Origin of the sequence: Acinetobacter pittii ANC 4050 (assembly GCF_000399685.1) — a bacterium.
GTDB lineage: Bacteria > Pseudomonadota > Gammaproteobacteria > Pseudomonadales > Moraxellaceae > Acinetobacter > Acinetobacter pittii_E.
Map to the genome: position 1 here is coordinate 2,420,968 of NZ_KB976987.1, position 115,343 is coordinate 2,536,310.

Consider the following 115,343-nt stretch of genomic DNA (forward strand, 5'->3'; position numbering starts at 1 on the left):
AACGCATATTTTCAAACTTATTGGTGAAGTGCGAGCCCATTCTTGTATAAGTCTAGACAAACTTTTAAACAGAATTGAACAGCAAGAGAATGTTGTTGGTGCAATCGTTGATTTAACCCAAACAACATTTATTGATAGTACAGTATTAGGCATCCTGGCTAAGCTAGGTTTAAAGCTTAAACAAACTCATCATATTCAAGCTGTGATGCTATCTACCAATCCAGATATCACAACCTTAGCCAACAGTATGGGGCTAGGGCAGGTTTTTGTCATTTTGAATTATTGTGGCGATCCTAACGTTTGCACATTAACGTTAACTGATGAACAAATCACTCATAATGCAATGCTAAGAACGGTTCTGGATGCACATAAGACATTGATGAAACTCAATGCAAACAATCAGAACATGTTTGAGCCACTTGTGAAGCAGTTACAGAAAGAACAAGATACGCTTGAACAGGTATCTGACAAGCAAAATGCCTGATTTCTCCTATTAAGCCGGACTAGAATATGACCCTTGTTTCTGTTGCTCAAATGAACTCTCAAGATGATATTGAAAATAATTTTCAAGTCATTGAGTCTTTGATTCAACAAAGTAAGGCGCAAAATGCCAGCTTAATTGTTTTCCCTGAAAACTTTGTATGTTTTGCTGCTGGGAAACAGCGTGAAACAGCTGAGCAGTTTGAGTCTATTCAGCAGAGGCTTGAAAAACTAGCACACCAATATCAAATCTGGATTATAGCCGGTACTTTACCATGCCCATTTCGTCCAGATGGTTCCACCATTCAAGATGGTCGAGTCCGAACTGTTAGTCTTTGTATTAGCCCTGAGCGTACAGAAGCACGTTATGACAAGATCCATTTATTTGATGTACAAGTGGGTGATGCTGTCGGTGGTTATCAGGAGTCTCGTTTCTTTGAACCCGGGACAGACGTAGTAGTCACATCTACTCCTTTTGGCAATATCGGCTTAATGGTATGTTATGACTTACGTTTTCCAGAGCTTGCTCTCACCCTGAGACAACAAGGCGCTCATATTCTTACTGCTCCTGCTGCGTTTACCTATACAACTGGACAAATGCACTGGCAGCTTTTGCTACAGGCTCGGGCAATGGATAGCCAATGTTATGTTTTAGGTGCAGCACAACAGGGCTGGCATGGTGAAAAACGACAAACTTGGGGACACTCTGGGGCAACAGATAGTCGTGGTCAAATTTTAAGTATGGTTGGATATGAAGGGAATGGCTTAATCACTGTACCTTTTGACCTAACAGCACAAGAACTCGTCCGCTCTTCAATGCCTCTAATGACACACCGTAAATTGATTCAATATTAAAAGTTTAATTATTCATGTGGAAATACTTATTTAGCTTTTTTTGCTTGGGGGCAAATATTCATTGTTATGCAGAGTTTGGAACAACGAACCATTTCGTTTCACCTACGGCACAACTCAGTTCAGATATTCTTCCAGCAACACCTAAAAATATTCCGTTACCTGCATTCGGCCAAAGAATAATTGGATGGGGTACAGGCGCAGAAGGTGCAAGACAACGTTTAGAAAATATTCAGCCTGCAGATGTTTCTATGATTAAAAAACAAGGAACTACTCTTGAAATGATTACTGCATGGCAAGACTTTTATGAACAAGAGCAACAACGTAACGCAAATAATCCTACCGCTAAATATCGTGCTCGATTAATGAAAAAGATTGCAGACTTGTGGTAAATACAGTGATCTAAAATATTTTTTCTTATGGAATAATTGATCTAATTATTCCATTTTTTATGTACCCTCATTTGTTTTATTCATAAACTATTCGGATGAACATTTAAGAAACTGAATAGAAAGCGATATACTACAAAAGTAGTATTATTTTCTTTGAGGAATATATGGACCAAGACTGTCAAAACTTAAAGCTTGAGAATCAATTATGTTTCCTCATTTATTCAACAAATTTAGCACTGAATCAGCTCTATAGAAAACTTCTAGCACCTTTGGGTATTACCTATCCTCAATATTTAGTGATGTTGGTGTTATGGGAGCAAGATGAAGTCACTGTTTCGGAAATTGGAGCAAAACTTTTTTTAGAATCATCTACCCTCACCCCTATCTTGAAAAAGTTAGAAGCCCAAAATTTACTTCATCGTACCCGTTCATCTCAAGATGAAAGACAAGTTATTATTACGCTGAGTGATGAAGGGAAAAAATTAAAAGATCAAGCAATGGATATCCCGTCAGGTGTACTAGAAGCAAGTTCATGTGATATGACAACGCTATTGGGCCTCAAAGACCAACTTACTAAACTCCGTACAAATCTAGTCAAATAAACAGCAATTTTTTTAAAAAATATACTTGTCAAAATATTTAAGTCGTGTACGATATATTTGTATTCAATTTATTTTAGGAATAAAAACGATGTCATTAGAAAAAGTTGTTTATCGTGCAAAAGCTAAAGCAACCGGTGGTCGTGATGGCCGTGCGACTTCATCAGACGGCGTATTAGATGTACAGCTTGGTGTACCTAAAGAGATGGGTGGCGCTGGTGGTGCTGTAACAAATCCAGAGCAATTATTTGCAGCTGGTTATTCAGCATGCTTTTTAGGTGCTCTAAAATTTGTTGCAAACCGCGATAAATTTAATATTAGTAAAGATGCTTATGTAGAAGGTGAAGTAGGTATTGGACCAATTCCTACAGGTTTTAGCATCGAAGCGACTTTAAATGTTTACTTAGTTGGTATGGACCGTGAAGAAGCTGAAAAGTTAGTTGCAGCTGCTCATATTGTTTGCCCATACTCAAATGCAACTCGCAACAATATTGATGTGAACTTTAATATTGTGACTGAATAAGTTTTGATATTAAAAAATGCCCGAATCAGATCGGGCATTTTTTCATCTTACATATTATGCTTCACTTGCTTCATTAGTTACACGAAGCACTTCTTCGAGAGTAGTTTTACCTGTAAGTACTTTGCGTAAACCATCATCACGAATAGAGCCCGAATATACACGAGCATGATTTTCTAATTCATATTCAGCCGCGTTACCATGAATCAGACGGCGCATAGGTTCATCAACAGGTACGATTTCATAAATGGCTGTACGCCCATTGAAACCTAGATGAGAGCAATGATCACATCCTTTAGCCTCAGGTAACTGCAACAACGGTTCATTATGAATATGCTGAAAAACCTGTTTCTCAAAAGTATCGGCTTCACGCCATGTCATACAATGTGGACATAAAGTACGAACCAAACGTTGAGCAATCACCCCAATTAAAGAGCTTGATAATAAGAATGGTTCAATCCCCATATCTTTAAGTCGGGTAACTGCACCAATAGCGGTATTAGTATGGAGCGTTGATAAAACCAAATGACCTGTTAAAGAGGCTTGAACTGCAATTTCAGCCGTTTCCAGATCACGGATCTCCCCTACCATCACCACATCAGGATCTTGACGTAACATGGCCTTTAAAGCTCGGGCAAATGTCATATCCACTTTGGTGTTCACTTGTGTTTGACCAATACCTTCAAGTTGATATTCGATTGGATCTTCAGCAGTTAAGATATTTCGAGTATTGTCATTTAAATCAGATAAAGCTGCGTATAAGGTCGTTGTTTTCCCCGAACCCGTAGGCCCAGTGACCAAAATAATGCCGTGAGGACGATGCACCAATTGAGTTAAACGCTCATAGTCATTAGCCATTAAGCCTAAATGTGTCATGTTCAAGCGGCCTGCCTGTTTATCAAGCAAACGCATAACCACCCTTTCACCATGTGACGATGGCAACGTTGAAACACGGACATCTACTTCACGGCCAGCAAGGCGTAAAGAAATACGCCCATCTTGTGGTACACGTTTTTCAGCAATATCAAGCTTCGCCATGACTTTAATACGCGAGACCAATAAAGGTGCCAGCTCACGGCGTGGCTGTACAATCTCACGTAGTTGACCATCTACACGTAATCGTACAGATAGTTTCTTTTCAAAAGCTTCAATATGAATATCTGAAGCCCCTACCCGAATTGCCTCTGAAAGTAATGCATTAATAAGACGGACAATAGGAGCATCATCTTCCTGATCCATTAAGTCTTCTGTTTCAGGAACCTGATCGGCCAAACTTAATAAATCTGGATGATCTTCTAAACCTGCTGCAACTTGTTGTGATTCCCCTGTATCACCTGCATAGCTCGTACTCAAGAACGCATTAAATTCTTGTTCAGTACATAATTGATAATGAGCTGGCTTACCCAAGATGCGTCTTGCTTCCTGCAATGCAATTTTTTCAGTATTTTGACGTCTAATAATAAATACCTGATCACCGTCATAACGAAATAAAACACCATGACGCTTGGCAAAACTATATGGAACTTGTATTTGTTTCAATATTTGCATCACAATTTATAATGATGAGTAAGATGATTTTGAGTGTACTCTAAGCAGATTACAGCGTGAAGTCTGTTTAACAACTCGGTAGAGGAATTTTACGTCTTGTTTGAAAATAATGAATATCAGCCTCGCCCCCAGAATTCTTTAAAATGGTGGGGAGAACAGAACTTTGAAATTAATCAGTCCAAAGCATGGCAATTCGGTTCAATGCTTTTTCGTTTAACACGTGGCATAAAAGAATGGCGTATCGAATATTATCGACCTGCTCTTCAAGACGATAATGAGCAAGATTGGCACCCACTTGCCGATCCACATTTTGCTTTCCCGCATAATGTTCAAGTAGAACGTTATATGTTTCGAAAGACCAATCCAGAATTTTTACTTATGCCACGTCTGGCAGATCGTTCTGTGGTCATTAAACCCGTTGATCCTATCTATATTCCAGCAGGTCAACGTGGGACTTTATATATAAGTACGCCATTGTGGATTGCAGGTTTAGTTGAAAGTCAGCATGAGCCGTTATTTGAGATTCCTGTCATTCAACCTAAGGATACATGGTTCGGCCCAAATGCCCAGCAAGGTGAGATCTGTTATGCCACGTCGGTAGATGGGCGTACCGATTTGAATCTATTAACACCACGCGCGTTTCGTGCTGTTACTCCAATCGACTTTCACAACACCAGTAATCATCAATTACGCTTTGATCGTATGAATGTGCCAGTTACGGCCCTTCCTCTTTTTTATAGTGAAAGCACAAGACGTTTGTGGACTTCTCAAATCAAAGTTTACTATGAAGGCTCTGACCGCCCCGCACGCATTCGTATTGAAAACCGTACGCCTCCTCTTGCTGGTGAAGTGACCTATGTTCATCCACCACGTTCACCTGGTGGAGCATTATTTAATATGTTTGATTCATTCTTTTAAGAGGTTTATATGGCTGATACAAGTATTCCTAAGGATATCGCTGATAGCCTCACAAGCATATTTACCAATATCAATACCGAACGTATTAGTGAAATTTTAGTCGGCGTCGTGCTTTGTTTCATTGGTTTTGTTCTTGCTCGTATTATTTCAAATACCTTTATTAGAACTATTGGTTCACGTTTTAATGCTCATCAACGCTTGGTATGGCGTCGCGGTATTTTTTATTTTATTTTCTTACTCTTCATTATGACGAGTTTGAAAGAAGCTGGGTTCAAACTTAGTGTATTCCTTGGCGCAGCAGGGATTCTAACCGTAGCACTCGGTTTCGCATCGCAAACCTCTGCCAGTAACTTAATTAGTGGTTTATTCTTGATTGGGGAAGGTTCTTTTGAAGTCGGTGATACCATCCAGATCACCCTCATTCGTGGGAATACAATTGAAGGTGAAGTCATCTCAATTGATTTGCTTTCGGTAAAATTACTTACACTCGACAATGTTTATATTCGTTTACCAAACGAACAGCTTATTCGCGCCCCTGTACACAACTTATCTAAATATCCAATACGGCGTATTCCGATTACACTCGCGATTAACTTTCACGAAGACATTATTAAAGTTCGCGAAGTTCTACTTAATGTCGCAGCTCACTATCCACTCGTGTTAGATGACCCAAAACCTGCGGTTACAGTTACCGCATTCAGGGAATCCTCGATTGAGCTTTTATTTACGATGTGGTGTCGTCAAGAAAATTCCTTAAAAGTTCGAGATGAAATGCAAGAACGTATCCGAAATGGCTTTTTGGATAATCAAATTGAAATTCCTGTACCGAAAATGGGCTTAATTGATCGGCCATCTACTGTTTTCGGTGAAGATGATATTGATCAATACAGCAATCAAAAAGAGTTAAAACGAGAGCCTAAAGCTTAGGCTCTTGATTCTTCTGTACAGAAGACGGTGGTAATGGTGCAAGATAAGCAATAATCAACATTACCCCACCCGCTCCAATAAATGAAATGACCCGAGTTAATGTCGCACTTTGTGATAGATCAAGCAAAATCAGCTTTAATACGACAACTCCTAAAAGTGCAGCACCAACAAACCAGAGTTGACGAATCATTTTTCGACTTGAGAATGTAGTTAATACAAATGCCAAAATGACCCAAAGTAATGTCAAACTTAACTGCACGACACCATTTGTCCAAATTGAAGCACTCCACAATGGGGTTGCCCAGTAATAGTGCAGGCCTCTAACCACCACACTACTAAACACCAACAACCCTACTAGAATGGTTGTGATTTTAAAAGTCCACTCCAGTGATTTATCTTGATCAAAAGCATGTTGATAAATAATAAAGAGTAGACCAGCCAATACTGAAATTGAAAGGAAGTCAGTTAAGTTAATCAAAGGAACAAAGTAAAGGTACTCAGCAGAATGCCGGTCTATGCTCACTACTAACAACCAAAATAAGCTTAAACACCACACTGGAATTTGATGTAACAAGGTCGTTTTATTAGCTTTATACGCCAAAAGGGAATAAACCACAGGAGCAAAAGCCAGAGCAACAATTGGCATTTGTGGGAAGACTGCCAACCCTACTATCGCTAATGCTAACCAACTTAAACCACCCCAGATTTTCAAGTATCCTGACTCATCTAACTGCGGTTGAGCCATAATAAACAAAGCACTAAGAAGAATAGTACTCACAAGGAAAGTACCCTGCTGCAATATACTCGGCCATTTAAACACACTGAATACTTGACTCGTAAAGGCTTCACCCAAAATCAACAACAGTAAAAGGCTAATTAAAATTAACTGCAAACTTTGCCATTGCACACGAAGTTTATAGTGTACGACCAGACTAAATATTGCGATTAGAACTACAGCAAACATCAAATATGGACTTAAACCATGATGATGCCATGTCATTATTTCTATACCTGCTACGGCGCCCGCATACATGCCTAAACATAAGAAAATGCCACTAATCATGCTGGCACTAAAATAGCGTTGCTCTTTACTGTTGTATTGCAATAAATAGAAAGTAGAAATAAATTGAGCTATTGCATAGATGCTCGTGCTTAGCGTTGGGAACTCTTCATTTGCCCAAACCTGATAAAACAGTGCAAGAGAACTGAGTAAAACTAAAACTACACCAATATATCGGCTTAAACGGTAGCGTTCAGTTACTCCCCACACAATTAAAGCTGTACCTTGAGCTACCCAACCAATTGCTGTCCAGTGCGCTCCTTTTGCAAGTGGAAAAATTAGAGCAAAAAAAGCAACCGCGAGGATGAAAAAGCTTTTTGCAAGCACAGAAAGCTGAGCATGAGTCTTTTTAATCCAAAAAGTTAATAGCGCATATGTACCAGCCAAAACAGCAGCACCAATCGTCAATGCTTGAGTAGACTCATGTACTAAATAGGCATGAAGTGTAAAGCCCAGTACAGGCACACTAAAAATCAGGCCTACATCTAACAGTGGGGGTAAACGAATGCCCTCTTGTTTTTCATGTGCTGAAACTCGAGATATGTTTTGGCTATAACGGACACTGAGCCAAATAAACAATGCGATATGGAGCCATAAGATCCAGTCTAGTGTGTCAAATTTTATTGGTTCTGCATAAAATGCGATTGCACTACCACCAATAAACATGGTGGCAAAGAAAGCAATTTGATTTAAGATTTTCCAAGGCTGAATAAAATTAACCGCAGCAACTGCCAAGTTAATAACAAGGTAGTAGCTAAATAGGAAGACTACATCTGGGTGGTATTGCGGAATAACTAAAGGAGCCGCATAAGCCATACCAAGTGCTAAAATTGCTAAATAAATAGCTTGTTGTTTTAAACTCAGAAATACCGTAATAGCTAATAAAATCGCAAACAGAATACTCGCTGTAGTTAAGTTGGCGATTACACCAAAATGATGTGAGAACACAAGTGTTAGGAATACCACAGCAAGTCCTACACCCTGCAAGGCCACAGCAAAAAGCTGGTTTTTCTTTTGCAAGGTATATCCAAATGCTGTTAATACACCTCCGGCAATGGCAATAAAACCAAGTTTTACACCCAAACTCAATTGCCAGTGCTCACTTGCAAAACGTAATAACAACACTACCCCAACCATAAGCACAGCAACAGCAACCCTTAAAATTGGATTGCCATGAATCATCCAATCTACGGCTGGTTGCCACCATGCGGTTTTTACAGGAATCGGTTGTTCTGTTTGATTGAAAGTTACCGTTTCGGCAGGGCATAGCATGTCAGTATTGTTGAGACCAACCTGCTCTAGCACTGGATTTATAACTTCAGATTGTATGGTCTCATTTGCATGAACAGTTTGTTTTGCTGATTCAAGGTACAACAGCCGAGTATGAAATGCGCTGATGGTTTGAATTAAACATAATAATAAAACCAGTAAAGCCCCACCAGCAATCCACATCCAATGATTTATATAAGCAACTAATGCAACCAAGGCAGCTGCATAAATCACAGTTCTTTGCATATGAATAGAATAAAGTGGCGTTTTCTGCGGAGAAAACTGCTGTTCTAAATGAGTTAAACGCTGATGCAAATTTGACAGTAATTGAACTAATATGACAGTAAGTGCAATAGATAAAGCAACAACGGCACTCTGAAATTTAAAACCAATTGAAATGGCTAAAAACAAAGTCAAAGCGATCAAAACGATGATCATTCCCTGTTTGTCTTTTTTATACATGGGCTTAGCAATATGACACCTTCATTACAGGTCATCTTACTTCAAGGCAATACAAGCGTATATTTATACATACAAAATACTGCAAAAATCATAAACCTGCATTCATAGCCGTTTTCACGTAAAATACTCGTAATTCAGATTAAGGAATTGTTCAATGCCACCATTTGTCTTGGTTGATGGGTCCTATTTTTTATTTCGTGCATATCATGCATTACCACCATTGACGACCTCTACAGGGTTACATACCAATGCAATACGTGGGGCAATTTCTGCCATTCAAAAACTAATGCGCCGCATGCAGCCAACACATATGGCTGTCATTTTTGATACACCTGAGCCTACTTTCCGTCATAAACTTTCACCTATTTATAAAGGTGATCGTCCAACCATGCCGGAAGAATTGTCACAGCAGATTCCATATTTGCATGCCTTGATTAAAGCGCAAGGGATCCCTTTATATAGTCTTCCGGGTGCAGAGGCAGATGACATTATCGGTACACTTGCAAAACGTGCCGTACTCGAAGGCCATCATGTACTTATCTCAACCGGAGATAAAGACATGGCTCAGCTCGTCAATGATCATGTAAAACTCGAAGATAGTTTTAAAGATCGCGTACTCGACACGGACGGTGTATTTGAAAAATTTGGTGTTTGGCCAAATCAAATTATCGACTACTTAACCCTCATGGGCGATGCATCTGACGGCATCATGGGTGTGCCTGGCGTAGGTGCAAAAACAGCAGCGAAGTTACTGACTGAATATGGCACTTTAGACAATATCATTGCCAATGCAGATCAACTTAAAGGCAAGATTAGCCAAAATATTAAAGATAATTTAGACAATATTAAGCTTGATCACCAGTTAGCCAGCATTGTTTGTGATCTTCCTTTAGAACTCGACTGGCATGAGTTAAAGCTTACTGATCCAAACGTAGAGGCTCTACGTAATTTGTATACTGAGCTTGAATTTAGAAATCAGTTACAGTCACTTGATCATCCAAACAATCCAAATAGCTCAAGCTATAAACAACAAGCTTCACAAACTATTGTTCAAAATGAAGTTAAACCAGCTGAATCTATAGAAACTGAAGATCAAGCAAGCTTAACCAGTCAAGATGACCAACTGGGGACTGCAAATTACCATACGGTTCTAACGCAAGAAGCATGGGATCAACTTTGGCAACGTATGCAAAATGCCGATCATTTTGCTATTGATACAGAAACTACAAGCCTTGATTACCGTATTGCCGAGATGGTTGGTTTTTCAATCGCATTTGATGCACAAGATGCCTACTATGTTCCATTAGCACATAATTATGAAAATGCACCGCAGCAACTAGATCGTGATCAAGTTCTGGCTCAAATTAAGCCTGTGCTAGAAAATGAAGCAGTTAAAAAAATTGGTCATCATCTTAAATATGATGCTCATATCTTTGCCAATCATGGCATAGAACTTAAAGGCTGGTATTTCGATAGCATGCTGGCATCTTATGTTTTAAATGCAGCAGCGACTCGTCACGGCATGGATGATGTAGCTCGTGTCTACTTGAGTCACTTAACCACCACCTTTGAACAAATTGCTGGTAAGGGCGCTAAACAAAAGACGTTCAATCAAATTGAGATTGAAGTTGCTGCTCACTATGCAGCAGAAGATGCGCATGTGACTTATCGCTTGTATGAAGTGCTTTCAAACAAACTTAAGCCATTTCCAGAGCTAGAAAATATTTTATATAACATCGAAATGCCAGTTGCCCGTATTTTATCGGGTATGGAAGAAGATGGTATTCGTCTAGACCATGCATTCTTAGATAAATTAAGCGTTGAATTTGCAAAAACCATGGAGGGCCTTGAAAATCAGGCTATGGAAATTGCAGATGAAACTTTTAATATTGCTTCACCTAAACAAGTAGGCGAAATACTATTTGATAAATTAGGAGTCAAAGGCGGCAAAAAAACTGCAACTGGACAATACAGCACCAGTGAAAGTGTTTTAGAAAAAATCGAACATCCTTTAGCGGAAATTATTTTAGAGCATCGTGGTTTAGCAAAGCTAAAAAGTACCTATACCGATCGTCTAGTTGAGCAGTCTCATAACGACACGCATCGCGTACATACGAGCTATCACCAAGCACTGACAGCGACAGGCCGTCTCTCCTCTTCTGATCCTAACTTACAAAACATTCCAATTCGTAGACAAATTGGCCGTCAAATTCGTAAAGCATTCATTGCGCCAGAAGGTCGAGTACTATTGGCTGCCGATTACTCGCAAATTGAATTACGTTTAATGGCTCATTTTTCTCAAGATGAAGCATTAGTGCATGCGTTCCAGCATGGGCAAGATGTTCACCGCCGTACTGCTGCCGAAGTATTGGGTATTGATATCGAAGATGTGACCAATGACCAACGCCGTCAAGCGAAAGCCGTTAACTTTGGCCTACTTTATGGTATGTCTGAGTTTGGTTTGATTCGTCAATTAGGCTTTACACGTCAAGAATCGCAAAACTATATTAAGCAATATTTCCAACGCTATCCTGGCATCTATGAATATATGCAACGCACACGTCAAGTTGCATCAGAGCAAGGCTTTGTTGAAACCATATTGGGTCGTCGTCTTTATACGCCTGATATTGATGCACGAAATGTGATGGTGCGTAAAGCTGCTGAACGTGCTGCGATCAATGCCCCTTTACAAGGTAGTGCGGCTGATATTATTAAACTCGCAATGATTGCAGTTGATAAAATCTTGCCAAAAGATCAAGCGAAGTTACTTCTTCAAGTACACGATGAATTAGTATTTGAAGCAGATCAAAACATTGCCGGAGAACTCTCCAAGCAAATCGCAAGTGTCATGGAATCTGTTGTAGAAATTTCTGTACCTTTACTTGTTGAAGTTGGACAAGGGCTAAATTGGGATAATGCTCATTAATTAGCAAAAATAAAAAAGGGCTGTGAAATACAGCCCTTTTTTCTTGCGTTAACTTAAAGTCCAGTTAAAAGAACTTTAGCCACTTCATTCATGAGGATCTCGGCAATATAAAGCGCTAAAAACGCTAAAATTGGAGATAAGTCAATCATTCCCATATTAGGCAATATACGACGGAATGGCGCGAGTAAAGGTTCAGCCAAATCTTGAATTACTTCAATATAAGGTGAACGTGATTGAGTGAACATAACCACCCAACTCAAAATGATTGTTGCAAAAATTAAATAACGGCAGAAACGAATTAAGTCCTGAATCATTGTCACAAAAGTCAGTATCACTAAATGAACCGGACTATTTGGCATAGAACCAGAAAGATACATCACACCGAAAATTTTCAGTAAATATAAAATAATTAAAAGAACCAACGCAGCCAAATTAAATCGGCCTTTTGCGACCGTCGGAAAAATTCGGCCAAAAATATCAACAATTTTAGTCGCCTTTACGGTCGATAAAACCACAGGATTATAAGGACTTACTGCCGCCAATTGCATTAAAAAACGGAAAAAGACCAATAAAATCGCGACATTAATTAAAATTCCAAAAATTAGCGCAGAATTTGCACCCATAGTTGTCTTATCCTATTTAAGCTATTTCGCACTGTCACTCAATTCTTGAGCCAATTCTTGACTACGCTTCTGTGCAGCAGCCAATGCAGATTGAATATTTTGGGAGATTTGTGCACGGTCAAAAACTTCAAGTGCAGCTTGAGTTGTACCATTTGGTGACGTCACGTTCTTACGTAGTTCAGAAGGAGTATTTGAACTGGTAATTGCCATTTGAGCTGCACCTAATGCTGTTTGAAGAGTCAACGCAGTTGCAACTTTCTCGTCAAGTCCTAAGTTTTTACCCGCACGGATCATACTTTCCATGAGATAAAAGAAATATGCAGGACCTGAGCCAGAAACCGCTGTTACTGCATCAATTTGAGCTTCGGAGTTTACCCAAATTGTTAAACCTGTGGCTGCTAAAATCTGACTTGTTAATTCACGATCCGAAGTACCAACTACTTCATTTGCATAAATACCATGCGCACCAGTTTGAACTAGAGCCGGCGTATTTGGCATCACTCGAACAATTCGATTGCTATCAATTAAGTTTGATATCGTTTGAATTTCAGCACCAGCAATAATTGAAATGACCAATTTATCTGATAACAGACCTTTTAAAGGACGTAAAACAGTCGCCAAAACTTGTGGTTTTACTGCCAGTACAACAACATCAGCATTTTGAATTGCAGCCACATTATCTTGTGTCACATGGACTTCTTTTTCTTGCAATAATTGGCGGATTTGCTCAACAGGATCTGAAACGGTAATACGTGTTGGCGGTAAACCTCTTGAAATAAGCCCGCCAATCAAAGCTTGGGCCATATTACCACCACCAATAAAACAGATATTACTATTTACTGCACTTGTCATAACCATATTCGCCATTTACCAGATTACAAGAATAAGAAATTAAATCTGGTTGCCATCCTCCTTGCTCACAATACGGAGACTGAGCCAACCAAAATCCTTTCGGTGTAAAAACCCCAAGCATAACATTATCTATGACTAATATTTGAATTGTATGACGAAGCCAAGGCAAAATATGTGCTTCTTGAATTGCTTTTTTTAATGGCCATTGCCCAACGCGACCATATAAATGGACTTTTTCACCACCTTGGCGTCGAATTATTTTTAAATTTTTCTTTAATAAAGATGAAGATAAACCCATATTTGTTTGTGTAATTTGAAAATATCCTGAAGCACAATGCACTATTTCCCCCATTTGGAAATAATGCTCTGTCTCGGTTTCAACTGGATTTAATTTTTCAGCAAGAAAAACTTGCTTACTCAACCTATAAAGATGATGTTGATAACGAACATAATAAAACTGGTTCCAGTGTAATGCCGCCTGTGCATCAGACTTTGAATCAATTACTTCATTTTTTAAACGCTCAACCATTTCAAATACAGGTCGATATTGCCCCTCACCTTTCATCCAAACCGAAAGCAATTGACGCTGACGGGCAGAGGATAATTTTAATAGCTGAGTTAAATCCAAACATTCGTCCGTACCACAATTTTGCAGATCAACTTTTAAAACTTCTTCTAAAATTTCAGAAGCGTCTTGCATCAAATAGCTGGTACGACTAAGGGCTTGCTGCATTTTTGGAAATCGGTTTTGTAAAAATGGCCAAAGTTCTTCACGCGACCATGCCCGATCATAATGGATATCATAATTTGTAGGATCAACTACATGCTCAATCTCAAGCTGAGTAGTCCACTCGACAATTTGCTCACGGGTTAAATCTAAAAAGGGTCGCCAAATTGTCATATCTACACGATGATCAATAGACTGCATAGCAGCTAGCCCATCAACACCTGCACCCGATAATAACCGTAACATCACTGTTTCAGCTTGGTCTTGCTGATGATGAGCAAGCACTAAAATTTCATTGGCCTGCAAATGTTGCCGATAAGCTTGATAGCGTGCCTGACGTGCTTGAGCTTCCAAATTACCGTCGGTAACTTGAACTTTCTGAATAATATAAGGAATATTTAAACTCGTAGCCTGTTTAGCAACGAGTTTTCCCCACTCTGCACTTTTTGATTGCAGTTGATGATCTATGTAAATTACTCGGATCTTTTGAGGGAAAATTTGAGACATCAAATGTAGCAGCAGCATTGAATCCATGCCGCCACTACATCCGATAAGAAAAGTATTATTTTCTAAAAACTCTTGAGCCTGTTTTAAGACGTGATGCCTAAATTTTCGCTGCCAAACTTCATTAAACGTTGATAACGTGCTTCGCATCGTTCATTTGCATCCATTGGTAGCAACTCTTCCAAAGCTTGCTTCAAAACTACTTTTAGGTTTTGCATGACTTGCTCAGGGTCTAAATGAGCCCCTTCACCTTCATCTACTACATATTCAACAATACCTAGAGATTGTAGTTTATCTGCTGTCAAACCTAAAGCTTCACTTGCTTGAGCCGCTTTTTCAGCAGTTTTCCACAAAATAGATGCACAGCCTTCTGGTGAAATCACAGAATAAATACTATGCGACAACATAATTACTCGGTCAGCAACACCAATACCTAAAGCACCACCAGAACCGCCTTCACCAAGTACTGTTGCAACAACAGGAACTTTCAAACTTGAAAGTTGAGCAAGACTCGTTGCGATTGCTTCAGCTTGTCCACGCTCTTCAGCACCTACACCTGGGTAAGCACCCATCGTATCAATAAAGGTGAAAACCGGAAGATTAAAACGCTCAGCCATATCTAATAGGCGTTGAGATTTACGGTAACCTTCTGGGTTAGCCATACCGAAGTTGTGCTTTAATTTTTCACGGGTACTACGACCACGGTGTTGTCCAATGACCATCACAGGCTGACCATCAAAACGAGCAAGACCACCTACCATCGCACCATCGTCACCAAACAAACGATCACCATGCAAGGCATCAAACTCTGTAAAGATTTCACCGACATAATCTAGAAATTGCGGACGATCAGGATGACGTGCAATTTGAACCGTTGTCCACGCTTTGGACTGAGTAGCTTTTTTCATAGGTCGAATATTATCCCTTTAATCGATAAATTTTTCCGACTGAATATTCAATTCAATGTCCCAATGCTTAAACTGCTCTTGCTCATCATGCAAGTCGGCAACTAACAATGGCCATTGTTTGGCATCACCAGAAACACTAAGCTGCCATTGTTGATCATTTATGATGGTTAGTTCAATGGCAGGAAGCATCTGATCACTTCGACTATGGTTGAGTAAAACTGCTAGGCGAAGCAATAAACATAGATAAAGTAATTTATGGCCACCAGCCTTCAAAATTTCATTTTTTACATCATTTCGCAATTTACGACGGTGGTGCGCAACTAAATGTGAAAGATGATTTTGATCAATTTGTGAGAAACCAGGAATATCAGAATGCTGCAATAAATAAGCACCATGGCGGTGATACCCACCATGACTAATCGCTAAACCAATTTCATGCAAATAGGCAGCTCGACGCAGTAAGTCACTGTCTTCACTCGTTAAATTAAGTGATTTTGCAACACCATCAAATAATTGTTGTGCTGTATTTACGACTCTTTCTGCTTGTTTTGGATCAGCGTTATAACGTCCCATTAAAGCTTGTACACTGCGATCGCGGATATCTTCATGTTTAAAACGACCTAATAGGTCATACATGACGCCTTCACGTAATGCACCATCAGAATATGCCAAACGATCAATTTCTAAAACTTCAAAAACTGCGTACAAAATTGCCAATCCGGCTGGCAAAACTGCTCGTCGGTCTTCTCGAAGTCCTTCAAAATCAATTTCAGAAATATTTTTAAACTTAAGTAATTTATCTTTGAGTTTATACAACCCTTCTCGAGTAACGTTTTCTTGTTCATCGCTTAAGCCCATATTCACCATAATTTGGCGGCAAGCTTTAATAGTTCCACTAGAACCAACAACAGTATCCCAACCTTCCATTTTATAAGTTGTTGCAATAGCTGAAAGCTCTTTACGGGCAGCCACTACTGCTTTATCAAAGGCTTTTTGTGTAATTTCACCATCAGCAAAGTAGGCTTTTGTATAAGCCACGCATCCTATTTGCAATGACTCAGTGTAAATAGGCTCAAACTCTTCACCAATAATAAATTCGGTAGAGCCCCCACCAATATCTACAACTAAACGTCGACCACCATTTGCCATGGTATGTGATACGCCCAGATAAATCAGACGTGCTTCTTCTCGTCCCGCAATAATTTCAATAGGTTTAGGTAAAATTTCTGCCGCTTTTTGAATAAATTCATGACCATTTTTTGCCTGACGCAAGGCATTGGTCGCCACAATTCTTAAACGATTTGGTTGAACAGAACTTAATCTTCCAACAAAACGAGCCAAACATGCGAGGCCCCGTTGCTGAGCGGCTTCCGTTAGGTTTTTATTCTCATCTAAACCAGCTGCAAGCTGTACTTTTTCTGACATCGAAGCAACTTTTTTAACTTCACCATGATCTACCCGTGCAATTGCAAGGTGAAAACTGTTCGACCCCATATCTATGGCGGCAAGTAATTCTTCATCAATCAGAAAGTCAGACATTATTGAACTAAACCCATAACAATTCACGCCTAGAGTAATTCACAAGAATGCAATTGAAAAGCCATTTTCATCAACAATTAGCTGTGATTTAAATTTTTCTATTTATAAGTTGATTGTACAAGTCGATGATGAATATCGTGAGCATCCATTAGACAAAATTAGATAAGCCTTGAATAATAGCATCAAACCCTTACATTGAACTAAGTAGCTATGTAATACTGATAGAGATAATTTTCTCCTGTAATAGCACTTTTTTCTAAAAATTGGAGCCGTACCATGTCTGCGACTATTGTAAATACAACTGATGATAACTTCCAAGCAGATGTTTTAGATTCTGAAACACCTGTACTTGTAGACTTCTGGGCAGGATGGTGTGCACCTTGTAAAGCGATCGCACCTGTTCTTGAAGACTTATCAAGCGAATATGCTGGTAAAGTAAAAATTGTTAAAGTTGACGTGACTTCTTGCGAAGATACTGCGGTGAAATACAACATCCGCAATATTCCTGCTTTATTACTTTTCAAAAATGGTGAAGTTGTAGCTCAACAAATTGGTGCTGTACCTCGCTCTAAACTTGTTAGCTTTATTGATGAAAACGTTTAAGTCAAAATGCTAAAAAAGAAAATACGCTATACTTTTTTATAGCGTATTTTTTTCGGCTATAAATTGACAAATTAGCTAGGCTGGCTTATATTGCATGCTCAAGAGGCACTGAAGGGAATCATCTTCGTCCGGCTTCTTACAAGACACAAACATAAAGATCGCCACTCGGCAACAGAAATTGTTTTTTCACATTTCTCTTCGAAACAATTAATCAGACTTCTGAATTGTTATTGTGTAAATACAATTGCGATAATCTTTTTTGTATGCGAGCGATTTTTCTTCTTTTTAAACCACACTCTACTCTTTCCTAATTCTGACCCTTATGAATTTAACTGAACTCAAGAAAAAACCAATCGGCGAACTAATTAAAATTGCTGAATTTATGGGCCTGGAAGGTATGGCTCGTAACAGAAAGCAAGATATTATCTTTGCCATTTTGAAACGCCATGCGATGAATGGCGAAGAAATTTTTGGTGACGGCGTTCTCGAAATTCTCTCTGATGGTTTTGGTTTTTTGCGCTCTGCCGCAGGTTCGTATTTAGCAGGTCCGGATGATATTTATGTGAGTCCTTCACAAATCCGACGCTTTAACTTGCGTACAGGTGATACCATCACAGGTACTATTCGCCCTCCGAAAGAAGGTGAGCGTTATTTTGCGTTGCTCAAAGTTAACCAGATTAACTATGACACGCCAGAAAATTCTCGAAATAAAATTTTATTTGAAAACTTAACACCCCTTTTCCCAACTGAACAATTGGTTATGGAACTCGGTAATGGTACGACAGAAGATTTAACTGCTCGTGTTGTTGACTTAGTTGCGCCGATTGGTAAAGGACAACGTTCTATTATTGTTGCACCGCCAAAAGCGGGTAAAACAATGTTACTCCAAAATATTGCTCAATCGATTGTTAGAAACAATCCAGAAGTATTTTTGATCGTTCTACTCATTGATGAACGTCCAGAAGAAGTAACTGAAATGGAACGTACTGTTCGCGGTGAAGTTATTGCCTCAACATTTGATGAAGCTCCAGCTCGCCATGTACAAGTTGCAGAAATGGTTATTGAAAAAGCTAAACGTCTTGTTGAACATAAAAAAGATGTTGTGATTCTTCTTGACTCTATTACCCGTCTTGCACGTGCTTACAACACCGTTATCCCGTCATCAGGTAAAGTGTTAACGGGTGGTGTGGATGCTCATGCATTAGAACGTCCTAAGCGTTTCTTCGGTGCTGCACGTAATATCGAGGAAGGCGGTTCACTCACGATCATCTCAACTGCTTTGATTGAAACAGGCAGTAAAATGGATGACGTCATTTATGAAGAATTCAAAGGTACAGGTAACCAAGAGATTACGCTTGATCGCCGTATTGCTGAAAAACGTGTCTTCCCTGCCATGAATATCAAAAAGTCAGGCACCCGTCGTGAAGAACGTTTAATGGATGAAGATAAATTACGTAAAGTATGGATTCTTCGCAAGCTCCTCCATCCTATGGATGAGTTGGCGGCAATGGAGTTCTTACTTGACCGTATGAAAGAAACCAAAACAAACGATGATTTCTTTGATCAAATGAAACGTAAAGCTTCAACTTAATTGATCAAACCTTAATAAAAAGCCACTCTTTTGAGTGGTTTTTTATTTGGTTGACAAGCTTTACACAAAAATACATTTCGTTGATTTTTATGTAAAATTATTTATAAGCTTTTGATAATAAATATTTTTATATAAAAAAGTTGATTCTTTTTAGTAACTTATCTCTACCTTTTCCAATATATAGTAGTCAGTTAATTGTTTTTTTCTGTTAAAAAACAGTCTGTTTTTCTCTTTTTCATACGTTTTTTTGACAAGCGACAGTAGTATTTCGACATTTGCAGTGATAGCATAGCGGCAGACCAGTTAGACTGCTCCATGCGTTGTTACCTAGCTACGTTTTAGGAATAATAAAAGCAAAACAGTCCAACTTAGGTTTTTTTAATCTCAAATCTTTTTTGTGAGAGTGATGCCATGTTATTCAAAAAATTCGCTGTTGCTGCTGCTGTTGCTGCTACTTTAGCTTTCGTTGGTTGTTCTAAGAAAGAAGAAGCTCCTGCTGCTGCTGCTTCTGAAGCTGTAGCTGCTGCTTCTACTGCTGCTACTGCTGCTTCTGAAGCTGCTACTGCTGCTTCTACAGCTGTTGATGCTGCTGCTGCTGCTTCTGCACCTGCTGCTGCTTCTGCACCTGCTGCTTCTGCTGCTTCTGCTGCACACTAATCTATATTCTAGATTAGATAAAAAGAGGACATTTTGTCCTCTTTTTTTACGTCTAATTTTTGATTTTCCAATATTAAATAGCCCTATGTTGCTGCCAAATAAAATTATATAAAGCTATCTAAAATATAAATATAAAAAAGCAGATCAATCGATCTGCTCATTTCCAACGCGCTGTCTAAACTTCTGACCCGCTCTGAAGGTAACTACACGGCGCGCAGAAATCGGAATTTCCTCGCCTGTTTTAGGATTACGTCCAGGACGTTCGCGTTTATCTCTTAATTCGAAATTACCAAAACCAGAAAGCTTAACTTGCTCTCCTGCAATAAGCGCTTGGCTAATTTCGTCGAAGAACAACTCGACCATTTGTTTTGCTTCACGGCGATTTAAGCTGGTTAACTCACTTAAATGATCAGCCATGTCTGCTTTAGTTAATGCTGTCATGAGGCCCTCAATGTCGCTTGATAAGTGTTTTCCAACACGTGGATTATATTGTCCATACCAGATTTAATTTCAGCATCTTCAAGCGTACGTGAAGGATGTTGCCATAATAAAGCAAACGCTAATGAGCGTTTACCTTCTTCGACACCCTGCCCCGTATACACATCGAATAACCATGTAGAGTCTAAAAGCTCTCCACCAGTTTTTTCGATTAACTGCTGAATATCTCTAACATTTATATTATCAGAGATTAAAAGCGCAATATCACGTCTGATCGAAGGAAAACGTGATAATTCTGTAAAATTAGATACATAAGATTGCAAAACGGCAGTTTGATCAAGTTCAGCAACCCAAGTTGTGCTCAAATCTAGCTCATTTTCTAAAGATGGATGCAGACGACCTAAGTAACCAATTGATTGTCCATCAACTAAAATTTCAGCAGACTGTCCTGGATGCAACCATGCACGCTCTGAACGCACATATTCAACTTTGACACGACCAGCAGCTAAAATCTCTTCAATCTCTCCTTTGAAGTCGAAGAAATCCATTGGCTGCGGCTTAACATGCCAAGATTCAGGTTGTTGTGAACCTACTGCAACCAAAGCTAAAGTTGGAATCTGCTTTAGATCTTCAATACTTTTAGCATTTTGATAATCAAAACGTAGCCCTAATTCAAAGAAGCGAACACGACTTTGCTGACGGTTAATATTATATTGTACGCAAGGAATTAAACTTGAAAGCAAAGTACTACGCATCGCAGCCAAATCACTTGAAATTGGATTTGCTAGCATTAATGGATTTACTTGTGGGTTTAATTGCTTTTCAAGTTTTGCATCGGCAAAGCTAAAGCTAATTGCTTCTTGATAACCCAAACTTACGATAGTTTGACGTAACTCTGTAATTTCAAAGCGGTCTTGGTATTTAGCTAATTTAACATCCATAGTTGGTAAACTAATTTGGATATTGTCATAACCATCAATACGCGCTACTTCTTCAATTAGGTCTTGATAAATAGCCATATCATAGCGATATGATGGAGGAACTACACTCCACTCACCTTCAGCTTTAACAGTTACTTTACAGCCTAGTCGAGTTAAAGCATCTGCAATGAACTCACCCGCAACTTGATATCCCAACAATTGGTCTACCTGAGCTTGTTTCAATTCAATTGCTTCACGTTTAGGAAGTAGATCAGTTTTTTCAGCTACAGTAATTGGGCCAAACTCACCGCCCGCCAATTCTTGAATAAGCTGAGAAGCACGATTCATTGCAATTAACGGTAATTCAAAATCCACACCGCGTTCATAACGCTGCGAAGAATCTGTGTGTAAACCAAAACGGCGAGCACGTCCAGCAATAGCAAGTGGCGCAAAGAAAGCACTTTCTAAGAAAATGTCAGTTGTATCATCGGTTACACTAGATGCTAGACCACCCATAATTCCGGCAATTGCCAAAGCTTTCTGGTCATCAGCAATAACCATTATATCTTCTTGTAATTCAACTTCTTGATCATTTAAAAGCTGTAGTTTTTCCTGCGGCTTAGCTTGACGAACTTGTACAGTTCCTTCGATTTTAGCTAGATCGAAAGCATGCATTGGTTGACCCAATTCCATGAGGACGTAGTTGGTTACATCAACTAAAATACTATGAGTACGAATTCCTGAACGTGCTAAAACCTGTTCCATCCACTCTGGCGTTGCAGCTTTTACATTAACGTTTTTAACTACTCGTCCTAAGTAGCGTGGAGCACCATCTGTGCTGATGACTACTTTTTTCTCATCAGTGATTGTCGCATCAACCGATTTGATTTCAGGCTCATTCATTTGCAGTTGGTTAATCACTGCAATTTCACGTGCAATTCCACGAATACTGAAGCAATCACCACGGTTTGGTGTAATACTGATATCGATAACGTTATCATCAAGTTTTAGATATTCACGGATGTTTGCCCCTACCGGAGCATCGGCAGGTAACTCAAGCAAACCATCAATTTTATCTTCAAGATCAATTTCAGAAGCCCCACAAAGCATGCCTTGTGACTCAACTCCGCGAAGTTTACCTTTTTTGATTTTAAAATCGCCAGGTAATACAGCACCAATCGTTGCAACTGGAGCTTTCATGCCAGCACGAACATTCGGTGCACCACATACGATTTGTAAAGGCTCACCTGAACTAATATTAACTGTTGTTACACGCAAACGATCTGCATCTGGATGCTGCTCAACTGTTAAAACTTCACCAACCACGACACCAGTAAATGGCTTTGCAACAGGCGCGAGTTCATCAACTTCAAGACCAAGCATAGTCAACTGATCAGACAATGTCTCGCTATCAATTGCTGGGTTAACCCACGTACGTAGCCAATTTTCGCTAATCTTCATCTTTATAAACCTTTTTTAATCCTGAAAAACTGTTAGGCAAATTGGCGTAAGAAACGCACATCATTTTGGTAGAACATACGTAAGTCATTAATGCCATAACGCAACATTGCAAAACGCTCTACCCCTAAACCAAAAGCAAAGCCTTTGTATTTATCAGGATCAATACCCGCAGCACGTAATACATTTGGATGTACCATGCCACAGCCTAAAACCTCTAACCAACGGCCACGTTCATCCATAATATCTACTTCTGCACTTGGCTCAGTAAATGGGAAATAAGATGGACGGAAACGAACCTTTAAATCTTTTTCAAAAAATTCATTAAGCAGGTTAATCAATAAACCTTTTAATTCAGCAAAGCTTGTATTCTCAGCAACGTATAAACCTTCAATCTGATGGAACATTGGCGAATGCGTTTGATCTGAATCGCAACGATAAACACGGCCTGGACATACGATACGAATCGGTGGCTCACTTGTTTCCATTGTACGAATCTGCACCCCAGAGGTATGCGTACGTAGTAAATGAGTAGCATCAAAGTAGAATGTATCGTGCATCGCACGTGCTGGATGGTGACCAGGAATATTTAATGCTTCAAAATTGTGATAGTCATCTTCAACTTCTGGACCAGTCGCAACAGTAAAGCCAGCTTTAGTGAAGAACTGACAAATTCGCTCTTGTACCTGAGTAACAGGATGAACTGTACCAATACGTTGACCACGGCCCGGCAATGTAATATCAATCGTTTCACTTGCTAGCTTTTGTGCAAGTGCTGCCTGTTGTAATGCCGCTTGACGTTCTGTTAATGCAGTATTAATTGTTTCTCGAACAGCATGAATCGCAGCACCTTGTACTTTGCGTTCTTCAGGGTCCATTTTCCCTAATGCTTTCGATTGTTCTGCAAGCTGGCTTTTTTTCCCTGTAAATTGCACACGTACCTGATCAAGTGCAACAAGGTCTTGAGCTGCTGCAATGGCAGCAAGCGCTTCTGTGGTCAGGGCTTCCAGTGACATATTAACTCTCAAAGCAACAAATTTAAAAAATATAATAAAACACTGCATTCTAACAGTTTTTCATCGAATTGATGAAGTTTATCCATCATGAAAAATGTATTAGGCAACAAAAAGATAAAACGTATAAGATAATAGCATCGTCAATGAGATCAACTATTATGGCGCTTAATCAGATTTGGAAACAACAACTTACGCTTGTGACATATGGTAATGAATACCTCCGTCAGAATTTAAGCTTTAACCAATGGCGACAACATCATATTTTCGACCATCATAGTTTTCAGTTTCGTGACTTAACTTCACAGCATTTATTGGCTCAACATTTCCAAGTTTGGCTAGAAGCATTAAAAAAACAAAGCACCCTCAAGCTTAGCTTACATTTATCAAGCCTTCTCAATGAAGAGCAAAATCCAAACAGTAACGTCGAACTCTTACCCTATACACATTTTATTGTGAGTCATCAAAATGATAAGAAGTTTGCATGGATTTTTGGCCATGAACTTGCCGAATGGTATAACAATGATAACGAGTTCGAAGCTCCTTCCTCACAAACCTGTGAATTACGCCTAGAGACATTCTGGCGTTTTGAATTAAATGAGAAATTATCAAAAAAAATTGAAGCTGATCTAAAAAATCCACCATGGCAAGAAATAGCCGACTTTATGGAGAGTGAGTTATTCCGTAGCAAATATGCGACAGGCTTTGAGGAACCAGAACTTCAAAATACTCTTTTTGATGGAACAAATACTAAAAGCTTAGAGCCAAAACTTGCTCTAATTCCTGAGAGTTATCCCGCAGATTATGCTCATCAGCTTTTGTCCCGTACACAAGCATTAGCTGATTATTTAGAACAAAAAAAACGCCTTGGAAATGATCCTTTAGGAGAAGAACTAGACCAAGAGCAACTCATCAATTTAAGAAACTTTACACAAAAAACTGATGATTTGTTTGCCAAGCTTATTGTAAAAGTTGCCAACCATTATCAGACTGCACAGATGGTGCCTGTAATTAAAGCATCTCCATTTGAGCAATCAAATGAAAATCCACAACATTTGAAATCGCACCACCATAAAGGCACTGGTTCAGGCGTTATTAAACTCATTATTTTAACCATTATTATTTGTGCTTTAGCTTATTATTTTGGGCTTTAAATAAACAATAAAAAAGACCGCTAAAAAGCGGTCTTTCTTTGAATCTCTAAGCTTATGCAGCTAATGCGCCTTTAGCTTTTTCAGCTAAAGCAGCAAATGCTACTGCATCATGCATAGCGATGTCAGCTAATACGCGACGGTCGATGATCACTTGAGCTTTTTTCAAGCCATCGATCATACGGCTGTAAGACAACCCGTTTTGACGAGCACCAGCATTGATACGCGCAATCCATAGAGCACGGAATTGACGTTTCTTTTGACGGCGGTCACGGTAAGCGTATTGACCAGCTTTGATTACCGCTTGGAACGCTACGCGGTAAACGCGTGAACGAGCACCATAGTAACCTTTAGCGCGAGCAAGAATTTTTTTGTGACGACGATGAGCCACTACACCACGTTTTACACGAGCCATTTATAATCTCCTTAGATGTATGGGCACATACGACGAACTGAATTCATGTCAGAAACATGAACCATTACACAGCCGCGTAATTGACGGATACGTTTAGCAGATTTTTTGGTCAAGATGTGGCGCTTGAACGCTTGTTTACGCTTAAAACCGTTTGCAGTCGCTTTGAAGCGTTTAGCTGCACCACGGCGAGTTTTTAACTTAGCCATAGTAACCTCTTTTAGGCACCTGTTCGGCGCGATTGCACCATTGCAAAATCGACCTGCAGGTAAGGAAGCGCGTATTTTATAGCATGCTGACTAAAATTAAAACTATTAGTTACTGTTTTTATGAGTGCAAAGAAAGACTTTCTCGATTTCAACTATGGCAGCCATATCAATAATAAATAAAGCACCTATACTTTTTTCCATTTATAATACGATCAAATTATCAACATACGATATTCCCAATGCAGAAACATGATGCATTTGCCGCCTTACGCTATAGAGATTTCTCAATTGTTACCATTAATCAATTTTGCTTAACATTAGCAATTTTGATTCAAGAAATTATTGTTGCCTATTCACTATATCAAATCACCAAAGACCCACTGACTCTAGGTTTAATCGGACTTGCAGAAGCCATCCCTTTTATTGCTCTTTCCCTTTGGGGTGGCTATTTTGCAGATAGGTTTAATAAACAGATTATTATGAAAATCTGTTTATTTTTCTCGGTTCCTCTTCCTTTAATTTTATGGTTACTTTTCCATTTACATGGCTTAGGACATATCAGCGTAAATTTTCTTTCTTGGGGGATTTATGCAGTCATTTTTGGTTTGGGTACAATTCGTGGTTTTTATAATCCTTCTGCAACGTCTTTAAAGCCATTTTTAATTCCCCGTGAGCTGTATGCAAATGGTGCAACATGGACGACAATTGGTTGGCAAAGTGGTGTAATTATCGGGCCTATGCTTGGTGGTTTTATGCTGGCCTATTTAGGCCGAGAAACAAGTCTATTTAGTGTTGCTACGTTACTGGGCATTTGTTTTATATTAATTAATTTATTGCATAAGCGTAGTTTTCCTAAAATTGAAACTTCGAATGTTTTAGAAAGTTTAGGGGATGGTTTCCGCTTTATCTGGAAAACTAAAATTGTTCTTTGGGCGATTTCTCTTGATTTAGCTTCTGTTTTATTTGGTGGGGTCATCGCATTACTACCAATTTTTGCAGAAGATATCTTAAAAGTTGGTCCAGAAGGACTTGGATATTTGCGTGCTGCACCCTCTATTGGCGCTCTCGTCACTATGATTGCTTTGACTCGCTTCCCACCAACTCAGCATGCATGGCGTAACATGTTACTTGCCGTAGCCGGTTTTGGAGTATTCACTATTTTATTCGCCTTTTCGAAAAATATGTGGTTATCTCTATTTGCACTGGCAATGACGGGCGCTTGTGACAGTATTTCGGTTGTAGTTAGACAAACTATTTTGCAAATTTTCCCGCCAGAAAATATGCGTGGTCGCGTTGCTGCTGTAAACGGGATGTTCGTCTCATCAAGTAATGAGCTTGGCGCATTTGAGTCAGGTTTGGCAGCAAAATATTTGGGAACGATTACAGCAACTATTTTTGGTGGTTGTATGACTTTAGTCGTTGTTACTTTCTGTTGGCTAAAAACCAATGATTTATTTAAAGTCGATATTACAAAAAGCTCAGAAGACTAATGAATTCGTTTTAATTTAAGCATCTTCGGATGCTTTTATTTTAAATAAAATCTGTAATTACCCAATAAATAAAGATATAACGCCCTGCTTTAGCAATCAAAACGATAATTAAAAAACGCCAAAAATTTTCTTTGAGTAAACCCGAAACTAAAGTAATTGGGTCTCCAATCACAGGGGTCCAACTTAAAAACAGCGAATAAAAACCATATTTATGATAAAAGCGTTGAGCTTGTTCTAAACGCTTTTCAGAAACCGGAAACCACTTACGATGTTTAAATTGCTCTATTTTTAGGCCTAGCCACCAATTTACGCAAGAACCTAACACATTACCTAGAGTAGCAACACTTATTAATAGCACAGCCGCATGTTGATCTTTTAGCAACAAGGTTGCCAAGACCGCTTCGGACTGCAAAGGCAACAATGTGGCTGCGCCAAAAGCGCTCAAGAACAGCAAAAAGTAACTTAGCACAACTCATTACACCAAATAATTTTTTGCTTTAAACATTTATTAAATCCAGACAAAAATCAGGCTACTTTAATAGATAATGCTTTTTGTACCGCAGGACGTGCCGTTAAACGTACAACATATTCTTGTACATAAGGATAATCTTCTAATTGAATACCCTGCCATTCATAGCGCAAGATCCAAGGTAAAATTGCCATGTCAGCAATCGAGTATTCACCAGCAACAAACTTCTGACCAATAAGCTGTTTGTTTAATACGCCATATAAACGTTTAGTCTCATTTACATAACGGTCTATCGCGTATGGGATTTTTTCTGGGGCAAAACGATTGAAATGATGATTCTGCCCAAGCATAGGTCCTAGTCCACCCATTTGCCACATGAGCCATTGTTCAACTTCAACTCGCTCTTGCTCATCAGTTGGATAAAATAATCCGGTTTTCCGACCTAAATATTGCAAGATAGCGCCTGATTCAAATATTGAAATTGGCTCACCACGAGGTCCATCTTGGTCAACAATCGCAGGAATTTTATTATTGGGAGAAATTCTCAGAAAATCTGGTTGAAATTGATCATTTTCTAAAATATTGATTGGGTAAAGAGTGTAATCCAGCCCCATTTCTTCTAAGGCAATTGTGATTTTATGTCCATTGGGAGTTCCCCAATAATATAGATCAATCATTCTATTTTCCTATTCATCGTTATCATGACTGCGTCTTGCGTTATAGCATGTTTTAAGAGGGACGATGAGATTTCCAACACTAAAAAATACATAAAATTCAAGAATTGAATTTCTTTCAAAATATAGCAACTGTCTTAAATCAAACTGAATAGATAAAAGTTAAATCATCTTTTTTTATTATGATAAGGTTATAAAAAAGCACTGCTTTTGCAGTGCTTTTTTTGAGTATTACTTTTTCTTTTTCGGTCCAAGTAACATACCCATTTGACGGCCTTCCATTTTAGGTGCTTGTTCCACAACCCCAAACTCAGCAACATCAGCTTCAATCTTTTGTAATTGAGCTAAGCCAAGTTGTTGGTGAGCCATTTCACGACCACGGAAACGTAAAGTGATTTTCACTTTGTTTCCTTCTTCAAGGAATTTCAAAATAGCACGAAGCTTAACTTGATAATCACCAACATCAGTTGCAGGGCGCAGTTTGATTTCCTTCACTTGCACTTGATGCTGTTTTTTCTTCGCATCTTTTTGCTTCTGCTTAAGGTCAAACAAGTGCTTGTTGTAATCCATAATTTTACAAACAGGCGGCTCGGCGTTTGCAACGATCTCAACTAGGTCAAGATCTGCCTCTTCAGCAGCGCGCAGTGCTTCATTTAATGAAACAATTCCTTTTTGCTCACCGTCAGCACCAACGAGGCGTACTTCTTTTGCACGGATCTCGTCGTTAATTGCTGGACGGTTGCTTTTTGCACCTTGTTGTTGGTTACGGTCAGGCTGTTTAATCTTTCTTACTCCACAATATACCGGCCACGTTCGGCGACGGCAGACTTCACTAAGTCAATGAATGCATCTACTGACATAGTACCTAAATTTTTTCCTGAGCGGGTACGCACATTCACTGTACCTTCTTCAACCTCTCGGTCACCAAGAACTAACAGGTAAGGAATACGCTCTAGAGTACGCTCACGAATCTTAAATCCGATTTTTTCATTTCTCAAGTCAGAAATAGCACGAAGGCCATTTTCTTTGAGTTTTGCTACGACGTTCTCACAAGCTTCAGCTTGAGAATCCGTAATATTCATGACACATGCTTGTAACGGCGACAACCAAGGTGGCATGAAACCAGCGTAGTGTTCAATTAGTATACCAATAAAACGCTCAAAACTGCCAAGAATTGCACGATGCAACATTACAGGCTGATCACGATCATTGTCTTCAGTCACATAAGACGCATCTAAACGTTCTGGTAAGTTGAAGTCACACTGAATAGTACCACATTGCCATACACGTCCGAGACAGTCTTTCAATGAGAATTCAATTTTCGGACCGTAGAACGCGCCTTCGCCTGGTTGTAATTCCCATTCTAGACCCGCTGCATCTAAAGCATCTGCTAAAGATTTTTCAGCCATATCCCAAAGCGCATCATCACCCACACGTTTTTCTGGACGTGTAGAAAGTTTCATTTGCACTTCTTCAAAGCCAAAATCTTTATAAACATCTAAAGTCAGTTTAATAAAGTCTGCAACTTCCTGACCGATCTGTTCTTTAGTACAGAAGATATGGGCGTCATCTTGTGTAAAGCCACGTACACGCATAATACCGTGTAAAGAACCTGATGGTTCATTACGATGACAAGAACCAAACTCTGCCAAACGAATTGGTAAATCACGGTAAGACTTCAAACCTTGGTTGAACACTTGCACGTGACATGGACAGTTCATTGGCTTAACCGCATAGTTACGATTTTCAGAATGAGTCGTAAACATGTTGTCTGCGTAGTTCGCCGCATGACCTGATTTTTCCCACAATGTAAAGTCTACGATTTGTGGTGTCTTAATCTCAAGGTAACCATTGTCTTGCTGAACTTTACGCATGTATTGTTCAAGTACTTGGTAAATAGTCCAGCCATTTGGATGCCAGAACACCATACCCGGTGCTTCTTCTTGCATATGGAACAAGTCTAAAGCTTTACCAATTTTACGATGGTCACGCTTTTCAGCTTCTTCGATACGTTTGATGTAGGCAGCGAGCTGTTTCTTGTCTGCCCAAGCTGTACCATAAATACGTTGAAGCTGTTCGTTCTTCGCATCACCACGCCAGTATGCACCAGAGATTTTAGTGAGCTTGAATGATTTTAAGAATTTGGTATTCGGTACGTGTGGACCACGACACATATCCAAATAATCTTGATGGTAGTACAAGCCCATTTGTTTTTCTTCAGGCATGTCTGCAATCAAGCGTAATTTGTATTCTTCGCCACGCGCAGTAAATTCAGCAATAACTTCATCACGTGGTGTCATTTTTTTAACGACATCGTAATCTTGATCAATGAGCTTTTTCATGCGCTCTTCGATAGCTGCCATATCGTCTAATGTAAAAGGACGTGGCATCCAGATGTCGTAGTAAAAACCTTCTTCAATGACTGGACCAATCACCATCTTGGCTTCAGGGAAAAGCTGTTTCACAGCATGCCCTACAAGGTGTGCACAAGAATGGCGAATAATTTCAAGACCTTCCTCATCTTTTGGAGTGATAATTTGTAAGGTCGAATCTTCGGTAATTAAGTCACATGCATCAACTAAGCGATCATTTACACGGCCAGCAACAGTATTTTTTGCTAGACCAGGCCCGATACTTTGGGCAACTTCCATAACAGATACAGCGTGATCAAAACTCTTTTGATCGCCATTTGGCAATGTGATAATTGGCATAAAAAAATCCTTAAGGAGTGATGCCCTATACGAAGGAGCATTTCACCGCGAGATTATGATCGAGGCGAACCTCAAAATATAAAAACGGTGTAAATCAAAGTTAAAAAACCTGAAAGATTTTACACTTGTTCAAGCAATGTGAAAACCTTTGAGCCCATAAAATCATAAATACATTTTGCTTATCAGGTAAACAGCAATAAATGACTTAAAAAATATATTGGGGCGATTTTTAAATATATTTAGCACAAGTGGTTTAAGATGAAGAAAATAGCATTTTTGCTCATTTTTTGACTGGAAGGTATCGCCCTTTAAGACTAAAGCATAAATGCTTTGATGAATATTAAATCATATTTTCAAAGAATGAATTAAAAATAGAACACGGAGTTGTTTCACATGGTTAGTGCTTATGATGAGTTACCGCGTACACCGGCAAACTTTGTTGCGTTATCCCCTCTACGCTACTTAGAGCGTGCAGCTTATATTTATCCAGATCAAGCTTCGATTATTCATGGTAAGCGCCAAATTTCATGGAAAGAAACCTACCAACGTTGTTGCCAATTTGCATCTCAGCTCAAGCAATTGGGAATTGAAAAAAATGATACTGTATCTGTCTTATTGCCAAATATTCCAGCCATGATTGAAGCGCATTTTGCAGTTCCTATGGCTGGTGCGGTACTCAACACCCTCAATACACGTTTAGATGCAAAAACAATCGCTTTCATGTTGGAACATGCAGAAAGTAAAGTACTGTTGGTTGACCCTGAATTTGTAAATTTGGCAAGAGAAGCCCTCTCACTGATTCCTAACCAACACATTATTGTGATTGATGTAGCTGATACAGAATACGAAGGTGAAAACCAGTTTTTAGGTTCTTTTGAATATGAAGAATGGATCGCTCAAGGCGACATTAACTTCTCTTGGCATTTACCAGAAGATGAATGGGATGCGATTAGCTTAAATTACACCTCAGGAACTACAGGCAATCCTAAAGGTGTGGTCTATCATCATCGTGGGGCTTATCTTAATGCTGCAAGTAATATTCTCGCTTGCGGAATGAAACCGCGTGCTGTGTACTTATGGACACTGCCGCTCTTTCATTGTAATGGCTGGTGTTTTGCATGGAGCATAGCAGCAAGTGGTGGAACTAATATTTGTTTACGCAAAGTCGATCCAGAATTAGTCATGCAATTGATTGCCGCACATAAAGTTGATTATTTCTGTGGTGCACCTATTGTTCTTTCAATGATTCTTAATTTACCTAAAGAAAAACAAACCAGCTTTGATCATCATGTTGAAGTTATGGTGGCTGGAGCAGCTCCTCCTGTTGCCATTATTGAAGGCATGCGTAACATGGGGATTAACGTAAACCACGTATATGGCCTAACAGAAACTTATGGGCCTTCTGCTTTATGTGCTTCGCAATCTGGATGGAATGAGCTATCAATTGCTGAACAAGCCCAGCTTCATTCGCGCCAAGGTGTACCCTACCCATTACAAGATAGTATGCGTGTGTTAGATCCCGAGACAATGCAGCCTGTCCCGAATGATGGACAAACCATGGGAGAAATTATGTTCCGTGGCAATATTGTCATGAAAGGTTATTTAAAGAATCCTCAAGCAACTCAAGAAGCATTTGCAGGTGGATGGTTCCATACCGGCGACTTAGCTGTTTGTCATCCAGATGGTTATGCAAAAATTACTGATCGTTCAAAAGACATCATTATTTCTGGTGGAGAAAATATTTCATCTTTAGAAGTAGAAGATGTTTTATATAAACATCCTGCTGTTTTAACCGCTGCAGTTGTTGCTAAACCCGATGCGCGTTGGCAAGAAGTACCCTGTGCGTTTATTGAGTTAAAGATGGGTGCTACGGCAACACCTGAAGAAATTATTGCACATTGCCAAAAAGAGTTAGCGCGCTTTAAAGTACCTAAAGATGTGGTTATTACTGAAATTCCAAAAACATCGACAGGTAAATTACAGAAATTCATTTTGCGCGAATGGGCAAAAGAACGAGCTGAAAATATATAAATAAAAAAGCGACGCTCAAGGCGTCGCTTTTTTACTATTGAAGAGCAATTAGCCTTGATCAGACAATAGGGCAATTTGCTGCACATAGTTAACAAATTTACCTTTTGATGCTTCAAGCTCTGCTTCACTCACTTCTTGACTTTTATCACGCTTGATTCTCAACACATGCTGACGCAATGTGTGACGCTCTGAGGCATTATAAATTTTGCTAAATTCATTAATTGCAGGATCGCCTTGTTCGATCATACGATCAACCCAACGCATCAATTGAGCCTGCTTTTTTGCGCCTTGCTGCGGAGTTAAATAAGACAAAATAACGGTCTCATCTTCATTGCGCAATAATTTACCAATACGTTGAAACTGACGACGACGAGCTTCAAAAGAACTAATGTTCTGTACTTCCATTAACGCATCAATTAAACGTTCATCTACTGGGAGTTTTTGAATCTGTTTAATAGAAAGTTGTGCTAACTGCTCGCCTAAAGCAGCCATACGTTGAACTGCTTTTTTCTGTTCTGTCTTACTTGCACGTCCTTCTAAAGAGCCAAAATCTTCTTCAGTATAACGTTGGGGACGACGTGCCACGATTAATCTGCCTCATAAAATTTTGCGGCGAATAACGCCTGTACTTCATTTAATGCTTGCTCTTCGTCGGTACCATCAATGACCAATCGCAAAGTGGTCCCTTTACCTGCACCTAACATCAGCAAAGACATAATATTTTTTGCATCTACTAAATGATCGCCTTTTCCAATTTGGATCGACGAACGAAATTTTGTAGTGACCTCTATCAGTTTTCCTGATGCACGAGCATGTAAACCGAGTTTATTAATTACATCAACAGTTGTGTCTATCATGACCAGTGCTTCATTTCTCTGTGTAAGACCTGAACAGACCATTCTGCCTCAAGTGCTTGTTTTAGTCTATCTACGATATAAACGGAACGATGTTGGCCCCCAGTGCAACCAATAGAAATCGTCATATAGTGACGATGTCCTTCAGCAAATGCTGGAAGCCATTTTTTTAAGAAGTGAAGAATATCGTCAAACATTTCGTTTGCTTGCGGACTTGCTTCTAAAAATAGCCTTACTGGCTCATCCAAACCAGAAAAACGTCTTAATTCTAAATCCCAATGCGGATTTGGTAAATGCCGTACATCAAAAACATAATCAGCATCTAAAGGAATGCCATGTTTATATCCAAATGACTGCAATATGACAATAAGCTTATCTGACTGGCCCAATTTAGACAGTAAAATATGCTTTAAATCATGAACACTTTTATCTGTTGTATCAATATGAACCGTGGCACGGAACTGAATTGGGAGCAGCAACTGCTTTTCTTCATGGATACATTGCAACAGACTTTTAAAACGATTAGCCAATGGATGTGGACGACGTGATGCACTAAAACGTGCAATCAAATCCTGATCTTGGGTAGTGAGATAAATCACATCAACCGTGCCATGTTTTTGTAGTTGCTCAAAAACATGATCAAACTCTTGCATGTCTGCACGAGTACTTCGAACATCCACACCTAATGCCAATTGCTCTAGGTTATTTTCATGATCTAGCTTTGCCACAATTTCAGGCAGCAATGCCAAAGGCAAATTATCAATACAGTAATAGCCCAAATCTTCTAATACTTGGAGAGCTGAAGATTTTCCTGAACCAGACTGTCCTGTCACGATAAGTATACGCTTCATGGCATGGCTGTCCTTTGATCTGTTTATTGGGGTGTAAAGGCAACTTCTAAATTATCAATCAAACGAGTTGCACCCAATTTTGCCGCGACAAACAACACAATATCACGATCAAACTGAGCAGCAGGTAACAGATTTGACTGACGAGCTTCGACATAATCCACAACAAAGCCATTATCTGTCAACTGAGTTTTAATATCTTCTAAAACTTGTTGTAGAACTTTACCTTGATGTAACTGTTGTTCAGCTTGCTTTAAACTTTGATAAATAACCGGAGCGACTTGACGTTGTTCAGGGCTTAAATAACCATTTCTTGAGCTAAGGGCCAAGCCATCTGCTGCACGAACAATTGGCACGCCAATGACTTCTAAAGGGATATTTAAGTCTTGTACAAACTGACGAATAACTGCTAACTGTTGATAATCTTTTTGACCAAAGAAAGCATAGTTAGGCTGTACAATATTAAAAAGTTTGGTGACCACCAACGCTACGCCATCAAAATGTCCTGGACGCGAGCTACCACATAAATCATCCGTAATTTGGCTGACACTTATGTTGGTTAAACGAGGCTGAGTACCGTACATTTGCTCAACCGACGGCGCAAAAATAATGTCACAGCCGACATCGGCCAATAGGCGGCTATCTTGCTCTAAAGTACGAGGATAGTTATCAAAATCTTCACCCGGTCCAAATTGAGTTGGATTTACGAAGATGCTAACAACGACAACATCACATAACTTTTTCGCTTCACGAACAAGTGTGAGATGTCCTTCATGTAGATTTCCCATAGTTGGGACAAAACCAATAATTTTACGCGCAGCTCTAGCAGGATTTAAAGACGCTGCAAGACCTTGTATGGTGGTTTCTGTTTTCATGAATTACAGCTCAACGTGGAAAGTATGTTCTTTGGCAGGGAATGATTGATCCTGCACAGCAGCGTGAAAAGCTTTAAATGCATCTAAAATGGCAGTTTCACCAGATTGTTCTTTCATAAAGTTACGAACAAAACGCGCAACTCGACCAAAAGTTAAACCCAGCATGTCTTGTACTACAAGTACCTGACCATCAGTCGCATTACCCGCACCAATACCAATTACAGGCGTATTCGGGAATAGTTCAGCAATTTCTTGTCCCAACTGAGCAGGTACACATTCAAGCAATAGAACTGCTGCGCCAGCCTCAACCACAGCTGTACAGTCGGCAATAAGCTGATCTGCTGTTTCACGTGTTTTAGCTTGTAATTTATATCCACCAAATACGTGTACAGATTGAGGGGTTAAGCCTAAATGTACGCAAACAGGTACGCCATTACGGGTTAAAACCTGTACGGTCTCACTTAACCATGCACCGCCTTCAATTTTGATCATTTGAGCGCCAGCTTGCATGACTGTTCTTGCGTTTTGCAAAGCATCATTTAAAGTCGCATAACTCATAAATGGCAAGTCAGTCATAATTAAGGCATGTTGGTTACCACGACGAACTGCTGCCGTATGATAAGCCATGTCTTCAACAGTTACAGGTAAAGTTGAGTCACGACCTTGAATTGCCATTCCAAGAGAATCACCAATTAAGATAGTATCAATTTCAGCAAGTTCCATTGCTTTTGCCATACTCGCATCGTAACAAGTTAGGCAAGAGAACTTACGTCCTTCGGCTTTAAATTTTCTTAAGTCACTTAGACTAATCATGATGGTATCCTCTACAGGAGTTTGCAGAACGTAATAAGTCAGACTTTAAGCCCAAGACTCATCAGCAAGTACAGTCAGCGTTGGCTGCTGTAAGAGTTCTAAATTTTTAAGTGGCTGATCATCAATATGTAAATCAGCATCTAAATCTAATAAAGGAATTACAACGAAATCTCGTTCTAAAATTCCAATGTGCGGCACTGTTAAGCGCTCATTTTGAATTTTTTCATTGCCATATATCAGCAAATCCAGATCTAAAGTACGCTCGCCCCAACGACGAAGACGCACACGACCAGCTTCTTGCTCAAATCGCTGCAACTGGTCTAATAAATCTAAAGGCGTGAGATCTGTATTTAACTCGGCTACAGCATTTAAATAATTTGGTTGATCTTGAGGCCCCATAGGTGGGCTTTGATAAAGTCTAGAAACTTTCACCGCACCTAAAGTTTTAAGCTTAGCAATGGCTTCAGATAAAATTTGGCGCGAATCGCCCAAATTACTACCTAAACCAATATAAGTCTTCGTTGTCATTGCGTTGGCCCAAAAATCACTTGGCTTAAATCGCGTTGTACTCGCTTACGCTTCAAAATCGGATGATCATTCATCGTCCCGCCTGCGTCTGAAGCAGTGGCTTTTTCAATAAAACGCCCCATCGATTGGTCTTGTCGAGTACGTTCTTTTTTTCCACGACGACTACGTGGTTCCGGAACATCAACCAAAGGCTCGATTTCCGTTTCAACTTTATTGTTTTCAACAGATTCGGTAGCAGCTTTACGACGACTTTTAGCTTTCTGACGATTGTATTGGCTAATCGCAGCTTCTTTTTCGTCATTCGACATTTCTTGGTAGGCTTCCCACCAGCTTCCCATTCCTTGTGTTGTGTCATCACCTGACTTTTCACGAAGTAACAAGAAGTCAAAACCAGCACGGAAACGTGCATGTCCTGCCAATGCTTCTATTTGCTGAGGTTTTGGATTAAGCAAACGAGTCTGCATTTCCCAAACTTCACGAATAAAAGTTTCTGCAAAACGAGGAATCACTGTGCGTGTTGCCTGACGCTTTAATACATCTAAACCTGCCTGTGCACGTGCTTCAGCGGGTACAACACCTTTAGATAAATAAAATTCACAACGTTCTAAAAATGGTTGCCACAATAAGACCGCATAGAAAAACGCCGGATTAATTGTTTTACCAACTTGAATACGTTGATCTGTATTCTTTGCTGCTCTTAAAATAAATGGTGTGAGATTCGGCTGAATATCAGCAAAGAGTTGTTTCCAGACTCCAAACTCAATCAACATTGGCAAAACACGTGCCAAATGCCCCATTGTAAAAAGCTTCTGCGATTCATCATATAAACGATGCGGAGAAACATCACGCAGTAACTGCGTCATCTCTGCATCAAATATATCGAGAATATTTGAATCAATTTTGAAATTTAATTTGGCTGCAAAACGTAATGTTCGCAGCATACGCACTGGGTCTTCTTCAAAACGCTGTGCTGGGTCACCTAATAAACGTAGAGTTTTATTTTTTACATCGTCAATGGCTTTGCAGAAATCGAGCACAATACTCTTACGCGGTTGGTAATATAGCGTATTGATAGAAAAGTCACGGCGAGCAAAGTCTTGTTCGATAGTTCCCCAATTATTGTCACGTAAAATCATGCCCGAGGCACTGGTGACAGCTTTTTTAGGAGGAGCACGGAAAGTTGCAACTTCAATGAGCTCACGCCCTGAATAGACATGTGCTAATTCAAATCGACGGCCAATGATTCGACAACGTCGACCAAAAACTTCTTTAATTTGGGAAGGTGTTGCATTAGTGACTGCATCGAAATCTTTAGGATTAAGCCCTAGCATTAAATCACGGACACCACCCCCAACAATATAAGCTTCATAGCCTGCTTTGGTCAGGCTATCGATCACATCTAAAATCGAAGAAGGAAGTTGGGCTGTGGACAAACCACATTTTGACGCTCGCAAGGTTTGCAAAAGACGCTGTCTCCTACGTCAGGACGTAAATAACAAGTTGTCGCTAATCATAGCTCTAACGCACACAAAGGGCAATTTGATTCTCTGTAGTTTGCGCATGAAATGACAATTGACAGACAGATAATTTATAAAGTCAAACGTGCTTTATTCTTTTCAAAAATGGCTGGACCAATGCCCTTTACATTTTTAAATTCATCAATATTTTTAAAGCCACCATTCTTTTGACGGTATTCTACAATCGCTTGAGCCTTTTTTTCACCAATACCTTTTAGCTTTTGAAGCTCATCAATATTGGCTTGATTCAAGCGAATTTGTCCTGACGAATCAGTCATAGATGAGCTTTTTGAAGCATTAGAATGAGAGGCGTGTTGCATGCTCAACCTCTGATCATACATTTGTTGCTTCGCCTTCCACTCCTTAAAATTTTGATCAAAAGATTGAGCGTGAACAAAATTTGATGAAATCAGGCTCCAAAATAAAGCAATGAAAATATAGTGTTTATTCTTCCAAAGATTCATGCTGAGCTGCATGTGTTTTTTCCCCTAACTTTAATTGCCGCTTTGCCTGATTCCACAATTCATCCATTTCAGACAAAGTCATGTCTTCTAGTGTTCTTTGCTGTTTTTGCGCCTGGTCTTCAATAAAAGCAAAACGACTTCTAAACTTATGTATTGTTGATAAAAGTGATGTTTCACTTGAAATCGCAAGTTTACGTCCAACATTGACCAATGAAAACAGGCAATCGCCAAATTCATCTTGAATTTCATCAATATTTTTATTTTTTAATGCCTGCTTAAACTCACCTAATTCTTCTTCTAGTTTTTCATAAGCATCTTCTACTGTTTCAAAATCAAAGCCAACCTTAGCAACATTTGCTTGTATTTCTTGTGCGTGTAATAGAGCTGGTCCATGTTTAATTTCGTCCAACCTTGATTGTGGCTTCCCTTGTTTTTCTTGCTGTTTAATTTGTTTCCAAAGCTCACTGACTTGTTCTGGGGTTAAGTTATTAAATTGATCTGCCTGAAAAACATGAGGATGACGACGAATTAGCTTTTCACTGATTGCCTCAACAACATCTTGAAAGTTAAAAGCACCTTGCTCACTAAACATCTGTGATTGAAATACAACTTGTAATAACAAATCTCCCAGCTCATTTCGGATTTCATTCATATCGCCTTGACGAATCGCCGCCTCAACTTCATATGCCTCTTCAATCGCATATTTAGTCAGTGACATTGGGGTTTGTTGTTGATCCCACGGACATTTTTCACGTAACTCTTGCATAATTTTAAGCAATTTATCCATGGTAACCCTCAAGTTTAAAAAGTCGGTCAGTAAAACTAAGATTTTAATTTGCTATGATCAAAATCAAAGCGATTAAATCAGTCGCACTATTGTACTGAGAAAGAGAAAAAATATGGGATACAGTATTCTGATTAGTGGCGCTGCTCAAGGTATTGGGGCTGAAATTGCACAGGTATTCTACAAACAAGGATATAAAATAGGCATTTATGATATTAATGAATCGCTTGCTCAAGAACTAGCAAATACCTTAGGGCCAAATGCTCGTGCCGGCTACCTAGATGTAAGCGATTACAATCAATGGCAACACATATTAAAAGAATTTACCAACTGGGCTGGCGAACTCAACATATTGGTCAATAATGCCGGTATTTTATATTCTGGAGCATTTGAAACAACTGATATTAAAGCTCATCAAAGAACAATAAATATTAATGTAAATGGTGTCATCAATGGCTGTCATGCTGCTCTACCCTATTTAAAACAAGCGTCTTTTGCACGCGTCATCAACCTTTCTTCGGCCTCTGCAATTTATGGGCAAGCTGATTTGATTTCTTATTCAGCCAGTAAATTTGCAGTTCGCGGAATTACCGAAGGTTTGGATGTCGAATGGAAAAAATATGGTATTCGTGTTTTAGATGTAATGCCGCTATTTGTACAAACCGCAATGGTTAACAATATGGATGCAGGCACCATTCAAAATATGGGAATAGATTTAACCCCAAATGATATTGCTCAGCAGGTGCTTACGCTTGTAGAGAAAAAAGCTCACTTTTGGACACCTACTCACACTCCGGTTGGCATAAAAACCAAACTGCTTTATCAGCTCTCAACATTAAGCCCTCAGTTTTTAAACCGACTTACTAATATTTATTTATCGAGAAAGTAATTTGCAATAAAAAAGGCTGTCATTTGACAGCCTTTTTACTCAATTTATTAAACGCCTTGAATCATACGTCGCGCACTAATAATTCCCGGTTGCTGCTCTAAGCGAGCCAATAAGCGAGAAAGCTGTGCTAAACCTTTAACCTCAATGAGCAACTTCATATTAGCAATACCATCTGCCTCAGAAATTGTATTGACCTGACGAATATTGATCTGGTCAGAGAAAATCACTTGAGTTAGGTCTTTAAGCAGGCCACGACGATCATAAGCTTCCACCACAATCTGAACGCTTTGACCACGTGTTGGCTGCATTTCCCAATCAGCTTCAACAGCACGCTCTGGCTCTTGCTTAATCATACGCTGATAGTCAGAACAAATGACTTTGTGGATGCTAACACCACGATTCAAAGTAATATATCCAGCGATTGATTCACCATGCACTGGTTGACAACATTGAGCAATGTGAAGCTCTACATTATCTAAACCATCAATTAAAATTCCATGTGCTGATAGCGTATGGCTAGCACGCGGATTTAATGTTGGTTTAAGTACTAGCTCAGGCTCATCCTGATCTAGATGCATTTGGCGATTCACCTGATTAATCAAGGCATGTAAGCTAATATCACCACTAACCAGACTTACTAAAATGTCATCGCCCGTTTTCACATTAAAGTGTGACGAATAATCGTTTAGGTCGATACTTTTTGGATGAATCGCTAGACGAGCTAACTCTTTATTAAGGAGTTCTCGGCCTACTTCAAGATTTTTACTACGATCTTGCTGTCTAAACCAATGACGCAACTTGTCACGTGCGCGTGAGGTTTTAATATAACCTAGAGAGTTCACCAACCAGTCACGGTTTGGTTCACGATCTTTTTTAGTTAAAATCTCAACCTGCTCACCCGTTTTTAAAGTATAGGTAAGTGGCACGTAACGCTGGTTGACACGCGCCGCATAACATTTGTTCCCTACTTCTGTATGCACGTGATAGGCAAAATCTAAAACTGTTGAACCGCGCGGCAATTCTTTAATATCGCCATCACGACTAAAAACATAAATCTTCTCAAAGCCTTCAAAGTCTTGTAACTGTTCAAAGCCTTCTGTTTCATCTTCGTTTTGATGTACTGTCGTATCATTACGTTCTTGATAGTGCTCTAAAACAGCACGCAATGAATGCAAACGATGGTTAAAAGAATGGTCAGTATTCTTTGAACCTTCTTTATAGTTAAAGTGCGAACAAACACCTAACTCTGCTTCATCATGCATTTCATGAGTACGAATTTGTACTTCAAGAGATTTATTTTCAGCAATTACAGCAGTATGTAATGAGCGATAACCATTTGCTTTTGGGTTGGTAATATAGTCATCAAACTGATGCGGAATATGGCGCCAGATTTGATGTACGATACCTAAAGAGTGATAACACTCTGGCACACTATTGACCAATACACGCAAAGCACGAATGTCATAAAGTTGGTCGAAACTCAGGTTTTTGCTCTTCATTTTTCGATAAATCGAATAAATGTGTTTTGCACGACCTGTAATTTCAGCTTCGATGCCGTAAGACGCTAACTCATTTTTCAAACGATCAATAACGAACTGAATATAATGCTCACGCTCTAAACGCTTTTCATTGAGTAATGAAGCAATTTCTTTATAGCGGTCTGGAGCCAAATAACGAAATGCTAGATCTTCAAGTTCCCATTTAAGCTGAGCAATACCGAGTCGATGTGCCAAAGGCGAATAAATAGTAAGAATTTCACGTGCTACACGTTCTTGACGTTCGCGAGAGGAATTTGCCAACTCTCGTAAAGAATAGGTACGTTCAGCAAGTTTAATTAAAACAACACGAACATCTTCGGTCACTGAAATCAGCATTTTATAAATGCCGCTTAAATGTTCTCGCTGATTATTATTAAAATGATCTTCTAACCGTTTATTTTTCTCAATGAGTTCTGAGAGTTTACCCATCGCCAAAGTACCTTTGACAAGGTTATAAACTTGCTCTCCGAATTTCTGTTTTACTTCTTCTATATCGGTAATGTCTTCACGCACACTACGATAGAGCATTGCTGCCGATAGAGTATCTTCATCTACATGCAAATGTGCCAGAATGTCGGCCATTCCAACGCCTGTAGCGAAAGTATTTGAACGATGATTAACCGTTGAGTCTAACTCTTTTTGCAGGGTTAAATGAGCAACCTGCTCAAGCTGTTCAAGCTTCGCCCCGTCTAATATTTCACGCACCCGATCCAACCATGAGGCTAAACCGATTTGCGTTTCGGCGGCATGCTCTACAGTCGTTTCCTCGGACAACTCAGTTAGTTGTTCAGGTAACTGTTCACGTACTGTGACCATACCATTCTCCTCAATATGTAACTCATGTTTTTAATCGTTTATCTCTTGAATTTTTTCAAATAGTGCAATGGATTCAACATGTTCGGTATGTGTAAACATGTCCATCACCGCTGCTTTTTTTAACTGGTAACCATATTGGACCAAAACACCCGCATCCCTTGCCAGTGTAGCTGGATTACATGATACATAAACGATTCTTTTTGCTCCAAAATTTGATACATACTGCATAATTTCATATGCACCAGCACGAGGAGGATCAATCAATAATGCATCAAATCCTTGATTCGCCCAAGAATGATGCGAAAAATCTTTTGTTAAATCTTGTGAAAAGAAGGTCGCCTGCACCAAACTATTGCATTTTGCATTAGCTGTTGCCCGCTCTACCATTTCCTCACTTCCTTCAACACCGACAACCTGCCCACTTTCACCAACACATCGTGCTAACGGAAGTGAGAAATTGCCCAAACCGCAAAATAGATCAAGTACTTTTTCACCTGGTTGCAATTGAAGCAATTCACATGCCAATTGAACCATCTGTTCATTTACTGTGGCATTGACCTGAGTAAAATCCAATGGCGAAAAAGCAAAATTTACATTAAATCTTTCTAAGGCATAATGTAAACGTGAAGCACCTTGCTCATCATCAACACGATGAATGCTTTCTGGACCTTTAGGTTGCAAATACAACTGCCAGCCTTTGTGTAACGCAAATTGCTTTAATTGGTTGACATCAGAATTGTTTAATTTTTCTACATGACGAACCAATAAAGAAACTTCATTATCACCTTTTGCTAATTCTACATGACCAATGTGTGCTTTGCCTTTTAGACTTTGGAGTAAAGTACGTAACTCAGGCAGACTATTTGATAAATTTTTATCCAAAACACTACAGCTATGGATCGAAGTTAGACGATTACTGTGATGTTCTCGAAACCCCATAATTAATCGATCTGGTTTTGGCAGATAGCGCACACCTATTCGAGCACGACGACGATAATCACTTTGTAAAGATCGAATCGGTTCTAGCCATTGTTCAGGTTGAATACCTGCAAAATGCTGTAAATGTGACTGGAGTACATTTTGCTTTAAACGAATTTGTTCATCAGGATGGATATGCTGCATGCTACAGCCACCACAAACACCATAATGAGGGCAAATTGCCTCAATACGATGTGCTGAAGGCTCTCCTAACAACTGCAACATCTCAGCCTCTTCAAGGCGCTTCGCTTGATGGGTAATCCGAGCCTTTACAGTTTCTCCGGGCAATGCATAACGAATAAAAACTTTTTTGCCATGCTTATCTGCTGGATGATCAGGATGAGAACCATAATGCGCAATTCCCCGCCCCTCATGAGAAAGTGTTTCAACCTGAAAAATATATTCGGGCTGTTGGAGGTTGCGAGATTTGGCTTGTTGTTTCAAAGGATGAACCTAAAAATCTGAAGAATTAAAATAGTGAGAAGTAAATTCAGTATGTTTCGAAGTACGTTCCCATACTTCAAGAAAATCGGCCTGCTGAGGGATAGTCTGTAAATATTCAATACTCGAACTGATCCAGTGGTTATGTTCATCTGCATTCAATTGGCCTTTTAGCACTAACCAACGCAAATAAATAAACCACGTATTGAGCACATCCCCTTCACAATAGCTAGTCAATTTTAACCACTGTTGATTACGGACATATTCAGGCACATGATAACCCGACTCACCACGCTTACCCGGCAAACCTAAAATACAGGCAATATCATCAAGCTTTTGAAAATTACGGCCATTAAACATTGCCATCACATCCATTAAATCGATGTGGCGATGGTGATAACGGTTTTGGTAATTATTAAAACGCTTTTGGCTATCAATTTCACCTTGATCAAATAGACCCGGTGCAGAAAGCCCATGATACATCGCGCGAAACAGAATGACAGGTAAATCAAATTGTGAGCCATTCCAACTCACTAAAGTCGGATGGCGCTTATCAAAAATAGATAAAAATTTCTGCAAAATTTCGGCTTCAGAATATTGTTCTCGACTAAAAGAAAATAATCTAAAACCAGACTCATCCACCCATAAACCAGAAATACAAACGATTTCATGTAAAGGTAAACGCTGAAAATCCATGCCAGATTCTTGGCGACGGAGTTTTGTGAGCGCTTGCTCTACATCGGTCTCAGGTAAATCAAGATGATATAAATGCGCTCCCGCTTTTAAATCAGTTAAAGTTTCAATATCAAAAACTAAGGTAGGGAAACGCATGATTTCTCTCAATTATGAGTTATCGTCCTGTACTGAAAACAGTCCTGTAGATAGGTAGCGGTCACCACGATCACAGATAATGCAAACAATAACAGCATCCGGATTTTCTTCTGCAATTTTTACTGAAGCCCACACTGCCCCACCAGAAGATGTACCTGCACTAATTCCTTCCTGACGTGCTAAACGGCGAGCCGTTTTTTCCGCTTCAATTTGCGGAATATCCATAATTTTATCAACACGCTTTGGATCGAAAATCGTAGGTAAATATTCTTGTGGCCAACGGCGAATACCAGCAATATTTGAACCTTCAGAAGGCTGTAACCCAATAATTTGAATATCTGGGTTTTGTTCTTTTAAATATTTTGAAATTCCCATAATGGTACCGGTTGTACCCATTGAACTCACGAAATGAGTAATCTTCCCACCTGTTTGCTTCCAAATTTCAGGGCCAGTGGTGAGGTAATGAGCTTCGACATTATCTGGATTGCCAAATTGATTAAGGACCAGACCTAGACCTTCAGCTTGCATTTGCAGAGCCATATCTCGTGCAGCTTCCATATTCGGTGCTTCAATCAATTCTGCGCCATAAGCACGCATTGCATCCTTACGCTCCTGACTTGAATTCCCCGGCATGATTAATTTCATTTTATAGCCACGCATTGCAGCAACCATTGCCAAAGCAATACCCGTGTTTCCACTGGTTGCCTCAATTAAGGTATCTCCTGGCTTAATTTGACCACGTTTTTCTGCCTGCATAATCATGTTATATGCTGGACGGTCTTTTACAGAACCTGCCGGATTATTACCTTCCAATTTTGCTAAAACCGTTGCCTGCGTGTGACACGCCAAACGCTGCAAACGGACTAGAGGTGTGTTACCCACATAGTGATCTAACAAAAATTCGTCGGCTAAAAAATCAGGTTGTGTATTACTCATGATCAACACCTATATCGAGGTGGGCCTATTGTATGAAAAAATGCTTGGTACTGCACCCATTTCAATATGCTTTTTCATAAAAGCGATTAAAGCTCGGTCATTTATAAAATGCCGTCTGTTTTAAAATAAAGCGTGATAAGATGCCGTACAGAGAGATAAATCTGATGTAGCCATGTCTAATTTCAATAAAACCTTATCGAAACGCTTACGTCTGAATCATGCATATGGGCAATTAATTGCTCTGATTTTTGTGCCTATTATGATTTTAACGTGCGTTGGTGCTTTTCTGGTTTTAACTGAAACCTCACATTCAGTAAAACAACAACAGCTACATCATGCCTCTGCAATCTTAGCTCGCTACAATCAAATCGCGATCGATTTATATAAGCTGGTTGAACTAGAGCCCGATGAATATGATCACGCTCAGCACATCATGCAAAGCATGTTTAGTGAAAAAAATCTAAAACGTGCTGCTTTAATTGACAGTAATGGTCAGACCTATTTAAGTATCGGTTATCGCGACAATCGCTACTGGCCGAACTTCAAACAAAACAATAATTTTTTTGGGCCAATCTCTTATAATCACAATAATATTTATGGACAACGGATTAGCGACACACCCGGAAAAGCACCTGTTTGGCTTGTTATTGAAATGGATAATCAGCCACTAGAACTGGCTCGTTACCGCATTCTGATCGCCCTCGTCATTACTGGGTTAATGACCTTACTCTTACTTTTACTTTGTTTGAATTTTTATTCACGTCGCTGGATTGCGCCGATGTATGAAATTCGCATGCAGTTGCAACGTTTAAATGCTGACACACTAGACCAGCACATGGTGATTAACAGTACTGGTGAATTACGCCTGTTACAGCGAGATATCGCAAATGTCGTTAAACGATTGCACTTTAGCTTTTTAGAGTTAAAAGAACATACTGAACAAACCGAAGAAGACCTACGTAGAACTTTAGATACTTTAGAAGTTCAAAATATTACCTATCGTCAAGCACGTGACCAAGCGATTTCATCGAACCAAGCCAAATCAGTTTTCCTTGCCAATATTAGTCATGAGCTTCGAACCCCTCTAAATAGTATTGATGGCTTTATTCATTTATTACTTCGTCAACAAAACCTAAATAACGAACAAAATCTTTACCTACAAACTATTCGCAAGTCATCAGCCCATTTATTGGCATTAATTAATGATGTATTAGATTTTTCAAAAATTGATGCAGGTAAATTAGAGCTAGAAACAGCACCGTTTGATTTAGAAGAAGCTGTCTTTGATGTCATGGATATGTTGTCTCCACTGGCTGCCCAAAAGCATATTGCTATGGCTTTTTATTATGCCGACAACATTCCACAACAAGTGATTGGTGATGCTTTACGCTTCAAACAAATTCTGACTAACTTGATTTCGAATGCGATTAAGTTCACTCCAGACGGCGAAATTATTGTTCGTGTTCGTATGGAACATGATGATATTGGACAATGCTTACTTCATTTTAGTGTGCAAGACAGTGGTATTGGTTTAAGCGGTACAGACCGTAAAAAACTATTTGAATCATTCTCGCAAGGTGATGCATCCGTTACACGTCAATTTGGCGGTACAGGTTTAGGTCTAGCTATTTCGAAACAGCTTGTTCATCTTATGCATGGACAAATTGGCTTTGAAGATAACCAAGAACGCGCTCCAACAGAAAAAGGCTCTACGTTCTGGTTTACCGCACAATTTGTAGTAGATGAAGATTACGAGATTGAACATCCACACTTTGAACATTTACAAGTGGTGTCTTATCTTGCACACCCTGCTACCGCAAGTGTTTTACGTTACTACCTTGAAAACTATCATGTTCCTCACATCGAGACACAATCGATTCTGGATTTATTTAGTCGTTTAAAACATCTTGATCAAAAAGATAATACATGGCTTATTGTTGACCACAGTGGTGACACTGAAGCCTTATTAAAAGAAATTCGCAGCCGCTATCAAGGTAATTTGGCAGTTTATGGTTATCAAATGACGCTTGAGCCAAATATGCTCAATGAATATCGTGCTCGCCCTCTCTATCAACCATTAAGCCGAAGCGGACTCATTCAATTATTAAATGATCAACCTATTTTTGAAGAGGAACAACAAGACTTTAATGGGCAGGGTTTACACATTCTGGCAGTCGACGACCACTTACCTAACTTAATTGTGTTAGAAGCTCTGCTAGGTGAACTCAACGTTAGAACAACTAAAGCACTCAGCGGCCAAGAAGCCTTAAACCTCATCCAAGAGCGAATCGATCAAAAGCTCAAACCATTTGATTTAGTGTTCATGGATATTCAAATGCCTGTTATGTCAGGTATTGATACCACTCGCGCTATTCGTTCGCTAGAGTCAACTTTAGACGGCGAAATGCAGCTTCCAATTATTGCATTAACAGCCCACGCCCTTGCTGATGAAAAGCAAAAGCTTCTCAAAGTCGGCATGAATGACTATGTCACCAAGCCAATTCAAATGGAACAAATTATCCAGATTTTAACGCAATGGACTAAAAACAACTTTGCGGCAAAAGCACTAGAGAAAGACCATCATGTCGTTGCAGAAGCTTTAGATCCGCAAATTTTAAATTGGCAACAAAGCTTGCAGCTTGCAGCAAATAAAGAAGACTTAGCTCAAGACTTACTAAAAATGTTAGTTGATAGTTTCCCAATTGAGCTAGATGAAATGCAGCAGCTTATTGAGCTTGAAGACTTCCCTCAACTTGAGCATGTTTTACATCGTCTTTATGGCGCTACTCGCTATGTAGGTACTCCAAAACTACAACAAGTGACTGGTGACTTTGAGCAGTTTATTTCAACACTACGTAAAGAACGCCGTATAGCAGATGAAGGCTTCATTGAAGAAGTGATGAGACGCTTCGACGAGTTAGGACTTGTTGTAAAAGAAGTAGAAAGTGCAGCTCATCAAATCTTGGTGATTCCTGACTAATCTATCTACAAAACAGGCATGACTGGGCTGTCATGTTTCCAAATTACAGCCATGTTATGCTCCGCTTATCTATAAAAAAAGAAGCGGAAATCTCATGGCACTCTTACGTATTGAAAAGAATAATGGCATTGCAACGGTATATTTAAACCGTCCTGACAAACGCAATGCCATGAGTTTTGCCTTATTAAAAGAACTTGTTTCAACAGCAAAAGCCATTAAAAAGGACCGTGATATTCGCTGTGTGATTTTGACAGGTGAAGCACAAGTTTTTAGCGCCGGAATTGATTTATCCGACCTAAACAATCCAAAAAATTCTGCTTTTGCCATTTGGGAGCTTGTAAAACCAGGCCAAAGCCTATTTCAAAAAGCATTTCTTATTTGGCAAAATTTACCTGTACCTGTGATTGCGGCACTAGAAGGATACTGTTTTGGCGCAGGCATGCAACTTGCCTTAGCAGCCGACATTCGGATTTCTCACCCTGACACTAAAATGTCGATTATGGAAAGTCGTTGGGGCTTAGTTCCAGATATGGGACTTACTCGTTCATTGAAAGGTTTAATTGGCGTTGACCTTGCAAAAGAACTCACCTTAACCGCTCGTGTTTTCGATGGAAATTATGCAAAAGAAATTGGTCTTGTCACTCATTTAAGCGACGCTCCACTAGAGAAAGCAAATGAAATTGCAGCTGAAATGTTACAGCGCTCACCAGATGCGCTCACTGCGGCAAAACGTGTACTTGATGCGATGGAGCACCAACCAGAAAAATCATTACGTTTAGAAAAAATCTGGCAACTTAAATTATTACTTGGTAAAAATAGCAAGCTTGCTCGTAAAAAAGACAAACATCCGGAAGTTAATTTTTTACCACGCCAATATAAATAAAGAGCTTAGATTATGAATTTTGATCGCAACACCCCTATTGCTTTTTTAGGCATAGGGTTGATGGGAAGCCGCATGGCAACCCGTCTTATTCAGGCAGGTTTTCAAGTTGCTGTTTGGAACCGAACCTCTTCTGCGTGTGAAGAACTGATTGATATCGGCGCACAGCCTTTAGATCTTATAAATATTGGCGAATATCCTGTTATTTTAACTTGTCTCGCAGATGACCAAGCCATACAAAGTGTATTTGAGCAAATCCAACCTCACTTAAAAGCTAAACAGGTGATTGTTGATTTCTCAAGTTTATCTGTTGCTGTAACAAAAACACTTGCTCAAGAGGCTGCCAAGCATGACGTTACTTGGATTGATTCTCCTGTGTCGGGAGGAACAGCTGGGGCAGAACAAGGCACACTTGTCATTTTTGCAGGCGGTGATGCTCAAACAATTACAGAGTTAACGCCTATTTATAATGTTCTATCTCAACGTGTAACACGCATGGGAGACACAGGAACTGGTCAAGCCACCAAAATTTGTAATCAACTCATCGTTGCAGCCAACAGCGCACTTATTGCAGAAGCTGTCGCGCTTGCAGACCGAGCGGGTGTAGATACAACTTTACTCGCTCCAGCCTTAGCGGGTGGATTTGCAGACTCTAAACCCTTTCAAATTCTAACCCCACGCATGGCAACTCATACATTTGAACCTATTCAGTGGAAAGTTCAAACATTATCTAAGGATCTTAACAACGCAGTAACATTGGCTAACAATGTTAATTTAGACATCCCCGTTGCACAAAAAGCTCTATTACAGCTACAAACTCACCAAAAAAATGGCTTTGCCGAGAAAGATTTAGCTACTATGATTCAATTAGTAGAGCAAAAATAAACGGAGTTTGAGTATGGGTCGTCTTGCAGTCAATTTATCCATGATTTTTACCGAAGTTCCTTTAATTGAACGCTTCGCTCTGGCTCATGCACAGGGCTTTGAATATGTAGAAATTCAATTCCCCTATGAATTGACGATTGAAGATATTCAAACTCAACTCGAACGCTACAATCTCAGCCTTTGCTTAATTAATGTGCCTGCTGGTGATCTTATGCAAGGCGGGAATGGTTTAGCAGGCATACCCGGCCAAGAAGCAGCTTTTCATGAAGCATTAGAATTGGCTATTCGTTATGCCACTGCTTTAAACGTTCCTCGTGTTAATATTTTAGCGGGTAAACAACCGCTTGATGCAGACTTGCTTCCTTGTTTAAAAACATTAGCAGCTAATCTAAAACTTGCCTGCAATTTACTCGGTGAACATGGTATAGAGCCTGTTTTTGAAATGATTAACGGCACTGATATGCCACGCTTTTTAGTGCAAAACATTGCACAAGCACAAGAGATGCTCGAAGCGGTCAACCAACCTACTCTCAAAATGCAGTATGACTGCTATCACATGGCGATGATGGGCGAAGATGTACTTGAAGGTTTACAAGAGAATATTAACTTAATTGGACATATTCAATTTGCAGACTGCCCAGGCCGCCATGAACCTGATACAGCTCAAATCCCATATGAACAAATTTTTTCTTGGTTAAAGCAAAGCTCATATCAGAACTATATTGCAGCAGAATATAAACCTGAAAATGGTTCAAATCAGTCGTTTACATGGAAGAAAAAATACTTTTCTGATGATGTAAATATATAAACTGTTACGACTTCTGTTTGAAATTTAGCGTGAAAACCACTATATTAGATAGTGAGTAATTGTCAGGAAAATATACCCTATATGAATTTAGAACCATCGCCCAGCGTGTCTAATTCTCACGATTTCGCAATGAATACCTCAAATAAAGACGTACAAGCTTGTCTCAAAGTCGTCCACGACGCTTTAGTTGATGTAAAAGCAAAAGATATTCTCCAGTTAGATGTTAGCTCAATTAGCAATGTCGCTGATGCTATTGTAATTGCAAGTGGTACTTCTACTCGCCATGTCAAAGCACTTGCTGACAATGTTGCAGAAGAAGCTCGTAAAGCCGGTTTCCGCCCGATTGGTGTTGAAGGTGAACGAGATGCAGAATGGATCTTAATTGATCTCGGCTTTGTTGTAGTACATGTAATGCTACCAACAGCTCGTAAATTCTATGATTTAGAAAGCTTATGGCGTACCGCTCCAGAGTCGGTTGCTTAAAATTTTGCTTTTAAAAAAAGCGGCTCTTTTGAGCCGCTTTTTTATTTCACTAATAGCAATTTAGCCCCTTTTAATTATCATCTACTATCTCTAAGAAACCAATTAGCAGTTACGACCAAATTTGACATGACAAATTGTCAGATTTATCGCACTATACAAATTCTTAAAGTTCTCACCAATAATTAGCATAACCGGAGTACAGAAAGTGAAGATACTAATTACGGGCGCCAACACAGGGATTGGTTTTGCCACAGCAGAACAACTTGTTAAACAAGGACAACATGTGATTTTGGCTTGTCGAAATCCACAAAAAGCACAAGAGGCACAAAACAAACTACGCTCACTCGACCAAGGCCAAGTCAATGTCGTTTCTCTCGACTTAAATAGTCTTGAATTAACTAGAAAAGCTGCCGATGAAATTGCAGATAAATATGGCAATCTTGACGTACTCATTAATAATGCAGGCTTATTTTCCAGAACAAAGCAACTAACCACAGAGGGTTTTGAGCAACAATTTGGGGTTAATTATTTAGGCCATTTTTTACTCACTCAAAAATTACTTCCAGTTTTAAAACAGTCTCCAAAAGCACGCATCATCCATCTTGCATCTATTGCTCATTGGGTTGGCTCAATTAAACCCAATAAGTTTCGTGCAGAAGGTTTTTACAATCCCCTTTTCTATTACGGGCAATCAAAACTTGCAAATTTACTGTTTAGCAATGCATTAGCAGAGCAACTCGCAGAAAGTTCAATTACCAATAATGCATTACACCCCGGCGGTGTTGCTTCTGATATTTATCGTGAATTACCAAAGCCGGTTTATGCAGCGATGAAATTAGGCTTGGTTCCAACCTCAGTTCCAGCAAAGCTCATTACAGAAATGGCAATCGGAGATGCATGGCAAAACCGCAACGGCGAATATGTCAGTGCACATATGCCAGACTGGAAATCCTCACATGCTAAAAATCAGCAACTGGCACGTGACCTGTATCAACAGTCTATGGATCTGGTAGAAAAATTTCTTTAAAAATAAAGCCAAATAAAAAACCACCCGAAGGTGGTTTTTTATTTCAAAGCAACTTAGTGGCCTGTACCGTTAATTGCTTTCGTCATATCTTCAACAACTTTCTTGGCATCACCAAAGATCATCATTGTTTTTTCGTTATAGAACAAATCATTGTCTAGACCAGCATAACCTGTTGCCATAGAACGCTTAATCACCATGATTGTACGCGCTTTATGAGCTTCAAGAATCGGCATACCATAAATCGGTGAGCTTGGATCATCTTTTGCAGCAGGGTTAACAACGTCGTTTGCACCAATAACAAGTACTACGTCGGTTGCAGGGAAGTCCGAGTTAATCTCATCCATTTCCAAGATGTCTTCATATGCTACGTCTGCTTCAGCAAGCAATACGTTCATGTGACCAGGCATACGACCTGCAACCGGATGGATGGCGAAACGAACGCGAACACCTTGCTCTTTTAGAATTTCACACAACTCTTTTACAGCATTTTGTGCACGACCTTGCGCCATACCATAACCCGGTACAATCACAACGCTGTCAGCATTTGACATCAAGAAGCCAGCATCATCAGCAGAACCTGAACGGTGGTTACGTTGAACTTGTTCACCTTTATCTGCCGATGCAACTGCTGCACCACCCATTGCCCCACCAAACAATACATTGATGATTGAACGGTTCATTGCTTTACACATGATGTACGACAGAATCGCACCAGATGAACCCACGAGAGAACCCGCAACGATCAACATATTGTTTTCAAGTGTAAAACCAATACCTGCCGCAGCCCAACCAGAGAATGAGTTAAGAAGCGATACCACCACAGGCATATCACCACCGCCTACTGGCGCAATCCAAACCCAACCAAATGCAAGTGCAAGAGCTGTCATTGCCCAGAATGCAGTCATGTTGCCAGTCGTGAAGAAGTAGAAACCACAAGCCAACATCGCAATAAAGATAAGCGCTTGAACAGGTTTAACCCACGCACCAGAAATTGTTTTAGCCCATTTTTTCGCAGCCAATTTACCGTATGCAAACACAGATGCAGTAAAGGTAATCGCACCTACGAAACAGCCAACAAACAATTCAAACAAGTGAACCTTGCTCATGTGTGCATGTTGCACGCCAGCTGCTATTAAAGCCGCTTCATTTTGAGCGAATAGCTCAGTAAGTTGGTTGTTATGTAAAATTGCAGCAATTGCAATGAGAACAGCAGCCAAACCAACCAATGAGTGCATAAGCGCAACAGTTTCTGGCATTTGCGTCATTGGTACGGTACGAGCACGTGCAATACCTACGATTGCACCGAGCACCATTGCACCAACAATCATCCAGATCACTGGATTATTAGCAACAAAGAAAGTCGTTACAACTGCAATCGCCATCGCGATCATACCGTAACGGTTACCTTGAATTGCTGTTTTAGGACCAGACAAACCACGAAGCGTCAAGATAAAGAGGATTGCGCCAACAAGGTATAACCAGTTTGCATTTGCTTGAATAAATTCCATGTCAAAGCCCTCTTATTTCTTTTGCTTAGGCTTGAACATTTCCAGCATGCGTGCAGTTACTGCGAAGCCACCGAAAATATTAATGCTTGCCAAAAATACTGCAATCGCACCGAGTACGCTCACCACATTCACACTTTGAAATGCAACGTTAGCATCTACACCTAAAACTGGCAGACCCACGGTTTGCAACATCGCACCTACCACAATAATAGATGACAACGCATTGGTTACTGCCATAAGTGGCGTATGCAAAGCTGGCGTAACGCCCCAAACCACGTAATAACCTACGAAGATGGCAAGGACGAAAATTGTAATAGTTTCAACCATAAGAAATCTCCTTAACCATGCTTAAGCAGTACTTGACCGCCATGAGTGACCAATAGGGCTTTTTGGATCTCGTCTTCTTGATTAATCGCAAAGTTTTTCTCTTTGTCGAATAAAGTCTCTACGAAATTAAAAACGTTACGCGCATACAATGCAGAAGCTTCTGTTGCTACAGTGGCCGGAATATTTGGAACACCCAAAATTTTCACGCCATTTTCAGTAAATACAGTCTCACCCACTTTAGAGCCTTCAACGTTACCACCAGTTTCAACTGCCATATCTAAAATGACAGAGCCCGGTTTCATCTTGGCAACAGTTTCAGCTTTAATCAGACGTGGCGCATCACGACCTGGTAGCAATGCAGTCGTAATCACGATGTCTGCGTTAGAAACAGCTTTATCTACAATCGCAGCCTGGTCTTTGATGTACTGCTCACCCGGCATCCATCCATAACCATTTTTAGCGGCATCCGCTGCACGTTGTTGCTCTTCTTCAGACATTGGTACGTCTAACCACTTACCACCTAAAGACTCAACTTGATCTTTTGCTGTAGGACGCAAGTCAGTCGCTTCAACAATTGCACCTAAACGTTTAGCAGTTGCAATCGCCTGTAGACCTGCAACGCCCACACCCATAATCACAACACGTGCAGGTTTTACAGTACCCGCAGCAGTCATAAGCATTGGGAACATGCGTTGATATTCAGCAGCAGCAAGTAAAACTGATTTATAACCAGCCAAGTTTGCTTGAGAAGACAACACATCCATGTTTTGTGCACGAGAAAGCGTACGAGGAAGCAGTTCTAGAGCAAAAGCAGACACTTGTTGATTCGCAAACTGATCTAGCTCGGTATTACGATAAGGATCAAACATTGCTACAACAGCGGTATTTGCTGCAAGTTTCTGAATTTCCCCGCCCTGTGGAGCGCGAACTTTCAAAATAATTTGACTACCCGTATAGGCATCATCCGTAATGGTTGCACCGACCTGTTCATAAGCACTGTCAATGTACGCAGCCTTTACACCAGCACCACGTTCAATCACAACGCTATGACCAGCGCTAATCAACTTCTTTACTGTCTCTGGCGTAGCAGCTACACGATTTTCACCGACGACAGTTTCGGTTGGGATTCCGATCTGCATGAGCGTTCCTCAAGCTAATTTCTCATTGTCAAAAACATTGCAAGCTGCAATGTTTCCCCCATGTGTATTCTTTGTACAGAATTTGGATTCTAATTGAACTTTTTTAAAATACCACCCAATATTTATTTAATAAATACCCATATTTTGAACTGATGATTCACGATATTTGATTTGAGGTGTAATATAGGAAGATTTTTCTTTTTTTACAGACAATAGTCTCTCTTATACAGTCCTGTATATGAAAATTTCTTTATCATCGTTTCAAATCGGGTCTTTTTTTGCGCTTTGCTCTGCGTTTTTATTCAGTACCAAAGCAATCTTTATTAAACAGACTTATGCCCTTTCTCCATTAGTCGACGGTACAGTCCTGATGGCTTTACGCATGTTAAGCGCTTTACCGTTCTTTCTATTAATTTGCTGGTTTAACAGGCATCATAATCAGGGCATAAAAAAGAAGGATTGGCTAATTTTAATTTTTGCCGGTCTATTAGGCTACTACTTTGCAAGTTGGCTCGATTTCATGGGTCTTATGTTTATTAGCGCCTCTCTAGAACGAATTATTCTATTTTTATACCCTACTCTCACCGTCATTGTTTCGAGTCTACTCTACAAACAAAAATTAGATGTAAAAAGTTTATTTGCCATTTTTCTTAGTTATGGTGGAACGGTGCTGGTTATGCTTCAGGAGCACCACAACGCACCAATTCAGGGCAACTTCTGGTTAGGAACAAGTTTTGTATTTGCAAGCGCTGTGGCTTTCGCCGGCTATTTATTACTAACACCCCCTCTCATTAAGAAATTTGGTTCTTGGAATTTCACAGGGTTAGCTCTAACTGTGGCTTGTGTCGGCACATTAACTCACTATGTATTAAACACACCTCATCCTATTCAACTTTTATTCCAACTCCCCTCTAGCGTGATTTGGTATGGGATTGGCTTAGGCTTTTTAGTTACCGTGTTACCCACCGTTATGCTTATGCAAAGCATTGAACGGTTAGGAGCCTCTCAATCAGCAATGATCGCTTCGATTGGACCAGTTTTAACAATTTTACTTGCCGTGGCTTTTTTAAATGAACACCTAAATATATGGCAATGGGTCGGCTGCCTACTGAATATTGTAGGTGTAATGATGATTACATTAAGAAAGAAAAGACTGAAACATTAAATTCTCTTGACCTCAACTTAAGTTGAGGTTGGATACTCATCTAAATTTTAATGAACGGTTGAGTTCCCATGAGTCAAGAAGCTTTTAAAATCATAAATCCATCAACGTTATATGATCCTACCTCAAATGGTTATAGCCATGTTGCTGTGGTAAAAAACTTTAAGAATATTATTCATGTAGCAGGTCAAGGCGGCGAAAATTCCAAAGGGGAATTAAGCTCAAATTTTGAAGAACAAGCGAACCAAGTTTTTGATAATATTCAACATGCTTTAAAAGCCGCCAATGCAGAGCTTAACAACATTGCCGTGTTAAGAGTTTTAGTTGTTGACCATTCGGTCGAAAAACATCAAATTTTGATTAAAATTATGCAAAATTTATGGAAAAATCATCCTTTTCCTGCCTGTACACTCATTCCTGTGCCATGCCTTGCACTAGAACATATGCTCATTGAAATTGAAGCAACGGCATACACCCAATAAAACTGAGAGAACATCATGTCTACCCCTGAAGATATCAGTCAAAATAAACCTTTGCTTTGGTTGATGGCAGCAGCATGTGGCTTATGTGCAGGTGTGAATTATTATTGTCAGCCGCTGATTCACTCTATTCAGCAAGATTTTGCTGTAACTCAAGCACAAGCCGCTTTAACAGTGACATTCGCTCAGGTGTCTTATGCCCTCGGCCTACTCTTTATTGTTCCGATGGGTGATATTGTTAATAAAGCTAAAGCTATTCCGTTTTTGATGGTGCTTTGCGCAATTGGTCTATTTACATCTGCTTTTGCTGTTAACTTGCCCATGCTATGGATTGGTACAATTTTAGCGGGCTTATTTTCTGTTGCAGCTCAAGTGCTTATTCCACTTGCCACAATGACCGTAAAACCTGAAAAAACAGGCGAAATTATTGGCTTTTTAATGAGTGGCTTATTGGTCGGGATTTTACTCTCTACCAGTCTAGCAGGCTTATTTTCGAATCTTTTCCACTGGAAAGTAGTTTATGTAGTCAGTGGTGTGTTAATGCTTATGTTGGCCTACACCTTAAAAAGTCGCCTGCCTTATGTCATGCGCATGAAAATGAACTATGGGCAAATCTTTGTTTCCATGGCTCAGCTTTTAAAAGAGGAAAAGCGACTATTATTAAGAGCACTTACAGGGGCTTTCGCCTTTGCAGCAGTGAGTATTCTATATTCCACCATCGCGTTACTTCTCACCTCGGCACATCATTTACCTGATCTATTTATCGGACTAGTCCCGTTAGTCGGTATCTTTGGTGCTTTATCTACACGTTATATTGGTAAATATGCCGACCAAGGATATACACGCCTCCTCACTTGGATGGGCTGTGGGCTGTTTTTGGTAAGTTGGATTTGTTTCTATTTCGGACAAACTCTACTTTCAGCTTATGTCATTGGTTTTGCTCTAATTCAATTGGCACTGGCGCTGGTACACACCAGTAACCAAAGTATTATTTTCCGTTTACGTCCCGATGCCAAATCTCGTATCAATGCTATTTATATGACCACTTACTTTATTGGTGGTGCTGGTGGTTCGGCATTAGGGATTTTTGCATGGAATCGTGGTGGATGGACTATGACATGCCTTGCAGGTGTAGGCCTCGTTGTATTTTGTATTTTATTTAGCGTGATTGATGCTTTCTTACAAAAAAAGCAAATGCCTTAACGCTAAAGTAATTTATTAAAAATCATCTTCCTATATTTAACACAAGGGTGGTTATAAATTACTCGGTTAAAAGCCACTGTCGATTCAGGGCCAAACCCCGTATAATGCTGCCCTTTCATTAATTTAGCGACTTTTGGGTCTATTGGTTATGCAATCACTTCAATCGTTACAACCTCGTATTTCAGTAGCCCCTATGATGGACTGGACTACAAAGGATTACCGATTCTTTGCACGGTTGTTTAACCCAAACGTTGTGCTCTATACCGAAATGGTCACTACAGGCGCAATCCTATTTGGCGATGCTAAACGCCATTTGGACTACAGCGCACAAGAACATCCGATCGTATTACAACTTGGTGGTTCAAATCCCGAAGAACTTGCAACCTGCACAAAAATGGCAGAAGACTGGGGTTACGATGAAGTTAACCTGAATGTAGGCTGTCCAAGTGACCGGGTACAGAACAATAAAATCGGCGCATGTTTAATGGCAGAGCCAGACTTGGTTGCTGAATGCATTCATACCATGCAAAAGGCAGTAAAGATTCCAGTAACGGTAAAGCACCGTATCGGTATTGATGACATGCAGTCTTACGAAGAAATGCTACATTTCGTAGATACTGTCGCAGCAACAGGTTGTACTTATTTCGTTGTACATGCCCGTATTGCTATTTTGAAGGGTTTATCTCCGAAAGAAAACCGAGAAGTACCACCTTTACGCTATGAAGATGTATATCGTTTAAAGCAAGAGCGCCCACATCTCACCATTGAAATTAATGGTGGAATTAAAACGTTTGCCGAAACTCAAACACATTTACAGCATGTTGATGGTGTCATGATTGGCCGTGAAGCCTACCATAACCCTTACCTACTTGCTGAGCTCGGCCAACTTTGGAATTTAGAAGCACCAGATCGATTCGATATTATGGAACAAATGCTGCCTTATATTGAACAACGTATGGCTGAAGGTGCCCCTCTTTCAATCATTACACGTCATATTTTAGGTTTATTCCAAAACTTGCCAGGCGCTCGTAAATGGCGTCAAGCGCTAAGTGGCGGAAATGCAAAAACTTTAGCTGACGTTGAAAATGCGATTCAAAACATGCAAGCTACTATGATTCGCACTGAAGAATATTTAAAAGAGCAGCAAGTTTAAGTTGGTGACGACTTCTTAAATTGTAAGAAAATGTGGCATTTTAAATCAGCGACTTAGATTTTGAGTATATTCGCAAATGTTGAAGCAAAATATTCAAATTTAAGTTCTGATTTATTATTTATTTATAATAATGTCAATAATTTAAGTTTTACTGTTTTTAATAAACCTTTTGACGAGCATCTTTTCACTTCAAAGCACAAGCCTCTGGAAAAAAGATACGTTATTACATAACATAGACAAAACTTTTAAGGTACGCCTATTAGTATCTCTGAACGCCACAGGTAGGTGGTGATTTTTTTAATATGGACATGGGTAGCACGGTAGAGATTTCACGATGATTATTTATGACGGACAAGTAGCTGATAATTACATGTATCAGGATTCAAATCAGGCAGCCATTGTTGTATCGCACAGCACACCAAGCCTCCCTTATCCTTTCACCATGAAACCCAATAATCATCAAACTCAAACCTCAACTAATCCTCCCATTGATGTAGAAAAGTTCGTAGAAAAATTAGAAAGTATTACATCTAGACGCAGTAAAGCGAGATGCGCACGCAGTATCCGCCTTGCGCTCGAATCTGCTGGTGCCGATGTTGAAAACCATCCAATTGCAGCTTCAGATTGGGGTGATACTCTTAAAAAGATTGGCTATAAAGAAATTGATCCAGCCTTCGACGAACCTCAGGAAGGTGATATTTACATCATTCACCGAACCCGCAACCATGTTTATGGACATATCGCTGGATATACAGGAAGTGAGTGGGTTTCTGACTTCAAACAAAGTAGTTATGATGTCTATAAAGACGATAATGTTACTTATACTTATTATAGATTAGCTGCCTAATCAATTTCCTAAAATTGAAAAACTTGATGGATGCGTTCAGCACAATGCTGAATTATTTCATCATGATCTTTTCTATAAACCAAAACTACTTCTGAAAGTGATAGCTGATCGGTTAAAGGCAATAGTTTTACCTGAACAGGCAAGATCTGCTGAAATTCTTTAGGCACAATACTTACACCAACATTTGCAGCCACAAGTTGTAACTGTGAAATCTTACGTGACTGAATTGGGGCTTTTTGTGGGGTAAATCCTGCGACTAAACATAGATTTGAAACTAAATAGCTTAATCCACCTCTTTTAGAATGTGGTGTAGAAACAAAGTATTCCTCTTTTAAATCTTTGACTTCCAACTTCTCTTTATTTGTAAACTTAGCATGATCAATGTGCACGGCCACCATTAAAGGTTCTTCATATAATTTAAGAACATTGACATCATCTAATGTATGCCGAACTGGTGGTCTAATTAAACCAATATCAACCTCCCCATTCAGTAAAGCCAAAACCTGATGCTCAGATGACAACGTGTTTATCTCAAAGTTAATTTTTTGCTCTAAGCTAATTTCTTTTAATATTTGAACCTTTTTAGCATCCATAACAATACTGCTCGAGTGAGCAATTTTAATCTGGCGATTTTTTCCTTCTGCAATATTCTTAGAAACGCCAATAATCTCATTTAAATAATGCATATTATCTTTTATTTTTTTATAGAAGACCTCTCCCGCTGTCGTCAGTTTCACTTTCTTATCAGTACGATCAAATAATTTAAAGTCAATTTCTTCTTCTAATAATTTAATTTGCCGACTTAAAGCAGACTGAGCTATGAATAGCTTTTCAGAAGCCGCGGTAAAGCTTCCTTCTTCAACGATTTTTATAAAATATTGGAATTGTTTTAATGTGAGCATTTCTATCTCAAAATTAGATCATTAGGTCTATTTTCTATATTAGATTAGATAGACTGCCTTCGCTAGAATTTTATCAAGACCATTCACTTGATTGAATTATTCATGAAGTATTTAAAAGGTTTAGCCATCTTCACCGTTGTTGTTCTAATATTATGGTGCTTTAAATTTTATGATCAACAGCTCCCAACACAGCCCAAACACGACAACATAGAGTTATATGATTAAATCAATTTTAACTTTACTCAAAAAACAAAAGGCATGCACTCACATAAGTGCATGCCTCTTCAATATTTAAATTATGCTTTCTTTAAATCGAGTTTCTTCAAAACTTCAGCTACAGCAATCATCGCAAAGCTTGACGTCACCACTACCGCCGAACCATATCCACCACAGCGTAACCCTGCCGATGGGCAGACATCAGCATTAGAAAATGGGTTATCGATTGAGTAAATACAGGTAATTCCAAATTTCTCTTTTGGCTTTTTACAAATACCTCGAGCACGAAGCTGACTACGGAGCTTCGCTAACATCGGGTCCTGTTCTGTTTTTGATAAATCAGCCACACGGATTTTAAGGGGATCGAGTTTACCACCTGCTCCGCCCGAAACAATCAAAGGAATTTTATTAAAACGACAATGAAGCATTAAAGCCAATTTCGCTTTAACGTCATCAATACAGTCCAAGATAATATCAGGTACAGGCTTTAAAATCTCGGTGACATTCTCAGGGGTTAAAAAGTCATCAATAATATTAACTTTAATACGTGGGTTAATTTGGCGACAACGCTCCGCCATAATCTCAACTTTTTCACAGCCTAGAGTTGATGTCATCGCAGGCAACTGACGATTCACATTTGATGCCGCAACCACATCCATATCGACTAAAGTAATCTCACCAATACCCGTGCGTGCCAAAGCCTCTACCGCCCAACTACCAACACCACCAATCCCAATCACCATCACATGACTTTTTTCATAGTGCTGGAATGATGAATCACCATAAACTTTCGCTACACCTGCAAAACGGCGGTCATATTCATCTTGTGGAAGATCGGTCATTGCTACTCTTTGAGGATATAAAACACGGGAGGTATTTTACTGCTTTTTAGAAGAAAGTGTATTTTAGATCAAAGAAAACTTGAGATGGTGATATTTAACCTCACAACAAGCCTTATCATTATTAATCAAATTATACAGCTTAAGATTTAAACTATTGTTTACTAGTGTGACAGGCAGCATGGATGCTGCTCAGTTGGGCTGCGGTATAAGGATATACCGTCAGCCCGACAAAGGATTTTTGTTACTTTTTATCCTTAAAAAGTAAGGATACGCCTATATAGTCAACTTTAGCCAAAGCACTCCCATTACAAGGTTGTGCAAACTTAGCCAAGTTATGAAGCAATCAAATTCCGCAGTACATAATGCAAAATACCACCCGCCTTAAAGTACTCAACCTCATTTAACGTATCAATTCGACATAACACATTAAAGTGGCTGGCTACCCCATTTGGCCCTTTTACATCAACTTCCAGAATTTGATGAGGTTCAATCCCATCCGATAAACCACGAATCGAAATGACTTCGTGACCTGTTAAGTTGAGAGATTGTCGCGTTTGCCCATCAATAAACTGTAAAGGCAACACTCCCATACCCACCAAGTTTGAACGGTGAATACGTTCAAAGCTCTCGGCAATCACTGCTTTTACGCCTAATAAGTTTGTTCCCTTAGCAGCCCAGTCACGTGAAGAACCTGTTCCGTATTCTTTACCAGCAATGATCACAAGCGGTGTATGTTCTTGTTGGTAACGCATCGCCGCATCATAAATGGCAAGCTTTTCGCCACTTGGCACATGAATAGTATTACCACCCTCTTCACCACCAAGCATCTCATTTTTAATACGAATGTTGGCAAAGGTTCCGCGCATCATGACTTCATGATTACCACGTCGAGAACCATAGGAGTTAAAGTCTTTTGGCTCAACACCTTGCTCTTGTAAATATCGGCCTGCCGGACTGTCTTTTTTAATATTACCTGCTGGTGAAATATGGTCAGTTGTTACCGAATCACCGAGCACTGCTAAAACACGTGCCTGTTCAATATTTTTAATTGGTTTTGGTGGTTCGCCAATCCCCTCAAAGAACGGCGGATGACGAATATAAGTCGAATCATCCGCCCATTCGTAAGTTTTACTTTTCGGGATCTGGATCGCTTGCCAGCTTTCATCACCATCAAATACTGCAGCATATTCTTTATGGAACATCTCTGTATTTACTTTCTGTAAGACAGCATCAATTTCTGCCTGACTTGGCCAGATATCTTTTAAATAAACAGGTTGCCCATCTTTACCTTGCCCTATAGGTTGCGTAGTCAAATCGGTACGGATATTACCCACCAGACCATAAGCGACGACCAAAGGTGGCGAAGCAAGCCAGTTTGTTTTAACCAATGGGTGTACGCGTCCTTCAAAGTTACGGTTACCAGAAAGTACAGATGCAACATTCAAATCATGGCATTGAATTGCGTCTTCAACCGGTTCAGGTAATGGCCCTGAGTTACCAATACAGGTTGTACAACCATATCCCACCAAGTTATAGCCCAACTCATCTAAATATGGGGTAAGGCCTGCAGCCAATAAATAATCTGTAACAACCTTAGAACCCGGTGCAAGAGAGCTTTTCACCCATGGTTTCCGTTGCAAACCTTTTTCAATGGCTTTTTTAGCAAGTAATCCCGCCGCCAGCATTACACTCGGGTTAGAAGTATTGGTACAAGATGTGATGGCTGAAATAACAACATCACCATGATTTAATGGATAAGTTTGTCCTTCAATCACGCAAGAAGGACTTTCATGTTGAATATTTGCTTTTTTTGCCTCGACAGCAGTACCGCCACCGCCTTCATTTTCTAAACGCTCTTTAGCTTCTTTGGCTGGTTTTAAAGTTAACTCCATCAGCGCATTAAACGTTTTTGGTACTTCTGATAAAAGCACTCGGTCTTGTGGGCGTTTTGGGCCTGCCAAACTTGCCTGAACTGTATTCATATCAAGACTTAAGGTATCTGTAAAAACAGGTTCATCACCAGCATTTCGCCATAAGCCTTGTGCTTTGCTATACGCTTCAACCAATGCAATACGATCACTTTGACGACCAGTTAATTTTAAATATCCTAATGTCACTTCATCAATTGGGAAGAAACCACAAGTCGCACCATATTCTGGTGCCATATTGGCAATAGTTGCACGGTCAGCAAGTGGTAAATCAGCTAAGCCGTCTCCATAGAACTCTACAAATTTACCCACGACACCTTTTTGACGAAGCATTTGAGTAATGGTCAGCACCAAATCAGTTGCCGTAATGCCTTCTGGTAGTTTTCCTGTGAGCTTAAAACCAATGACTTCAGGAATCAGCATCGAGATAGGTTGGCCCAGCATAGCTGCTTCGGCCTCAATTCCTCCTACTCCCCAACCTAAAACACCTAAACCATTAATCATGGTGGTATGTGAGTCTGTACCCACTAAAGTATCTGGAAAAGCAAAAGTCTGGCCATTATCTTCGCCTAGCCACACTGCTTGAGCCAAATATTCTAAATTGACCTGATGGCAAATACCCGTACCTGGTGGCACTACACTAAAGTTATTAAATGCAGACTGTCCCCAACGTAAAAATTGATATCGCTCACCATTACGCTGCATCTCGATTTGTACGTTTTCTTCAAAAGCCTGATCATCGGCAAAATAATCAACCATGACAGAGTGGTCAATCACCAAATCAACGGGAGATAATGGATTAATTTTTTCAGGGTCGCCACCCGCTTGCGCCATCGCTGCTCGCATTGCAGCTAAATCCACCACTGCAGGCACACCCGTAAAATCTTGCATTAAAACCCTTGCAGGTCGATATTGAATTTCTTGATCTGAGGTGCGGGTTTTTAGCCATTCTGCTAAAGCATGGATGTGTTCAGTTTTAACGCTATGTTGATCTTCAAACCGTAATAAGTTTTCCAATAATACTTTTAAAGATTTCGGCAGTTTGGCAATATCCCCTAGCGTTTTCTCTGCTTGGGCTAAGCTAAAAATCTGATAATTGCTGGAACCTACTGTTAGCGTCTGTAAAGCATTAAAACTATTGATATTGCTATACTTAGCCATTGGGTTATCCTCCCATATCTGGCAATGTTATTTTTCACGTTTTTACATGTTGTTTTCTTACTTTAAGCTTCTTTTTTAATCACTGTGTTTTGTTTTAGTTAATATTTTTAATCTTTGATTTTTATTACGATAATTTCAATGCGGTGAGAGAGTTTTTCCACAGCAACTCAGCCAAATCAGACTCTGGCATGTTTAAATTTTCAGCTAAACTTTGTAAAACATACGGCAAATTAACAGGAGTATTACGAGTACGCTGTTCTGTTGAGGTTTGACAGCAAAGCGGTGTCATATCTGGACAATCTGTTTCAATCACCAAATGCTCTGCACCTATAGCCTGCACAACCGTATGAAGTTTTTTCGCATTCGGGTTGGTGATCTGCCCCGTCACACCAATTTTAAAACCAAGCTTAATAAGTCCCTTTGCCTCTTCTACCCCACCACTAAATGCATGAGCAATTCCGCCCAATTTAAATTTTTGAGCTTTTAGTATAGCGAGCACATCACCATGCGCTTTTCGAATGTGGAGTAATACTGGTTTTTGATATTGGGTCGCCAGCTCTAACTGGTTAACAAAATATTGCTTTTGCTTGGCATATACATCTGGTTGCTTATGTTCTTTTAAGAAAGTATCTAAGCCAATTTCACCCACAGCCACACAGTCCTGTTGCTGCAAAATTTGCTCAAGGTGAGAAAGATGGTCTGGTTGGTGCTGCTCAATATAAAACGGATGTAAACCGGGTGCTAAATATGAAGTTGGTACATTTTCCCAGTTATTTAACTGATGATGTGTTTGTAATAATTCATCAAAACGGGACTGTAAAAAGCCAATTAAGACTAATGCATCTACACCCGCTTTTTTAGCATTAAGCGCTAATTGCTGCCGATCTTCATCAAAATCGGCAACATCAAAATGGGTATGTGTATCAAACAAATACATTAGCCAGCACTTTTTGCAACTGGTGCCGAAGCAGGTTTAGCTTTAGGCTGTGGCAAATAGTCTTCTTTCAATACATCTTGTAATTGGGCATAAGGAATGACTAATCGAGGGAGTCCAACCACGTATGGTCCAATTTCATACTCACCGTATTGAAGAATTAAACCTTGCTCACCCAACAAGAAGTTATTAGATAACTTAAATGGCCATGCTTGTTCATAGTCAGCAACATTATCGGCAAGTTTGGAATCAGTTACCCAAGTCTTAAAGGCTTCATGTGCTAACTTTTCCAATGCAGCTTTTTTCTGTGGGCGCAACAAATCTTCAAGCTCAATCTGTTTTTGCTCTTTTAAATCGAAATTATAGTAATGCTGTGCAGCGGAGCCATGAGCACCACCTAGATAACTACTACTATTAAGCACCACAGTGACAACTTTGCCTTGAGCTTGCAAAATCTTAGGTTTAACTAAGAGATTGATCTGATGATTACTACTTAAAGCTTTTAGCTCATTATCTAGATCGATAAATGAGTTCGCATAACGTTGTACCTGCGCATCAAAGCTATCTTTTTGCTCTGCACCCGCAACCGCCGAAGCTTCTGTTTTTTGTTCCGTTTGCGTACCCTTAGCATCAGGTTCAGCAATTTCTAAAATTTGATTTAATGTATTTAAGATTTGCTGATCTATAATTTTGTCAATAAAAGGAAAATTACTCTGTAAACGTTCTACCGTAAATTCCGGACAATTTTTGCCATCGCAATCAGGTAAAATCACCTTACTAGGAATTGTTTCACCTTTCAAAGTCAACTCTATTGGCTTTTGTTCTTGAACAGCTGATTTTTGCTGCTCTTGAGAATCCTTATGATCAGCTTTAGGTTGGCATGCTACCAAAAATATAGCAGAAGCAAGCAAAGTTAATCGCAGTGAAGCTTTAGAAGATAACATCATATTTTGCCTTTTATTCTAAGGAGATTACGCTATACCTTGCTAAGAAATTAGCGCATATAAATAGAGGTTGCAAATTCTGCTACCATCTTAAAACATTTGTTCATAAACCTCGGGTTGTAATATTTTTTTGGTCTGTTCTTTAGATAAATAAATATCGAGCTGTGGCGCCTCTTTCGTAATCTGGTTAGCTTGATAATGTAAGCCAACACCTTCACCATCAAAGAACCAATCTGCCTGTCCCCAATATAAAGTTTTTGGTGCTTCTTTTTTAATTTCAGCAGTCTGCTTTTTTAACCAGTCTTGATATGCCACCTGCACCATTTGATGCACAGTTGTTTGTTGATCCTTTTTTGAAACATCTAATAAAGTTAAGGTTTTATGTAGCTTCCGATCGGCTACAAAGAAGTAATAACGATCTTTAATTGTGAGCTCTTCTTGCTTGGTATCAAGCCCCAATTGCAATAAAACGTATTGGTTACGCTGCGATGCAATACGGGTATGAAGATGCAATTCATAAGCTCGATTCTTTGAGTATTTATCTTGCCATTCATCAGACTTTTTAACATAGGCATTAATAGCCTGCTGCAAACTTAAGTCTTTTTTCAAATCTATTTGATCTTGAATTACCTTAGCCTGACTTTTCGCGATCCAGTCATTTAGCCATGCATCTTGAGTCTTTATCGTTTGAATATCGACATCAACACAGTTTTTCTTCTCACAAAATGGCAAAGCATAATCAGCTTTTACTTGTTGTATGTTAAGAAATGGTAGTACTTCGGCTTTCTCTATATTTTGAGTTTGGGCAGAAGCTGATTTGACTTGAGAGGATGATGAAGGCTGAGTGCTTTTCCAGACAAAAAGACAAATCGCCAAAATTAATATGATTACTGCAACTAAAAGTGCAATAACTGACTTTCTATTCAAATTCATTTCATCATCCTTTCTTATTTTTCAAAACAAAACAGCTTCTTTTCGAAGCTGTCTGTCAAATCTTAAAGATTAGTGTTCACGTGTATTACGGAACTGAATATCAGGCCAACGCTCTTGCATAATCTGCAAGTTCACACGACTTGGTGCAAGATAAGTTAAGTGACCGCCACCATCGATAGAAAGCTGATCATGTGCTTTTTTCTTAAATTCATTGAGAATCTTGTCATCATCACAATGAATCCAGCGAACTGTATTAACACTTACAGGCTCATAAACACAGTCAACTTTATATTCTTCTTTCAAACGGTAAGCAACAACATCAAACTGAAGCACACCCACTGCACCCACAATCAAATCATTGCTAATTTGTGGCATAAATACCTGAGTTGCGCCTTCTTCAGACAACTCTTTCAAACCTTTTTGCAATTGTTTTGACTTTAATGGATCTTTCAAACGCACACGACGGAACATCTCCGGTGCGAAGTGAGGAATACCCGTGAAATGCAGATCTTCACCACTTGTGAAAGTATCACCAATTTGAATTGTGCCATGGTTATGTAAACCAATAATATCACCTGGCCACGCTTCTTCTAGGTGCTCACGCTCACCCGCAAGGAATGTCAATGCATCACTAATACGTACATCTTTACCGATACGTACATGATTCATTTTCAAACCTTTCTCGTATTTACCTGAACAGATACGCATAAAGGCAATACGGTCACGGTGTTTCGGGTCCATGTTTGCTTGAATCTTAAAGACGAAACCAGAAAACCCTTCTTCTTTCGCATCAACAACACGCTCTTGTGTTGGATGTGCTTTAGGTTCTGGTGCCCAATTCATAAATGCATCTAACACATGGTCAACACCGAAGTTACCTAACGCTGTACCAAATAGAACTGGAGTTTGTTTACCTTGTAAAAATAATTCGCGGTCTAAAGGTTCATTCGCCATTTGTACAAGTTCAAGTGACTCTTCAAAAGATGCCCAAGCCAACTCACCTACTTTTTCACGGATATCTGCATGGTCATAGCCATCGCGTACTTCAATATCTGTAATAGTTGAACCAAAACCTGCTTTGTAAACATACAATTTATTTTCAAGAATATTGTATACACCAGCAAAATCACGTCCCATCCCTAATGGCCATGTAATAGGTACACAGCGAATATTAAGGACATTTTCAATTTCATCGAGTAACTCAAGTGGTTCACGAATCTCACGGTCCATCTTGTTTACGAACGAAATGATAGGAGTGTCACGCATACGACAAACTTCCATCAATTTGATGGTACGTTCTTCGACACCTTTTGCACCATCAATCACCATTAACGCAGAGTCAACTGCTGTTAGGGTACGATAAGTATCTTCAGAGAAGTCTTCATGTCCCGGTGTATCAAGTAAGTTAATGGTGTGACCTTTATAAGGAAACTGCATAACAGAAGTGGTAATGGAAATTCCACGCTCTTTTTCCATTTCCATCCAGTCAGATGTAGCTGCGCGATCAGATTTACGGCTTTTTACCATCCCTGCAACCTGAATTGCTTTACCCCATAACAGTAATTTTTCTGTCATGGTGGTTTTACCGGCATCGGGGTGGGAAATGATGGCAAATGTGCGGCGTTGAGCAACCTGTGCCGCTAACTCATCTTTAAAACTCATGAAATACACCTACTGCGGAGATTGCAGTGCCAAAGACCTAAAGTCGATCAAAATAAAAATTGGCGTAATTGTAGCAGATTTATAGAACTGTTTAATGATTGTTGATAAGCCAAGAGCTACTCACGAGCTTTTTTGGGTATGGAGTTTAACTTCTTAGAAATTTTACAGTTAAAAAAACCCACCTGTTGATAGATGGGTTTTGTTAAAACTTAATAGAATCGTTATGCGAGTTTCTTTTCTTCAATAAATTGAACATCTGCAATTTGTGCATCCCAGAACTCATTCCATAAAGCACAGTAATCAATACATAGCTTGGTTAAGCTCTCATAATCATCTTTTGTAATCGCTTGTGCTAATGCAAACCAAAGGTCATCTTGATGGTCATCGTCAGCAGCTTCAGATGTTTCATCAGTAGATACACCATGTACATGGTAATAGCCACCACCTTCAACATCGATATTTACGAATTTGGTTGCTTGACGCAATGGTGGGCTAAAAAGAATGACCTCTTCCTCTGCAACGGCCAATAATGCTACGACCTTGATATAACTATCATAAGAAGACTCTAAGAATGATCTCACCTGATCTGCAAATTTTGACGGCTTATAATTACGACGGTCAAGCTCAGTTAAACCATAATCATTAAGTAGATCCTCATATAAAGGATAATGAGCGTATTCAGGGTTGCCCAAATAGTAATTATCTTTATCGAGTCCAGGACGAAAACCGAATTCATCAAGTATATTTAAACTTAATAACACTCTTGGAAACATTTTGGCTCCTGAATGGAGTTTAGGTTCCAATTGTTTTGTTAAAAACTGTGCTTGTAATAGAGCATCAGTAAAAATCTGCACAATCGCGTGGCGATATTCTAAATGAATATGCGTCAACGTTGTCTTATCCAGATATCCACTGTTTAATAACTCGATTGCAGGATGCTTACAAACCGGCAACTCTGCAATTGTTTTTCTTAACTGTTGAAGAAATTGTAAATTTTCATCCCATTGTTTTGCAGGGATACTGTTTTTCATCCCCTGCAATGCTTTTTCTCTTGGATTATTAAAGTCTTCAAATTTTTTTAACATAATGATTCTCAGTAGAAAGTTGTTCTTATAGTTAAGTTATAGGTTTTCCCTTTATTTCAATTATGCATTCAATTGCTAAAATAAATTCCGCTCACCTATGCTTAACAAGTTGATACTATGTTTATTATCTCAACAAATCAACGGATTAATTAATAATATTTAAAAAAGTAAACTATTGCAAACTCAATATATAATATGTTGTTTTTTAAATTAACCAAGCTATTGAATAAATATAATTTTTTAAATACTATAAAATAAGTTTTATTTAAGCTTCTACACTTTACAATAGCAAAGTTAATCAAAAAACATCCGCGACGGGGAAACCAATGTCAAAAAGAGAAACTATTATAAGAACAGCTACCTCCCTCTTTAACCAAAAAAGTTATACGTCTATTGGCGTTGATCGTATTATTGCTGAATCTGGCGTTGCAAAAATGACTTTTTATAAATACTTTTCTTCTAAAGAAGTCTTAATTGAAGAATGTCTTTATAAAAGAAATTTAGAAATCCAAGATTCAATGTTGGAAAAAATTAATAACATTAACAACCCTTTACTTAGACTAAAAAAAATCTTTACTTGGTATATCGAATGGATCAACACAGATGACTTTAATGGCTGCTTATTTAAGAAAGCGACCATCGAAGTCATGCAATTATATCCTTCTATCAAACATCAAATTAATGAGTACCGAGAGTGGATTTACGCATTAGTTTTTTCAGCTCTTTCAGAGTTGGAGGTTGAAAATACGAAAATTCTAACAGGACTTTTTCTTAACATTGTAGATGGAATTATTATTGATGGCACTATAAACAAAGAAAAGATTAATCCTGAAGAAACATGGTCTTATATAAATAAAATTATTGAGTTTGAAACAATCCGAGATTGTGCAACTATTTAATTTATAAATTAATTAAAATTTTATATTTTAATAAAAATAGAAGTTATTTTTATTTCGGTGGAGTCTACTCTCCAACTCCACCAAAAAATCTATTCAACTCCAGAAATTAATGTATTTATATTTTATAAAAATGAATAATTTTTATAAAATATAAATACATTAATTCTAATTATTATATAAACTTCACAATACTTTATAATAATCCTTTTCACCTCTTATATTTTATAAAACACAAACATCAATTTATTAGTATTACTTTATACTTACAGTATATATTCATAAATTATTATATGTAAAATACTCAACCAATCGAGAAACTACTACTATTCATTACTACAAATATATAGATGTGCTTTTAAAAGATAAATTTATTTAATTAATTGTTCTTTAAAGAAAAAAATTAAAAGCAAATATGAGGTTTAAAAATTGATATAGAAAAGATTAAGCGAAATGGGCGCCTTGAGTCTCAATAAGCTGATCAACCTGAACAGGCATACCTAATAAATAACCCTGAAATTGCTGACAACCTAAACGAGTCAAAATCTCAACCTGCTGTTGAGTTTCTACTCCTTCGGCAGTTACGGTTAAACCCAACTTTTTAGCTAAATGAATAATACTTTCTAGAATGACTTCTTCTTTAGAACCTGGCTTTAAATCGACAATAAAGCCACGATCAATTTTCAATTCATCTACAGGCAAATCTTTTAAATACAAGAAACTCGAATGCCCAGTTCCAAAGTCGTCAATTGCAACTCGAATGCCCATGTCTCGCAGTCGCTCACAGGCTCGAATACTTAAATCAATATGCCGCATTGCTGTTGATTCAGTAATCTCAACAATTAAGTGATGAGGTTGAATTTGATATTTTTTTAACAATGCTTCGAGTGTACTAAATAACTTTTTATTTTCAAATTGCAGTGCCGACAGGTTCACTGCAACTGGATAAAATGGTGTATTACTGCGTTCCCATTCCTGAATTTGCAGGCAAGCTTGCTCAAGCGCCCAATATCCCATTGGAATGATCAAACCTGTTTTTTCTGCACCCTCTATGAACATATGTGGGGTGAGAATTCCTAAGGCTGGATGATTCCAACGGATTAATGCTTCCACACCACACACTTCAAGATTCGTATTAAATTTTGGTTGGTAATATAAGATGAATTGCTTTTCTTCTACGGCTTTATAAAGATCATTGATCAGTTTTGACTGACTTCTTGTTTCTTGTTGATGGGTTGAATAACTGAAAATGGTGTAAGTATTCCGGCCCTGCTCTTTAGACATGAGCATCGCGGCATCAGCGTTCATGAGTAAGTCTTGAACATTTTGTCCATGCTCAGGAAAGAGTGCTACTCCTAAACTCGCAGAAATATTAATTTCTTTACCAGAAATTTGATAACTTTCCTGAATCAGCTGTAAAACTTTCTCGGCCAACACAACCGCTTCATCTGCATTGGTATTTTCTGCAATAAGCAAAAACTCATCGCCACCAATTCTAAGCAGTTTACATTTCTCATTGAGTTGCCAGTGTAAACGATTTGCCATTTGAATGAGGAGTTGGTCACCTACATGATGCCCAAATGCGTCATTCACTGATTTAAAACGGTCTAAATCAATATATAAAAAAGCAATTTTTTGATCTTTATATCGATGATCTGAAAGCAATACTTCAGCATAATCAACTAAATAAAGGCGATTTGGCAGCTTGGTTAAATTGTCTTGTATAGATAAATTAGCTAATTCTTTATTTGCCTTGCGCAATTCTAAATTTTGTTGCATGAGGCGTTGTTCTAACATTGCCACAATAAAACTTGCTACGAGTACCAAACAGGTGACTAGAATAATTGTAAATAGTAATAAGTCATGTTCAGCCTGATATTGGCTAATAAATTTATCAGTAATATTCGTCGCAATAAGAGCAGTATAGTGCATCCCCATAATGCTTAAGGTCATCATTATCGAAAATGCGATTTTTAAGGTTAAACGATATCGTTCGGTATCTTTTAATTTATAGGCTAGTAAAAACGCTAACCCGGAACCACTCATTGCAATTAATACAGAAAATAAGAGTAAGAACGAAGTGTAATCTTTTTTATAAACATTAATATTCCAGCCCAACATGCTAATGTAATATGAAGCTGAAATTCCAATTCCCATAATAATCGAACTCAAAATGAGTCTAAATAAAGGAAGTGTAAAACGCGAAGTCAACCACATCGCAATGCAAGATAACAATGCACTAATGGCATAAGAAATGACGATTAAAGGAATATTCGAGTTGGCTGTATCAAACAGATGATAAGCTTGTATACCAACAATATGAACAACACTAATTGCTAATGCGAGTAGCAATCCATTAATAAATAAAATTAAGGATTCAAACTTTTTATAGAGTTGCTTGAATATTAGCTGCTCCATGGAAATTACAATATAGCAAATGAGGCCAGCTGCAATAAAAGAGCCGACGATCAATGTGCTATCGTAATCAACATGACCCATATTGGACTTCCATGATTATTCAATACTTTTTTTTATTTTGTTCAACTCATTGCCCAAAATACAATTAAACATGTTAAAGAAATTTTAGTAAATTTGACTTATTCAGTCAGTTATAAACAATAACATTATCTATCTTTTGGTCAAGTATTTTTTACTTTATAAATCAATAAAGTAAATAAAAACCAAGCAGCCAATTATATGAAAAATATAGAATTTATTTAATCTATTCAAGTCGACCTAATCACAATTGTAGCATTCAAATAAAAAATAGTATAAATAAAGAACCCTGCTTAAAGCAGGGTTCTTTTGAAGCATTAGAAAAAGAAAATTAGTTCTTTTCTTTATCTACGATTTTGTTTGCTTGGATCCATGGCATCATCGCACGTAATTTATTACCAGTTACTTCAATACCATGTGCAGCATTTTGACGACGACGAGCAGTCATAGATGGGTAGTTTAATGCACCCTCTTGAATGAACATCTTCGCGTATTCACCAGATTGAATACGTTTTAATGCATTACGCATCGCTTCACGAGACTGCTCATTGATTACTTCAGTACCGGTTACATATTCACCGTACTCAGCATTGTTAGATACTGAGTAGTTCATGTCAGCGATACCACCTTCGAACATTAAGTCAACGATCAATTTAAGCTCGTGTAAACATTCGAAGTAAGCCATTTCAGGTGCATAACCAGCTTCAACTAAAGTTTCGAAGCCCATTTTCACGAGTTCAACTGCACCACCACAAAGAACTGCTTGCTCACCGAATAAGTCAGTTTCAGTTTCTTCACGGAATGAAGTTTCGATAATACCTGTACGGCCGCCACCTACGCCAGAAGCATAAGAAAGAGCAACGTTACGTGCATTACCAGAAGCATCTTGATGAATTGCGATTAGATCAGGAACACCTGAACCACGTTGGTATTCAGAACGAACTGTGTGACCAGGTGCTTTAGGAGCAACCATGATTACATCTAAGTCTTTACGTGGAACAACTTGGTTATAAAGAATTGAGAAACCATGAGCAAATGCTAAAGTTGCACCTTCTTTGATGTTTGGTTCAATCACGTCACGGTAAAGTTGTGATTGGAATTCATCTGGAGTCAAAATCATTACGAGGTCAGCTTGCTTAACTGCAGCAGGAACTTCTGCAACTTTAAGACCAGCATTTTCAGCTTTCTTCCAAGAAGCTGAATCTGCACGTAAACCTACAGTTACGTCTACGCCTGAGTCTTTAAGGTTAAGTGCATGAGCATGACCTTGAGAACCGTAACCAATAATCGCTACTTTCTTGCCTTGGATGATTGATAAGTCACAGTCTTTATCGTAAAAAATTTGCATTTGTGTTCTCCGCTAAAATACTTTTTAAAAAATTAAATGGCTAATACTTTTTCGCCACGGGCGATACCAGATACACCTGAACGAACGACTTCTAGAATAGTGTTTTCTGCAAGCGCATCGATAAAACCATCTAATTTTTCAGTTGTCCCTGCTATTTGAATGGTATAGGTAGTTGGTGTCACGTCTACAATTTGCGCACGGAAAATATCTGCTGTACGCTTAATTTCAGCACGTGAAGCACCTAACGCTTTTACTTTAATCAACATCAGTTCACGCTCAATGTGCGAACCTTCTGATAAATCTACTACTTTTACAACTTCAACAAGTTTGTTGAGCTGCTTTGTAATCTGTTCAATCTTATGGTCATCACCATAAGTGGTTAACGTCAAACGTGATAACGTAGGGTCTTCGGTTGGAGCTACATTCAACGTCTCAATGTTGTAGTTACGTTGACTGAATAAACCCACCAAACGAGAAAGCGCACCAGCTTCGTTTTCAACGAGTACAGAAATAATATGTCTCATTATGTACGCTCCCCTTTACCTAACCACATATCCTTCATAGACTGACCTGCGATCAGCATTGGATAAACATGTTCCGTGCGATCAACCATGACGTTAATGAATACACACTTATCATTAATAGCCATTGCTTCAGCAAGCTTTGACTCTAGTTCATCAGCATGATCAATCTGAATACCCACATGACCATAAGCTTCCATCAATTTGCCAAAATCAGGCAATGATTCAACATATGAGCTTGAGTGACGGCCTTCATAGTTCATATCTTGCCACTGTTTAACCATACCTAAAGCACGGTTATTCAAGCATAAGATCTTCACGTTCATACCGTATTGCTTACAGGTTGAAAGCTCTTGAATACACATTTGTATTGAAGCTTCACCAGTAATACAAACCACTTGTTGATCAGGGAAAGCAAGCTTTGCCGCCATTGCATAAGGTAAACCTACGCCCATGGTGCCCAATCCGCCTGAATTAATCCATTGACGAGGACGTTTGTACTTGTAGTACAACGCGCCAAACATTTGGTGTTGACCCACATCTGAAGTAATGATGGCATCACCATTGGTCGCTTTATATAAAGCTTCAACAACTTGCTGTGGCTTCATTGTGCCATCAGTCGGTGTTTCGAACTTCAAGCCATGAACTTTACGCCATTCATTAATTTGATCCCACCATGCAGCAATTGCTTCAGGGTTTGGCTTAGACACATTCAATTGTTTCAATTGCGTCAACATTTCCTGAAGTACAGGCTCAACTGCCCCTACAATTGGAATGTGCGCCATAATTGTTTTTGAAATGCTCGCCGGATCAATATCAATATGAATAACTTTGGCATTCAAACAGAATTTTGCAGGATTATTAGTTACTCGGTCATCAAAACGAGCACCTACAGCAAGAATGACATCAGCATTATGCATAGTCATATTTGCTTCATAAGTCCCATGCATACCTAACATGCCAATGAACTGTGGATCATCACCAGGGAAGCCACCAAGGCCCATAAGTGTGTTAGTCACTGGGTAACCGAGTAAATGAGCAAGTTCAGTCAATAATGCTGATGCATTACCTTGAACAACACCACCACCCGTATAAATTACAGGACGTTTTGCACTTAAAAGCTCATCAATCGCTTTACGAATTTGACCAGAATGACCACGTGAAGGTGGCTGATAAGAACGCATCTTCACTTTTTCAGGATATTCGTACGCAAATTTTTCTGCAGGATTAGTCGCATCTTTCGGAATATCGACGACAACAGGGCCAGGACGACCACTTGATGCGATATAAAATGCTTTTTTGATAATTGCAGGAATTTCACTTGCGTGACGAACTTGGAAACTATGTTTCACGATCGGACGTGAAATACCTACCATGTCAGTTTCTTGGAAAGCGTCTTCACCAATAAGATGTGATGCAACCTGGCCAGACAAAATCACCATTGGGATTGAGTCCATATAAGCTGTTGCAATTGGAGTCACAGTATTAGTTGCGCCAGGTCCAGAAGTGACCAGTACTACGCCAGTCTTACCTGTAGCACGCGAGTAAGCATCTGCCATATGACCAGCAGCTTGTTCATGACGTACGAGGTAATGATTAATTTTGTCTTGTTGAAATAGCGCATCATAAATATGTAATACAGCGCCGCCTGGATAACCAAAAACATGTTCAACGCCTTCGTCCGCAAGAGCACGAACGAGCATTTCACCACCAGATAAAAGTTCCAACGTGATTCACCCTAAAATCTTTATCACTATTTATGGAAGGCACAAATAGTGTTTCATTCATTGAATTGTCTGCACTGTTATAGCACACATATTGTCTAGTTTTCGTTGCAATAGAAAAATTTCTGTTTTTCAGCCGTATAAGCTTTTTTAACATTAATAAAGCATGTCTGGATATACATACTTTAAGTAAAATCAATCTCTCGGCTAGAGAGAATGTCTATTACAAAACATGACGGTTATTCGAAGGGTGATCAAATAATCGCATATAAAACTAAAGGAAGCATTTTTGTTGTTTAATTCACTAAAGTCAAGATTAAAGAAACACTTTTCTATGATTATTTTTTAACTGACTATTTTTTCATCTTATTTGATTTTTCCACTTTTCTTTTTTTATGTCTGCCCCACTTTTTTCAGGTTTATTCCTGTTTAATTTTTAACGGAAAATAAATCCATCCCAAAACTGCATTTTTGTCGATTTTGCGCTATGCTGTGCAACAATCTTTAATATCAATTTTTGTTGTATAGCTTACGTCTATGACTATTTCTCACATTGACCCCGAATATCAAGCAAACACGATTGAACCATCAGTTCAACAAGATTGGGAAAATCGTAAAGTCTTTAAAGTTGCCGACACTGTCGAAGGTAAACATCGCTACATCCTGTCAATGTTTCCTTACCCAAGTGGCAAGCTGCATATGGGGCATGTGCGTAACTATACAATTGGTGATGTAATTAGCCGTTTTTACCGTTTAAAAGGTGAAACTGTATTACAACCGATGGGTTGGGATGCATTCGGTTTACCTGCGGAAAATGCTGCAATTGCCCATAAAGTTGCTCCGGCAAAATGGACATTTGAAAACATTTCCTACATGCGTGATCAATTAAAAAAATTAGGTCTATCTGTAGACTGGGATCGCGAATTTGCAACTTGTACACCAGAGTATTATCACTGGGAACAATGGTTATTTGTTCAGCTTTATAAAAAAGGCCTCATCTACCGCAAGCTTTCAACAGTAAACTGGGATCCGGTTGATCAAACAGTTTTAGCAAACGAGCAAGTTGAAAATGGTCGTGGCTGGCGCTCAGGTGCATTGGTCGAAAAACGCGACATTCCAATGTACTACTTCCGTATTACGGACTATGCACAAGAATTATTAGACGATCTTGACACTTTACAGGACGGCTGGCCTCAACAAGTGTTGACCATGCAACGTAACTGGATTGGTCGCTCTACAGGCATGGAAATTACTTTCCCATCTGCCAATACCGAAATTTATGCTGATGGCTTAACTGTTTATACAACACGTGCTGACACGCTTATGGGTGTGACTTATGTTGCTGTTGCGGCAGAACACCCTCTTGCGCTTAAAGCTGCTGAAAATAACCCTGAATTGGCTGCATTTATTGAAGAATGCCGCATGGGTTCAGTTGCAGAAGCGGACTTGGCAACAGCCGAGAAAAAAGGCATGGCAACAGGTTTGTTTGTAAAGCACCCTGTAACTGGTGAAGAGCTTCCTGTCTGGATCGCAAACTACGTATTAATGTCTTATGGTTCTGGCGCAGTTATGGCTGTACCGGCACATGATGAACGTGATTTTGAATTTGCCAACAAATTCAATTTGCCAATTAAACAAGTGATTGATGCCAAAGGTGCTGACGATGCAGACTATTCTGCAACTGAATGGCAAGAATGGTACGGTTCTAAAGAAGGTAAACTTGTTAATTCTGGTGAGTTTGACGGTTTAGAATTCCAAGCTGCTTTCGATGCATTCCTTGCAAAATTAGAACCACAAGGTTTAGCAAATTCTAAAGTTCAATTCCGTTTACGTGACTGGGGTGTTTCTCGTCAACGTTACTGGGGTTGTCCAATTCCAATGATTAACTGTGATACTTGTGGTCAAGTCACAGTTCCAGAAGACCAGCTTCCAGTTGTATTACCAACTGACGTTGTTCCAGATGGTTCAGGTAACCCATTAAATAAAATGCCTGAATTCTATGAAACTAAATGTCCTTGTTGTGGTGGCGATGCACGCCGTGAAACAGATACTTTAGATACATTTGTAGAGTCATCTTGGTACTACGCACGCTATGCTTCTCCAGACTTTACTGGTGGTATGGTTAAACCTGAAGCAGCTCAAAACTGGCTTCCTGTAAACCAATACATCGGTGGTGTTGAGCACGCGATTCTTCACTTACTTTATGCACGTTTCTTCCACAAATTAATGCGTGATGAAGGTGTGGTACAAGGTAATGAACCATTTACCAACTTGTTAACTCAAGGCATGGTGCTTGCAGATACATTCTATCGTGAAGCAGAAAATGGTAAGAAAACTTGGTTTAACCCTGCTGACATCGAATTAGAGCGTGACGAAAAAGGTCGCATCATTTCTGCGAAATATTCAGGTGACGGTCAAGAAGTGATTATCGGCGGACAAGAAAAAATGTCTAAGTCGAAAAATAACGGTATTGACCCACAAGCGATTATTGATCAATACGGCGCAGATACAGCACGTGTATTCATGATGTTTGCTGCTCCACCAGATCAATCTTTAGAATGGTCTGATGCAGGTGTTGAAGGTGCAAATCGTTTCTTGAAACGTGTATGGCGTCTTGTAGCAAGCTTCCTTGAAAAAGGTAACCAAGCCTCTACGATTGATGCAGCTAACTTGTCTAAAGATGCTCAAGATTTACGTCGTAAGACTCACGAAACTATTCAAAAAGTAAGTGATGACATTGAACGTCGCCATGCATTCAACACTGCAATTGCTGCTTTGATGGAATTGTTAAATGCAAGCAATAAGTTTGAAGCAAAAGACGACAACGACGTTGCTGTAGAACGTGAAGCGATCACCACACTGTTAACTTTACTTGCTCCATTTGCACCACATTTAAGTCAAACATTATTGGCTCATTTTGGTACAGATGTGACAGAGGCAACATTCCCTGAAGTCGATGCTTCTGCATTAACTCGTAATACCCAAACGATTGTTGTACAGGTTAACGGTAAACTTCGCGGTAAACTTGAAGTTTCTGTTGATATTTCTAAAGAAGATCTATTAGCTCAAGCTAAAGCTTTACCAGAAGTTCAACAATTCTTAACAGGACCAACAAAGAAAGAAATTGTGGTTCCAAATAAATTAGTTAACCTCGTGGTTTAATTAAAGTTATTAATGAGAGGATCAAGCATGCACTTTGCCAAACGTTTAGCCGCTGTTGTTTTGACCTTAGGCCTTAGTGCAGGCTTAGTCGGGTGTGGCTTTCATTTAAAAGGAAGCAACCCGACTGCAACTCCGCTTGTTTATAAAAAATTAAGCCTTGAGTTACCAGCAAAAACTGATGATTTGGAAACGCAGTTAAAAGTATATTTAGCTGCAAATGGTGTTCAACTCAGCAATGATAACGATGCTTACGTACTCCGTGTTTTAGAGTACAGTCCACGTCGTCAGCTTTTAAACGGTAAATTAACGGAAGTATTATTACGTTTAACTGTAACCTTCCAGATTGAAGACCGTCAGGGTAATAAAATTACAGAACCACGTTCGTTAACTGCATCTCGTAGTTATCAATATGATCTTGCAACGGTTAACACCGAAAATCAGCAAGAATCTTATTTGCAACGTATTGTGATTGATGACATTGCACAGCAAATTACTCGTCAGATTTCAGCAAACCGTTTACCAAAAGCTCAGCCTTAATCTATATTTTTACCAGCAATGAAAATTGACTATTTACAAGCCTTAAAACGCATTCCGGAAGCACGGGGTGCGTGGATTTTACACGGCCAAGAACCTTTGCTGGAACAAAATTTATTAGATGCTTTTCGTAAAAGTTGGCAACAACAAGAAGTTGAAAGACAGCGCTATGATATTAGTAGCGTGAGCGACTGGAAAAATGTTTTTAATGCACTTAACAGCTTATCTTTATTTTCTCAGCAGCTCGCAATTGAAGTACATGGCAATATAAAACCTGATGCAAATGGATTAAAACAACTTAAAAGTTATATCCAGCATAATGAAACTAACCTACTTTTAATTGTTTTACCTAAGCAAGATAGTAGTAGTTTAAAGTCTGCTTTTTTCCAAGTTGTTGAAGCAAATGGTGTTGTCGTTGCCCTAACCGCAAACTATCCGCAAGACCGTCAAAGAATTTTATCTGTTGAAGCAGAGAAACTTGAAATTCAACTCGACAATGACGCTTGGCAATGGCTCATGCAACATCACGAGCACAATTTGCTTGCAGCTAAAAATAGCTTGATGCGTGTAAGAGACACTTTTCCAGACCAACAACTGATTCAAATTGAACAGTTATATGCTTGTCTACAAGATCAATCTCGTTACACCACTTACGATTTAAGCGATGCCTTATTAGAAGGTAATCTCGCTCAATCCATTAAAATTTTTCAATATTTAATTGCTGCTGGCGAACCAGAAAGTCTGATTTTATGGACTTTAAGTAAAGAAATGCGTTTATTGATGCAATTATTTGAGCAGCCCCATAATGCCTTACAACTTGGCATCTGGAAAACCAAAGTCAGCTTATATCAACAAGCGTTAAGAAGATTAAATCCTCAACAATTTTTAGGCTGGTCTACCCTTCTATTGCAAATTGATGCGGCAATTAAAGGAATGTCAAATGAAAATGCCCAACATTTAATGCAGCAAGCGATTGCTGAATTATGTGGAAAAACATTATTTATACAGTAATTCGGCCGAATCATTTTTCTTCATTCTTGAATTATCATAAAAATTCACGTTTTATCCTCATTTCGCTTTTATACTCAATTAAATTTTAAACTTTTCGACCTCTCACCATGCCAAAAATAAAGCCAATCAAACTCGTAATTATCATCGTCTGTATAGCAATTATTGCTGTATTAGCTTGGAAGTTTTTAAAACCTAAACAGCAACAGCCTCAATATATTACTGCTGAGGTGACGCGTGGGGATATTGAAAATAATGTACTTGCGACAGGTACACTTGATGCAACCAAGCTCATTAGCGTAGGTGCACAGGTATCTGGTCAGGTTAAAAAGATGTATGTACAGTTGGGTGATCAAGTTAAGCAAGGTCAACTTATTGCACAAATTGACTCAACAACCCAAGAAAACAGCCTAAAAACCTCTGACGCAAACATTAAAAATTTAGAAGCACAGCGTCTTCAACAAGTTGCATCTTTAAATGAGAAACAACTTGAATACCGCCGTCAGCAACAAATGTATGCGCAAGATGCAACGCCGCGTGCAGATTTAGAATCGGCTGAGGCAAGCTATAAAACAGCTCAGGCGCAAATTAAAGCATTAGATGCACAAATCGAATCTGCCAAAGTGACAAAATCTACGGCTCAAACCAATATTGGTTATACGCGTATTGTTGCTCCAACTGATGGAACGGTAGTCGCGATTGTGACCGAAGAAGGCCAAACCGTAAACGCAAACCAAAGTGCACCGACCATCGTTAAAATTGCAAAACTACAAAACATGACGATTAAGGCACAAGTCAGTGAAGCTGACATTATGAAAGTTGAAAAAGGACAACAGGTCTACTTTACAACTTTAGGTGATGAAACCAAGCGTTACGCAACTTTGCGCCAGATTGAGCCTGCTCCTGACTCAATTTCGAGCGAATCAACAAGTAATACAAGTTCAACGACCAGTTCGGCCGTCTACTATAATGCTTTATTCGATGTGCCAAATACCGATGGTAAATTGCGTATTGATATGACTGCACAAGTTTATATCGTATTAAACTCAGCTAAAAATGCTTTATTGGTTCCATCTTCTGCTTTAAGTAGTAAACAATTTTCTGGTCAAAGAAAATCAGGTCAGACATCTGAGAAAGCAAGTTCTACCCCAAGTACAGAACGCAAACATCAAGGTAATGGTGCTCGTTTAGAACGCTTAAATTTAACTGCTGAACAAAAACAACTGGTTGAACAAGGTAAAGCAACGCTAAGCGTAGTACGTATTTTACAAGCAGATGGTACAACCAAACCGACTCAAATTTTGGTGGGTATTAATAACCGTGTAAATGCGCAAGTTCTTGCTGGATTAAAACAAGGTGACCAAGTTGTAATTGCAGATAGTTCAGATACTTCTGCTGCGTCTGCAAATAGTGGTAATAACCGTCGCCGTGGCCCAATGGGAATGTAAGCATGACAAAACAAGCTTTGCTTGAAGTCAGCAATCTGGTCCGGGAATTCCCTGCTGGCGAAAGCACAATACAAATTTTAAAAGGCATTGACCTAACTATCTATGAAGGTGAACTGGTTGCCATTGTTGGCCAGTCTGGTTCTGGTAAATCGACCCTCATGAATATTTTGGGTTGTTTGGACCGACCTACGAGTGGTAGTTATAAGGTTAATGGGCAAGAAACGGGTAAACTTGAGCCTGATCAGCTCGCTCGACTACGCCGTGAATATTTTGGTTTTATTTTCCAGCGCTACCATTTACTTGGTGACTTATCTGCTGAAGGTAACGTTGAAGTTCCCGCTGTTTATGCAGGGGTTACCCCTTCTGAACGTAAACAACGCGCCACAGCTCTACTGACCGAATTAGGTTTAGGTACTAAAACACTCAATAGGCCAAGCCAACTTTCTGGTGGTCAGCAGCAACGTGTGTCTATTGCCCGTGCACTCATGAATGGCGGTGACGTTATTCTGGCAGATGAACCGACAGGAGCACTCGACTCTCATAGTGGTGTTGAGGTGATGCGTATTTTGCGTGAACTCAATGCCGCAGGTCACACTATTATTTTAGTCACTCATGATATGCAAGTTGCAAAAAATGCGACTCGTATTATCGAGATTAGTGACGGAGAAATTATTAGTGATCGTCCTAACGTTCCAGATCAAGCAGCCGAACCGATCAAATCTGATCCTGATGCCGCTCCTGCTTTACAAGGTAAACAGAAGAAAGGCAAAAGTATTTCTGCATGGCGTTCTACTTTAGACCGTTTATCAGAAGCCTTTCAAATGGCTTTACTGTCTATGAATGCCCATCGCATGCGTACTTTTTTAACCATGCTTGGGATCATTATTGGTATTGCGTCTGTTGTTACGGTGGTCGCTTTAGGTAAAGGCTCTCAACAGCAAATTTTAAGCAATATTAGTAGTCTCGGAACAAATACAATTACGGTATTTCAGGGCCGTGGTTTTGGTGACAACTCAAAAACTGCAAGTTTTAAGACTTTGGTTCCTGCCGATGCTGATGCGTTAATGACTCAGCCTTATGTCAGTGCGGTCAGTCCAATGGTCAGTACATCCAAAACTATGCGTTACCAACAAAATGAAGCAAATGCGACCATTAATGGTGTGAGTAACGATTATTTCGATGTAAAAGGTTTGGTCTTTAAAGATGGGCAAACTTTTGACCAACGTAGTGTTCGTGATCGCTCACAAGATGTAGTCATTGATACCAATACTCAAAAACAATTTTTTAGTGACGGTACCAACCCAATCGGTCAAGTGGTACTGCTCGGTAGTGTACCTGCTCGTATTATTGGTGTTGTAGAACCGCAGACAAGTGGCATGGGTTCAGATGACACTCTAAATGTCTATATGCCTTATACAACCGTAATGAGCCGTATGTTGGGTCAGTCGAATGTACGTAATATCGTGGTTCGCATTAATGACAAATATTCAACTGCTGCCGCAGAAAATGCCATCGTTAACTTATTAACCCAGCGCCATGGTGCACAAGATATTTTCACCATGAACAGTGACAGTATCCGTCAAACCATTGAAAAAACCACCAGTACAATGACACTTCTGGTTTCAGCAATTGCCGTAATTTCATTGGTTGTTGGTGGTATCGGAGTCATGAATATTATGTTGGTTTCGGTGACCGAACGTACTCAGGAAATTGGTGTACGTATGGCCGTAGGTGCTCGTCAAAGTGATATTTTGCAGCAATTCCTGATTGAAGCAATTTTGGTGTGTTTAATTGGTGGTGTGCTTGGCGTCTTACTATCGCTTGGCCTTGGGCAACTTATTAATAAATTTGCTGGCGGTAACTTTAGCGTGGCTTATTCAAGCACTTCTATTATTGCAGCATTTGTCTGTTCAACACTGATTGGTGTCGTATTCGGTTTCTTGCCTGCCAAGAACGCCGCGAAACTTGACCCTGTTGCCGCACTATCTCGAGAATAAGGAAAATTGCATGTCTTTCTCTATGGCTAAACTCAGCACAGCACTTCTTCTCACAGGTTCTCTTGTAGGATGTGCAGCTGTAGTAAAAACACCTTATGAAGCGCCTGCGGTACAAGTTCCGGGTAGCTTTCAATATGACACAGCAAAAGCAAAAAACATGTCTGCCGATCAATACTCTGATCGTTGGTGGACCCTTTTTAACGATGCGCAGCTCAATCAGCTTGTAAGCAATGTATTAGAACGTAACAGTGATTTAGCAGTTGCAGGTATTGCCTTAAAGCAAGCTCGTTTACAAGCTGATCTAACTGCAAACAAGCAAGGCTTACGCACCAGCTCTAGTGTTTCTACAGGACATTCTTTCGATTTAAATTCGGGAGATGACAGCGCTAAAGGTCTTTCAATGAGCGCTGGAGTAAGCTATGAGCTTGATTTATTTGGCAAGCTTGCACGCCAAACCGAAGCAAGTAAATGGGAAGCTTTAGCAACCGAACAAGACTTACAAGCTACTGGACAAAGCTTAATTGCAACCACTGCCAAACTCTATTGGCAACTGGGTTATTTAAATGAGCGTTATACAACTGCTCAGCAAAGCCTAGCAACGTCTCAAAAGCTTTATGACTTAGTACAGATTCAATATAAAGCTGGTGCCGTTTCAGGTGTAGATCTGACTCAAGCAGAACAATCAGTGCAAAGCCAAAAAGCAAGCTTAAGTCAGATTGAACAACAACTGGTTGAAACACGCACAGCCATCGCAGTACTATTGCATGAACCATTGCAACAACTCAACATTCAAGAGCCAAAACGTTTACCACGCACCGCTCTACCTGCAATTGGGGCTGGTTTACCCGCCGAAATTTTATCGCGCCGTCCTGATTTGCAAGCAAGTGAGCTACGCTTAAGAAAAGCATTAGCAACTAAAGATGCAACCAAAGCAAGCTACTACCCTTCGATTAGCTTAACCAGTAGTTTGGGCTCAAGCAGCACATCGTTAACGGAGTTATTACGTAACCCTGCTCTAACTTTAGGTGCAAGTTTAAGCTTACCGTTTTTGCAATATAACGATATGAAAAAAGATATCGCGATTAGCAATCTGGATTATGAGAAAGCGATTATTCAATATCGTCAAACGCTTTATCAGGCTTTTGCTGATGTAGAAAATGCTTTATCGAGTCGTACAGAACTCGACAAGCAAGTAGCGTTACAAGAACGTAATGTTGAACTTGCAGAAAAAACCGAACGTTTAACTGAAGTTCGTTACCGTTATGGTGCTGTCGCATTAAAAACACTTCTTGATGCACAGCAAACCACTCGTACTGCACGCTTAAGCCTCGTTGAAACGAAGCAAAGCCAATACAATGCTTATGTCACCCTCATGCAAGCTCTAGGTGGTTCACCTGTAAAAGGACTGCCGCAATAACTTGTACCAATTAAAAAAGCCGTAGTCCTTCAACTACGGCTTTTTTATGGCTGAATAAATTTTAAAACTTATTCATCATCCATCATAGATTGGCTCATACCTACAGTATTGAAACCAGCATCTACATATAGAATTTCGCCAGTAATACCTGAAGCCCAAGGTGAGCATAGGAACAACGCTGCGTTACCTACTTCTTCAATGGTTACATTACGCTTTAATGGCGCAACTTTTTCATTGGCATCTAACATTTTACGGAAAGATTTAATACCAGATGCAGCCAAAGTACGGATTGGACCCGCAGAAATCGCGTTTACACGGATACCATCAACACCTAAGCTTGATGCTAAATAGCGAACACCAGCTTCTAAAGAAGCTTTTGCCATACCCATAACATTATAGTTAGGCATAACGCGCTCAGAACCTTGGTAAGTCAAAGTCAATAAACAACCTTGGCGAGCTTGTAATAAAGGTTTTGCAGCACGAGCCATTGCAATAAAGCTGTATGCACTGATGTCATGAGCAACTTTAAAACCTTCACGGTCAGTCACGTCAGTGAAGTCACCGTCAAGTGTATGTGCAGGTGCAAAGCCAATTGAGTGCACAACACCGTCTACACCGTCCCAATGTTTTGCAAGTTCTGCAAATGCATTATCAATTTCAGCATCAACAGCAACATCACATGGAAACACAAGCTTAGAACCGAATTGCTCAGCAAATTCATCCACACGTTTTTTTAATTTTTCGTTTGGATAAGTAAACGCAAGCTCTGCACCTTCACGGTGTAATGCTTGGGCAATACCAAAAGCAATTGATAATTTACTAGCAACGCCTGCAATCAAAAAGCGCTTACCTGCTAAAAGTCCTTGTGTCATGCCGATCTCACTCAAAACAATTTCAAGCATAATGCCAATATTCGGCGGTTTTCGAAATTGCATAATGCATCTTTTTTCAAAAATCGCACGAAAAAAAATCGCTCCTGATGAGGAGCGACCTTTAGATGAATTCAAACTTAGTCGTCAGACAATAAGCCAAGTAAGCGTAAGAAAGAAATATACATCCACACTAAAGTTGCAAGTAATGCGATACCACACAACCATTCCATGAATTTTGGCGCACGATATGCTGCATTAGTTTCAATTAAATCAAAATCTAAAATCAGGTTAAGTGAAGCGATTACCGCAACAAATGCAGCAAAACCAATGCCTAACCAGTTGCTTTCAAAAATATAAGGAACGCTTGAACCAAATGCTAAACGCATAACCATCTGCACAATAAATACAATAAAGATTGCCAAAGATGCAGAGATTACAACTGACTTGAACTTTTCAGTTGCGCGGATAATTTGGAACTTATATAGACCAAACATCACCAAAGTCGTAACGAAAGTCGCTAATAAAGCCTGAAGAGGAACACCTGGATATTTCAACTGGAAAGTAAAAGAAATACCACCTAAAAAAGCCCCTTCAAATAAGGCATACGGAATTGCCAATGTTGGCGCTGTCGTTGGTTTAAACGTTGTAATTAAAGCTAAAACCAAACCACCAATTGCACCTACAATTGAAGCCGCGTAAGCAATACCAACATTTGCAGTAAAGGCTGCATAGAAAAATAAAGCGACACCCACCGCAGCTGCAATGACCGTCAACATAACAGATTTTTGAATCGCACCTTGCACAGTCATCGGTTGACTATAGTCACTGACCGTTTCAACACGTGTCAGTATCGGGTTATTACTTTGCATAAATGCTCTCTTTTTATAATAAAAAATTTCAAACATCATTTTAAGCAAAATGAATATGAAAGCCAAATCAGGCGATCGGCATTATTGTAACAAGGTCCTTTAAGTAATAAAAAAGGAGGCAATAGCCTCCCTTTAATATCACTCGAGTAAGGTTATTAATCTTTACCGTCAGTGTTCATGATAAAGAAATATTCACGGTAATATTTCAACTCGGAAATCGAGTCACGAATATCATCCATTGCCAAATGCGATGCATTCTTTTTCAGACCGCTCATGATTTCAGGGCGCCAGCGTTTTGAAAGTTCTTTTACCGTAGATACATCAAGATTACGATAGTGGAAATACTGCTCTAGTTCAGGCATGAGACGGTGTAAGAAACGGCGGTCCTGACAGATTGAGTTACCGCACATTGGTGAAACTTTTGGATTAACCCATTTTTTTAGGAATTCTAAAGTTTGTAACTCAGCATCACGAGCTGTTAATTTACTGCGTCGAACTCGTTCAATCAGTCCAGACTGCCCATGTTGACGAGTGTTCCATTCATCCATTGCATTTAAAATACGATCAGGTTGATGAATAGCCAAAACTGGACCTTCGGCAAGTACATTTAAATGATCATCTGTAATAATTGTTGCGATTTCAATAATTTGGTCATTATCGGTATCTAATCCGGTCATTTCCAGATCAATCCAAATTAATCGTGTATTTAAAGTACTGCTCATGAATGTACGTTCTAAAATGCCGTAAAAACATCAATAGTAGCAAATTTCTTGCTTCCGCGCTGTAATTCTATAGCTGCTTCATGCTATTTTTGCGGTCTTCAAACAATGGTTTTTTTGGGATATGAATGGCTTTAATTCGTAAGCGTCGTTTAACTGAACAACAGCAACGTCGTATTGAAAAACAGCATAAAACTCGCCAAGAAGAGATCGATACTTCACAGGATCTAGACGGACTCGTTGTACAACACTACGGTCGTCAACTTGAAGTACAAGCCCTCTCTGTACCTGAGCATCACCCAGAAAAACCACAAGTTGCCGAAGGAGAACCAGAACCATTCTGGAAACCGATCGAACTCAATAGTGTTTGGCGCTGTCATACTCGAACTAACCTTGAGTTATTGGTCACTGGCGATCGTGTTAAATGGCAAGCTGACCCAAATACGGGTTTAGGCATTATTACAGCCATTCACCCACGCACCTCTTTACTCACTCGTCCTGACCGCTATCACAAAGTTAAACCAGTGGCCGCAAACATCAGTTTGATTGTGATTGTATTTTCACCACTGCCTGAACCAGCTCCAACACTAATCGATCGATATTTAGTGGCTTGTGCAGACGCTAATATTCCTGCTCTTTTGGTCCTCAATAAATCTGATTTACTCACTGAAAATGACCCAATTCTCACCCTATTAGAAGAATATAAAACTTTGGGTTATGAGGTGATGATTTGTCAGTCCAAGAAGGGAGATATCTCTGCTTTATCTGAACGTTTAGATGGTGAAACCGTAGCATTTGTAGGGCAATCAGGCGTAGGAAAAAGTTCTTTAATTAACGTGCTCATTCCAGATGCAGAGCAAAAAACCAATGTTATTTCTGAAAACTCTGCACTTGGACAACACACAACAACCTCTACGCGCTTAATCAACTTCGGTAAAAATGGTGCCTTAATTGATTCTCCGGGAATTCGTGAGTTTGGGCTTTGGCATCTCGATTTAGAGAAAATTCGTATGGGCTTTCCAGATATTGCAGCGCATCTGGGTTCTTGCCAATTCCGTAATTGCACGCACACTCATGAAAAGAATTGTGGGTTAAAACATGCTGTCGAAGCTGGTGAAATTTTACCGCGACGTCTAGATAGCTTTTTGCGTTTAATCGACGAGATTCAAGAAGCACAGCAAAAAAACTGATTTTCTGCCCTATTTGCCCTTGAAGTGGTGATTTTGATCACCATCTATATACGCTATACTCTAGGTCAATTTTGTTTTTAATTTTTTTAGGTGACTTGTGGAACGCTGGTTAGAGTTTATGGGGAATCACCCCATTTTGTTTGGTACGCTCGGAGTCTTGATCGTGTTGTTCTTCATTTTTGAAGGTCAACGTAACGGTCGTAAAATTTCTCCACAGTCGCTTGGTATTTTAGTGAAAGCGAAAAATGCGCTTTTAATTGACTTACGCGATAGCAAAGATTTTCGCGAAGGTCATATTAGCGGCAGTCGCAATATTCCGTATAGCCAAATTGCAAGTCATGCTGAAGAATTAAAAGCAAGTGACCGTCCATTGGTATTTATTTGCAACTTGGGGCAAGTTGCTGGAAGTGCTTTGCAAAAAGTTGCTCACCACGATAGCTATCGTCTTGATGGCGGTATCAGTAACTGGAAAGCACAAGGCTTACCTCTTGTTAAAAGCAAACCAAAAGCTTAAGGAGAATTATCATGGCTGCAAACGTCATTGTTTACTCAACTTCTGTATGCCCGTATTGCGTTCGTGCTAAACAGTTACTTGAGCGTAAAGGTGTTGCTTATAAAGAAGTAAATCTTTCTGTTGAAGCACCTGAAGTACGTGTTGAATTAATGCAACGCACAAATCATCGTACTGTCCCACAAATTTTCATTAACGATCAGTTTATCGGTGGTTTTGACCAACTTTATGCTTTAGAGCGTGAAGGTAAACTCGACGAATTATTGGCTTAACATCGCATCCATATTAAGGAAAAAACAATGAGCGAAGAACAACAAGTTCAACCACAATTAGCTTTAGAGCGTATTTATACAAAAGATATTTCTTTTGAGGTTCCTGGGGCGCAGGTTTTCACTAAACAATGGCAACCTGAACTTAATATCAATCTTTCTTCTGCTGCAGAAAAGATTGATCCGACTCACTTTGAAGTTTCTTTAAAAGTTGTGGTACAAGCCGATAATGACAACGAAACAGCGTTTATTGTAGATGTAACTCAATCAGGTATTTTCTTGATCGATAATATTGAAGAAGAGCGTTTACCTTATATTTTAGGCGCATATTGCCCAAATATTTTGTTCCCGTTCTTGCGTGAAGCTGTAAATGATTTAGTCACTAAAGGTAGCTTCCCACAGTTACTTCTTACTCCAATCAACTTTGATGCAGAGTTTGAAGCGAACATGCAACGTGCTCAAGCTGCTGCTGTTGAAGGTCAAGCTTAATTTTAGCTTTTCCTTTTCATAAAAAAACCGCGTAATACGCGGTTTTTTTATGTACGCTATTTTCACTTATTAACGATCAAGTGAATGAAGCTGAATAGATGGAAACTGGAAACCTCGGCAAGATAACTCTGAACGCCACGCCACGGTTAACATCATATTGCCAACAATAAAATTCTGATAAGCAAATGTACCATTTAGTGGATGAGAACAGATTCCTCCTTGGTCTGTAGGGTGCGCTTGAGTATTTAATGTATTTAAATCTAAACGTATGCCTAGTCCTGATGCTTTTAGGACCGCTTCTTTAGTGGTCCAGACTTTGAACCAATATTCTCTATCTTGGTCCAAACTTAGCCACGTTGCATATTCATCGGGATGAAAAGCATGTTTTGCTAATGCATCTAAGCGTACATTTCGATCAATTTCTTCAATATCTACACCAATATCTTTAACCTGTGCACTCATGGCTAAAGCGTAGAATTGTTGGCTATGTGAGTGATTAAAATGCAAATTATGATTTAACAAATAAGGTTTACCATGTTCATGCTTGGCAAACTCCAATTCCGTTGAATTGAGTTGTAGTTTCTCTGCGATCAGTCTATTTCTGACACTCTGTATTTGTTGTTTTTTATAATGATTAAATGTACGGAAATCGGGGAAATCTTGTTTCGATTTTAAAAGAAGCTGAGATAATGCCTGTGTGTAGACTTCGATTTTACGCTTAGACATTATCTCGACCTTACTTTAAATGATTAGAATTTAACTACATCGCCTTTTAATGCAACACCCGCCATCATGGCACCTTTATAGCAATCGTAAGTTGTGGTACTTGTGGTTTCATTGGCTTTAAAATAGCTCACAATATTGGTCACGGCGTTTGCCCCTTGTGCTTTAGCATTGTTTTGCATTTGGATCAGTGCTGAACGTAAAACCCAGTCACAAGACGTTGCTGCCGACTTACCAAAACCATTGGTCTTTTTATTGGTTACCGCATCTTTTTGAATAATTTTACCGCCAGACTTTGTACCTTTTAAATAAAACTTTACCGAACCATCCAGCGTCCCATCTGCAACCGCACGGTCTACAGCTTCTTTAAAATTTAACTGATGTACTTCATCTCCAGCCTGAACAGTGGCAGTAAAACCCGCACTTAGCATTGCTACAAATAAAAGTTTTTTATTTAACATTGTTGTGTTCCTTATTGTTTAACACGTTTAAAAATAAGCGAAGTATTAATTCCGCCAAAAGCAAAGTTATTACTCATAATAATATCAGCATCCAAATTTCTCGGCTGCTGAACGATATAATCCAGTTCACCACATAGTGGATCGATTTCATCTAGATTTAAAGTTGGAATAAAACGTCCACGATTCATCATTTCGATGCTTAGCCAAGCTTCAATAGCTCCACACGCCCCCAGCGTATGTCCAAAATAACTCTTTAAAGAGCTGATTGGTTTATAGCCTAAAACTTTTGCAGTAGCTTGACTCTCCGCTACATCTCCCTGATCTGTTGAAGTCCCATGAGCATTTACATAGGCAATGTCTTTAGCTTCTACAGAGGCATCTTTAAGCGCTAATTCCATACAGCGCCCCATCATTTCTGACTCAGGACGAGTGACGTGTTGGCCATCGGTATTGCTACCATAGCCAATCACCTCTGCATAAATATGAGCACCGCGGGCTTTGGCATGCTCATATTCTTCTAAAATTAAACAGCCTGCGCCTTCACCAATCACCAATCCATCTCGTTTAGCATCAAATGGACGCGGTGTTTTTTCTGGTTGGTCATTCATTCCACTGGTCGCGAACAATACATCAAAAACCGCTGCTCCTGCCGCACTGAGTTCCTCTGCACCACCCGCAATCATGACCTGTTGTTTGCCATATTTAATAGCTTCATAGGCTTGCCCAATCGCCATAGAACCAGAGGTACAGGCACTTGAGGTAGGTAAAGTTAAGCCTTTAAGACCAAAATATACGGTCATGTTCACGGCGCTGGTGTGGGCCATCATACGAATATAAGTAGTTGCGTTGATCTTACTCATGCTCTGATGAAGCAACATGCTAGCAAACTCACCCACGGCATCTACGCTACCCGCTGATGAACCAAAGGCAACACCCGCTTCGCCACTAGATAAAATTTCATGTCCAAGCAAACCAGCATTTTGTAAAGCAGTTTCGGCACAAACCACAGACATGAGAGCAACACGGCCCATCCCACGGGTGACTTTACGGTTAAAATGTTTTGGAATATGAAAAGATTCTACAGGTCCAGCAAGCTTGGTCCGAAGGTCAACATATTGCTCCCACTCGGGCATGTAACGAATACCGCTTTTAGCAGCTTCAAATCGCGCAAAGATGTCATCAGCAGTTTCACCTAAAGAGGTAATTCCTGCCATTCCTGTCACAACCACACGCTTCATCAGATGAGTCCTCCATTTACAGAGATCACCTGTCGGGTTACATAAGAGGCTTCATCTGAACACAAGAATTTCACTACGCTCGCCACTTCATCGACCTGTCCCATACGTTGCAATGGAATCATTTTAAGTGCATGTTCTTTAACTTCATCTGTCACCATTTCGGTCTCAATGAGCCCAGGTGCAACACAGTTCACTGTAATTTTTCGCTTCGCCAATTCAAGTGCCAAAGCTTTGGTCGCACCAATCAAACCTGCTTTTGCAGCACTGTAGTTGACCTGACCGCGGTTCCCCATAATTCCAGACACAGAAGATAAAGTGACAATACGGCCACCTTTGCGTAAGTGAATCATTGGCATGATAAGTGGCTTTAAAACATTATAAAAACCATCTAAAGACGTCGAAATCACTTCATCCCAATCTTGATCGGTAAGTGCTGGAAAAGCACCATCATGGGTAAGACCTGCATTCAATACAACGCCATAGAAAGCCCCATGCTGTTCTACATCTTGTTCTAAAATCTGTTGAACCGTCTGGCGTTCATTTACATCAAACATTAAATAATGGCTATTTTGTCCTAAGGCTTGAATCTCTTGGACAACTTGCTCAGCCTCTGCCTGACGCGAACGTGCATGTACAGTCACATCAAAACCAGCTTTTGCGAGTTGTAATGCAATCGCTTTCCCAATTCCTCGACTTGAACCCGTTACTAAAATTCGTCTTGTCACACTATATTCCTAATTCTTTGTGGTTATTCAAATGGTGTTTCTGTAGGTTCAAATACACTTAACATTGCCTGAATGCGGTGTTCAGCATATTGAATTTCACAGGAAAATTGCCCAAGTCCTTCATGAAAATATTGCTGCTCTATTTGAATGATCAATCGTGAACCCAAAGCGAAATAAGGAACCGGTAAATGTAATTTACGCGTTCCCAATAAAAAACCGACTTTTGGCGCTTGTTTTGACTGCTTACCTTGCCAGCCTGAATAAGCACTAATGGTTTGTGCCATAATTTCAATACTTGCCCATGTCGGCAAACCTTCTGCTTCACAAAACATCAGCTCTGGTGTAATCGTGAGTTCTGCTTGTGCCCGCCCTTCTGCAACCTCGGTTAAATAGTCGATAAATACCATCGGTTGCTCATGAGGAATATATTGAATTGCATCCAGTTTCATTAGGGTTTCACTCCAAAAACAAGACTAATATTACTTCCCCCAAAAGCGAAAGAATTACTCATGACATAGCGGATGGGCTGTTTTAGTTCGGCATTTTGCACATAGTTTTGGTCAGCCAAATCTGGATCAATCTCAACATTTTGATGTAAAGGCAACCAACTTTGATCTTTTAGAATCTGTTCACAAATAAAAGCCTCTATGGCACCCGCTGCTCCGAGACAATGTCCAGTTTTATGCTTGGTACTACTTAAAGCCACTGGGTAATCACCAAAAACTTGCCTTACAGCCTTAATTTCCATTGCGTCATTTTGTGGAGTTGCTGTTCCGTGCAAGTTGATATAACCCACCTCTTGAGCTGAAATATGTGCCATATCTAATGCACGTTGCATAGCTAAAGCTGCACCTTTACCTTCAGGATGCGGGGCTGAAATGTGCCATGCATCCATAGATTCACCCGCCCCCATTAACATGACAGGTGCTTGTTCTTTACTTAGTACAAAAAACGCAGCAGCTTCACCAATATTAATACCATCACGGTTTACACCACAGGGTTGGCAAATATGTTCAGATAAACTTTCTAAACTATTAAATCCATTTAGGGTCAACTTGCACAAGGTGTCGACGCCACCCACCAGCACAACATCTGCTAAATCTGCGTGAAGTAATCGCTGCCCTGCCGCTAATGCTTTAGCGCTTGAAGAACAAGCTGTCGAAATCGTATAGGCGGGCCCTTCCCATCCTAAGTACTGCTGTAATGCTTTCGCTAAACAGCTCATTTCTTGGGGATAGTGTGATATCGATAGATCGGTTTGCCCTTGAAAATATTGCTTAAGTAACAATTCATTATCTGCAATACCAGAAGTAGATGTACCCACTACAATGGCCAAACGTTTATTTTCAAAAGATGCTGTATAAGCTTTTAACTCTGATTCAATTTCGGCTAATGCAGTTAATGCAAAACGTAGATTACGTGAATCTACAGACTGTAAAGCATCAGGTACGCTCGAATATAATGGATGCGTATATTGCCCCACCCAAACATCACGATCAGCAATTAAATCATCTCGCAAACTCAAGGTTTGCTCGGGCTGTTGTAATGCTTGTTTGATTTGATTAAGTTCACAGCCTAATGCAGATAAACCAACACTAAATTGTATGCCTACTGCCATTGGAACTGCATTTGCTGAAGGTAGATGTTTCATGGCGTAGGACTTTCTTCTGTCTGCAAGGTGTTCTCAATCGAACTCAGCGTCATGGTATAAGGGACTTGTTCATTAATCAATTCAATGCTTCCTTGTCCCTGTTTAAGCTGCAACACAGGTTGCTTTTCAATATAAACAACCTGCTTGTCTGCTTGTTGTTTCATCTCTACAGCTTGCTGCCCTAAATGCGAAAACTGAGGGTATGTCGCAAACAAAAGGTCACGCACCACAAACTCAAAAGGCAATAAACGCATTTGATCAATACGTTGTTCAACATGAACCCGATGCCCATCAAACTGTAACTTAAATAATTGCTGGCCTGTCAGGCTTAAAGCGACCATATCTAGGACAGCACCCTTTTGCTGTTGATATAACAAGAAGCTAAAACTTTGCTGCTTCCACTGAACTTCAACTTGATCTTGCCTTTGATAAGTCTGAGCCTGCCATAGTGGACTTTGCAGTCCTTTGGCATGTGGCATGACCTGACAACCATTTAAAAAGATAAAGCTACTGAGTAATATCGTTGCCCATTTGCGTTGCATGGTTATCCCTCAAGTACCTGTTCTTGCGCCAAGCCTTCACGACAATATTCTGCCAAGGTGCTGAGTCTACGTTTGGCATTTTTATGAATTGGATTTTTTTCATCCCACGCATAACCAGCCAATAATGAAGAAATCATACGGCGAATACCTTCATTCTGATTTTGCGAGAACACCACATCTTGGAACTCACCTTCGTACCATGATTCAACATAGGCACGAAACACCTGAATGCCGCGGCGTAATGGTTTTTCATATTCTTCTAACCAGTCGACTTGCTGACCTTGTAAAACTCGTTCAACTAAAGGAACCGCCAAACTTGAAGATTTAAGAGCAATTGTCACACCTGATGAAAAGACTGGATCAAGAAACTCACCCGCATTACCTAATAGCGCATAGCTGCGGTCTGCCAAGTGTTTTACATTCGCTGAATAACCAACCAAGGTGCGCACTGGTGTATCAAACTTTGCACGGCACAGGACATGTGACAAGCTTGGTTCATCAGCCAAAATACGTTTGAACATTGCTTCAGGTTCATTATCCGAAGCATTTTCGACTGTGTATTTGTCAAAAAAGTCTTGTTCTGCAACAACACCGAATGAAGCGCGTCCATCTGCAAATGGAATCAGCCAATACCATGCGCGATGATCTTTTTCATGGACAGTAATTAAAATTTTATTACGGTCAAAGTCTGGGTTATCTGTAATTCCGTCTTCAATATGGGTAAACAGTGCACGTCGTACCGGAAAATTTGATGGGCTCTCTAAATCTAATAACTTTGGCAAAATTCGCCCAAAGCCACTCGCATCTAACAAGAATTTAGTTTGAATCTGATAACGCTGTTGTTCTTCATCAATTACTGTAAGTACAGGCTGTTCAGATGCAACATCAACATCTAAAACCTCATGTCCAAAGCGTATATCTGCGCCATAAACTTGAGCCTGTTTTGCTAGTAAGTTGTCAAAATCTGCACGGCGAACTTGCCAAGTTTTTCCCGGACCATCCGTAAATTTTTCTGTAAAGTCATAAAAACTACGCTGTTTGCCACGTAGAAAAGCTGCCCCATTTTTAAATTGAAAAGCGTATTGTTCAACATGCTCACGGACTGTTTCTAATAAACCAGCCTCTTCTAAAAATGCCATAGACTGCGGTAGCAATGATTCACCAATCGAAAAACGAGGAAAATGCTGTTTTTCGATGACCGTAACGGTATAGCCCTTTTTTCGAAGAAGTGCAGCAGCAGAACTACCTGATGGCCCAGCCCCAATAATCACGACGTCAATTTTTTCTATAGTGCTCATAGCACAACTTCCTTTTTAATTTATTCAAATTATGAATGGTCTTGTAAATTCACGATATATTTTTCATCTGCGGGGGTTAACAAAGTCGCATAGATAAATGAGAAAATAACCCCGAATAAAACCGTTAAACCAAAACAATGAATTGCATAAGTATGGCTAAATGAAAGTAATCCAAAGCCAAGTAAAGTCGACATCATACATAAAAATAATGCCATTCCAACTACTTGCGGGTGATCATGTCCATGTCGGTAGAAAATTGCATAGTCGACGCCAATCCCAATAATCAGAAAAGTGGCCATAATACTAAACAGGTTAATCTCGACACCTAGCCATGCCTGAACAGCAAAAGTGCTTAGTAAAGCCAAACTGACTGGCAGAACCAATGGCACAATCGAAGTTAGTCCATAAATAAGTGCTAGACCAATCGCCAGACCAATTAAGGCATAAATCAGAAGATGTTGAGCCTGCACTCGATGTTCGGCAAACATTTGCGACATTTCGGTAATCGGTTGCTGAAAATGTATGTGCTCATTCTGAAGCTGCTTTAACACGTCAGGCTGTTTTACCCCTGTCACCATCACTAATCGTTCATTGGCTTGAGGTTGTAGAAAAGCTAATGGGTGATCTTTAAATACAGCAAAATCTAATAACGGTTGTGCTGCCAGTTGCTGTTGCCACTGTAAAACATCATTAATATTTAGTCCCATGCTTTGCGCATATTGCTGCAAAGTCGCTTTTGGAATATTTCTTAATAGTTGTAGATTATTTTGCTGCTCTGCCAATGGTGGAATCCATTGTCCCAAAGCTTGAAATGCACTGATTTTCCCTTGTGGCTGTAACTGTTGCAAATGTCCAATCAGTCGCTGCTCTTGTTGCTGCATTTCATTTGCCGATGCTGCACGCACTACAAAATAATCACTACTTTGTTGCTGGCCAAATTGCTCACGAACCGCTTGGTCTTGCTGTTTTAAGCTCGCGTCCATACCTTGTAAGTTACGAATATCATCGTTACTTTTAAGATAGAAAAGACTCACCGTACCTATTGCTAAAATGGCTGCAATCAAGCCATAACGTATCTTGGTTCGCTGCTGAAACCATAAGCGTGCTTGACCAATCCACGATAATGCTTTTATTGCTGGCTGGGCATTGAGTGCAGGTAATCTTGGTAATAATAGAACACTACTGATCCATGCCGCAGTTAATCCCACAATTGAAAAGACTGCAATCTGCTTAAACCCAGGAAACGGAGTAAAACTCAAAAAGATGTAAGCAACTAACGTGGTCATTAAGCCCATAAACAAACTTGGTAATAGCGGTTTTAAAATTTGAAAACCACCAAGCTTTCTATGCTGCGATTGCATCGCCATAAAATAAAATGAAAAGTCGACACAGACACCAATCAGACTCGCACCAAACACTAATGTCATCAGGTGAATTTCACCAAACACCCAATGTGTGACCGCAAACGCCACAAAGCTTCCAGTCGAAACTGCAATAAACTCGGTCGCCAAAGGTCGCAGTGAGCGAAAGCCGAACCAAACCAAAAAAATTAAGCCCAGTGTCGAGCCAACACCAATGGTTGAGATTTCCTGTTTAGCCGATTGCGTTCCAAAATTTGAAAATAAAATAGTTCCAGTCCAATGAGATTTTAATCCCATTGCAGCTAACTTTTGCTTAGTTTGCTCAATCCAAGTAGAGGTCTGTTCTTGATAATCAATATTGTATGGGCTTTGCGTCAACTGTAATACGAAAAGCCGAGAGATACCTTGCTCATGATGAATTGTGGCAAAACCCTGCTCCATTTCAATATCTTGGTGTGACGGAGTTGCCAACTGCATGGCATAACGGGGGAACAATAATAATGGGTCTTGCTTCAGTGACTCAGCAGTGACAGGCATGCCTGGACTCATCATCTGCATCAGACTTTGTTCGGTCAGCGCAGCATAATCCTTTTTTTGCAATAAGGCTTGATCTTGAGCACTCAACAACCCTGCTCGATGTTGATACAACTGTTTCGCAAACTGGTCAAAATCTAGCTGTGGTTTGAGTGGCTGCCATAGCGCACTTTGCTTCGCTTGCGCTGTTAAGAAATGAGTCGCTTGTTGTATCGCAGCTTCATCTTTGGCATCTACCACCACAAATACTTTATTGTTGAGTTGCTCATTCATGTACTGCTGAGTACGTGCAAGTTCTGGGTCTTGCTGTACTTTAGGCAATAAAGCAAAAATATTGGTTTGAATATGAATATCTTTATTCAACCACGTCACGCCAAGCCCCACTGCAATGAACAGAAGAGCAATTAACCAAAGCGCGGTAAACTTATTTTGCCAGTTGGAAAAGCGCATGCTCAGCAGCCGTTAAAGTCGTCGGTTGAGAAGTCTGGTGACTAAAGCGAATAGTCGTTAAATTATTCGCTTTCTCGGTAATCACGATTTGGTTGACGTACTGTTGACCTTGAGCATCAACACGCACAAATAACTTTTTAAACAAGCTACTTTTCGGAGTTAAGCTCATGCTCCAACCCGCTGGACTATAAGTTGCACTTACCACATTAAAATTCTTTGCCAAAGCCTGTTCATTACCAGACATGAGCTGTAAGAATAGAGTCGCGACCGAACTATATGGCGATTGATCAACTTGTATTTGGCTAAATGTACGCTGAGTTTTCTGTACCAATTTGGTTGGGGTAACGATCAAATCTGCTTGCACAGGACGTTTGATTTGCCATGCCACACCATAAGATTTTGAGAACAACAAAGAGCCGTTCGATACAAAAGTTTTATTCAACGATGGCAATTTTTTTTGTTGTTCGAAATTAGCACGAACCGTAGGAGACTGTGACAATTGCTGAAAAATTTGAGTGATCTGTGTGGACGCTGCATAGACCGCACTTAAACTACTCATCCAAACAGCAGCACCTAAACCTAAAGTTTTGATGAATTGAGACATCACGCATTCCTCTTCGGTTGAAACTCAGACCACGCATTCAAACGATCAAACAAAACTTGAGGTGACTGGAAACACATTTCACGGGCTTCAATATTCACCGCCACCTGTGTGGTATAACCTTTGGTTAAACGTTTCCCAGATTCAGCATCAAAAATCAAATAATCAATTTTTAAGCGGTTTTCCCATTCTTTTAAAATGGCCCGAACCCGGATCTTTTGTTCAAACTCAATACCGTATGCATAGCGAACATGGCTTTCAATCACAGGCCATGCATAGCCTGATTCTTTCATCTGCATATAGTTGTAATGAAATTGATCGAGCAATTTGCAGCGCGCAATCTCAAAGTATTTTAAATAGTGTCCATGCCAAACCACATTCATGGTATCGACATCATGAAATGGAATTTCAATGATTACATCTGCATGCATTGGCTCACCTTATCCCATAAATTCTGGTTGATTAAACAATTCAAGTTGGTCTAAACGATCAACAATCTGTTGTAATTCGGTTTGTAATGGTCGGTCTTCTTCGACAAATGCAAAGCTTTGTAAGGTCCATTGCATAAATGCCTGCAATGTCGGACTGAGCTGTGCCGTTAAACCTTTCAAATGAATCGCCTGCACACTCGCGCAGCAAAGTGCTGCAATGACTTGCTGGGTCAAGGTAATTACTCGGCTCGCATCACGTGCAGCAATGGTTCCCATGCTAACTTTATCTTGGTTATGACATTCGGTTGAACGTGAAAAAATTGAAGCTGCCAAAGTATTTTTTAAGGCTTCAGCTGTCCACGCTGATACCCCGATTTGTACGGCTTTAAAGCCATGATTGAGTGGTAAACGTTCAGCTGTCGCACCTGTTAAATTACGTGGCAAACCATGGTTCATTTTATGATCGACTAGCTGTGCAATTTGTCTGTCCATCAAATCAGCAATATTGGCAATCATAATTTTTAAGCTATCCATTGCCTGTGCAATATGCCCACCGTAAAAATGACCGCCATGCAATACACGCATGCCTACTGGATCAATCAATGGATTGTCGTTACTTGAATTCAGCTCATTTTCAATAAACTGACGTAACCATACTTTTGAGTCTTCAAACACCCCAATAATATGCGGCGCACAGCGTAATGAATAACGGTCTTGCAAGCGTGGACTTTGGTGTGCTGTTTGTACTTCACTGTTCAGCCAATCACGTAATTGCTTTGCTATTTGCTGCTGCCCTGGATGGGGCTTTTGTGCAAACAGCACTTCATCAAAATGACTAGGATTACCCTCTAGCGCCAATACATTCAGGGCGGTAATTAAAGTACTTGCGAGTGCGATCTGCTCTGCTTTTTTATAGTTCAAACAAGCAATCGCTGTCATCACCGCTGTGCCATTCATGAGCGCCAAACCTTCTTTAGGTCTGAGCGTTAAAGGCTGCATATTCTTTTCAGCATAGACTTGAGTAACAGAAACAATTTGTCCATCAACATAGACATCCCGCTCACCGACTAATGTTCCCGCAATGTAAGACAACGGCGTTAAGTCACCACTTGCCCCGACGGAACCTTCAGAGGGAATGACTGGAATCACATTTTCGTTGAGTAGCCACACCAAACGTTCAAGTAGTGCTATCGATACGCCTGAATAACCGCGAGCTAATGAGCATAACCGAGTCACAACTACTGCACGTGCGGTGATGACATCTAAATTTTCACCTAAACCACAACCATGAAAACGTGAAAGATGCAGCGGTAGTTCATTAATCTGATGCAACGGCACTTCAACCAAACATGAGTCACCATAACCCGTAGTCACCCCGTAGATAACCCCTTCTTCTTCAAGGAGCTGATCAAGAAAATCAGCGCCTTTTTGAATCAGTTCACGCCACTCAGACGTTTCAGGTAAAGCAACCTGACATTCGCCTCTGGCTACAGAAACGACATCTTCAATACTCAGTAGCTGTTCACCTACGGTTAACACACGCATGTTATTTCGTCCAAAAATTATAAAAATTAAACCATTGATAAGGGGCACGCAGACAATGCTGTTCTAGAACGGCAACGTATGTTTTAGTGATGGTTTGCATACTTTCAATACGGTGAGCACGCGGTAAATTTACCTGCTCGGCAATTGAATGGATATGCACTTGAAATTGCTGCTGCATCCGATAACAAAACACTGCAATAACAGGTACTTTGAGTAAATTTGCTAAAATCCATGCACCTTGAGGGAAGGATGCTGGCTCCCCTAAAAAATCAATTTGCTGAACACGATCTGACTGCACAGGCACTCGATCTGCCGCCACAATGACCCACTCACCTTGTTGCATCTTGTCTTGCAATAGCATTGCAGTTTCAATACCCAGCTCATCAACTGATAAAAGACACACATCTGCCTTATCATTTATTTTTTTCAAAAACTCATTAAATTTGGTTGCGTGCTTTTGGTAAACCAGCACATTAATTTTCTGTGGATGCTCTGACTTAATTGCTCGAAGCAACTCAATATTGCCAAAGTGAGAGACAATAATCAGAGCACCTTTTTGATAATGCTGAGAGAAGTTTTCATGTCCAAAAACTTGTAGTTCCTGCTCAGGAATATTGCCTAACCAGCCCTCAATCTTATCTAAAATACATTCGCCAAATTGCATGAAATGCGCGTAGCTATTTGTCCAATTTGGTTGGTGGCTAAAGGGAGTCTGTGATCCAGCAAAATGATGCAGTTTTTGTAAATAAAGTAAGGAAGCCTGTCGTGCAGTGGCTGCAAATAACCAGTACCACATAATGACAAAGTACATCACCAACTTGCACAACCAACGTCCACCAAAACGGTAAAACCACAACATCAGCATAAGGGGCAACATACCGCCTCGCTCTTTAATGTCGTTCCATTTTGGTGAAGCTGAATCTGTCATAGTCAACCTTGCAGCTTTTGTTTTAATAGCTTCGGTAAACGAATCAGCATGCCCATAAACAAAGTTGCATGCGCTTTGCTTAGCCCTAAGTTATCTCGCCAAGCATGAAAATGAGAAATTCCCTGCTCTGGATAAACCACAGGTGTTGGTACATTAATAAAAGGGGTATTTTCCCATTTTAAACGTACTAAAATTTCACTATCAAAACCCATACGTGGCTGGAATTTAGCACTATTTAAAACCCTTATCGTGCTCGCGAGCGGATACACACGAAATCCGCACATACTGTCTTTAATTTCAAAAGACAAACTGTTTAACCAGACCCAGAAATGGGTAATGTAACGGCCATATAAGCGCTTTTTAGGAATAGAGGCATCAAAATATGGCTGACCAATCACCATTGCATCGGGATGTTGCCGAGACTGCTCAATAAATTTTGGAATGTCATCCCAGCAGTGTTGACCATCTGAATCGAGTTGTAATGCATGGCTTAAACCAAGCTCATAGGCTGCACGTAAACCAGTCATAACGGCTTGTCCTTTACCCTGATTTACCTCATGTTCAATAAGATGAATTTGGGAATATTGCTCTGCCAATCCTCTTAAAACTTGGCTACAAGCATCATCACTTCCATCATTGATCAACACAATCGGTAGATCAAAACTGTCCAGATAAGCAATCAAATCTGCTAAATAATGTGGATGATTATAAACGGGAACAACAAAACCGTAGTTGGTCTGCATTTTTAACCCTCTGCTTCTGTTTGCAAAGCAAATAATAGTCGCCCTGAAGCCAGAATCTGTTCTGAATCACGTAGTTCAAAAATTACTTTATGCTCTTTTCGGGCAAGCTTAAGTTGTACCACAGCATAAGGACGAATCAGGTTTTGGAATTTTAACTGCTCATATCCCTGACACCAGCTCAAATCAGACCAAATTGATTTAGCAAAATGTTGTAAAAAACCGATCTGCCCAACTCCAGGATAAATCGGTTGTGTTGGGAAATGCCCTTTAAAACAGGCTAATTCAGGTGGAAATTCCAACTCCCAAATATAGTCATCTGAATTTTGAGACTGTGACAGCACCACGGGTTGTAACATAGGCTTAAATAGAGTTTTCAAATAGTTTTTATTGAGTTTGGACTGAGTATTTTGTGGTAACTGGCTGAGGAAACGCCATTGACGAGGAATCGCGATCGTTTCCAAGCTGTCTTTTAATTGTTGTTTTAAATGACCAACAAAAGCTGACTTACCTTGCTGTTGTAACTGCTCACGAGCTTGTTCTGTCAGAACCACAATACAACCCAACATTTGGCGTTGCTCATGTTCAAATACAAGTATATGACAATGTTTTACAACCTCTAAAGCCTGAATACTTTGCTCAATCGCATCTAGACTCAAACGTTTTTCTTCAAGTTTTACAATTCGATCTGTACGTCCCATCAGCCTAAAGGTCTGACATGTTGCATCTGTCCATGCGGCGCCATCACCTGTGGTAATCCAATCATTCTCAAAAGCATGGTTACTTTTTACGATGAGCTGTTGGTCTTCAATACGAATAGCCACATTACTAAACGCAGTCCAAGCATCTTCATCTTTAGCACGATGGGCAATACCACCCGTTTCCGAACTTCCCAAAACTTCAATAATCGGACGGTTTAAGTAAGGACGAATACCACTGTCTAGCTTACCACCAGAGCTAAAGACCATTTGACAGTGTTGCAAAACAACATCGGTTGTCCAGCGTTTTAATAAAGCAGGGCTTGAGATCAAATAATTGCTTAATCCCAACGTTTCTAATTGTTTTTGAGCTTGTACCACATCTTCTGGGAATGCCATTTGAGGCGCATAAAAACTTCGACCAGTAGCAAGTGGTAGCAGTAACTTAAACAGTAATCCATAAATATGTTGATGACTAACAGTTGCAATCGTAATTGTATTTTCATCAAAACTAAAGCTTTGGCTTAACCCTTGAACTTCGTTGAGTAATTGTCTGAGTGTTCTTGGGATTTTTTTAGGTTCACCAGTTGAACCTGATGTATAAAAATAGAGTTGCGCCTGCTCTAAAAAAGCATCGTCTAAGGTTAAAGATAAGGGAACAACTTTTTCAGTATTTTGGCGCTTTAAAAAATAAATCTGCTGTGCTGCAAAATCCTGTTCTAGTTCACGTACCCGATTTGGTGGTAAAAGTATTTGTTTTTTCGCTAGCAAAGCAGCAAAGAATAAAACCAGAAACTCATAGCTATCTGCCTCCCATAAAGCCCAAGTTAGATTTTCCATTTGAGCAATTGCAGTAGCTTGTAAGGCCACATCCTGCCAAAAATAATTAAAACTGGTCGAGTGCAGAGCACCATCTATACAAAGTGGCTGAGCTGAATCGATGAATTTCTGAAAATGGCAATACATAGTTTTTAATTAATGATTTGAAGAATGCAAACGCTGATGTCGCTTGCGCAAAATAAATTCACCAAGGAACAAAATGCCCATCAGCACATAAGAAATAAAGCCATTATAAATGACCCAAACTTGAGTTGAGGTAAAAAGCACAGTGCTTAAAGCAATCAGTGCATTACAAAAAAAGAAAACACACCAAACTTTAGTCACCTGTCGGGTCCACTGTACCCCAGAATCAGGTAAATCAGGTTCAACGAGCCGGGCAAAGCGTTCAATCATAGATGGCGGCTTAATCAGTGTCAGCGCAAAAATAATTAATGCGCCTAAACTCATACCCACTGGATATAACTTTAACCAAGCATGGTCATGTAACAATAAACTTAGACCGCCGCAAACGATAGCAAAACCCGTTAATGGCCATAATAACGAGTTGCCTTTGCTAAAAAGTCTGATCACTCCCAACCCGATGAGTAAAGCACTCACCCAGACAAATTGGCCATGTGTCAAACTCCAGCCCACAATAAAGGGATACAGCACAAAAAGTGCCGTCATTATCCCTTTAAGAACAAACTTCATTCAGCAGTCATATTCTGAATAACCGTCACAACATCAAGTACGGTTCTCACATTTTTAAAGTCTTCAGGCTTTACTTGCTTACCTGTTAACTCTTTAATTTTTACAACTAAATCAACCGCATCAATACTGTCGACATCAAGGTCTGAATAAAGGTTCGAATCGAGTTGAACAGACTCCGGTTCAATTTCAAACAAATCTTCCATCCATTCGCGGAGTTTAGTTAATACTTGCTCTTGAGATAACATCATCATGCTCCTTATGACTTCTGTTGTGCTTCAACTAAAGCAACCAAGCTCTGGATTGACTTAAAATGCTGTTTGGTTTCATCCGACTCTGCATTTAAATGAATGTTGTAACGCTTTTTCAAAGCCAGTCCCAACTCAAGTGCGTCAATTGAGTCTAATCCTAGACCTTCTCCAAATAATGGAGCTTCTGTATCAATATCGGCAATAGTAATATCTTCTAGTGCTAGAACATCAATAATCATTTGCTTTAGTTCATCAGCAAGATTGCTCATTTCAAGATAACTCTTCTTCAAAAATTTTATAAAAACTACGACTTAACTGACGAACTTGTTTAGGTCCTACTGTTAAATCATCTAACAGATCTGATACCTGTACTGCATCTAACACCTTAACCTCAATATGGAACGGTTGAGATGGTACGTGATACCATTTTTCATTCTTGGTTAACGTAGATGGTGTACAAGTAATAATTACTGGGCGAATTGGTACATTTGCACGAATGGCAATATTGGCTGCACCTCGCTGAAACTCGTTTAGGGTCATCCCTTTTTCAGTGCGCGTTCCTTCCGGAAAAATTAAAAGAGAAGCCGCATTGTTTTCTTTTAGACGCTTTACACAGTCTTCTACAAACTGCTGAGAACCCGCATTTAAAATATAACCTGCGCTTTGTACTGGTCCTTTAGTAAATGGGTTCGACCAAAGAGATTGCTTCACGACACAATTAGCCTGCTGCATCATACCAATTAGTACTACAACATCAATCAAAGTCGGATGATTGGCAATCACCAGCTCTTGGCGACTATTTTGTAGCTTTTCTAACCCTTCTACCGAATACGTCATGATGCCGAGTTTGACCATCATGTCGGTAAATGCTTTAAAACTATGCTTAATCACATTTTGCGCACGTTGCTGCCGCTTTTGTGGATCAGAAGTAGTTGCATTGAGTACGGGTGCAATCACTGAGGCAATGGCCATACCGCCTAGTCCAAAACTGGCAAAGCTAAAACCAGTGGCAGCCACACGCCAGCAATAATTACTTTTTTGCTTGAGATTTTTAAGATTTAGCATTTGTTCCACCCAAATGCAGATGTTAACTGTTCAGCATCCTGCCAAAAATGAGCAAAAGCAGGAGCATCTGCTTCATCTATATGCGTCCACGCAGTAATTTGTAAATTAGGTTGCTCTAGAGTAACGACAGCGGCCATCGCATAGGCAGGAAAATTGATTGCCTCAGCATAAATACTAGGTAATGGTTCATCATAAGCGACGACTAAGACTCGCTTAATCTCAGGCATTGACTTTAAAAGTGCATAAGCCTCAATCAAACCCTCAGTCCATGAACAGCTTAAGCTTGTAGAGGGAGTATCATCCTGACATAAAATTGAATAGAGACCAGAAATTGCATTATGAACAGACGTTGAAAATTGTGTAGGCGATGGAGTTTGATCATTTAAAACGTCTTGCAAGATATTTAACGTTTTGGCCTCATCACCATATTTTGATACCCAAACAATATAATCGGCCTTACTATCCTCTAATGCGCCGATCGCACTATTTAAAGCAAGTTTAGCCAATGGCGATAAACGTCTACGCTGCATAGCCGGGATGCAGTCAAGAGCCGTATAGGAGGGCTGAGCATGTGTAAATATAAGCTGAGCAAGATGTAATGTTACCATGCTAAAAAATGAACCCTAAGCCGCGTTATTCTGTCGAAATATAAATTATTTTATAAAGATGCTGATTATAGCATTCGTTATAAAATTTACAAAAAATTACGTTTATTACTCACACTTTTTCATAACTCTTCGGACTAGCTCATTTATTTGCAAAAAAAACCCAAAGAAAACTTTGGGTTTTTGAACAGAAAAAAACTTAACGGTTAAATTTTTTCTCTGCTTTTTTAAATTTCTGAATATAGCGACGGCGACGTGCAGCAGTTCGTTCATCAACCTGACTCTTACGACCTTCAAACGGGTTTTCAGAAGTTTTAAAGTCAATACGAACTGGCGTACCTTCAAGTTTATAAACTTTACGGAACACGTTTTCTAAGTAACGACGATAATCAGCAGGTGTCTTATCAACCTTATTACCATGGATCACGATAGTCGGTGGGTTCTGTCCACCCATGTGCGCATAACGCATTTTAATACGACGACCGCTAATCATTGGTGGTTGATGAGCTTCTGTCGCATCACTTAAAATTTGAGTCAATTTAGCTGGCGATACTTTTAAGTTTGCAGACTCATAAGCACGGTGGATAGAAGGATATAAATCACCCACCCCAGTTCCATGTAAAGCAGAAATCAAATGAATTTTTGCCCATGGAATAAAGTCAAAACGACGTTCAACATCAAGCTTACATTGCTTGCGGTCGTATTCAGACATGTTATCCCATTTATTGATGGCAATAACCATGGCACGACCAGCTTCAAGCGCATAGCCAATTAAATGCAAGTCTTGCTCGACAATACCTTCACGCGCATCGACTACAACCACAACAACATGTGCATCTTTCATTGCTTGCAAAGTTTTAACAATTGAGAATTTCTCAATCATTTCATCAACCTTACCTTTACGACGTACACCCGCTGTATCAATTAAGGTGTATTTACGGCCTTCACGTTCAAATGGAATGTAAATAGAGTCACGAGTTGTACCTGGTTGGTCAAATGCCACCACACGGTCTTCACCAAGCAAACGGTTGACTAGTGTTGACTTACCAACGTTAGGACGACCAATAATTGCTAAACGTAAGCCAGTATCTTTGTCATGTTCTTCAGGGTTTTCATCTTCTGGAACTTCAGCAAGTACGTCTTCCAGCATTTGCTGTACGCCACGACCATGGCTAGCGGCAACTTGTAATGGTTCACCCATACCAAGTTTATAGAACTCAACTAAAGCTGCTTCAGCATGAACACCATCTACCTTGTTAGCAACAAGATAAATTTTCTTGCCTAAAGTACGTAGTTCACGAGCAATTTGCTCATCAGAAGCTAACAATCCAGCACGAGCATCAACCACAAAAATAATAATATCTGCTTCGTTGATCGCTGTTTTTGACTGCTCGGCCATGTAGTTATCAATACCGCCTTCACTCTCACCAATACCGCCAGTATCAACGACAATGAAAGACTTATTTTGATAAGTCGCATCACCATATTTACGGTCACGAGTCAGGCCCGCGAAGTCGGCTACAAGTGCATCACGACTCTTGGTAATCTGGTTAAATAACGTTGATTTTCCGACATTCGGACGACCAATGAGCGCAATAACGGGTTTCATACAATAACCTTAATTCAAGACCAGCCATATCTCATGGCATGAGCATTAGAAACAATACAGGAGATATATTTTAAGGTCAGATATGACCATAATAAAAGACGGGGCTTTGAACTGATTTAATTCAAACACCCCGATATTTTTTAACAGCGTAATTTGTTAAGCGGCTATTTTAGCACAAGCAAACGAAATTAACGATTCTGCCAAATACTTAAATCGCCTTTTCTGGTCGAAACGTAAAGTTGGTTCTCAATAACACGTAATGTATTGACCTCACCACTCGTTTTTGAACGACCAATTAGCTTACCTGTTGCCGGATCAAGAAGATGTAATACTCCATCTAAATCACCAACAATAAGGTCCGAACCCAACACAACCGGGTTACTTAAATGGCGGTTTAACAAACTATCATTTTGCCAAATCTGTTCGCCTGTCGTTAAATCATAAGCCGTTAACTTACCATCCGTAGAAGAAACAAATACTTTATTGTCATAAACTTCTGGACGCTTCGTGCTGCTTGAGTCTTCACTCCAAACTACACGTTGAGAAGCTAGGTCAGTTACGGTCACTTGTCCTTGGAAACTAGTCGTTACCATAAACTGTCCGGCAACAGCAGGATCACCATCAATATCAATTAAACGTTGAATATCAGAACGACCTTCACTTACCGCAACACGGCGTTGGAAACGCGGAATACCACTAATCGTATCAATTGCATAAACATATGCATTCGCAGATGCAATTAATACAGTACGCGGATCAAGACTCACTGGTGATGCCTGTCCACGTAAACTAAATTGAACATTTGGTAATTTATACGCCCAAACTTGTTGACCTGAAGCAGCATCATGAGCAAACACAGTACCATCATTAGCAACGGTAATAACACGTCCAGACTGAACTAAAGAAGGACTTAATAGTGCACCAGATAACTGTGCTGTCCACTTCTGCTCACCTGTTGCCTGATCTAATGCAAACAGTTGACCTTTACTATTACCAACAACAACAATTCCTTCAGCAGCTTCAACACCAGAGCTTAAGCCTAATTTGCTGACTTTTTTCTCCCAAAGGCGTTGTTTACCACGATATGCGGCAACTTCACCTTTTGGATCAAGCGTAAAAACTACGCCTTCACTTGCATCAAGCTGCAAACGTAACGGATCTGCCTTATCAGTAGAAGAAACACTGCGCGAAAACACCGGTACTAGAGTCTTTTTCGACTCAGTCAATTTCGGTAGTGGATTTGGTTTTGCTTCTTTTACTTTGTTGCTAGAACATCCCACCAGTACAGCCGATGCGATTGCAATTGCCAAAGGCAGTTTGAATTTCTGATTCATTAAGACTCTTCCACCTGTGTTTCCAAAATTGGGCGCTCAATCTGTGGATCTTCAACTAAAACGCCAACACTTTCGAGTTTAATTTGTAAAATTTGTCGCTCTTGTTTACGTTCCAGTAACGAATCCCATGCAGCTTGATACGCTTTTTTAGCAGAATCAATATCTTTCTTGGCAACAAAGATATCACCACGTAACTCTTCTACTGTTGCTTTAAACGCAGGATCGACATTACCAGACAAGGTTTTTAGTGCTTCATCATATTTGTTTTGCGCCAATTGTGCATCTGCTAAACGCAATTTTACAACTTGAATCAAACCTTCATCTTTGACTTTTGAATTTTCAACTTTCTTCAACGCTTTTTCAGCAGCTGCATAGTCCTGTTTTTCATAGGCTAATTTTGCTAACACAAACTGAGTCTGTATGGCCTGAACAGAATCGATATCATCTTTTACGATCTTATCTGCCGATGCAGTTACCGAAGTTAAAGCATTAGGATTATCGGCACTCGCATTTGCCTCATCCATTAACTGCTGTACTTTTGCAGTTTCTACTTGGCTGCTTGCAAGATTTCTTTTTTGCCAATATTCCCACCCAAAAAAGGCAATCAATGCAATGAGAATCCCGCTAATGATGGCAGAACCATATTTTTTTGCGAACGACTTTAAGCTGTCGAATTGTTCATCATCACTTAAGCTCATGTGATTGTCCTTTTCCAGATGTTTCAGTTTATTTTGTAAATTTTTCAATTAAGAATGGTACAAGGTCAGCCAGTGCAACTTGTGACTGCTCAGCTGTTGCCAACTCTTTGATGGCAAGTTGCTGCGCTTCCCATTCACGCTCACCCAAAATCATGGCGTAAACAGCCCCAGCCTGATCAGCTTTTTTCATCTGACTCTTCATGCTACCTTGCGAACCTGTTTTGATTCGAATACTGCTATTTGCAGCTTCCAACTGGTCACGTAATTGTTCCGCTAAAATCAAAGCTTTGGTTTGATAAGCAGGTTCTGCAACCAAGAAGACTTCACAATCACGAATAACTTCTGCCTGTTCAACCTGTTCAAGTAGAAGCAATAAACGCTCCATACCCATCGCAAAACCAACAGCAGGTACAGATTGATCTGGCTTACCTTTTAGCTGACCAACTAAACCATCGTAGCGACCGCCAGCACATACAGTACCTTGCGAACCTAAAGCAGTAGTTGTCCACTCAAAAACAGTCTTATTGTAATAATCTAGACCACGCACCAACTTCTGATTAATGACAAATTGGATGCCAGCAGCAGTCAAATAGTCTTGTAACTGCTTAAAATGATCTAAACTTTCTTCTTTTAAGAAGTCATGTAATTTTGGCGCATTTTCCAGAATTTTCTGGGTAGATTCAATTTTAGAATCCAAAATACGTAATGGATTTGTTGTTAAACGACGCTGTGAATCTTCATCCAACGCATCTTTATGTTCGTTTAAAAACGCAACCAATGCATTACGGTACTCTGTACGCTCATCAGTTTCGCCCAAAGTATTTAATTCAAGCTGAACTTTATCTGCAACGCCCATACGTTTCCATAAACGAGCAGTTAACATAATCAATTCAGCATCAATATCAGGAGTCGCAACACCGAAAGTTTCCACGCCAAACTGGTGGAACTGACGGTAACGTCCTTTTTGTGGCTTCTCATAACGGAACATAGGTCCCATATACCACACGCGTGGCGTAGCACCGCGCAACAAGTTATGTTCAACTAAAGCACGAACACAACCTGCCGTACCTTCCGGACGTAAGGTTAATGACTCTGGTGGATTGCCTTTATCGAAAAAGGTATACATTTCTTTTTCGACAATATCGGTAGCATCACCAATAGCACGTTTAAACAAACCCGTTTGTTCAACGATCGGCAAACGAATTTGTTGATATCCATAAGCATCCATTAAAGATGCTAAATGTTGCTCGAGACGTCTCCACGCTACTGTTTGCGTTGGCAAGATGTCATTAAAACCTTTGATTGCGACGATTGAACTCATGATG

Annotated in this window: 111 protein-coding genes and 1 pseudogene (2 of these 112 only partly in view); 38 read left to right on the forward strand and 74 right to left on the reverse strand. The window is 39.6% G+C overall.

Going from position 1 to position 115,343, the window contains the following annotated elements:
- From gigB to ohr, 5 genes are all read left to right on the forward strand, one after another.
- A protein-coding gene (gene gigB, locus F931_RS15165; protein ID WP_002117273.1) for an anti-anti-sigma factor GigB crosses the window boundary here: on the forward strand, positions 1-484 show its 3' portion. The gene continues 38 nt to the left of window position 1, outside the view; the window shows 484 of its 522 coding nt (coding positions 39-522); the start codon falls outside the window, past its left edge; the stop codon is at positions 482-484.
- A 26-nt stretch (positions 485-510) separates the two neighbouring features.
- A complete protein-coding gene (locus tag F931_RS15170; protein ID WP_016142155.1) occupies positions 511-1,335 on the forward strand; it encodes a carbon-nitrogen hydrolase family protein in 825 nt (274 codons plus the stop codon).
- A 14-nt stretch (positions 1,336-1,349) separates the two neighbouring features.
- Positions 1,350-1,724 carry a DUF4951 domain-containing protein gene (locus tag F931_RS15175; protein WP_016142156.1) on the forward strand — a complete coding sequence of 125 codons (375 nt, stop codon included), beginning with the start codon at positions 1,350-1,352 and terminating at the stop codon, positions 1,722-1,724.
- A gap of 164 nt (positions 1,725-1,888) precedes the next feature.
- Positions 1,889-2,326 (forward strand): MarR family winged helix-turn-helix transcriptional regulator, encoded by a 438-nt coding sequence (gene ohrR, locus F931_RS15180; protein WP_016142157.1) that lies wholly within the window; start codon positions 1,889-1,891, stop codon positions 2,324-2,326.
- Positions 2,327-2,414: 88 nt separating this feature from the next.
- On the forward strand, positions 2,415-2,846 hold the full coding sequence (gene ohr, locus F931_RS15185; RefSeq protein ID WP_016142158.1) for an organic hydroperoxide resistance protein: 432 nt from the start codon (positions 2,415-2,417) through the stop codon (positions 2,844-2,846).
- A gap of 54 nt (positions 2,847-2,900) precedes the next feature.
- Here the strand turns inward: ohr and gspE are convergent, their stop codons facing one another.
- Positions 2,901-4,391: a type II secretion system ATPase GspE gene (gene gspE / locus F931_RS15190; RefSeq protein WP_016142159.1), complete on the reverse strand. Its 1,491-nt coding sequence runs from the start codon at positions 4,389-4,391 to the stop codon at positions 2,901-2,903.
- A gap of 96 nt (positions 4,392-4,487) precedes the next feature.
- On the opposite strand from gspE, the gene F931_RS15195 reads away from it, so the two are divergent.
- Both F931_RS15195 and F931_RS15200 read left to right on the forward strand, forming a co-directional pair.
- Positions 4,488-5,309: a hypothetical protein gene (locus tag F931_RS15195; protein WP_016142160.1), complete on the forward strand. Its 822-nt coding sequence runs from the start codon at positions 4,488-4,490 to the stop codon at positions 5,307-5,309.
- 9 nt (positions 5,310-5,318) lie between these two features.
- Positions 5,319-6,236, forward strand: a complete 918-nt coding sequence (locus tag F931_RS15200; protein WP_016142161.1) for a mechanosensitive ion channel family protein — start codon at positions 5,319-5,321, stop codon at positions 6,234-6,236.
- On the opposite strand, the gene F931_RS15205 is transcribed toward F931_RS15200, so the two are convergent.
- Complete coding sequence (locus F931_RS15205; RefSeq protein WP_016142162.1) at positions 6,226-9,027, reverse strand: DUF2339 domain-containing protein; 2,802 nt, start codon at positions 9,025-9,027, stop codon at positions 6,226-6,228. The two genes, F931_RS15200 and F931_RS15205, sit on opposite strands and share 11 nt — an antisense overlap.
- A 154-nt stretch (positions 9,028-9,181) precedes the next feature.
- On the opposite strand from F931_RS15205, the gene polA reads away from it, so the two are divergent.
- Positions 9,182-11,953 (forward strand): DNA polymerase I, encoded by a 2,772-nt coding sequence (gene polA / locus F931_RS15210; protein ID WP_016142163.1) that lies wholly within the window; start codon positions 9,182-9,184, stop codon positions 11,951-11,953.
- A 53-nt stretch (positions 11,954-12,006) separates the two neighbouring features.
- On the opposite strand, the gene F931_RS15215 is transcribed toward polA, so the two are convergent.
- Genes F931_RS15215 through ppx form a run of 5 tightly spaced genes read right to left on the reverse strand, consistent with a single transcriptional unit; the run spans position 12,007 to position 17,106 of the window.
- Entirely contained in the window at positions 12,007-12,576 is a 570-nt protein-coding gene (locus tag F931_RS15215; RefSeq protein WP_016142164.1) for a YggT family protein, read from the reverse strand.
- Positions 12,577-12,597: 21 nt separating this feature from the next.
- Positions 12,598-13,434: a pyrroline-5-carboxylate reductase gene (gene proC, locus F931_RS15220; protein WP_080649506.1), complete on the reverse strand. Its 837-nt coding sequence runs from the start codon at positions 13,432-13,434 to the stop codon at positions 12,598-12,600.
- Entirely contained in the window at positions 13,409-14,809 is a 1,401-nt protein-coding gene (tilS, locus tag F931_RS15225) for a tRNA lysidine(34) synthetase TilS (protein ID WP_080649507.1), read from the reverse strand. The genes proC and tilS overlap by 26 nt, the downstream gene beginning before the upstream one ends.
- The gene (gene accA, locus F931_RS15230) at positions 14,746-15,567 is read right to left on the reverse strand and encodes an acetyl-CoA carboxylase carboxyltransferase subunit alpha (RefSeq protein ID WP_016142167.1); all 822 of its coding nucleotides are present in this window, start codon (positions 15,565-15,567) and stop codon (positions 14,746-14,748) included. The genes tilS and accA overlap by 64 nt, the downstream gene beginning before the upstream one ends.
- Positions 15,568-15,585: 18 nt before the next feature.
- Positions 15,586-17,106 carry an exopolyphosphatase gene (ppx, locus tag F931_RS15235; protein WP_016142168.1) on the reverse strand — a complete coding sequence of 507 codons (1,521 nt, stop codon included), beginning with the start codon at positions 17,104-17,106 and terminating at the stop codon, positions 15,586-15,588.
- Between the two features lie 276 nt (positions 17,107-17,382).
- On the opposite strand from ppx, the gene trxA reads away from it, so the two are divergent.
- Positions 17,383-17,709 carry a thioredoxin gene (gene trxA, locus F931_RS15240; RefSeq protein ID WP_016142169.1) on the forward strand — a complete coding sequence of 109 codons (327 nt, stop codon included), beginning with the start codon at positions 17,383-17,385 and terminating at the stop codon, positions 17,707-17,709.
- 322 nt (positions 17,710-18,031) lie between these two features.
- Positions 18,032-19,300 carry a transcription termination factor Rho gene (gene rho / locus F931_RS15245; protein ID WP_002117304.1) on the forward strand — a complete coding sequence of 423 codons (1,269 nt, stop codon included), beginning with the start codon at positions 18,032-18,034 and terminating at the stop codon, positions 19,298-19,300.
- Between the two features lie 191 nt (positions 19,301-19,491).
- On the opposite strand, the gene F931_RS22195 is transcribed toward rho, so the two are convergent.
- Complete coding sequence (locus F931_RS22195) at positions 19,492-19,617, reverse strand: hypothetical protein (RefSeq protein ID WP_080649508.1); 126 nt, start codon at positions 19,615-19,617, stop codon at positions 19,492-19,494.
- A 94-nt stretch (positions 19,618-19,711) separates the two neighbouring features.
- Here F931_RS22195 and F931_RS15250 point away from each other — a divergent pair, with 94 nt between their 5' ends.
- Complete coding sequence (locus F931_RS15250) at positions 19,712-19,957, forward strand: hypothetical protein (RefSeq protein ID WP_016142170.1); 246 nt, start codon at positions 19,712-19,714, stop codon at positions 19,955-19,957.
- Between the two features lie 144 nt (positions 19,958-20,101).
- Here F931_RS15250 and himA read toward each other — a convergent pair whose 3' ends face one another.
- From himA to pheS, 3 genes are read right to left on the reverse strand one after another with little or no spacing between them, the layout of a single operon-like run.
- Complete coding sequence (gene himA / locus F931_RS15255) at positions 20,102-20,398, reverse strand: integration host factor subunit alpha (protein ID WP_000126166.1); 297 nt, start codon at positions 20,396-20,398, stop codon at positions 20,102-20,104.
- On the reverse strand, positions 20,395-22,776 hold the full coding sequence (pheT, locus tag F931_RS15260; protein WP_016142171.1) for a phenylalanine--tRNA ligase subunit beta: 2,382 nt from the start codon (positions 22,774-22,776) through the stop codon (positions 20,395-20,397). The genes himA and pheT overlap by 4 nt, the downstream gene beginning before the upstream one ends.
- A gap of 32 nt (positions 22,777-22,808) precedes the next feature.
- Positions 22,809-23,789 carry a phenylalanine--tRNA ligase subunit alpha gene (gene pheS / locus F931_RS15265; RefSeq protein ID WP_002117277.1) on the reverse strand — a complete coding sequence of 327 codons (981 nt, stop codon included), beginning with the start codon at positions 23,787-23,789 and terminating at the stop codon, positions 22,809-22,811.
- Positions 23,790-23,947: 158 nt separating this feature from the next.
- Between pheS and F931_RS15270 the strand changes: the two genes are divergently transcribed.
- Complete coding sequence (locus F931_RS15270) at positions 23,948-24,940, forward strand: hypothetical protein (protein ID WP_016142172.1); 993 nt, start codon at positions 23,948-23,950, stop codon at positions 24,938-24,940.
- Positions 24,941-24,992: 52 nt separating this feature from the next.
- Here F931_RS15270 and rplT read toward each other — a convergent pair whose 3' ends face one another.
- The 3 genes and pseudogenes from rplT to F931_RS22200 all read right to left on the reverse strand — a co-directional run bounded on the left by rplT (position 24,993) and on the right by F931_RS22200 (position 25,759).
- Complete coding sequence (rplT, locus tag F931_RS15275) at positions 24,993-25,352, reverse strand: 50S ribosomal protein L20 (RefSeq protein ID WP_000124858.1); 360 nt, start codon at positions 25,350-25,352, stop codon at positions 24,993-24,995.
- A gap of 11 nt (positions 25,353-25,363) precedes the next feature.
- Positions 25,364-25,558: a 50S ribosomal protein L35 gene (gene rpmI, locus F931_RS15280; protein WP_002054552.1), complete on the reverse strand. Its 195-nt coding sequence runs from the start codon at positions 25,556-25,558 to the stop codon at positions 25,364-25,366.
- Positions 25,559-25,569: 11 nt separating this feature from the next.
- A pseudogene (locus tag F931_RS22200) lies at positions 25,570-25,759 on the reverse strand (hypothetical protein).
- A gap of 38 nt (positions 25,760-25,797) precedes the next feature.
- Between F931_RS22200 and nreB the strand changes: the two are divergent.
- Positions 25,798-27,048 (forward strand): nickel resistance MFS transporter NreB, encoded by a 1,251-nt coding sequence (gene nreB, locus F931_RS15285; RefSeq protein ID WP_016142173.1) that lies wholly within the window; start codon positions 25,798-25,800, stop codon positions 27,046-27,048.
- A gap of 40 nt (positions 27,049-27,088) precedes the next feature.
- Here nreB and F931_RS15290 read toward each other — a convergent pair whose 3' ends face one another.
- The 4 genes from F931_RS15290 to thrS form a co-directional block, all read right to left on the reverse strand.
- Positions 27,089-27,517 (reverse strand): YqaA family protein, encoded by a 429-nt coding sequence (locus F931_RS15290; RefSeq protein ID WP_016142174.1) that lies wholly within the window; start codon positions 27,515-27,517, stop codon positions 27,089-27,091.
- A gap of 56 nt (positions 27,518-27,573) precedes the next feature.
- Positions 27,574-28,194: a glutathione S-transferase N-terminal domain-containing protein gene (gene yfcG / locus F931_RS15295; RefSeq protein WP_016142175.1), complete on the reverse strand. Its 621-nt coding sequence runs from the start codon at positions 28,192-28,194 to the stop codon at positions 27,574-27,576.
- Positions 28,195-28,422: 228 nt separating this feature from the next.
- Positions 28,423-28,974: a translation initiation factor IF-3 gene (infC, locus tag F931_RS0103910; protein WP_075383312.1), complete on the reverse strand. Its 552-nt coding sequence runs from the start codon at positions 28,972-28,974 to the stop codon at positions 28,423-28,425.
- Positions 28,975-28,979: 5 nt separating this feature from the next.
- On the reverse strand, positions 28,980-30,902 hold the full coding sequence (gene thrS, locus F931_RS15300) for a threonine--tRNA ligase (protein ID WP_016142176.1): 1,923 nt from the start codon (positions 30,900-30,902) through the stop codon (positions 28,980-28,982).
- A gap of 393 nt (positions 30,903-31,295) precedes the next feature.
- Here thrS and alkK point away from each other — a divergent pair, with 393 nt between their 5' ends.
- The gene (alkK, locus tag F931_RS15305; protein WP_016142177.1) at positions 31,296-32,933 is read left to right on the forward strand and encodes an acyl-CoA synthetase; all 1,638 of its coding nucleotides are present in this window, start codon (positions 31,296-31,298) and stop codon (positions 32,931-32,933) included.
- Between the two features lie 48 nt (positions 32,934-32,981).
- On the opposite strand, the gene yjgA is transcribed toward alkK, so the two are convergent.
- The 9 genes from yjgA to mazG all read right to left on the reverse strand — a co-directional run bounded on the left by yjgA (position 32,982) and on the right by mazG (position 39,619).
- Entirely contained in the window at positions 32,982-33,518 is a 537-nt protein-coding gene (yjgA, locus tag F931_RS15310; protein WP_016142178.1) for a ribosome biogenesis factor YjgA, read from the reverse strand.
- A 2-nt stretch (positions 33,519-33,520) separates the two neighbouring features.
- The gene (locus F931_RS15315) at positions 33,521-33,790 is read right to left on the reverse strand and encodes an HPr family phosphocarrier protein (protein ID WP_000567533.1); all 270 of its coding nucleotides are present in this window, start codon (positions 33,788-33,790) and stop codon (positions 33,521-33,523) included.
- Positions 33,787-34,638 (reverse strand): RNase adapter RapZ, encoded by an 852-nt coding sequence (gene rapZ, locus F931_RS15320; RefSeq protein WP_002117179.1) that lies wholly within the window; start codon positions 34,636-34,638, stop codon positions 33,787-33,789. Before rapZ ends, F931_RS15315 begins: the two co-directional genes overlap by 4 nt.
- A gap of 23 nt (positions 34,639-34,661) precedes the next feature.
- On the reverse strand, positions 34,662-35,510 hold the full coding sequence (gene panC / locus F931_RS15325; protein ID WP_016142179.1) for a pantoate--beta-alanine ligase: 849 nt from the start codon (positions 35,508-35,510) through the stop codon (positions 34,662-34,664).
- Positions 35,511-35,513: 3 nt separating this feature from the next.
- Complete coding sequence (gene panB, locus F931_RS15330) at positions 35,514-36,323, reverse strand: 3-methyl-2-oxobutanoate hydroxymethyltransferase (RefSeq protein ID WP_016142180.1); 810 nt, start codon at positions 36,321-36,323, stop codon at positions 35,514-35,516.
- A 45-nt stretch (positions 36,324-36,368) separates the two neighbouring features.
- Positions 36,369-36,851: a 2-amino-4-hydroxy-6-hydroxymethyldihydropteridine diphosphokinase gene (folK, locus tag F931_RS15335; RefSeq protein ID WP_016142181.1), complete on the reverse strand. Its 483-nt coding sequence runs from the start codon at positions 36,849-36,851 to the stop codon at positions 36,369-36,371.
- Positions 36,848-38,314, reverse strand: a complete 1,467-nt coding sequence (gene pcnB, locus F931_RS15340; RefSeq protein ID WP_016142182.1) for a polynucleotide adenylyltransferase PcnB — start codon at positions 38,312-38,314, stop codon at positions 36,848-36,850. The genes folK and pcnB overlap by 4 nt, the downstream gene beginning before the upstream one ends.
- A gap of 125 nt (positions 38,315-38,439) precedes the next feature.
- Positions 38,440-38,844: a ComEA family DNA-binding protein gene (locus F931_RS0103915; RefSeq protein WP_025470379.1), complete on the reverse strand. Its 405-nt coding sequence runs from the start codon at positions 38,842-38,844 to the stop codon at positions 38,440-38,442.
- Complete coding sequence (mazG, locus tag F931_RS15345) at positions 38,813-39,619, reverse strand: nucleoside triphosphate pyrophosphohydrolase (protein ID WP_016142184.1); 807 nt, start codon at positions 39,617-39,619, stop codon at positions 38,813-38,815. The genes F931_RS0103915 and mazG overlap by 32 nt, the downstream gene beginning before the upstream one ends.
- A gap of 112 nt (positions 39,620-39,731) precedes the next feature.
- Here mazG and F931_RS15350 point away from each other — a divergent pair, with 112 nt between their 5' ends.
- A complete protein-coding gene (locus F931_RS15350) occupies positions 39,732-40,505 on the forward strand; it encodes an SDR family oxidoreductase (RefSeq protein ID WP_016142185.1) in 774 nt (257 codons plus the stop codon).
- A 47-nt stretch (positions 40,506-40,552) separates the two neighbouring features.
- On the opposite strand, the gene relA is transcribed toward F931_RS15350, so the two are convergent.
- The 4 genes from relA to cysM are packed head-to-tail and all read right to left on the reverse strand — an operon-like array spanning position 40,553 to position 46,045.
- Positions 40,553-42,859, reverse strand: coding sequence for a RelA/SpoT family protein (gene relA / locus F931_RS15355; protein ID WP_016142186.1), 2,307 nt, complete (start codon positions 42,857-42,859; stop codon positions 40,553-40,555).
- Between the two features lie 30 nt (positions 42,860-42,889).
- Positions 42,890-44,281, reverse strand: a complete 1,392-nt coding sequence (gene rlmD, locus F931_RS15360; protein WP_016142187.1) for a 23S rRNA (uracil(1939)-C(5))-methyltransferase RlmD — start codon at positions 44,279-44,281, stop codon at positions 42,890-42,892.
- 9 nt (positions 44,282-44,290) lie between these two features.
- Positions 44,291-45,109, reverse strand: a complete 819-nt coding sequence (locus F931_RS15365; protein WP_016142188.1) for a 3'-5' exonuclease — start codon at positions 45,107-45,109, stop codon at positions 44,291-44,293.
- A gap of 12 nt (positions 45,110-45,121) precedes the next feature.
- The gene (gene cysM / locus F931_RS15370; RefSeq protein WP_016142189.1) at positions 45,122-46,045 is read right to left on the reverse strand and encodes a cysteine synthase CysM; all 924 of its coding nucleotides are present in this window, start codon (positions 46,043-46,045) and stop codon (positions 45,122-45,124) included.
- Positions 46,046-46,217: 172 nt separating this feature from the next.
- Here cysM and barA point away from each other — a divergent pair, with 172 nt between their 5' ends.
- The 6 genes from barA to F931_RS15400 all read left to right on the forward strand — a co-directional run bounded on the left by barA (position 46,218) and on the right by F931_RS15400 (position 53,108).
- Entirely contained in the window at positions 46,218-49,025 is a 2,808-nt protein-coding gene (barA, locus tag F931_RS15375; protein ID WP_016142190.1) for a GacS-like sensor histidine kinase, read from the forward strand.
- Between the two features lie 94 nt (positions 49,026-49,119).
- Entirely contained in the window at positions 49,120-49,908 is a 789-nt protein-coding gene (locus tag F931_RS15380; RefSeq protein ID WP_016142191.1) for a crotonase/enoyl-CoA hydratase family protein, read from the forward strand.
- Between the two features lie 12 nt (positions 49,909-49,920).
- Positions 49,921-50,790 (forward strand): NAD(P)-dependent oxidoreductase, encoded by an 870-nt coding sequence (glxR, locus tag F931_RS15385; RefSeq protein WP_016142192.1) that lies wholly within the window; start codon positions 49,921-49,923, stop codon positions 50,788-50,790.
- A 13-nt stretch (positions 50,791-50,803) separates the two neighbouring features.
- A complete protein-coding gene (hyi, locus tag F931_RS15390; protein WP_016142193.1) occupies positions 50,804-51,598 on the forward strand; it encodes a hydroxypyruvate isomerase family protein in 795 nt (264 codons plus the stop codon).
- Between the two features lie 81 nt (positions 51,599-51,679).
- Positions 51,680-52,081, forward strand: coding sequence for a ribosome silencing factor (gene rsfS, locus F931_RS15395; RefSeq protein WP_001047580.1), 402 nt, complete (start codon positions 51,680-51,682; stop codon positions 52,079-52,081).
- A 205-nt stretch (positions 52,082-52,286) separates the two neighbouring features.
- Positions 52,287-53,108, forward strand: coding sequence for an SDR family NAD(P)-dependent oxidoreductase (locus F931_RS15400; RefSeq protein ID WP_016142194.1), 822 nt, complete (start codon positions 52,287-52,289; stop codon positions 53,106-53,108).
- A 53-nt stretch (positions 53,109-53,161) separates the two neighbouring features.
- Here the strand turns inward: F931_RS15400 and pntB are convergent, their stop codons facing one another.
- From pntB to F931_RS15415, 3 genes are read right to left on the reverse strand one after another with little or no spacing between them, the layout of a single operon-like run.
- Positions 53,162-54,616 (reverse strand): NAD(P)(+) transhydrogenase (Re/Si-specific) subunit beta, encoded by a 1,455-nt coding sequence (pntB, locus tag F931_RS15405; protein WP_016142195.1) that lies wholly within the window; start codon positions 54,614-54,616, stop codon positions 53,162-53,164.
- A 12-nt stretch (positions 54,617-54,628) separates the two neighbouring features.
- On the reverse strand, positions 54,629-54,943 hold the full coding sequence (locus F931_RS15410; RefSeq protein WP_000230434.1) for a proton-translocating transhydrogenase family protein: 315 nt from the start codon (positions 54,941-54,943) through the stop codon (positions 54,629-54,631).
- Positions 54,944-54,954: 11 nt separating this feature from the next.
- Positions 54,955-56,082, reverse strand: a complete 1,128-nt coding sequence (locus tag F931_RS15415; RefSeq protein WP_016142196.1) for a Re/Si-specific NAD(P)(+) transhydrogenase subunit alpha — start codon at positions 56,080-56,082, stop codon at positions 54,955-54,957.
- 238 nt (positions 56,083-56,320) lie between these two features.
- Here F931_RS15415 and F931_RS15420 point away from each other — a divergent pair, with 238 nt between their 5' ends.
- From F931_RS15420 to F931_RS15440, 5 genes are all read left to right on the forward strand, one after another.
- Positions 56,321-57,247, forward strand: a complete 927-nt coding sequence (locus F931_RS15420) for a DMT family transporter (RefSeq protein ID WP_016142197.1) — start codon at positions 56,321-56,323, stop codon at positions 57,245-57,247.
- A gap of 68 nt (positions 57,248-57,315) precedes the next feature.
- Entirely contained in the window at positions 57,316-57,726 is a 411-nt protein-coding gene (locus F931_RS15425) for a RidA family protein (protein ID WP_016142198.1), read from the forward strand.
- Between the two features lie 15 nt (positions 57,727-57,741).
- A complete protein-coding gene (locus F931_RS15430) occupies positions 57,742-58,926 on the forward strand; it encodes an MFS transporter (protein WP_016142199.1) in 1,185 nt (394 codons plus the stop codon).
- Positions 58,927-59,074: 148 nt separating this feature from the next.
- Positions 59,075-60,079, forward strand: a complete 1,005-nt coding sequence (gene dusA, locus F931_RS15435; RefSeq protein ID WP_016142200.1) for a tRNA dihydrouridine(20/20a) synthase DusA — start codon at positions 59,075-59,077, stop codon at positions 60,077-60,079.
- A 334-nt stretch (positions 60,080-60,413) separates the two neighbouring features.
- Entirely contained in the window at positions 60,414-60,926 is a 513-nt protein-coding gene (locus tag F931_RS15440) for a hypothetical protein (RefSeq protein WP_016142201.1), read from the forward strand.
- Between the two features lie 8 nt (positions 60,927-60,934).
- Here the strand turns inward: F931_RS15440 and F931_RS15445 are convergent, their stop codons facing one another.
- A complete protein-coding gene (locus F931_RS15445) occupies positions 60,935-61,834 on the reverse strand; it encodes a LysR family transcriptional regulator (protein ID WP_080649509.1) in 900 nt (299 codons plus the stop codon).
- 96 nt (positions 61,835-61,930) lie between these two features.
- On the opposite strand from F931_RS15445, the gene F931_RS22210 reads away from it, so the two are divergent.
- Positions 61,931-62,053 carry a hypothetical protein gene (locus F931_RS22210; protein WP_080649510.1) on the forward strand — a complete coding sequence of 41 codons (123 nt, stop codon included), beginning with the start codon at positions 61,931-61,933 and terminating at the stop codon, positions 62,051-62,053.
- Positions 62,054-62,124: 71 nt separating this feature from the next.
- On the opposite strand, the gene F931_RS15450 is transcribed toward F931_RS22210, so the two are convergent.
- The 7 genes from F931_RS15450 to F931_RS15480 all read right to left on the reverse strand — a co-directional run bounded on the left by F931_RS15450 (position 62,125) and on the right by F931_RS15480 (position 71,533).
- Entirely contained in the window at positions 62,125-62,886 is a 762-nt protein-coding gene (locus F931_RS15450; protein WP_016142203.1) for a tRNA threonylcarbamoyladenosine dehydratase, read from the reverse strand.
- A 332-nt stretch (positions 62,887-63,218) separates the two neighbouring features.
- A complete protein-coding gene (gene acnA, locus F931_RS15455) occupies positions 63,219-65,975 on the reverse strand; it encodes an aconitate hydratase AcnA (RefSeq protein ID WP_016142204.1) in 2,757 nt (918 codons plus the stop codon).
- Positions 65,976-66,099: 124 nt separating this feature from the next.
- Positions 66,100-66,912, reverse strand: coding sequence for a TatD family hydrolase (locus tag F931_RS15460; protein ID WP_016142205.1), 813 nt, complete (start codon positions 66,910-66,912; stop codon positions 66,100-66,102).
- Positions 66,912-67,853, reverse strand: coding sequence for an RsiV family protein (locus F931_RS15465; RefSeq protein ID WP_025470380.1), 942 nt, complete (start codon positions 67,851-67,853; stop codon positions 66,912-66,914). Before F931_RS15465 ends, F931_RS15460 begins: the two co-directional genes overlap by 1 nt.
- A gap of 90 nt (positions 67,854-67,943) precedes the next feature.
- On the reverse strand, positions 67,944-68,786 hold the full coding sequence (locus F931_RS15470; protein ID WP_016142207.1) for a hypothetical protein: 843 nt from the start codon (positions 68,784-68,786) through the stop codon (positions 67,944-67,946).
- A gap of 69 nt (positions 68,787-68,855) precedes the next feature.
- Positions 68,856-70,448, reverse strand: coding sequence for a peptide chain release factor 3 (prfC, locus tag F931_RS15475; protein ID WP_016142208.1), 1,593 nt, complete (start codon positions 70,446-70,448; stop codon positions 68,856-68,858).
- Positions 70,449-70,669: 221 nt separating this feature from the next.
- Positions 70,670-71,533, reverse strand: coding sequence for a hypothetical protein (locus F931_RS15480; RefSeq protein WP_016142209.1), 864 nt, complete (start codon positions 71,531-71,533; stop codon positions 70,670-70,672).
- A gap of 326 nt (positions 71,534-71,859) precedes the next feature.
- Between F931_RS15480 and F931_RS15485 the strand changes: the two genes are divergently transcribed.
- On the forward strand, positions 71,860-72,432 hold the full coding sequence (locus tag F931_RS15485; RefSeq protein WP_016142210.1) for a TetR/AcrR family transcriptional regulator: 573 nt from the start codon (positions 71,860-71,862) through the stop codon (positions 72,430-72,432).
- 441 nt (positions 72,433-72,873) lie between these two features.
- Here F931_RS15485 and F931_RS15490 read toward each other — a convergent pair whose 3' ends face one another.
- The 4 genes from F931_RS15490 to ilvI all read right to left on the reverse strand — a co-directional run bounded on the left by F931_RS15490 (position 72,874) and on the right by ilvI (position 78,521).
- On the reverse strand, positions 72,874-74,928 hold the full coding sequence (locus F931_RS15490; protein WP_016142211.1) for a bifunctional diguanylate cyclase/phosphodiesterase: 2,055 nt from the start codon (positions 74,926-74,928) through the stop codon (positions 72,874-72,876).
- A gap of 328 nt (positions 74,929-75,256) precedes the next feature.
- The gene (ilvC, locus tag F931_RS15495; RefSeq protein ID WP_016142212.1) at positions 75,257-76,273 is read right to left on the reverse strand and encodes a ketol-acid reductoisomerase; all 1,017 of its coding nucleotides are present in this window, start codon (positions 76,271-76,273) and stop codon (positions 75,257-75,259) included.
- Positions 76,274-76,305: 32 nt separating this feature from the next.
- On the reverse strand, positions 76,306-76,797 hold the full coding sequence (gene ilvN, locus F931_RS15500; protein ID WP_001215920.1) for an acetolactate synthase small subunit: 492 nt from the start codon (positions 76,795-76,797) through the stop codon (positions 76,306-76,308).
- Positions 76,797-78,521, reverse strand: a complete 1,725-nt coding sequence (gene ilvI / locus F931_RS15505; RefSeq protein ID WP_016142213.1) for an acetolactate synthase 3 large subunit — start codon at positions 78,519-78,521, stop codon at positions 76,797-76,799. The genes ilvN and ilvI overlap by 1 nt, the downstream gene beginning before the upstream one ends.
- A gap of 534 nt (positions 78,522-79,055) precedes the next feature.
- On the opposite strand from ilvI, the gene leuS reads away from it, so the two are divergent.
- The 6 genes from leuS to cmeC all read left to right on the forward strand — a co-directional run bounded on the left by leuS (position 79,056) and on the right by cmeC (position 88,084).
- On the forward strand, positions 79,056-81,680 hold the full coding sequence (gene leuS / locus F931_RS15510) for a leucine--tRNA ligase (RefSeq protein WP_016142214.1): 2,625 nt from the start codon (positions 79,056-79,058) through the stop codon (positions 81,678-81,680).
- A gap of 27 nt (positions 81,681-81,707) precedes the next feature.
- Positions 81,708-82,217 carry an LPS-assembly lipoprotein LptE gene (gene lptE, locus F931_RS15515; RefSeq protein ID WP_016142215.1) on the forward strand — a complete coding sequence of 170 codons (510 nt, stop codon included), beginning with the start codon at positions 81,708-81,710 and terminating at the stop codon, positions 82,215-82,217.
- A gap of 18 nt (positions 82,218-82,235) precedes the next feature.
- Entirely contained in the window at positions 82,236-83,225 is a 990-nt protein-coding gene (gene holA / locus F931_RS15520) for a DNA polymerase III subunit delta (protein WP_016142216.1), read from the forward strand.
- Positions 83,226-83,332: 107 nt separating this feature from the next.
- The gene (gene macA, locus F931_RS15525) at positions 83,333-84,670 is read left to right on the forward strand and encodes a MacA family efflux pump subunit (RefSeq protein ID WP_016142217.1); all 1,338 of its coding nucleotides are present in this window, start codon (positions 83,333-83,335) and stop codon (positions 84,668-84,670) included.
- Positions 84,671-84,672: 2 nt separating this feature from the next.
- Complete coding sequence (macB, locus tag F931_RS15530) at positions 84,673-86,667, forward strand: MacB family efflux pump subunit (protein ID WP_016142218.1); 1,995 nt, start codon at positions 84,673-84,675, stop codon at positions 86,665-86,667.
- A 22-nt stretch (positions 86,668-86,689) separates the two neighbouring features.
- Positions 86,690-88,084 (forward strand): efflux transporter outer membrane subunit, encoded by a 1,395-nt coding sequence (gene cmeC / locus F931_RS15535; protein WP_080649732.1) that lies wholly within the window; start codon positions 86,690-86,692, stop codon positions 88,082-88,084.
- Positions 88,085-88,152: 68 nt separating this feature from the next.
- Here the strand turns inward: cmeC and fabI are convergent, their stop codons facing one another.
- The 3 genes from fabI to orn all read right to left on the reverse strand — a co-directional run bounded on the left by fabI (position 88,153) and on the right by orn (position 90,547).
- Positions 88,153-88,956 (reverse strand): enoyl-ACP reductase FabI, encoded by an 804-nt coding sequence (fabI, locus tag F931_RS15540; RefSeq protein WP_031945551.1) that lies wholly within the window; start codon positions 88,954-88,956, stop codon positions 88,153-88,155.
- Positions 88,957-89,093: 137 nt separating this feature from the next.
- Positions 89,094-89,825 carry a Bax inhibitor-1/YccA family protein gene (locus tag F931_RS15545; protein WP_004794670.1) on the reverse strand — a complete coding sequence of 244 codons (732 nt, stop codon included), beginning with the start codon at positions 89,823-89,825 and terminating at the stop codon, positions 89,094-89,096.
- 155 nt (positions 89,826-89,980) lie between these two features.
- Positions 89,981-90,547 (reverse strand): oligoribonuclease, encoded by a 567-nt coding sequence (gene orn, locus F931_RS15550; protein WP_000099436.1) that lies wholly within the window; start codon positions 90,545-90,547, stop codon positions 89,981-89,983.
- Positions 90,548-90,672: 125 nt separating this feature from the next.
- Here orn and rsgA point away from each other — a divergent pair, with 125 nt between their 5' ends.
- The 4 genes from rsgA to secB all read left to right on the forward strand — a co-directional run bounded on the left by rsgA (position 90,673) and on the right by secB (position 93,003).
- Positions 90,673-91,734, forward strand: a complete 1,062-nt coding sequence (gene rsgA / locus F931_RS15555; protein ID WP_016142221.1) for a ribosome small subunit-dependent GTPase A — start codon at positions 90,673-90,675, stop codon at positions 91,732-91,734.
- Positions 91,735-91,831: 97 nt separating this feature from the next.
- Positions 91,832-92,248 (forward strand): rhodanese-like domain-containing protein, encoded by a 417-nt coding sequence (gene yibN, locus F931_RS15560; protein WP_016142222.1) that lies wholly within the window; start codon positions 91,832-91,834, stop codon positions 92,246-92,248.
- Positions 92,249-92,259: 11 nt separating this feature from the next.
- On the forward strand, positions 92,260-92,517 hold the full coding sequence (gene grxC, locus F931_RS15565; RefSeq protein ID WP_002114715.1) for a glutaredoxin 3: 258 nt from the start codon (positions 92,260-92,262) through the stop codon (positions 92,515-92,517).
- Between the two features lie 27 nt (positions 92,518-92,544).
- On the forward strand, positions 92,545-93,003 hold the full coding sequence (secB, locus tag F931_RS15570) for a protein-export chaperone SecB (RefSeq protein ID WP_002115005.1): 459 nt from the start codon (positions 92,545-92,547) through the stop codon (positions 93,001-93,003).
- A gap of 69 nt (positions 93,004-93,072) precedes the next feature.
- Here the strand turns inward: secB and ffp are convergent, their stop codons facing one another.
- From ffp to ispG, 25 genes are all read right to left on the reverse strand, one after another.
- Complete coding sequence (gene ffp, locus F931_RS15575) at positions 93,073-93,729, reverse strand: 4'-phosphopantetheinyl transferase family protein (protein WP_016142223.1); 657 nt, start codon at positions 93,727-93,729, stop codon at positions 93,073-93,075.
- 23 nt (positions 93,730-93,752) lie between these two features.
- The gene (locus tag F931_RS15580) at positions 93,753-94,187 is read right to left on the reverse strand and encodes a hypothetical protein (RefSeq protein ID WP_000932716.1); all 435 of its coding nucleotides are present in this window, start codon (positions 94,185-94,187) and stop codon (positions 93,753-93,755) included.
- 11 nt (positions 94,188-94,198) lie between these two features.
- Complete coding sequence (gene fabF, locus F931_RS15585) at positions 94,199-95,425, reverse strand: beta-ketoacyl-ACP synthase (protein ID WP_016142224.1); 1,227 nt, start codon at positions 95,423-95,425, stop codon at positions 94,199-94,201.
- On the reverse strand, positions 95,425-96,150 hold the full coding sequence (gene fabG, locus F931_RS15590) for a 3-ketoacyl-ACP reductase FabG2 (RefSeq protein WP_014208360.1): 726 nt from the start codon (positions 96,148-96,150) through the stop codon (positions 95,425-95,427). Before fabG ends, fabF begins: the two co-directional genes overlap by 1 nt.
- 23 nt (positions 96,151-96,173) lie before the next feature.
- A complete protein-coding gene (locus F931_RS15595; RefSeq protein ID WP_016142225.1) occupies positions 96,174-96,599 on the reverse strand; it encodes a hotdog family protein in 426 nt (141 codons plus the stop codon).
- Positions 96,599-97,801: a beta-ketoacyl-[acyl-carrier-protein] synthase family protein gene (gene oxsM / locus F931_RS15600; protein WP_016142226.1), complete on the reverse strand. Its 1,203-nt coding sequence runs from the start codon at positions 97,799-97,801 to the stop codon at positions 96,599-96,601. The genes F931_RS15595 and oxsM overlap by 1 nt, the downstream gene beginning before the upstream one ends.
- Positions 97,798-98,343 carry a DUF3261 domain-containing protein gene (locus F931_RS15605; RefSeq protein WP_016142227.1) on the reverse strand — a complete coding sequence of 182 codons (546 nt, stop codon included), beginning with the start codon at positions 98,341-98,343 and terminating at the stop codon, positions 97,798-97,800. Before F931_RS15605 ends, oxsM begins: the two co-directional genes overlap by 4 nt.
- 2 nt (positions 98,344-98,345) lie before the next feature.
- Complete coding sequence (locus F931_RS15610) at positions 98,346-99,641, reverse strand: NAD(P)/FAD-dependent oxidoreductase (RefSeq protein ID WP_016142228.1); 1,296 nt, start codon at positions 99,639-99,641, stop codon at positions 98,346-98,348.
- Positions 99,642-99,670: 29 nt separating this feature from the next.
- The gene (locus tag F931_RS15615) at positions 99,671-101,986 is read right to left on the reverse strand and encodes an MMPL family transporter (RefSeq protein WP_016142229.1); all 2,316 of its coding nucleotides are present in this window, start codon (positions 101,984-101,986) and stop codon (positions 99,671-99,673) included.
- A complete protein-coding gene (locus F931_RS15620; RefSeq protein ID WP_016142230.1) occupies positions 101,961-102,590 on the reverse strand; it encodes a LolA family protein in 630 nt (209 codons plus the stop codon). Before F931_RS15620 ends, F931_RS15615 begins: the two co-directional genes overlap by 26 nt.
- Entirely contained in the window at positions 102,590-103,018 is a 429-nt protein-coding gene (locus F931_RS15625; RefSeq protein WP_000542808.1) for an acyl-CoA thioesterase, read from the reverse strand. The genes F931_RS15620 and F931_RS15625 overlap by 1 nt, the downstream gene beginning before the upstream one ends.
- Positions 103,019-103,027: 9 nt before the next feature.
- Positions 103,028-104,563 (reverse strand): HAL/PAL/TAL family ammonia-lyase, encoded by a 1,536-nt coding sequence (locus tag F931_RS15630; protein WP_016142231.1) that lies wholly within the window; start codon positions 104,561-104,563, stop codon positions 103,028-103,030.
- Position 104,564: 1 nt separating this feature from the next.
- Positions 104,565-105,491 (reverse strand): LpxL/LpxP family acyltransferase, encoded by a 927-nt coding sequence (locus F931_RS15635; protein ID WP_016142232.1) that lies wholly within the window; start codon positions 105,489-105,491, stop codon positions 104,565-104,567.
- A gap of 2 nt (positions 105,492-105,493) precedes the next feature.
- The gene (locus F931_RS15640) at positions 105,494-106,234 is read right to left on the reverse strand and encodes a glycosyltransferase family 2 protein (protein ID WP_016142233.1); all 741 of its coding nucleotides are present in this window, start codon (positions 106,232-106,234) and stop codon (positions 105,494-105,496) included.
- A gap of 2 nt (positions 106,235-106,236) precedes the next feature.
- The gene (gene vraA, locus F931_RS15645) at positions 106,237-107,895 is read right to left on the reverse strand and encodes an ApeI family dehydratase (RefSeq protein WP_016142234.1); all 1,659 of its coding nucleotides are present in this window, start codon (positions 107,893-107,895) and stop codon (positions 106,237-106,239) included.
- A gap of 9 nt (positions 107,896-107,904) precedes the next feature.
- Positions 107,905-108,459: a COG4648 family protein gene (locus tag F931_RS15650; RefSeq protein WP_016142235.1), complete on the reverse strand. Its 555-nt coding sequence runs from the start codon at positions 108,457-108,459 to the stop codon at positions 107,905-107,907.
- Positions 108,456-108,710 (reverse strand): acyl carrier protein, encoded by a 255-nt coding sequence (locus F931_RS15655; protein ID WP_080649511.1) that lies wholly within the window; start codon positions 108,708-108,710, stop codon positions 108,456-108,458. Before F931_RS15655 ends, F931_RS15650 begins: the two co-directional genes overlap by 4 nt.
- Before the next feature lie 5 nt (positions 108,711-108,715).
- Positions 108,716-108,976, reverse strand: a complete 261-nt coding sequence (locus F931_RS15660; protein ID WP_000067033.1) for a phosphopantetheine-binding protein — start codon at positions 108,974-108,976, stop codon at positions 108,716-108,718.
- Position 108,977: 1 nt separating this feature from the next.
- On the reverse strand, positions 108,978-109,781 hold the full coding sequence (locus F931_RS15665) for a lysophospholipid acyltransferase family protein (protein WP_080649512.1): 804 nt from the start codon (positions 109,779-109,781) through the stop codon (positions 108,978-108,980).
- Positions 109,766-110,380 carry a beta-ketoacyl synthase chain length factor gene (locus F931_RS15670; protein WP_016142237.1) on the reverse strand — a complete coding sequence of 205 codons (615 nt, stop codon included), beginning with the start codon at positions 110,378-110,380 and terminating at the stop codon, positions 109,766-109,768. Before F931_RS15670 ends, F931_RS15665 begins: the two co-directional genes overlap by 16 nt.
- Positions 110,381-110,576: 196 nt before the next feature.
- Positions 110,577-111,986 (reverse strand): ribosome biogenesis GTPase Der, encoded by a 1,410-nt coding sequence (der, locus tag F931_RS15675; protein ID WP_005066184.1) that lies wholly within the window; start codon positions 111,984-111,986, stop codon positions 110,577-110,579.
- 188 nt (positions 111,987-112,174) lie between these two features.
- Complete coding sequence (gene bamB / locus F931_RS15680) at positions 112,175-113,320, reverse strand: outer membrane protein assembly factor BamB (RefSeq protein WP_016142238.1); 1,146 nt, start codon at positions 113,318-113,320, stop codon at positions 112,175-112,177.
- Positions 113,320-114,018: a YfgM family protein gene (locus tag F931_RS15685; RefSeq protein ID WP_016142239.1), complete on the reverse strand. Its 699-nt coding sequence runs from the start codon at positions 114,016-114,018 to the stop codon at positions 113,320-113,322. The genes bamB and F931_RS15685 overlap by 1 nt, the downstream gene beginning before the upstream one ends.
- A gap of 28 nt (positions 114,019-114,046) precedes the next feature.
- On the reverse strand, positions 114,047-115,339 hold the full coding sequence (hisS, locus tag F931_RS15690; protein WP_016142240.1) for a histidine--tRNA ligase: 1,293 nt from the start codon (positions 115,337-115,339) through the stop codon (positions 114,047-114,049).
- Positions 115,336-115,343 carry the end of a flavodoxin-dependent (E)-4-hydroxy-3-methylbut-2-enyl-diphosphate synthase gene (gene ispG, locus F931_RS15695; protein ID WP_016142241.1) on the reverse strand. It continues 1,108 nt past the right edge of the window, so only the last 8 of its 1,116 coding nucleotides appear in the window; its start codon lies beyond the right edge, outside the window — the gene reads right to left on this strand; the stop codon is at positions 115,336-115,338. Before ispG ends, hisS begins: the two co-directional genes overlap by 4 nt.

Coding starts and splice junctions, on each gene's coding strand:
- F931_RS15200 (WP_016142161.1), top strand. CDS start 5,319: ATGGCTGATACAAGTATTCCTAAGGATATCGCTGATAGCCTCACAAGC.
- fabI (WP_031945551.1), bottom strand. CDS start 88,956: ATGACACAAGGACTTTTAGCAGGTAAGCGCTTTTTGATTGCAGGCGTT.
- F931_RS15640 (WP_016142233.1), bottom strand. CDS start 106,234: ATGCAGACCAACTACGGTTTTGTTGTTCCCGTTTATAATCATCCACAT.
- proC (WP_080649506.1), bottom strand. CDS start 13,434: ATGGTTATGACAAGTGCAGTAAATAGTAATATCTGTTTTATTGGTGGT.
- accA (WP_016142167.1), bottom strand. CDS start 15,567: ATGAAAAAAGCTACTCAGTCCAAAGCGTGGACAACGGTTCAAATTGCA.
- gspE (WP_016142159.1), bottom strand. CDS start 4,391: ATGCAAATATTGAAACAAATACAAGTTCCATATAGTTTTGCCAAGCGT.
- cysM (WP_016142189.1), bottom strand. CDS start 46,045: ATGAGTAATACACAACCTGATTTTTTAGCCGACGAATTTTTGTTAGAT.
- F931_RS15430 (WP_016142199.1), top strand. CDS start 57,742: ATGTCTACCCCTGAAGATATCAGTCAAAATAAACCTTTGCTTTGGTTG.
- F931_RS15635 (WP_016142232.1), bottom strand. CDS start 105,491: ATGACAGATTCAGCTTCACCAAAATGGAACGACATTAAAGAGCGAGGC.
- panC (WP_016142179.1), bottom strand. CDS start 35,510: ATGAAAACAGAAACCACCATACAAGGTCTTGCAGCGTCTTTAAATCCT.
- alkK (WP_016142177.1), top strand. CDS start 31,296: ATGGTTAGTGCTTATGATGAGTTACCGCGTACACCGGCAAACTTTGTT.
- F931_RS15670 (WP_016142237.1), bottom strand. CDS start 110,380: ATGGTAACATTACATCTTGCTCAGCTTATATTTACACATGCTCAGCCC.
- F931_RS15365 (WP_016142188.1), bottom strand. CDS start 45,109: ATGCGTTTCCCTACCTTAGTTTTTGATATTGAAACTTTAACTGATTTA.
- rplT (WP_000124858.1), bottom strand. CDS start 25,352: ATGGCTCGTGTAAAACGTGGTGTAGTGGCTCATCGTCGTCACAAAAAA.
- secB (WP_002115005.1), top strand. CDS start 92,545: ATGAGCGAAGAACAACAAGTTCAACCACAATTAGCTTTAGAGCGTATT.
- F931_RS15545 (WP_004794670.1), bottom strand. CDS start 89,825: ATGCAAAGTAATAACCCGATACTGACACGTGTTGAAACGGTCAGTGAC.
- ilvC (WP_016142212.1), bottom strand. CDS start 76,273: ATGCAAATTTTTTACGATAAAGACTGTGACTTATCAATCATCCAAGGC.
- dusA (WP_016142200.1), top strand. CDS start 59,075: ATGCAATCACTTCAATCGTTACAACCTCGTATTTCAGTAGCCCCTATG.
- ffp (WP_016142223.1), bottom strand. CDS start 93,729: ATGTCTAAGCGTAAAATCGAAGTCTACACACAGGCATTATCTCAGCTT.
- F931_RS15660 (WP_000067033.1), bottom strand. CDS start 108,976: ATGAGCAATCTTGCTGATGAACTAAAGCAAATGATTATTGATGTTCTA.
- F931_RS15465 (WP_025470380.1), bottom strand. CDS start 67,853: ATGTTATCTTCTAAAGCTTCACTGCGATTAACTTTGCTTGCTTCTGCT.
- F931_RS15415 (WP_016142196.1), bottom strand. CDS start 56,082: ATGCAGATCGGAATCCCAACCGAAACTGTCGTCGGTGAAAATCGTGTA.
- F931_RS15425 (WP_016142198.1), top strand. CDS start 57,316: ATGAGTCAAGAAGCTTTTAAAATCATAAATCCATCAACGTTATATGAT.
- yfcG (WP_016142175.1), bottom strand. CDS start 28,194: ATGATTGATCTATATTATTGGGGAACTCCCAATGGACATAAAATCACA.
- orn (WP_000099436.1), bottom strand. CDS start 90,547: ATGAGCAGTACTTTAAATACACGATTAATTTGGATTGATCTGGAAATG.
- F931_RS15380 (WP_016142191.1), top strand. CDS start 49,120: ATGGCACTCTTACGTATTGAAAAGAATAATGGCATTGCAACGGTATAT.
- F931_RS15620 (WP_016142230.1), bottom strand. CDS start 102,590: ATGTCTCAATTCATCAAAACTTTAGGTTTAGGTGCTGCTGTTTGGATG.
- F931_RS15315 (WP_000567533.1), bottom strand. CDS start 33,790: ATGATAGACACAACTGTTGATGTAATTAATAAACTCGGTTTACATGCT.
- F931_RS15420 (WP_016142197.1), top strand. CDS start 56,321: ATGAAAATTTCTTTATCATCGTTTCAAATCGGGTCTTTTTTTGCGCTT.
- rpmI (WP_002054552.1), bottom strand. CDS start 25,558: ATGGCTAAGTTAAAAACTCGCCGTGGTGCAGCTAAACGCTTCAAAGCG.
- F931_RS15655 (WP_080649511.1), bottom strand. CDS start 108,710: ATGATGATGTTATCTCAAGAGCAAGTATTAACTAAACTCCGCGAATGG.
- rapZ (WP_002117179.1), bottom strand. CDS start 34,638: ATGAAGCGTATACTTATCGTGACAGGACAGTCTGGTTCAGGAAAATCT.
- rho (WP_002117304.1), top strand. CDS start 18,032: ATGAATTTAACTGAACTCAAGAAAAAACCAATCGGCGAACTAATTAAA.
- F931_RS15650 (WP_016142235.1), bottom strand. CDS start 108,459: ATGAAGTTTGTTCTTAAAGGGATAATGACGGCACTTTTTGTGCTGTAT.
- F931_RS0103915 (WP_025470379.1), bottom strand. CDS start 38,844: ATGCAGCTCAGCATGAATCTTTGGAAGAATAAACACTATATTTTCATT.
- ilvN (WP_001215920.1), bottom strand. CDS start 76,797: ATGAGACATATTATTTCTGTACTCGTTGAAAACGAAGCTGGTGCGCTT.
- F931_RS15270 (WP_016142172.1), top strand. CDS start 23,948: ATGGCGCTTAATCAGATTTGGAAACAACAACTTACGCTTGTGACATAT.
- bamB (WP_016142238.1), bottom strand. CDS start 113,320: ATGAATCAGAAATTCAAACTGCCTTTGGCAATTGCAATCGCATCGGCT.
- holA (WP_016142216.1), top strand. CDS start 82,236: ATGAAAATTGACTATTTACAAGCCTTAAAACGCATTCCGGAAGCACGG.
- F931_RS15410 (WP_000230434.1), bottom strand. CDS start 54,943: ATGGTTGAAACTATTACAATTTTCGTCCTTGCCATCTTCGTAGGTTAT.
- hisS (WP_016142240.1), bottom strand. CDS start 115,339: ATGAGTTCAATCGTCGCAATCAAAGGTTTTAATGACATCTTGCCAACG.
- rsfS (WP_001047580.1), top strand. CDS start 51,680: ATGAATTTAGAACCATCGCCCAGCGTGTCTAATTCTCACGATTTCGCA.
- leuS (WP_016142214.1), top strand. CDS start 79,056: ATGACTATTTCTCACATTGACCCCGAATATCAAGCAAACACGATTGAA.
- F931_RS15580 (WP_000932716.1), bottom strand. CDS start 94,187: ATGTTAAATAAAAAACTTTTATTTGTAGCAATGCTAAGTGCGGGTTTT.
- F931_RS15490 (WP_016142211.1), bottom strand. CDS start 74,928: ATGGGTCATGTTGATTACGATAGCACATTGATCGTCGGCTCTTTTATT.
- pntB (WP_016142195.1), bottom strand. CDS start 54,616: ATGGAATTTATTCAAGCAAATGCAAACTGGTTATACCTTGTTGGCGCA.
- F931_RS15170 (WP_016142155.1), top strand. CDS start 511: ATGACCCTTGTTTCTGTTGCTCAAATGAACTCTCAAGATGATATTGAA.
- F931_RS15610 (WP_016142228.1), bottom strand. CDS start 99,641: ATGAGCACTATAGAAAAAATTGACGTCGTGATTATTGGGGCTGGGCCA.
- oxsM (WP_016142226.1), bottom strand. CDS start 97,801: ATGAAACATCTACCTTCAGCAAATGCAGTTCCAATGGCAGTAGGCATA.
- nreB (WP_016142173.1), top strand. CDS start 25,798: ATGCAGAAACATGATGCATTTGCCGCCTTACGCTATAGAGATTTCTCA.
- relA (WP_016142186.1), bottom strand. CDS start 42,859: ATGGTCACAGTACGTGAACAGTTACCTGAACAACTAACTGAGTTGTCC.
- grxC (WP_002114715.1), top strand. CDS start 92,260: ATGGCTGCAAACGTCATTGTTTACTCAACTTCTGTATGCCCGTATTGC.
- vraA (WP_016142234.1), bottom strand. CDS start 107,895: ATGTATTGCCATTTTCAGAAATTCATCGATTCAGCTCAGCCACTTTGT.
- F931_RS15630 (WP_016142231.1), bottom strand. CDS start 104,563: ATGCGTGTGTTAACCGTAGGTGAACAGCTACTGAGTATTGAAGATGTC.
- mazG (WP_016142184.1), bottom strand. CDS start 39,619: ATGGATAAATTGCTTAAAATTATGCAAGAGTTACGTGAAAAATGTCCG.
- F931_RS15480 (WP_016142209.1), bottom strand. CDS start 71,533: ATGTTAAAAAAATTTGAAGACTTTAATAATCCAAGAGAAAAAGCATTG.
- rsgA (WP_016142221.1), top strand. CDS start 90,673: ATGGCTTTAATTCGTAAGCGTCGTTTAACTGAACAACAGCAACGTCGT.
- F931_RS15250 (WP_016142170.1), top strand. CDS start 19,712: ATGTTATTCAAAAAATTCGCTGTTGCTGCTGCTGTTGCTGCTACTTTA.
- panB (WP_016142180.1), bottom strand. CDS start 36,323: ATGATTAGTCTAAGTGACTTAAGAAAATTTAAAGCCGAAGGACGTAAG.
- ohr (WP_016142158.1), top strand. CDS start 2,415: ATGTCATTAGAAAAAGTTGTTTATCGTGCAAAAGCTAAAGCAACCGGT.
- F931_RS15460 (WP_016142205.1), bottom strand. CDS start 66,912: ATGTATTTGTTTGATACACATACCCATTTTGATGTTGCCGATTTTGAT.
- pheT (WP_016142171.1), bottom strand. CDS start 22,776: ATGAAGATTAGCGAAAATTGGCTACGTACGTGGGTTAACCCAGCAATT.
- F931_RS22195 (WP_080649508.1), bottom strand. CDS start 19,617: ATGGAGCAGTCTAACTGGTCTGCCGCTATGCTATCACTGCAAATGTCG.
- F931_RS15595 (WP_016142225.1), bottom strand. CDS start 96,599: ATGAAACTGGATGCAATTCAATATATTCCTCATGAGCAACCGATGGTA.
- F931_RS22210 (WP_080649510.1), top strand. CDS start 61,931: ATGAAGTATTTAAAAGGTTTAGCCATCTTCACCGTTGTTGTTCTAATA.
- F931_RS15685 (WP_016142239.1), bottom strand. CDS start 114,018: ATGAGCTTAAGTGATGATGAACAATTCGACAGCTTAAAGTCGTTCGCA.
- himA (WP_000126166.1), bottom strand. CDS start 20,398: ATGACAGCATTAACTAAAGCAGACATGGCTGATCATTTAAGTGAGTTA.
- ppx (WP_016142168.1), bottom strand. CDS start 17,106: ATGTCTGACTTTCTGATTGATGAAGAATTACTTGCCGCCATAGATATG.
- cmeC (WP_080649732.1), top strand. CDS start 86,690: ATGGCTAAACTCAGCACAGCACTTCTTCTCACAGGTTCTCTTGTAGGA.
- F931_RS15450 (WP_016142203.1), bottom strand. CDS start 62,886: ATGACCGATCTTCCACAAGATGAATATGACCGCCGTTTTGCAGGTGTA.
- F931_RS15440 (WP_016142201.1), top strand. CDS start 60,414: ATGATTATTTATGACGGACAAGTAGCTGATAATTACATGTATCAGGAT.
- trxA (WP_016142169.1), top strand. CDS start 17,383: ATGTCTGCGACTATTGTAAATACAACTGATGATAACTTCCAAGCAGAT.
- der (WP_005066184.1), bottom strand. CDS start 111,986: ATGAAACCCGTTATTGCGCTCATTGGTCGTCCGAATGTCGGAAAATCA.
- F931_RS15175 (WP_016142156.1), top strand. CDS start 1,350: ATGTGGAAATACTTATTTAGCTTTTTTTGCTTGGGGGCAAATATTCAT.
- F931_RS15470 (WP_016142207.1), bottom strand. CDS start 68,786: ATGAATTTGAATAGAAAGTCAGTTATTGCACTTTTAGTTGCAGTAATC.
- ohrR (WP_016142157.1), top strand. CDS start 1,889: ATGGACCAAGACTGTCAAAACTTAAAGCTTGAGAATCAATTATGTTTC.
- fabF (WP_016142224.1), bottom strand. CDS start 95,425: ATGAAGCGTGTGGTTGTGACAGGAATGGCAGGAATTACCTCTTTAGGT.
- F931_RS15605 (WP_016142227.1), bottom strand. CDS start 98,343: ATGCAACGCAAATGGGCAACGATATTACTCAGTAGCTTTATCTTTTTA.
- folK (WP_016142181.1), bottom strand. CDS start 36,851: ATGACAACGAAGACTTATATTGGTTTAGGTAGTAATTTGGGCGATTCG.
- F931_RS15350 (WP_016142185.1), top strand. CDS start 39,732: ATGGGATACAGTATTCTGATTAGTGGCGCTGCTCAAGGTATTGGGGCT.
- prfC (WP_016142208.1), bottom strand. CDS start 70,448: ATGAGTTTTAAAGATGAGTTAGCGGCACAGGTTGCTCAACGCCGCACA.
- F931_RS15215 (WP_016142164.1), bottom strand. CDS start 12,576: ATGGGTGCAAATTCTGCGCTAATTTTTGGAATTTTAATTAATGTCGCG.
- tilS (WP_080649507.1), bottom strand. CDS start 14,809: ATGCGAAGCACGTTATCAACGTTTAATGAAGTTTGGCAGCGAAAATTT.
- glxR (WP_016142192.1), top strand. CDS start 49,921: ATGAATTTTGATCGCAACACCCCTATTGCTTTTTTAGGCATAGGGTTG.
- macB (WP_016142218.1), top strand. CDS start 84,673: ATGACAAAACAAGCTTTGCTTGAAGTCAGCAATCTGGTCCGGGAATTC.
- macA (WP_016142217.1), top strand. CDS start 83,333: ATGCCAAAAATAAAGCCAATCAAACTCGTAATTATCATCGTCTGTATA.
- pheS (WP_002117277.1), bottom strand. CDS start 23,789: ATGTCACTGGAAGCCCTGACCACAGAAGCGCTTGCTGCCATTGCAGCA.
- F931_RS15205 (WP_016142162.1), bottom strand. CDS start 9,027: ATGTATAAAAAAGACAAACAGGGAATGATCATCGTTTTGATCGCTTTG.
- F931_RS15485 (WP_016142210.1), top strand. CDS start 71,860: ATGTCAAAAAGAGAAACTATTATAAGAACAGCTACCTCCCTCTTTAAC.
- F931_RS15625 (WP_000542808.1), bottom strand. CDS start 103,018: ATGCATGCAGATGTAATCATTGAAATTCCATTTCATGATGTCGATACC.
- polA (WP_016142163.1), top strand. CDS start 9,182: ATGCCACCATTTGTCTTGGTTGATGGGTCCTATTTTTTATTTCGTGCA.
- acnA (WP_016142204.1), bottom strand. CDS start 65,975: ATGGCTAAGTATAGCAATATCAATAGTTTTAATGCTTTACAGACGCTA.
- barA (WP_016142190.1), top strand. CDS start 46,218: ATGTCTAATTTCAATAAAACCTTATCGAAACGCTTACGTCTGAATCAT.
- hyi (WP_016142193.1), top strand. CDS start 50,804: ATGGGTCGTCTTGCAGTCAATTTATCCATGATTTTTACCGAAGTTCCT.
- thrS (WP_016142176.1), bottom strand. CDS start 30,902: ATGCCAATTATCACATTGCCAAATGGCGATCAAAAGAGTTTTGATCAC.
- lptE (WP_016142215.1), top strand. CDS start 81,708: ATGCACTTTGCCAAACGTTTAGCCGCTGTTGTTTTGACCTTAGGCCTT.
- F931_RS15615 (WP_016142229.1), bottom strand. CDS start 101,986: ATGCGCTTTTCCAACTGGCAAAATAAGTTTACCGCGCTTTGGTTAATT.